We start from the raw sequence: 115,343 nt of genomic DNA on the forward strand, positions 1-115,343 counted from the left end.
CGAAGCGCTCGCTCGGACAGGCAACGCAGGCGAGGGGCGTACGCTGCTGCGCAACGCCCTCAATCAAGCTCGCACCGACGACGAACGGAACGCGATCGAGGCGGCGTTAGCCAACCTGGGTCGACCCTAGTAAGACCGTTACGGACGGTTATCGCTTTGTTCTGGACCGGGCGTTCGTGACCAACGCGAGTGCTTGGGCGATCGACGCCTCCAAATCCTCGTTTACGAGGAAATGCTCGTACACCCCGCTGGCCCGGGCCGCGGCGATCTCACGCTTTGCCTCTGCGAAGCGACGCTGGATTGCCTCTTCGCCCTCGCGCTTCCTGGCCCGCAGGCGTTCGAGCAGTTCATCCTCGCTGGGGGGCAGCACGAAGAGCGTCAGGGCATCGGGCATCTTGGCCTTGATCTGCCGAGCGCCCTCCACGTCGATATCGCAGATGACGACCCTGCCTCGTCGAAGCTGCTCATCGACCCAGGCCCGGGGTGTTCCATACAGCCGACCAAATACCTCGGCCCACTCGAGGAATTCATCGCGAGCGACCATCGCACGGAACTCATCCTCGCTGACGAAGTGATAGTCGACGCCTTCCACGTCCGCGGCGGTCTGTGCCCGGGTGGTGGCCGACACGCTGAAGAGGGCGTCGGGAATGGCGCGGTCGACCGCGCGTGCGATGGTGGTCTTGCCCACGCCGCTCGGGCCGCTCATCACCACGAGCAGCCCATCATCGGTATCGGTCGGCAGGCGGTGCTTGGGCTCGGACATGGGCGAGTGTAGCGGCAGGTCGCAATGGATCAGGCGCCCTGGCCGTCTCCGAGGACCTTGGGCACGTGAAGGAACGGCCCGTCCATCCGTGGCGCCATGCGCTCCAACTGTTCATGCGACAACTCGCCGGCGGGAACATCGTCGGCCAGCAATGCTTCCTGGTCCGTGGGGTGCGAAAGCGGTTCAACCCGATCGAGTTGCAGTTCGTTCAGGCCCTGCACATGCTCGAGGATCGACCGCAACTCGCGCGATAGTGCCGGGAGTTGGTCATCGGCGAACGCCAGCCTGGCCAGTCGCGCAACCTTGCGAACGTCGATATCAGATGGATCGTCGCGGCCAGCCATGAGCAATCATATGGCTAGATCAACCCGCCCGCGCGGATGGTGGCGCGGTCGCGTTCGCTCCGTTCCTCGATCTCAGACGCCTCGTCGTCGGTCACCCACGGCAGCAACCGCAGGTGTTCACGCAACTTCTCCGGAAATGGCTTGTCGAGGCGTTCGTGCCGGGGCCGGCTCTTCCAGATGCGATACATCCAGAGATACTGCTCGGGCGCCTGTCTGACGGCGGTCTCCAGGGCTCGGCGGTATCGGGCGGTGAGATAGAACACCGGATCGGGATGCTCGGACCAGTCTTCGGGCCCGAACGTGTCGTGGATCGTCAGGCGATACTTGGTGTCGCCATCGGTGCTCGGAATGCGATGGGCGGCGCCGCAGATGATCGTCGCGTTGAACTTCATGGCCAGCAGCCCGATGGACTTGTAGCTGCTGGCCAGGCGACCAAAGTACGGTACGAAGACGCCCCGATCACCGGCATTCTGGTCGGCCACGAACGCGGGGCAGGCGCCCTGCTCCATGAGCTTGGGAAGCTGGTGCATCGCGCCGAACTTGTCGACCATGATCACGCCCGGGCGGCTGCGTTCGCGGCGCACCCAGCGATCGAGCGGCTCGAAGTCCATCGGGCGGTAGATTGCGTGCATCGGGATGCCAAGCAGGCCCATTGTGGTGGCCAGCACCTCCCAGTTGCCGCAGTGCCCGGTCATGAGGATGCACGGGCGGCCTGACACGATGGCCTTGATGCCCTTTTCGACGTCTCCGAACTCGACGTGCGCCAGCACGCTGTCGGTGTTCATCGTGCGGGGGCTGCGTGCCATTTCCGCACCGAGCAGGAACAGGTGCTGGTACGCCTCGACCGCCAGTTGCTCCACGCGCTCGGGCGGGGCCTCGGGGAATGCCGCACGCAGGTGGGCCCGGGCACGATCCAGCCGATGGCTGTTCATCGATCGCGTCGCGTAGTAACAACCCGCCGACCGTGTCACCGCTCGCACGATCGGCCACGGTGGGGCGGCCAGCGAACCCACGAAAATGCGAACGCCCGCCATCCCGGCTATGACGACGGGGGCGGGCAGTCCTCGGTTGGGCAGGTCTTTCTTCCGGGCCACGACGTTTTATAGCGCGCCCGGGAGCACCGATGGCACGAGCCTTAGCGGATGTCGCCGTAAGGCTTGCCCACCAGCGTGTAGAACCGGTTCTGGTTCAGCACGGGCACGCCGGCCGAAACTGCGCTGTTGAAGAGGTTGTCGTACCGCTCCACGCGGGTCAGAGCTTCCTGGTACTGCATGATCTCGCGCTCGGTGGCGGTGATGTCCGGCTCGGGCGGCAGCGTCGGACGGGTGCCCAGGACGACGAAGTCCACGTCGCCCGAGAGCGTGTCCACAACGCGGCCGTTCCAGTCGCGGATGGCCGCCTCGATCGCGCGGGTTTCGCCGAAGCTCTCCACGCCGTCGCCATCGGCATCAAAGAAGCCGTAGACCACGAACTTGTAGGTCTTGTTGGGGTCGTAGACGGCGTTGGCAACCACGTCGCCCTGCAGGATGGGACGCCCCGACACCGACCCGTTGATGCGGGCGATCGAGCGATCCTCCAGTACCCGGATGACCTCAAGGTTGGCCTTGCCGCGGGGGTAGTTGCCTTGTGCGTCGGGCTGGATCTCCTGCGCGTCGCTGTAGGCGGCGAAGGTCATGCCCAGGGTCACCTTGTCGCGCTCACCGCGGTTGATGGTCACCTGTCGATCACGCTCGTTCACGGCCACGATGACGCCGTCCACCAGCGACTCTTCCGCACGCGGACGCACGCCGGTGGTGCGGCCCTGGCCGCGCAGCTCGCGGACCTGCTCTTCGGCCGCACGCAGATCAGCGCGGGCCTGGTCGAGCTGGTTGCCCAGGATCGACACGCGGTCGTCGGCTCGGCTGCGAATATCCGAAACCCGGCTGTCCATGCTCAGGCGTGCCTGGCCGTAATCGCTGCGCAGGCTCTCGACCTCGTCGCGATAGCCTGCAACCTCAGCGCTCAGGCGGTCGATGGTCTCCTGGAAGCCCTGCTCGATGGACGCCACGCGGGCGGTTTCGTTGGCTGCGTTCTCCTGGGCGCGGGTCACGGCGGCCTGGGCCTGGTTCAGACGGGCCTGGAGGTCTTCGTTCTGACGCACGGCGTCGCGGGCGACCATCAGCAGGGCGCTGTCGTCGGCACCGGGCACACTATCGAGCTTCGCGTTGAGCTGGGCCAGCGAATCGCCGCCAACCCCGGTCACCCGCTGCATGATGTCACGGCGGGTATCGACCAGGTAGCCAACCAGGCTCTTTCGCTCGGCGGCGGCCTGAGCCACGAGCTGACGGACCTGGTCCTGCGAGCGCTCGGCAGGCTGGATGAACTCGGCCGTGGCCGCTTCCATGTTGTTCACGTCCCGCTTGGCCGCTTCGGCCTGGAAGTAGAACACCACGGTGAGCACGAAGAGCACCACCACGAGGATGCTCGAAATCGCGGCGAAGATCGCCATTCCTCCACCACGTCCGGCCATCAGGGGCCCCCTTTGCTCAATTCAAGGGTTACTCGAACGGTTCCAAACCAATGCCGAATACAGGCCGAACAGACCAATCGGCAGGACCGTACGCAGGTCTCATACGCCAAATCGGGCCGTGCTGTTGCCCAGCCCGTGGTGCCAAGTGTGGGCCAGTAGAGTGTCCGGGTCAAGCCCCATGCCCGTCCGGCCCGGCCCATTCTCCTGGTCGGGCTCGCCCAATACGCGCGACGTGCCAAGGGTTGTGCCATGGAATCCGACCCCACGCCAGCCACGTCGAGCCAGACTCAACCGCCTCCCTTGCCTCAAGCCCAGCCCGATCCGCGATCGACGCCCGATGCGACCGGGGGCATCATTCCATACAAGAACCCCGCCGCCCTGATCGGCTACTACCTCGGCATCTTCGGCATGTTCCCGCTGCTGGGCCTGCCGCTGGCCATCGCGGCCCTCGTGCTGGGCATCGTCGGCTTGCGACGCAGGGCCCAGGGCAAGGCCTACGGCGGATCGGTCCACGCCTGGGTGGCAATCGTGCTCGGATCGATCGCCAGCCTGTACAACGGGTTCTTCGTCTTCCTGATCGTCGCGGCGGCCGTGTCGGGCTGACATTCGCCAGCGGAGTTTCCCAAAGACGGAATAGTCCAGACTTTCCACTCGATTCGGGGGATCGCCAGCATGGCCGATTACTACTACACCGACGCAAACCGTAACCCGATGGGCCCGATCCCCTTCGAAGAACTCCGCTCGATGTACGAGCAGGGCAAACTGGCAAGCGGAGCCCTCGTGGCCGAGGTTGGCGCCACCGAGTGGCAGTCCGCTGCTGAGTTTCTGCGGCCGGGTCCTAGCGGGCCTGTCGAGGCCACGCCGCCCGTGGCATCCCTCGACCCGAACGATCGGTTCGAGCCGCTCGCCGGCTGGGCGTTTGGTCTGGGGCTGGCCTCCTGGTTGTGCATCAGCATCCTGGGGGCGATCCCCGGCGCCATCCTGGGCCATATGGCGCTGGGCAAGATGAAGCGCGATGGTAATCCCAATCAGGCCGCCAAGGTGCTGGCGATCATCGGCCTCATTCTCAGCTACGTACAGATCGGCGTGTTCGTACTTTCCATAATCGTGGGCCTGCTCATGGTGTTCGCTGCGGCCGCGAACCCGTAATCACTTGCTCGGGTTCATCCGCCGCTTCGGCCGCCGCGGCCACGTGATCGGCGGGCAACTCGCCTGCATCAGATTCCATCAGGCGTGTGCGGCGTCGTCGAGCCAGGAGCGGCGCCTTGCCCCGCTGGGCCCGGTGCTGGCTCCAGAGCATCGAACCCGCCCCGCTCACGGCGATCGCGCCGGCGACCCATTGTCCGCCGGTCAAGAGTTCCTTGAAGATCACCAGACTGGCAGTGCTCACCACGAACGGCTGGAGCTGGATGACGCCGCTGGCGACGGCCACGCCCAGTCGGTTGATCGACATGTAGTACGCCACGTGGCCCAGCGCGATGCCGATGACGCTGCTGGCAAGCAACAGCCAGAAGCCGGTCACGCTCAGAGCGTCGTCGCCAGCCCACGCCGTAGGCAGGGCCGACAACCCATACGCGGTCCCAAGCCCGAGCATCAGGCCCACCATGGCCAGGGCGGTGTATTGGCTGATGGCAGCGAAGGCGATCATCGAGTTCACGCCCACCATGAACTTGCGCACGCTCAGGGCATAGCAGGCAAACAGCCCGCCCGCGGCGATCGACAGAGCCACGCCAATGGTGCGGGCTAGAGCGGGGTCGTCGGCCAAGACGCCGCTGGCCTCGCTGGCCGTCGAGGGCTTGTCTGGCGCAAACAAGATCGTGGCGCTCGTGCCGCCGACCACCAGGACGATGCCCAGCAGAAAGAGCGGCCGTCGGATGACCTCGCGTTCGCTGGCGAACAGCAGGGCCGCCCCGACCGTGACGAAGACGATGTGGGCCCGAAGTGCGAACGTCAGCATGCCCGGGTCGAGCATGTAGTGGGCCCACGTGAAGCACACCTGGCCCACGATGTTAAATGCAGCGGGCACCAGGGCGAGCTTGAAAAGGCCCCGGGGCAGCTTCTTCCTCGCACCAACGACGATCAGCAACGGCAGCCACAGCAATGCCGCGAAGCCATACCGCCAGCCATTGCTGGTCCACCCGTCGATGTCCTCAGCGAAGTACCGCAGGAAAAGGGGGATGCTCGACCATCCCAACAGCGTCAGGACGACCAGGAATACGCCGCCGAGTTGGCTCGGCGCGCCCTCAGAGCTTGATGGAGAACCGCTCACCGATGACGCTCAAGACGCATCGGCATCGGCCTGGGGCTTGGGCTTGCGTGCCGGCGGCTTGGGCCGGGCGACGATCATGGTGACGAATGTCTGGAGGCTGACGGCCGAGATTGCGACCAAGGCGCCGCGGAGGTAGCCCTTGTCGTGATCAGGATACTCGTTCTCCTCGAAGAACTTCTCGCGTGCCGACGGCGTGTTGATGCCCCCGCCCTGCACGCGTTGCTCCCAGAGGGACTGGCCTTCCTTGTAGCTCTCGCTGGCCTGGTGGGCGACGTATGCCCGGTGCCCTACGGCGATGGCTACCAGAAGGGGGATGACGATGCCCAGGTGGATGCCCACCATGCCCACCGTCCGGTTCTTGTGGATCATCAGAGCCATGGCCGCACACCCGAGGCTGACCACGGCCACGGCAATGGGCACGATCAGGGCCGTCGAGGCATTGGCCCCCTCCGGGGCGTCGCTGTACGCGAGGATGCCCAGGGCGACCACGAGGACGGCGTAGAGCACGAGGATGGCGAAGGCTTTGAACATGTGAGAGGGTAGGGGGGATGGCGTTGGTGGAAACCGTCCTTAGGGGACCTGCCGCCTCGCCCGCTCCGCCTCGATCGTGCTCAGCACATCGGCCTGGTGGTCGGCGTGGTAGCTCGACCGCACCAGCGGCCCGCTCTCGATGACCTTGAAGCCCCGCTTGAGGCCCTCTTCCTTGTACATCGCGAAGGTGTCGGGGTGCACCCAGCGGTCGATGGGCAGGTGGTTGCGGGTGGGCTGGAGGTACTGGCCGATGGTCAGGATGTCACAGGCGTCCTCGCTGCCGTCGGGGCCGGTTGCCCGGGTGCCCTCGAGCACGTCGTCGAAGAGGGCCAGCACTTCCTCGTCCTTCTCGCCGATGCCCACCATGATGCCCGTCTTGGCCACCCCGCCCTGCTCCTTCACGCGCCGGAGGAGCTCCAGCGAGCGGTCGAACTTGGCGCTCGGGCGCACGGCCGGGTACATCCGGCGGACGCACTCGAGGTTGTGGTTGATGATGTGGGGCTTGGCGTCGATGACCATCTGGAGCGCCCCCCAGTTGCCCTCGAAGTCGGGGATCAGGACCTCCAGGCTCATGCCGGGGCAGGCCTCGCGGCCCCGCATGATCGTCTCGGCCCAGATGCCCGCGCCGCCGTCGGCCAGCTCGTCGCGGTTCACGCTGGTGATCACCACGTGCTTCAGCTTAGCCTGCTCGTGCATGAGCCTGAGGCTTTCGGCCACACGGCGGGGCTCGTCCTTGTCGAGCACCGGCGGGCGGCCAGTCTTGACGTTGCAGAAGCCGCAGGCCCGAGTGCAGGTGTCGCCCAGGATCATGATGGTGGCCACGCCGCGGGCCCAGCACTCGCCCATGTTGGGGCAGCCGGCCTCCTGGCACACGGTGAACAGGCCGTGCTCGTCCATGATGGCCTTGACCTTCTCGTAGCCGGGCCCGCCGGGGAGCTTGGCCTTCAGCCAGCTGGGCTTGCGCTTGTTGGCCAAGTGCTGGGGGCCCTCGTTGTTGAGGACCTGTCCGGTCAGGCTGAGCAACGGCTTGTCGACGCGTCGTAGGGGATTACCACCAGCCGGCCGCGGGTGGCGGGGCTGGGTTGCGGGCTTGGTTGGCTGCGAAACGGCGTGGGGAGCAAGGGCCATCCCAGAGGATAGGGAAGCAAGCGGGGCTATTTGTGCGGTTCTCGGGTGTTCCGACTCAGCCCGCGGCCTGTTCGTGACGATGCAGGAATCGTGGCTGGCCGGGGCGAACCCCGGGCGTGCCATGGAGTATGGCATCAGGCCAGGCTTTTGGGCCCGCCGACCGCTTCGCCGTGGTGGCCTGATAACAATCGAGACCCGCGGCCGGGCCAAGGGAGGCTCCGGTCGATTGAAAGCGACAGCGTTCTCGAACAGGGCAAGGGGTGCGTTCCCGATGACCGACACGACACGATCGATTCAAGGCAGCTTCACCGGACGCGGCCGCCGACTGCTCGCCCCGACCCTGCTCGCGGGCGCCACGCTCCTGGGGGGCTGCGGCGTCCATAGCTGGTTCGACCAGAGCGTGGTGGGCCGGTGGGAGGTCACGCCCACCACGGCGCCGATCCTCGACCGCATCTCAGCGGTCGAGGGGCCCGACGACGGCTTCGTCCAGTACAGCGAGGTCACGCCCGACGACTTAGTGCCCCGCCCTCGGGAGTATCGAGTCGGCCCGGGCGATTTCCTCCAGATCATCGTCTTCGACTTGCGGCCTGCGGGCCAGCCGGCCGAATTCCAGACCGCCGTCGACACACGTGGCATGGTCTACTTGGAAGAAGTGGGCGAGGTTCAGGTGGCCGGGCTAACCGCGGACGGAATCCGCGAGGCGGTCTCTCAGGCCGTCGTCGACTTTGTGACCAGGCCGCAGGTGCTGGTTCGCGTGCTCGAGCGTCGCCAGGCGACGTACACGATGGTGGGGGCGGTCCCAGGTACGGGCAAGTTCCCGATCCCCAAGGCCGATTGGTTCCTTATGGATGCCCTCGCAGAGGCGGGCTGGATCCGGGAGGGAACCGACGAGATCTTCATCATCCGGCAGATTCCGCTCTCGGAGAGCCGCCAGGTCGATCTTGGCCCCCAAGAAACCCCGGACTCACAGGAACAAGGTGGCTCGAGGCCGGCCAGTGGTGAAGACCTGCTCGACGACGTCGATCGCCTGCTCGAGGGCGGCGCGCGGCCGGGCGCTTTCAGCGTAGCCCAGGACGGCTCGCAATCCGGTGGTCAGACGCAATCCCAGCGCCCCGCCGTTGATCTGATCGACGACTCGGGCCAGCGCGTCCAGCCCTCTCAGGACAGCCAGGGGCTCGGAGACGACACCACCTGGATGTTCCTGGACGGCCAGTGGGTGCGCGTGAACCCGGGCACGGCTGCGGCGGCATCGCGACGCCAGCAGGGCGGCGCCATCGGCGGCGTGCTGACCGATGAAACCTCGACCAGCCAACTGGTGACCCAGCGCATCATCCGCGTGCCGGCGCAGAAGCTGATCGAAGGCGATATGCGGTACAACGTCGTGATTGAACCTGGCGACATCGTCCGCGTTCCGCAGCGTTTGGATGGATTGTATTTTGTCGCCGGGTTCGTGAATCGGCCTGGCGGGTTTGCGCTGGCTCAAAAGCTGACGCTGATGCGTGCGATCGACCAGGCCGGCGGCGTGAACCAGCTTGGCGTGCCCGAGCGGATCGAACTTGTGCGCATGCTCGACGGCGATCGGCAGGCGATCATCCAACTCGATCTGCGAGCGATCAATCGCGGGGTGGAGCCTGACATCTACCTGAAGGCCAACGACCGGATCAACGTGGGCTCGTCCATCTGGGCGTATCCGCTCGCGGTCGTCCGCAACGGATTCCGAGCAACCTATGGCTTCGGCTTCCTGCTGGACCGGAACTTCGGCAACGACGTCTTCGGCCCGCCGCCGCTGGATAGCCGCTTCTAATGGAGACCCCGGGGTTGGTCCCGGGGTATCGCAGAACCCGCAAGGGTCCCGGGCGTAGCAGTCGAACGGGCCTGTGGGCCCCAGAGGGGAGTTGTGTCGCGTGAGCGTGGCGTCGGCATCGCAGAGCATGAGCAGGCAGGGCGCTCCGGCGGCCCTCGGCTCGCTGCGCTGGCAGGGCGTCGCGGTCCTGGGCATGATCGCCCTCATTGGCTTTGCCTGGCTGTTTCGCGAGTGGTTCTTCAAGCAGGGCATGATCAGCTACCGGGCCCTGGACGACTGGGGCCACGCCTTTGCCGTGCCCGCCATCGCGGCCTATCTGCTTTATCAACGCCGTGAACGTCTGCTGGCGGCGCCGGTGAAGCCATTCTGGCCCGGATTGCTCCCGCTGCTGCTGGGCATTGCCTGCTACGTGTTCTTTATCGTGGGCGTGCCAACGCACATGCTCCAGGGGTTCGCCCTGGTGCTGGCCGTCTTCGGATTCGTGCTGCTGGTCTTCGGTCCACACGTGATGCGGGTGGCGATCATGCCCATCGCGTTCCTTCTGTTCGCGGTGACGATCTCCGAACGGATCATGATCGCCATCACGTTCCAACTCCAGCTCATCGCGAGTCAGGGTGGGTACTTGCTGCTGACGATCTTCGGCTTCCCCTTCGGTATCGAGTCGATGGTGGAGGGGAACGTCATTAGCGTCATGGACGACGCGGGGAACACGCATCAATTGAACGTGGCCGAGGCATGCAGCGGCATGCGCATGGTCGTGGCGTTCATCGCGCTGGGCGCCGCGGTGGCATTGACGCAGTGTCGCCACTGGTGGCAGCGGGTCGCCGTCGTGCTGCTTTCGCTGCCGGTCGCGATTGCGCTGAACGTCGTCCGCGTGGCGGTGCTGGGCTTCCTGACCGTGCTGGTCGATCCGGACCTGGCGTCTGGTGAAGCGCACATGTTGATCGGCACCTTGCTCTTGATTCCCGGCCTTGCCGTCTTCCTTCTGCTCGTGTGGATCCTGAATCGTGTGGTGAGCGACGAGCCCGCCAGCGAGGTGGCCAAGGGATGAGCCACCCACACGCCAAGCTGCTTGGATTGCCCCGCGGCGTCGTCCTCGCGGCGACGGTCGCCATCGCGTTACTGGTTGCGTCCGGCGCGGTGCTGGGATTGTCGATCCGGGCCCTGGACCTGTACCTGCAGAAGAGCCCGATCTACCCGCGGACCGGCCTTGAAATGCGCGACGTGCCGGCCGAGACCGAGCACTGGCGCCGCGTCGGTCCCGATCGGTTCGAATCCAGCGAGATCGAGGACACGCTCGGCACGACCAACTACGTGACGCGAACCTACGAAGAGAAGGACCCCGAGGGAGACCTGCCGCGTCGTATCGACGTGCACCTGGCGTACTACACCGGCTCGATTGATACCGTGCCGCACATTCCCGAGCGTTGCTTCGTTGGCGGTGGCATGCAGATCGGCGGCGGAACCCGCGTGGTCGACGTTCCGCTGGACGACAGCCGCTGGCTACCGATGCGTGATGCGCCCGAGGTCATGCAGGGGCGCGCGTTCACGACGACGCTGGCCCGGGGCACGTATTCGAATCGACCTGGACAGCGGGTGCTGCTCCCGCTTGATCCAAGGGAAGTTCAGCTTCGCGTGACCGAGTTCTCGGTGCCCGGCGCGCCGAGCTTGTACGCGGGATACTTCTTCATCGTCAATGGCGAGCATCGATCGAGTGCCGAGGGGGTGCGGCTGCTCGCCTTCGATCTGAAGACGGACTATGCATACTACCTGAAGGTGCAGTTCAACAGCCAACGGGTGGCCTCGGCCGAGGAACTGGCCGAGATTGCCGGCGACCTGTTGGATGACCTGCTCGGGGAGCTGATGTTGTGCGTGCCCGACTGGGCCGAGGTAACCACGGGCGAGTGGCCCGAAGACAACAAGAAGAGGCCCGCATCGCGGGGGTAAGCGCGGCAGCGTCTGAAGGGGCGCGACCGCTGGCGATACGGAGGCGGACATGGCGGCTCGTGTAAATGTCAGATTCGTCGCGATCCTGTGCACCATCGTGGGGGTGGTGTTTGTCGGCATGGCCGGCGCGGCGTACTTCATCGTCAAGAAGTCGGCTTCGGACCACTACGAAGCAGCCCAGCAGTTCATGCAGGCCGGGGACTTCGTGGAGGCGGAGAAGTCCTATGGCAAGGCCGTCAATAAGGAACCGACCAACGTTGTTTATCTCGAGTCATGGATCGAGTCGATCGAGAAGCTGACGCCCGAGACGCAGACGAAGTACGCCGACGTCTACTGGAAGAACTACGTACCGGGTTTGCGGCAGTTGGCCGTGGCGCAGCGCACGAACGTCGACGCGTGGGACAAGTTCCTGGGCACCCAGTATGAGCAGCGCAACGTCTTCGGGGCCGGCGGGCGTTCCAACTGGCAGTCCCTGCTGAGCGAGACCAACTTCGCGCTCGAGCAATTCCTCGCGACCGAACAGGCCAACGACGAGCAGGCCGACTGGCATCGGCTGCGCCGGTACCGGGCCCTGAGCAACCTGAACATGCGCCTGGGTTCAGGCGAGGCCGACCCGGACTTCAAGGACAAGACGGTGCTCGACTTCGAGGCCGCCCTGCGGGTCGATCCGGACGACGACGAGGCGGCCGTGGGGCTGTACGAGTGGCTCATGGCCGAGGCCAATGAGAACCGGATGGGGCGCACGGACCCGCAGGTCTATCTCGATCGAGCCAAGGAAACGCTCGACGACTTCCTGGCCGAGAACCCGAACCACCCCCGCGTCTTGATCGCGCGCCTCTACTACGACCTCCAGGTTGCCGCGCGGCCGCTGCGCGACCTGCGAACCCAGGAAGAGCGTGTCCGGGCCAACCTGGCGTTGGCCTCGGAGTTCAAGCCACGCGTCGAGGTAATCGTCGATCAGGTCATCCGGCAGAGTCCTCCCGAAATGCTCACGGTGGAAGTCGCCCAGCTCGTGCATCGGCTCGAGCGGCTCACCTCGCCGGGTTCCTCCGAGATTCCGCTGACCAACCGGATTCTCGAGGCGGCAACGCAGGCGGCCCAAGACGATCCCGGAACGCTTGCGCAGATCGCCTTCTTCGAGGGTGTGTTTGCGGCAGAGAGCAACGACCACGAGCGCGCCATCAGCGCCTTTGAACGAGTGCTGGAGTCGCCGGATGTTCCCGTGAGCCTGGAGGGCATCATCCTGACGTTGCTGAACGGCCAGGCGGTCCTCCGTCAGGCTCAAAGCGCGATCGAGCTAGCAAACGCGGCAGAAGGCGATCAGGTGCAGGCGGCACGTGATCGGGTAACCGAGTATCGCGAGAAGGTTGAGCGGTACTGGACCCAGGGCACCCCCTCGGTATTGCTCCTCGATGCACGCATCGCGTATATGCGCGGCGAGTTGGCGTCGGCCCAGGGGCTGGCGGTCTCGTACCAGCGTGAGTCAAACGGCACCGATCCGCAGGCCCACTTTCTGCTCAGCCGCATCTACATGGATCGCAATCAGGTGGGCCAGGCGATCGAAGAACTCAAGAAGTTCGTGGAACTGAGTCCCAACGTGCCCGAGGCGTGGGCGCAGCTGAGCGACTTGCAGGACCGCGTCGGCGACACCGATGGCGCGTGGGAGTCGATCGTTCGAGCCGTGCAACTGGCTCCGGATGATCCGAGGATCCAGCGTCGATACGAGAACTTCCGGATCCGAACCGGGCAGGTGCAATCCGATGATCCGATCCAGCAGGCGTTGCTCGGGGTCGACCGCATGCTCGATACGACCGGCGGCGTGTCGCCCCGGTACGAGCAGGCCGAGCAGTTGATTCGCGGGCTCATGGGACAGACCGACGATGCCCGGCTGTACAACGCGCTGGCCACCATTCAGGGCATGCAGCGCAAGACCGATGAGGCTCTTGCCACGATCGACGAGGGGCTCAGCAAGTATCCGGACAACCGGCTGCTCCAGCAGTTGGCGACGCAGATCCGGTTTATGAGCGGGGAACTGCCAGATGATCTCGAGCCCATTCGCGCAGAGATGCTGCAGTATCGGATGGCGATGCGTGACGGCCGAACCGAGGACGCGCAACGTCACCTCGAGGCGGCGATCAAGATCGATCCCGATGATGCCGAGGTCATCCAGACCCAGATCCTCCGGGCAATCGCCAACGAGCAGTGGTCCGAGGCCGAGCGTCTGATTGTTCGGGCAACCGAGTTGAACGCCGACCAGGCGGGCGGTCGGGTGCTGCGGGCCAATCTGCTGCAGGCCCGGGGTCGCAGCGAAGAGGCGCTCGGGCTCATTAACGCGGTCATCTCCGACGGGCTGACCAGCGTTCCCGTGCTGTACCGCCGGGCGCAGATCTATCGCAGCCTCGGCCGTACCGAGGATGCGGTGGCCGACTACCAGGAGATCCTGCGGCGTCAGCCCGACAGCGTGACCAACGTGCGAGACGTCATCGTGGCTCTGGCCGAACTAGGCCGTACGAAGTTGGCGCTCGATATCGCGCGGCGTTCGCAGCGCATCGCGGGCGCCGACGAGACGTTCCTGAACCAATGGCTGGCCCTCGAGGCCCAGGTGGGCGATTCCACGGCCGCCATGTATCGGCGGGAGGAGATCCGCGAGCAGGATCCTGGCAATCGTCAGAACAACCTTGCGCTTGCAAGCGTGTACGTAAAGCTCGGCCAGTGGAACAAGGCGCGCCAGATCATCGACGAGCTGCGTGCCGAGCAGGACGACGTAGCGCTCGTGATGCTCGATGCCCGCTGGCACGCTGAGCAGGGAGACACGCGTCAGGCCGTTGACAAGTTCGACCAATACATGGCCGCACGCGACAGGACGGGGGACCTGGATGCACGCGACGTTCTGAGCTATGCGAACTTCCTGCAGAGCCAGAACCGATCCGACCTTGCCATCCAGAAGCTGCGCAACGCGCTCGATCAGGATACCGACGAATCACAGCCGATTCGTCGGCGCCTGGCCTTGTTGCTTCTGGCCGCGGGTCGATCCGACGAGGCGGTCGAGGTGATCGATCAACTGATCGCGTCGGGCCAGGACACCGACGGCATGCTGAAGCTGGCGCGGGTGGAAGCCTATATCCGCGGCGATATGCCCGACAGGGCCCAGCAGGCGCTGGACGGGCTCGACAGCACGCTTGCGAATTCGGAAGCCGCGGGCATCCTGCGGGCCGATCTGGCGTTGGCCCGGGGCGACAGCGACGCGGCACGCCAGGCCATCAGCAACACGCTGGCGACCCATCCGACGTCGGCCCGTGCGTACGTGCGCCGCGCCGAGATCATCTACAACGAGGTTCGGACGGACGATTCGATCCCACAGGCCGAGCGGAACCAGTTGCTGCGCGACGCCGGCGAAGACGTCAGCGAAGCCATTCGCCAGGATCCCGGCCGGTGGGAGGCCTACCGGCTGCGGGCCTTGATCGCCATGGAACAGGGCCGGTACGACGACGCGGCCCGAGCGGTCGCCAGTGCCCTGGAGATCAACCCCGGCCTGAGCCAGCTGCGCAACCAACTCATTCGCCGACTGGTGCAGAACGGCGACACGCCCCGGGCGATGACCGTAGTCGATGCGGCATTGCAGGCGAACCCGGCGGACGTGGACCTGCGTGTCAACATGGCTCGCCTCATGGCCGACCTGGGCCGGACCGGTGAATCGATCCGGCTGTTCGAGCAGTCCCTTGCACAGCGTCGTAACCCGGAGATCGCGGCGCAGTTCGTTGAATTCCTGCTCAACCTGAACACAGGCGAAGCACGTGCCAAGGCGAGACAGGTACTGAGTGACACCAACCTGGACGTCGCCGGTACGTGGCAGCTGCGGTTGATGTCTGCCGGACTGTCGATGCAGGAAGGCAATCGGCCACGCGCGATTGCCGAGGCCATTGCGTCGTTCGAGATGGTGCGCAACGACACGGCGGGCGTGATCCGCTGGTTCAACGCGATGCCAGCCCTCATCAAGGACCACCCCACGCGGATGGAGATTGCGGTCCAACTCGCGCCCGAGCGAACCCCCGATCGCGTGGGCGAGATCATGATGGCTTCGCTGATGCTTCAGGACCCTTCAACCGAGCAGCAGGGGCTCAGCGAGCTTGCCCGGCTTGCCGGAGACCGAGAGGCCATCGTGGCCGTGCGATCAGGCCAGCTCTTGGGGGACAAGCTGTACGAGCGCGGTGACTACCAGCGAGCGGCGGAGGCGTGGCGTGCCGTGATTGCACTCAATCCCCAGTCGGGCCAGTCGCTGAACAATCTGGCGTATGTCTTGGCGACGGAAATGGGCCAGTGTGAGCAGGCCATCAAACTGGCGAACCGTGCGAAGGAAGCCGGCGGCATCGCGCCCGCCATCGTCCAGAGCACGCTTTCGGTAGCGTACATGGAGTGCGACCGGCTGGCCGAGGCCCAGCAAGCGGCCGACGAGTTGTCCACCATCGCTCGCGGTTCGCCCGAGGAAGCGCTCGCCGAGATTCGGCAGGGACAGATCGATCTGGCGAACGGCCGGATTGACGCGGCACGCACGCATGCGAGCGATGCTTCCGACCTGCTTGAAGCGTGGGGTGGGCGCGCCGAGGCGTATCGCTCCATCCTTGAAGAACTGCAACAGGAGCTGGATGGGCGCTGAGGCGAAGAGGTTTTCGGACGTGTCCCGTGGGCCTTCGGGCCCGGCGCACGAAACGGATTGCCCCTCAAACGGCACCCGGACCGAACCCAGGAGCGCAGAAGGCCGACGTACAGCATGGGCCCTGAATCTGACCGGCCCGATTGACGAGAGAACAGCATGACGATCGCATCTACATCCACGAACGGCTCCCTGAATGGCTCGCATGGCTCCGGCGGCGGGTCGGGCGCGCAAATCGGTACAAAGACGGCCGCGAGCGTTGATCCGCTGCGCGTGCTGCGCAAGTACAAGTTCGCGTTCGTCATCGCGGCGGTCGTCGGCGGCGTGCTCGGCGCCGGTGCTCACTTTGCGCTGGCCGAATTCCGACCGACCTGGAGTACGCCGGTCATCTACAAGTGCTATCCGCCACAAACCCGGCCCAACCCCGAGCAGATGAACATCGACGACGACGAGTTCGAGCGCTTCATGGCGACCGAAGCGGCGATGATGGTGTCCGAGAACGTGCTGAGGCAGGCGGTCGAGAATCCGCGTCTGATAAACGAAGCTCCAAAGTGGATCTCGCGACACACCACCGGCGGCGTGGTCAACGTCGGCCAGGCCGTACTCGATCTCGAGAAGCAGGTCGGCGCCCGCGTACTGGCGGGCACCGATCTGATCCGCATGAGCGTGAGCTGGCGCGACCGCCAGGAGGTCGCCACGCTGGCCGAGGTGGTGAATGCAGCGTATCTGCAGGATCTCCGGCGGCGCGGTTCGCGTTCGACCACCGAGCGTCGTGAAGCAATCGAGCAGGCCATTCTGGGCCTGGAGACCGATTTCGATCAATCCGATCGCCGCCGCAACGAGATCGTCAGCTCGCGCAAGATGGACGTCCTGGACATCAATCAGAGCCAGGAGCGAGCGGAGATGATGATCGTGCTGGGGTCCATGCAGGAGCTTGGGCTCCAGTTGGAGGCCCTGCTGGCCCAGAAGGCCGAGATGGAGGCCCAGCTGCGCAACCCGGGCGGCCTTCAGTTCAACGACACCCTGCGGGCTCAGGTGGAGCTCCAGCCGCTGATCCAGAACCTTCGATCCCAGGTCGTGTTCCTGCAAGCCCAGCGCGCTACCGAGCGCGAGCGATTGGCCGAAGACAACCCGGTGATCCGCCGCATCGACGACCAAATCGCCGCTCTGGAACGCAGCCTCGACCAGCAGCGTCAGGAATTGATGGAAGAGCTCTTCCAGACCCAGCTCGATCAACTCCGGCTGGGCGAGCAGCAGCTGCGCGCCCAGATGGCTCGCTTGGTCGAGCGTCGCACCGACCTGGGCGTACGGCTCCAGGAATTGGTGTATGCGGAGACCGAACTGAGCGATATCGAACGCCGCATGGAGCAGATCCTGGAACTCCAGCAGGAGTTCGAGACAGACCTGCGCATGCTGGATGCGACAAGCCAGATGACCACGGCGTCGCGCGTCGACGTCATCCAGTCGCCGCGCGTGCCGACGCAGATGGCCTTCCCGAAGATCTACATTCTGGTGCCGGCCGGCATGATCGTCGTCGTGGGCCTGGTGGCCGGTGGCGCGTACCTGCTGGAGATGGTCGACCAGCGGGTCAAGAGCCCGGCCGACATCGCGGCCTTGCCGAGCGTTCGCATCCTTGGGATGGTGCCGCACGTGACCGAAGACCCGGCCCGCATCGATACGCCCGAACGCGTGTTCGCCGAGCAGCCGCTGACGGCCATGAGCGAGAGCTATCGCCAGGTTCGCGGTGCACTGCTCAAGCGCATGCGAGCCGGCGGTCACAAGTCGCTGCTGGTGGTGCCGGCGATGCCCGGTTCGGGTGCGACCACGGTCGTCAGCAATCTGGCAGAGTCGCTTGCGGCGGCGGACAACCGCGTGATCGTGATCGATACCAACATCCGCCGACCGCGCTTGCACGAGGTCTTTGGCCTGCCCATGGGGCCGGGCGTGGGCGAGGTGCTCGCCGGAGCAGCCCTGAGTGACGTGGCCCAGCAGACCGGCAACCCGAACCTTCGGGTGATCACGTGCGGTGAGCCCGGCAATCGCCAACTCGAGGCGCTGGCCACTGGAGCGATCGTCAAGCTCATCAAGCAAGCGACCGCCGAGGCGGACTTCGTGATCCTGGATGTCTCTCCGGCGACGGTTTCGGGCGATGCCCAGGCGCTTGCGCAGGTCGTGGATGCCACCATGCTGGTTGCCAAGGCGTTTGGGGAGACCCGCGGCCAGATCGGCCGTCTGTCACGGGAACTCGATGAACAGCCCGCCCGCTATCTTGGCGTGCTGGTCAACGCGGCACGCAACGCGAGCGGTGGATACCTTCGAGGGAACCTCCGCGCCGGGCACAGCTACACGGCCAAGGCGAAGACGCCCGCCAAGAGCTGAGCCGGTTCGTACCGGCCGGCCCGGGCCAGAGGTTCAGGAGAGATTCGCCGTTGCGTGACGACGCCGCCAACCCGACGGGAGCCGCTCGCCGGGTGCTTGTCACCGGCGGGGCCGGGTTCATTGGTTCGCACATCGTTGAGCTTCTGCTGGCGCGTGGCGACGACGTTGTCGTCGTCGACAACCTGTCCACTGGCGTTCGTGCCAACCTTCCCGAGCCACACGGACGATTGCGGTTCGTCCAAGCCGATCTGCGCGAGTGGTTGCTCGATCAGTCGACCGAGGGGGCGCAATTCCAAGAAATCTACCACATGGCCGCGGCCGTGGGCGTGGAACTCATCATCGAGGATCCCATCGGCAGCATCGAGACCAATACCGAACAGACCAGCGCTCTGCTTCGATACGCTTCGGCTATGCCCAGCCGGCCCGCGGTCTTGGTGGCCAGCAGTTCCGAGGTGTACGGCAAGAGCGATCGCGTGCCATTCCGAGAAGACGATGACGTGGTGTATGGGCCGACGACCGCAACGCGATGGTCGTACGCGTGCTCGAAGGCACTCGACGAGTACTTGGCGCTGGCGCATCACCGGGCGCACGGGCTTGGCGTTGTCGTGGTCCGCCTGTTCAACACCGTGGGGCCACGCCAGGTTGGTCGTTATGGGATGGTCTTGCCCAGATTCGTTGCCGCCGCGCTGGCCAATGAGCCCCTGCGCGTGTTTGGCGACGGCGAACAGGTCCGGTGCTTCTGCGACGTCCGAGACGTCTCTCGCGCCCTGGTCGATCTGCTGGGCTCGCCGTCGGCTCGCGGAAGCATCTTTAACGTCGGCAGCGAATCGGCCATCAGCATTCATGACCTTGCCCGCACGGTGGTCGAGATTCTGGGTTCCCAGTCGACCATCGTGCGCGTTCCCTACGACGAGGCGTATGGGCCCGGCTTCGAAGACTTGCAGCGACGCGTGCCAGACCTCACGCGCCTGAGGGCCGCAATCGCCTTTGAGCCCGAGCATGATCTCGCCGACACGATCCGTGCAGTAGCCGAGGCGATGGGGCCGGCCGGGGTGAGCCCGTGAGCCTTCTTGCCGCCATGACCACCTTCGGGCTGCCGCCGATCGATCCGGGCATGTTTGCCGAGCCCTCAGCGGGTGCTGCACCAGAGGCGAGCGAGCTTGCTACGTCGGGTTTGGCGATCTTTCATCGCTTCATCTGGGTATTCGTAGCGGCGTTCGCGATCACGATCATCGCCACGCCGATCGTCCGCCGAATCGCGCTCGCCGCGGGCATCATCGACCGCCCCAGCGATCCCCGAAAGGTCCATCGCGTGCCTGTGGCCTACTTGGGCGGGCTGGCGGTGTTCATGGGCATCATGGGAGGTACGCTGGTCAGTTACCTCGGGACGGCGTGGGGCGATCTGGCAGTGGTCTATCCCAGCGAGCACATGATCGACGGTGAGTACCACGCCGTCGTGCCCATCAGCGTCCTCCTAGGCATGGCCGTCATTACGGTCGTGGGCCTGCTGGACGACGCGATTGGTATCCGTCCCGGGCTGAAGATCAGCGGCCAGCTCGTTGCTGCGGCGGCGCTGGCGATCGAGAACGTGGGCGTCCGCGTCGCCCAAGGCGTGCTGCGCCCGGTGGGCGAAGCACTGGTCAGCCTGGGCGTGCTGGGCAACAGCGATCTGATCTTCTACGTGCCGATCCCGGGCCTCGAGGCTCCGATCCAGTTAGATCTGGTGTATTGGGCGGGGGCCGGCGTCATCGCGGTGTTCGTCATCGGCGCCTGCAATGCGGCGAACCTCATCGATGGGCTCGATGGCTTGCTGACCGGGACGACCACGATCACCATCGTCGGGCTGACGATCCTGGCCCTCTCACTGATGGTCATCGACCAGGGGCCACGCGACGCCCAGCGTCTGGTGATGTGCCTGGCGGTGCTGGGGGCCTGCATGGGCTTCTTGCCGCACAACTTCAACCCTGCCTCGATCTTCCTGGGCGATTGCGGCTCGATGTTATTGGGTTATTGCACCATCGTGATCATCCTGACGCTGGGGGACATGGGCCAGACGCACCTCGTGCTGGCCGGGCTGATGATGTTCGCCGTCCCGATCATCGACAGCGTGCTGGCCATCGTTCGCCGACGGATGAGCGGCAAGAGCATTACCGATGCGGACGACCAGCACCTGCACCACATGCTCAAGCGGGCCTTGGGCGTCAAGGGGGCGGTGCTGGCGTTGTACGGCATTACGGCCTGCTTCACGGCCCTGGGCCTGGCCATGAGCCTCAGCCGGGCCCGGGTGGTCTATGCCCTGGCGCTTATTGTCATCTGCTACGTGGGCGTGACGGCGATCAAGATCAGCCGCCGGCAATACCTCGAGAATCAGGCATCGCTGGCCATCGATGCGGCCAACCGCCCCAAGCGATCCGCCTCCTGAGGCTCGGCCGCAAACCCGAGCAGACGGGCGACATCGAGGCGATAGAATCGCGCGATGGATAGCGCACCGCACGGCCAGAATCTCGCACCGAATGGGCAGCCGAGCCAGAGCAGGCCGCCCAGGGTGTTCGCGTTGATGAACCAGAAGGGTGGCGTGGGAAAGTCCACGACGGCGGTAAACCTCGCCGCCGCGCTCGCCCGGCTGGGCAAGCGAGTGCTGCTGGTCGACCTGGATCCCCAGGCCCACGCCACGCTCCACCTTGGTGTTTCCGCGGATGGCCAGGACGCGCCGGCCACCGTCTACGACGCTTTGCTTGAGCCAACCTCCGTCGAAATGACCCCCGCGGGCGAAAACCTCTGGCTGCTTCCCAGCGAGACGGATCTGGCGGCAGTCGAAACCGAACTGGCCCAGGCCGATGGCCGGCATCACCGGCTGAGGTTGGCGATCGAGGCGGCATGCGAAGCGCAAGCCATTGACGTGGTGCTCATCGACTGTCCGCCCAGCCTTGGGTTGCTCACGCTCAATGGCCTGGCGGCGGCCGACGAAGTCGTCATCCCCATGCAGGCGCACTTCCTGGCGTTGCACGGCGTTGGCAAACTGCTCGAAACGGTGCGCATGGTCGCCAGGCAGGTGCGACCGCAGTTGAAGGTCGCCGGCGTCGTCCTCTGCATGTACGACCAGCAGGCCAGCCATACCCAGGAAGTCGTGGGCGATATGGAGGCTTTCTTCGCCGAGGGCAGAGAGCGGGATGTTCCCTGGAAGGGGGCCCGAGTGCTTTGGCCGCCGATCCGCCGCAACATCAAGTTGGCCGAGGCTCCCAGCTTTGGTCAATCGATCTTTGACTATGCCCCGCAAGCCGCCGGAGCGCGGGACTACGCGGCGCTTGCCAAGCATTTCGTGGCGCTCATCGAACCCGCTGGGCCAGCCATGATCGCCTCTTCATCCACCCCGAGCAAGCCAGAGACGCAACCGGAAGTGGAACCTAAGGCAGATGAAGGCGAGGATGCCGGGGGCGCCTCGCCCGCCTCGGCTGCGGACGATGCCGAGCCGCCCGAGATCGTGACCCCGCCCAGCCAGCAGCAGCACGCGTCGTGACCGAACACCACCGCCGGGCGCTCCGGGTGGGCTTCGTGGTCTATGCCGTTGCCCTGTTCGTTGCGACGCATAAGCCGGGGGTGCAGGTCAACGTGGTTCCGGGCGTGAGGCTCGACCTGCTGATCCACATGGCCGCGTTCGGCGTGTGGACCGCTCTACTCGGGGTGACAGGCTGGCTGGGCAACGTTGGCCGCGTTGGGCGAGCTCTGTTGCTGGCCACCATCGGGATCGGCTACGCGGTGATCGATGAGTCTTCGCAAGCGTTGCCGATATTTGACCGGGTGTTCGATCCGACTGACATGGTGGCGAATTCGCTTGGGGCCATCGTGGCCTCCGGACTGCTCTTTGTGCTTTTGCGACGATGGGGTTCCGGAGCGGGAGATGCGGCGTGAGCGCGGCGATGGCCAGGGCGTTTCGGGTGATCTCCTCGCTCACGCTGCTCTCGCGCATCCTGGGTCTGGCACGCGATGTCGTCACTGCCCGGCTGTTCGGAGATACTCTGGTGGGTTCGGCCTTCGCCGCGGCGTTCGCCGTCCCCAACACGTTCCGTCGATTGTTCGGAGAAGGGGCGCTCGCGGCCGCCTTCGTGCCCGAGTATGCCCGGCTGGTCGAAGCGGATCCACGGGCCGCAGACCGGTTCGCCAGCTTCACGGTCGCATTGCTGGGTCTGGTGACGGCGGGACTGTGCGTCCTGGGCGAACTGGGATTGTGGCTGGCGGTCTCGATGGCCGAACCCGGCGGCGCGCGTCACTTCTCGCTCCTGCTGGTGATGATCGCGTTGCCGTTCATGCCCCTGATCTGCATCGCGGCAACTCTGGCGGGCGTGCTCCAGACCCACGGCCGATTTGGGCCGCCCGCAGCCCAGCCCATCGTGCTGAATCTGTGCGTGCTCGCTGCCGTCGGCGTGCACGCCTTGCGGTCCGAGGCAAGCGTGGAGTCCGCGGCCATGCTGCTGTGCGCGGCGGTCGTGTTTTCGGGAGCGCTCCAGCTTGCGTGGAGCTTGTGGGCCCTGCGGACCCATGTTCGCTGGACTCGCGTCGTTACCGGAGTGGGACAGAGTGCGCGGCTCCTGCTGCGGCGGTGGGCCGGGGCCATCATTGGCCTCGGCACGCTGCAGGCAAGCGCGCTGCTCGACGTCGTGCTGGCGATGTGGCCCATCTGGTTCGGCGCCACCGTGTTCGGCTTTGCCTACCCGCTCGACGAGCAGTCCAACGCCGTGCTGTTCTACGCCCAGCGCCTCTACCAGTTTCCACTGGGCGTGTTCGGCATTGCCGTGGCGACCGCAGCATTCCCGCTGCTGAGTCGGTTGGCGTCGCAACGTGATCGCTTCGAGTTGGCACTCATCGACGCCTTATCGCTGTCGGTTGCAATCGCAGTGCCCGCCAGCGTTGGCCTCATGCTGGTCTCGGCCGATTTGACGTTCGTCCTGTTCGGGGGCTGGGGCGCGTTCAGCGAAGAAGGCTCGCACAGGGCCGCGGCCGCGCTCGTGGGGTATGCGTCGTGCATCTGGGCCTACGCGTGCAACCAGGTCTTGACACGCGCGTTCTATTCCCTGGGCGATACGAGAACGCCGGCGATCGTTTCCGTTTGGGTACTTGGGCTGAACCTCGTGCTGAATCTCGGTCTGATATGGCTCCTCGAAGAAGCTGGCCTCGCGTGGGCGACCGCTATCGCGGCCGGAAGCCAGAGTGTCGTGCTGATTGCCTTGCTCGGACGCCGGAAGGGCGTCGAGGTCTTCGGCCCAACTTGGACCAGGAGTTGGAAGGCGCTGCCCGCGTCGCTCGCAATGGGTGGCGCAGTCGGAATCATCCTGTGGACGTGGCCATCTTCGAACTCGTGGTGGGACCATGTGCTCAGGCTGTCGGCGTGCGTACTGGGCGGAATCGTCGTGTACGCGGGGGTCGCGAAGCTTCTTGGATATGACGAACTGGGTCGCGCACTGGTGCGACGAGGGGGCCGCGATGGCGATTGATGTGAGGTCCAGGTCCATCGCGATTGCCGGCGCAAGCAGCGGTATCGGCCGCGCCACGGCCTTGGCATGCGCACGGGCGGGCATGCCCACCGTGCTCGGGGCCAGGCGGCTGGAGAAGCTCGAAGCCCTCGCCGGCGAGATCGAGCAGGCCGGGGGCCGAGCGCTGGCCGTGCAGATGGACGTCTCGAGCGACGATCAGTGCCGGACCTTCATCGACCGGGCTGAGGCAGCGTTCGGCCCGCTGCATGCCGTGTTTGCCAACGCAGGCTTCGGATTCGAGCGCCCGATCCACGAAACGACCGACGAGCAGATGCGAGAGATCTTCGAGGTCAACTTGTTTGGCACTTTGCACGTTGTCCGGCCTGCGGTGGAGCGTTTCCTGACCCGCGGCCGGGGGCATGTACTCATCTGTTCGAGCAGCATCGGCAAGATGCCCCTCCCCGGGTACGGAGCATATTGCGCGACCAAGGCGGCCCAGTGGCACATCGGCCGGGCCATGCGGCACGAACTGAAGCCAAAGGGCATCGATGTCTCGAGCGTCCATCCCATTGGCACGCGGACGGAGTTCTTCGACGAAGCCCGGCGGCGCAGCGGCGGCGGCAGCCTTGTCGAGAACACGCCCAGCTTCCTCATCCAGCCGCCCGAACGGGTCGCCAGGGCCGTGGTGGCGTGCTTGAGGCGACCCAGGACCGAGGTTTGGACCAGCTTGTCCAGCCGCCTGGGGCTCGGGGCCTTGAGCACCTTCTACGGGTTGGCCGACGTTGCCTTGGACCGGTTCGTCCGACAGCAGGACCGCGTCAATCGGCGAGGATGAGCCTGGTTGCCCGTGGCAAGAAATGCCCTTGCGTGGCGTCTTGGAATCGGTTAATCTAGTTCCGGCGGGAAATCCACCGTGGGGGTGGACCCAGCCCGAACCACGCGCTCGCACGATGCCGGGCGCTCAAGGGGAGAATTTCATGCGTATGCAACTTGTGGGGATCGCAGCCCTGGCGGGCCTGGCTGGCGCCGCCGTGGCCCAAGACGTCGCCATCGTGGCAGCCGCCGCGTCATCGAGCACGGCATCTCAGTTCGTCGAGACCGAGCGAGTCCTGGTCGACAGCTTGGCTTTCGACAGCGTGACGGTGATCAACACGGTCACCACCACGCCGACGCTCGATGAGCTGCTGGCATTCGATTCGGTCATCGTGTGGACCAACAGCACGCCGGGGGATCCCGACGGCGTGGGCAACGTGCTTGCCGACTACGTCGACGCCGGCGGTGGGGTGGTCGTTGCGGTTTTCGCCAACAGCAGCACGACCACCGACCGAGATATCGCCGGCCGGTGGCGTGGCAATCCCGACTACGAGGTCATCGTTCCCCGTTCGGGCAACCAGTCCGGCTCGGCGTTCCTTGGCAACATCTTGGAGCCGGATCACCCCATCGTCGATGGCGTCGTTGAGTTCTTCGGCGGCACGTCCAGCTTCCGGCCCCGAGTGACCGACCTGAATCCCGGCGCCCGGGCGATTGCCGAGTGGGACGATGGCCGCGTCCTCGTCGCGGTTGGCGCCAACGAAAAGCGCGTCGACCTGGGGTTTTATCCGCCCCCCAGCACGTCGTCCTCGGGTTTCTGGGACATCACGACAGATGGCGATCTTCTGCTCGTGCAGGCCCTGCTGTTTGCCGCTGGCGATGCGGGTTGCCGGGCCGATCTGGACGGCGACGGCCAGTTGACGATCTTCGACTTCCTGGCTTTCCAGAACCTGTTCGATGCCGGCGATCCCATTGCCGACTTCGACGGCGACGGTCAGTTGACGATCTTCGACTTCCTGGCGTTCCAGAACGAATTCGACCAGGGCTGCGAGTAATCGAGACCAAATCCTGACGGTCCCATCGAAAACGGCCCCGCTTCGCAGCGGGGCCGTTTCATTGCTGGCGCCTCAGGTGGTCAGGTCACTCGTCCGCTTCGATCAGCGGGTGCGGGTGTACTGGGCCTCCAAGGCATGCTCGATGCGATCGCTGGTGTCCATCAGGTGCGCCTTGGTGTAGGTGTCCATGCCGTCGCTCTTGAGGGCGGCCTGGATGTCTTGACGCAGCTCACGCAGCTGCAGGTTGGCGATGTTGGAGAGGGCCGCGCCCGACGCGCCGGGGAAGCCCCGGTTGGACAGGCTGATCAGCCGCTCGACGTGCTGGCTCTGCAAGCCGCGACGCAGCGAGCTGATCATGGGCTTGCGGTCGGTGTAGCCGCCGCTGCCGCCTTCCTTGAGTTCCTTCCACGCCGCGTCCTTCACGGTGCCCATGACTTCGGCCACGGTGATGAAGTCCTTGTCGGCGCTGACGTGCATCTCGTTGTCGTACACGCGACCAAGCGTCGTGGGGTTGAGGATCATGGTCATCGCCGACGACTGGATGCCGCGGATGCGGTCATGGATCGGGAAGGCCGGCTCCTCGAAGAGCGAGCCCATGCCGCCGCCGTCGTACCACTTGTCCACGGTCATCTTGCTGAGCAGATCGGGCGTCAGGCCATAGGCGTCGTCATAGAACGTGTTGTTGATGACGAAGTTGAGGGCCTTTCGCTGCTGGTCGGCCGGCACCGGGGTCAGGGGGGAGAGATCGCCTGGATCGCCCTTCTTGGCCCGGCTCTGGAACGTGCCGCCCACCCAGTTGGCCATCATGCTCACCGAGTTGACGTGCTGGCCCAGGGTGATGTTGTAGCCGCGACGGGCGCGGGCCCAGCTGTCGCCTTCCTTGACGAACTTGTCGAGGATCTGGGCGCGGAGCTCACGCACCAGGCGCATCTGGTTCTCGGCGTAATCGAGCGGATCGGCCGAGAGGTCGTAGCGACGGGCGAGCGGATCGGGGCCCCATGTGTCCTCGTCGGTGGCGTAGGCCAGCTTGGGATCCTCGACCTTCTTCAGCACGTCTTCGAGCTTGCCATCGGTGTAGCCGTACTCGATGGCCCACATGTCGTAGGGCCCGATGTCGATGACTTCGTAGTTGCCCTGGATCTCTCCGGACTCCATGTTGATGTTGATTGGGTTGTAGTCCATCACGGTGGTCGAGAACGGTTCCTTGTCCTTGACCTTGTCCGAGTTGATCTCGGCCATCGTGAAGACCGACGAGCCCTTGAAGTTATGGCGCAGGCCCAGCGTGTGGCCGACTTCGTGAGCGGTCAGGTGCGCCAGGGCGGGCCCGACGAACCACTCGGGCACGCCATCGAGCATGTCGGCGCCTTCCTTGGCGTCGTTGTCGAACAGGCCGAGCACCTCGCCACTCAGGCGGGCGACGTCCATGTTCATGGCCTTGAGGTGGGCCATGTTGCAGGTCCCGTCGACCATGAAGCTGGCGACCAGATCGGACATCGAGCCATCCTCGGCCCGTAGGTCGGTCATCGCGGGATGGCCGCCGAAGGGCAGCGGACCGCGAGCCTCGCGCTGGGCGATGATGAAGTCACGCTGCTCGGGCGCGGCCATCTGCACGCGCGGATCCCACTGCGGATTCTCGTCCAGCCAGGCCAGCGTCTCGGGGCCGAAGCCCTCCATGGCCACCTGCGGAAGAAGGTCGTTGTACTGGAACCAGTAGGCGCGGATCCAGCCGTCCGTAAGCACGACGTCGGCGTCGAGGATCTCGCCGGTCTCGGGATTCACGCGGCTCGGGCCGATCGCCGTACCGATGCCGTTGGTCAGCCAGCGGATGAAGTTGTAGCGAACGTCCTCGGGGTCCTTTTCCATGTTGGCGCCAGTGTTGGCGTCCTGGTAGACCACTTCGATGGCGCCGACGATGCCGACTTCCTCGAAGGCCTTGTTCCAGTACTCGATGCCCTCACGCACCCAGCGACGATACTTTACCGGCACCTGGTGGTCGATGTAGTACACGATGGCCTGCTTGGGTGGGCTCTTGCTCAGGCTCGGATCGGCCTTCTCCAGGTTCCAGCGGTTGATGTACCGCGTCCACATCTGCGAGCCGTCCATCTCCGAGAAGTCGCGATAGCTGGTGGTGAAGAAGCCCACGCGCTCATCGGCCTCACGGGGCTTGAAGCCCGGCGTGCCCTTGATGTTGCTGATCGAGTAGTGGTAGATGGCAAGCTGGCCGCTCTGGTCGGGCGCCTCGATGGCGATCTCGACGTTCTCGGGGAACGCCTTGGCCGTCTTGATGGTCGCCAGACGCGAGTTCAGTCGCGCGGCCCGGCCGCCGAAGAACGTGCCCGCGTTGTTCACCAGAAGCTGATCGAGGTCGATGACCGGCTGTCCGTTGGGCCCCTTGGCGACGATCGGCACCTCGAGCAGGACGCGATCGGTGAAGATGCGCTCGATGCCCTTCTGCACGCCCTTGTCACCGCCCGCCCGCACCTCGGTCTGGGGCTGGATGAGGGCCAGGCGATCGTCGTACTGCTTCCAGTACACGTACAGGTCGCCCGACTGCAGGCCAGCGAAGATATCGCCCGACCCCATCGTCATCGCGAAGAAGTGCTTCTGCCGCTCGAAGCCACGCGGCAGTTCGGCCAGCAGTTGGCCGTCCTTCTCGCGCTTCCAGATGTTGAAGAAGCTCTGGCCGTCCGCGGTGGACACCACCTGCTCGAAGCCCTCGCTGACCTTGTCGAACGGCGGAAGGTCGTTGCCTTGGGCCTGGCCGGCCAGCGCCAGCAGGCTCGCCGCGACGCCAACGATGCCGAATCTCCGTGTCGTGTTGCTCATGATCCCTGTACTCCGTGTGTGAAGGCTTCTGCGGCGGCCGATGCCCGGGCGACTTGCCCGCGTGCCTGTGGCCTTCGGTTCATTCCCCGGCCGACGCGTTCGGTCGGGGCGCACCATCCATGCAATCGATCCTAAGAAGGGACGCGCTGCCGCGGTCCCCCTTGCACTACGTCGACGCCCACGGGGGCGTTTTGTCGGGATTCCCGGACCTCCCGGGAGCTTCCCCGCAGCCTCGAAGCCGCCTCCTGGTGGCTCAGACGCCCGAGAATCCCTCGGGTTCCTCATCGGTCATCGCGGGCGTGGACTGTTGATCCACCTGGTCGATTCCCGGAAGATTGGCCGGAGATGGTCGGTGGGCCGGACCCGCCCAGAGCACCAGCGACGCCGTCAGGGCGGCAAATACGATGGCGGCCAACTGGAAGTCGCGATCTCGTGTGGCCAGTTCCGTCGGATCGTCGAACTCGCCTCGCTCGAGCAGGACGATGCACCGCAGAACTGCAAACATCGCCGGCAGCATGGTCAGCCAGAGGAGGTTCATGCCCAGGCTGGGCGAGTCTCCCTGCCCAAGCGAACGACCGCCAAAAACCCAAACATACCGTGATTCCTGATCCTGCACGTATCCGGCATACGTGAGCAGCATCGCTACGGCGGTCACCACGACCATCATTCGGAGCAGTTCGTCGGTGTAGACGCCCTGGACCGCCCGGGCCGCCGTCGCGTCTTGGCCGAGCGTCCTTCGCTCACCCAGTCGTTTTCCAAACGCGAGGAACATGGCCAGGAACAGCGTGACGTTGAGCAGCCACGTGCTCGGGGTGATGCCCACGGCGGCACATCCACCCAGCACGCGGAGCACGAAGCCCAGCGCCAGGCTCAGCACGTCGACCACGGGCACGTGCTTGAGGCGCATGCTGTACGAGGTCACGTTCAGCACGTACAAGCCCACTAGCCCGCCGAGCGCCATCGCGTTTGCGCTCCCAAGCAGCGGGATGATGGCCGCGACGCAGCCTGCCGCCAGCAACCAGAGCGCGACGGCGAAGTTCCGGGCCGTAGCCTGCCCGATGCGGCCCGAGGCGATCGGGCGCCGCCGCTTGCGGGGATGGAGACGATCGGCCTCGACGTCTCGGAGGTCGTTGACGACGTAGCAGCCGCTCGACGCCAGGGCGAACGCCACCATCGCCAGCAGCACCGCCCAGATTTCCTCGAATGCGGTCGCCCCGCCAAAGAACGGCCCGACCGCCACGAACGCCGACTTGGCCCACTGCTTGGGCCGGGCAAGCCTCAACAAGGCCCGCCACAAGGGCTCACGATGGCCGTCGGTCGTGCCGATGGCATCGTGGGCGGAACTCGTGCCGGCATTTTCTGGCAATCTCGTCATGAAATCTCGCTGTCACGAACTCGACCCGCACGGGCCCCCGAGCGTAACAATCGGACTTTGGGGCCGGTAAGTCCAACCGCTCTGCCCTCTACCTGCGAGGTCGGGGCCCGGAGAGTTCGCATCGATCACGCCGGCTCCAACGCGTCGCAGGAGAGCCCGGACGGCCGTGAATCGGTCGATCGCCGTCGGTGGCCCGCATTCCTGCTGCCGGCCTTGTATGTCGTCCTGCTCTCACCGCTAGCGCTGCTGAACGTGCTGCACGCCGAGGGAAGGGCGACCTTTGATCAGGTGCTGTTCCACGAGCACACGATCGATGCCCTGGCTCGGACCTGGCCAGCCGTTAGCCTGACGTATCCCGATCATTTCGTCGCGATGACGCCCGGTTACCACTGGGTGCTCGCCGCCGTGGCTCGCCTGACGGGCATGGGCGACCCCGGGCTAAGGCTGGTTGGCTTGCTGCTCAGTGCCCTGATCTTCGCTGGCTTCGGGCTGCTGCTGGGGCGACGCTGCGGACCCTTGCTCGGAGCCCTTCTGGTCGCTCCCCTGATGGCCTCCGTGTACGTGGCCAATTCCAGTGCCTGGTTGCTTGCGGACAACGCCGGCTGGTTCTGGGTCTACCTGCTCGGCATGGCGGCGGTCTTCGGGCGGCCTTCTCTGCGGTGGTCGATCGCGGTGGGGGCGGGGCTGCTGCTGGCGGTGTGGACGCGACAGAACCTGCTCTTCCTTGCTCTGCCGCTCTGGGCGGCCGCATGGCTTCGATCCCATCCAGAAGGACCCGCGAGCACGAATCCGTTCGTTGGCATGCCACGGCGCGCGCGAAACCTCGTGCCGATGGCATTCGCCACGGTGCCGGCCATCTTGACCCTGGTGTATCTCTACACGATCTGGAACGGCCTGGTGCCCTACGAATTCCAGGGGCAGTACGATGGCATCAACCCCTCGAATCTGGCACTGCAACTGGTCATGCTGGCCGGCCTGGGCGTCTTCTTCCTGCCAGCCGTCGTCGGCGTGGGGGAGCCGGGGGGGCGCGAGCGAACGATTCGGCAGATCCGCCGAGCCCTGCCGTGGATCGTGGCGGCAGCCATCGCGGCCGGCGTGGTTTCGGCCCTCGTGCCGACAACGCCCGAGCCCAAGGCTGGTCGGGCAGGGCTGGTCTGGTCGGCGGCGCATCGGCTGAATCCGTTTGGCCCGATCGGCGAGTGCAATCCGTTGATCGTGGCGGTCGCGATGGCCGGCGGGGCGACGCTCGTCGTCGTGCTCGCCTTTGCGCCGCCGCGTCGCCGGTGGATCCTCGGGAGTCTCTTCGCGGGGTTCGCCGTCGCGCAGGTCGCCAGCAGCGAGGTCTGGCAGCGCTACCACGAACCATTCGCGTTACTGTTCCTGGCCATCGCGACGGCGGTCGCCGTGGCCCATCGCGGCCCATCCAGGCCTCGCCCACCGATGGCGCAGGCCGGCCCGATCGCGCTGCTCGCATGCGCATTGGCGTTGACGTCGGCGGCGGTACTCTGGAAGCGGGAGGTCGGCCCTTGGCGTGAGGGCGCAAGCCAGACCCCGTTCAGTTCTCTTCTGCCCGAGCCGCCGGCGGATCGGCCGCGGCGCGGTGTCCGTCCGCCCCAGTGAGGAATATCTCCTGGGCCCGGTGGGTGCCTTGTCCCAGATCGAGCATTCGGTAGGCCGTCGCCCGCCAGCGGTCCGGAGCGACGTATGCCTGATCCAGTCCGAGGAAGGGGATCACCCGTCGGTCCCGGCGGCCATCCCGAATGAACCGCGGCCAGCCGTAGTCCGGCCCAATGCCCGCCTGCGCGTGTGCGCTGGCCATGCCCGGCAGCAGCTCGGCAACCGAAGCCGAGCCCCGAGCGGTGTTGAAGTCGCCTACGACGACGTCGGGCGGTGGAAAGCCAATTTCTTTGTGCTGCTCGAGTGGGCCGGCGGTCGTGGGACGGAATACCAGATGCGATGACGCATCGATTCGTTCCAGCGTCTGGGCCGCATACACCAGGCGACTGCGTTGCGGATCGCTCGGCCAGTCGATCGCCCACACCGTGACTGGGTCGGGTCCGAGGTCGATGGTTGCGAACATGGCCGTGCCGTTGTCGATGAGGTCTGGATCCGTGGTCTTCGCCTCCAGGCCGAGAGACGTCCAGCCAGCCCGGGTCATGGGCGGTCCGCTGATGATGACGAATCTCCCCCCCCGTCGCACGTGCGAGGTAATGGAAGCACGCGCGATTTCTTCGTCGGCGAGCATGCGCACAATCTCGGGCCAATCAAGGCGAAGCGGTGGATTGGCAAGCACGACCACGGCCGGACCATCGTGCGAAAGCCCGAACGGATCCGCATCGCGTAGGAACGCCTGCAGCGACGAATCGGTCGCCTCGGTGGCGTTCCAGTGGTACACCCTCAGTACGGTCTCGCCCGGCTCGCGCAGCAGCGCATTGTGAAGCCGCCAATGGGCCAGAGACACGTAGCTGACCGCGAGCACGATGGTCAGGGCCGGGCCCAGCCATGCCCCCCGGCGCCTCGCCTCGGGGGGCTCGACCACGAGAATGGCCACCGCGAGGCTGACCAGGGCCAGCAGCCAAGCTTCGTGGGGGGCCCAGAACAGCCACTGGCTCCAGAGGTGGCCATCGGTAAAGGCTCGCCCCAGCATGAAGCCCAGGATGACCACGCACAGGCTCAGCCGCAGTACCCACGCCAAGGCTCGCCGGAAGGGGCGGCGTCGGGGAGGCTTGGGTTGGCCGGCAGTTTCTGGCATGGTGGACGAGAATTGTGTGCACAGGCCATCGGCCGAGCGAGCGCCGGGGCTGCACAGGCCGATAGGGTTTGTGATGCTCCGATGTGTGATCGCCATGCTGGGTGCCGTGGGAGCCGTCCTCCAGTTCATGGGGTGCGGAGAGAGCGCCGCGCCGGCATCCGCTTCCGCCGCCCCGGCCAGCGACCACCGCATCGCCGAAGACGTGCTGGAGTTGATCGGCACGGCATCCTTCGAGACCAGCCCACCGGGCCACCCATCGCTTGCCTGGCCGGAACTGGCGCTGCGGATTAGAGCGGCCCGCAGCGAACTGCGTCTGATCGGGCCGTTGCCCGAGCCCAAGGCGATCGGGGATGCCCTCGACGAACGCATCGGTTCCGATCAACTTCGGGCCGTAGCGGCCGCCCGCGCCCGAGCACTGGTCTTGCGCGCCGAGGCGGGTCGATTGCTGGCAATGGGGCGCCCGGACGATGCGGCCATGGAACTGGCCCACATGCTCCGCCTTGCGCGAACTGTCTCGACGTGGGGCGCTCCCGGCACGGCCGAAGCGGCGGCGGACATCATCAACCGTGTTCTCGAGGCGATGGATCAACCAGCGAATGCGCCGATGACGCTCGCGCTGACAAGCCGGGGAAAGTCTGCCCTCCTCGAAGCCTTTGGGGACCTCGATGACAACGATCCTGCCGGTCGAATGCGGGCAATGGTGGAGAGCTTTGCTCGACGCGAGGAAGCCCTTCGCGAGCGAGCTGCCGGCGAAGATGGGCCGGTGGTGGTTCGACGCGTAGCAAGCCGCTACGCGCCCGTCGCCAGTCTGGGAACGTCCGAGTCCATCGAGCGTGCCGTTCGTGAAGCGAACGCTTTTTCGAGGGCGCTGGCCGACGGATGGGACAGGTCCTCCAGATCTGCCATCACCACGCGGCTTCGCCAGCGGCAGGCTGAAGATGCAACCGGGGTCCTGATCGTGCTTCTCGGCGAAGCCCCCGACGCCTGCGATGCGGACGTCAGGCTGCGCAAGCGAATCGAAGCCGCCAGGGAGCGACTTCGTTGAGGTGGACCCGCGCCATCGCGGTGGTCGTCTTTGCCCCGGTCCTGCTTGCGGTTGGCATCCGGCCGGGCGACCAGACCGAGGGGGTCTTCGCCTACGTGCATCCGCCCGCGATGACGGTCGTTGAGCGCGTGGCAATTGAGCGAAGGGCCGCGGAGACGGCTGCTGAGGCACAGCGTGCCGAGGAATGGGCCGTGACCGTCCTGCTGTTGATCGAGTTGGCTCGCGGGGCCGAAGACGTGACCTCACGCGGCGTGGCGCTGGACGCGGCACTCGCGGAATTGACGCGCGCCGATTCTCGAGAGCTCATCGCCAGGCTGGAAGGTGCGCGCTTGCAGTCCCTGCGCTCGGTGCTGGAGGAGGTTGATCCGCAAGATCCAATCGGCATGCGAGCCTACGCGCGGGATCTGGCACAGCGGCGACTGGACGTGCTGCGCGAGCAGGTCCTTGAAAGCCGCGATCCCTTCGCGGCGCTCGATGCGCTGCTAGCCGACCACGGCTGGCCGGCAAGGGGCGAATCCGGACCCTTGGATCGTCAACGTGTACGCGACCGGGCGGACTATCGAGCCGCAAATCGGCACGAGGTCTTCGAGTTCGAAGGCATGGCTCGCTGGCACATGTTGCTACCGCCCACCGAAGCGCTCCAGGGCGTGCCCGTCGAAGAACTCGACCGAAAGTGGCAGCGAGCGCGCAACCTGATGGTCCATCTGGACCGCACATGGACGCACCAGGACGGGCCGCGGATCCACGACTTCCTGCTCGACCTGATGCTTCGCGACAACACGGGCGTGGTGCGGCTGGTGCACGGCGACACCCAACGGCTGGCGCAGATTGATCGCGAGCGACGTTGGCGGCTTCGCGAAGCGATCTGGCGGCTACGACATGAGTGAGCATCAGGCAAGGACGCACCTGAGCGCCTGGTCGCTGATCGCAGCCATGGCCGTCGGACTCTTCGTGCTCGGGCCATTGACCTTGTTATCGATCGCATGGGCCCCAGCGATCATACCGGCATTCGTTATCGCGGTCGTGGTAATCTATGTGTTGTCAACAATCGCAAGGCAGGACAAGGGCATCGCGAGTACACGTGTCGGCGTGCGCGGCAAGCGTTTTGCTGAACTGGTGCGGCCGACCGGGCTGTCGTGTCCGCGGTGCGGGTACGACCTCTCAGGAGCGAGTGATGACCGATGCTCCGAGTGCGCTGAGGACCTTGAACTCATCGTGCGGACCCAGGTGCACTACGAAATGGTCGAAAGCGGCGCGGGTCCGAGCCATAGCGATCGCGACATGCGGGGATTGGCTGCAGATACGGCCGCCGTTATGGGCTACGCGATACTCTTGCCAGCACTCGTGGCTCCCGCGAGCATCATCGTGATGAAGGCAGCGAGCGGGCGCACGCCGGCGATCTTCTCGATGGCAGCAGTGGTTTACATGGGCTGGTCGGCGTGGCGCTGGTGGCGCCGACAGTTCTCGGATGACCTGCCTCGTCAGCGAACGGAGGCCGTGCTTTCGCTTGCACTTGTGGCAGGGCTTTCGATAGTCTGTGCTGCGATCGATCTCCTCTATTAGATCGGGATGAGGCCTACTCGTCGACCCCGAGATCGGCCTTCGTGAAGATCGCGTGGAAGGGCACGCCGGCGGCCTCCACGGCCTCGCGCGCGCCTTCCTGACGGTCGATGGTGGTGACCACACCGGCGATGGTGGCCCCCAGTTCGCGAAGCATCTCGACGGCTTCGACGGCCTGTCCGCCGCTGGTGGCGACGTCTTCGAAGAGCACCACGGCGTCACCGGCGTTCAACTCGCCCTCGATCTGCTTGGCCGTGCCGTACTCCTTCTTCGAGTTGCGCACGAAGATCGCCGGCAGGCCCAGACGCAGCGAGCAGGCGGTCACCAGCGGGATGCCGCCCAACTCGGCTCCGGCGAGGCGGTGGGGAACTCCCTGGTGTTCGTTGAAGAGGAGGCTGGCCCGCTCGGCAAGCAGGTCGGCGACCGGTCCGAGAAGCTCCGGCCGGGTGCTGAATCGGTACTTGTCGAGGTAATAGGAACTCTGCCGGCCGGATCGAAGCGTGAATTTGCCCCGCAGGAGGCATGCCTCGGCGATGCGCGCCGCAAGATCGTTCGGGGCCTGAGGGGTAGAGGGACGGGCTGGTGCATGTGGCGACTCCATAGGGGGCAGGATAGGGAGCAGTCCGCTCGATCGGCAGGCACGAAGTGCCGACGAACACCGAGGAAGGCCCCCGGGTGGGCCGAACGGGTTGGTCGAGGTCCGGCGAGCGGCAATGATCACAACAGAAGGGGCGGGGTCCGGTCGGCGGTCCGCGACGTGGGCACGTGCCATGCACGGTCCCCGATGCAAGCCTTGAGAGGAGACGGTTCGAATGAGCACTCGTGTTTCGGTGTCGCCTCGCGTGAGAATCGGCCACGTGGCCCGGTTGCTCGTTTGCCTGTCGGTGGCCACCGGTGCTCCGGTGGCCACCGCCCAGCCAGGATCCGGCGGCGGGAGCGAGGCGCAGGAATCCAATCCCTTTGCGCCCAAGCGGCCCCAGGCCCGCAAGCTGGCGAGCATCCTGGAGCGCGATGACCAGGGTCGAGTCATCTGGGTCGACGGGGATCCCGCCCGCGCGGCGATCGAGGCGATGGACCTGACGATCGAGCAAAGGCGGACGCTCGAGCGCATCATGGCCGAGCGTGACAACCAACTGCGGCAAGCGGCCGTGCGCAATACCGACAAGATCATCGATGCGCTCGAGGCCATCCGTGAAGGCCGCGAACGCTCAAGCGATGCCATGGGGCGATTGCTGGTGAGTTCTCTCGGCGAGTTCGGCCGACGCGGTCAGTTTGCAACCGACGCTGTCGTCCGGGATGAGATCGATCGTCCCGTGTACGTGGACCTGAACGCCGTCGTCCGCGAGTACAACCTGGCTCGAATCGATGAAGAGCGGGAGGTCCTGCTTGCCGAGATCGGCGATGCCGAGGTCTCAGAGGTCATGTTGCGCGACTCGACGATCCTTCAACGGCTGATCCAGCGTGACGTGCTGGCTGATGCCGCCCGCATGCTGAAGCAGGCCTACGGAGGTGAGGCCGCGCTGGCCCAAGCCCATCCGGAACTCGCCGAAATGATCGAGCAGGAAGGCTATTGGCCGGCCATGGCCCAACTGAGCGATGCACAACTGGGGACCTTCGTGCGCACCCAGACCGGTCTGGAAGTCCATTTCCCCAGCCCGCAAGGCGTGGCCGCAACGCCCGCTGAACAACCGACGGCCCGGCAAGAACCCGTGGGCCTTCCCGGCGACGCCGCGCAACAGGGCGGCAACGCCGGCAACGCTGGACAGGCCCAGCGCCAGCGCGTGACCGCGCAGGGTGACGTGTTGCCCGATGCGGACGGCAAGTTCCGCTTTACGGACGAAGATCTCGAAGCACTGCGTATCGATTCGGGCGAGGGCCTGACGATTCTCCGGCGTGGTCCCGATGGTCGCGCCGTGAGACTGGAAGGTCCCAGCTTCGTCGAGGCCTATGCGTTGATGCTGGCCGAAGGCATGGTGAGCGAGCAGGACGCCAAGCGGCTCGACGAGATCCTTGAAGATCGGGATCGCGTGTTCGACGAGCAGACGCTGCGGTTGTACGAGTTCCTGCTTGCCGCCGCTGCCCATGGCCCGGTCGAGATGGCGCCGCTGGAGGAAGCGGTGCTCGACGAGGACTGGCGCCAGCCGAGCCTGTGGTTCGGGGCCTGGCTGAACGAGAAGTTGCCCGCCCCCTCCACGTTCCACAACGACCAGCGCATCCGCAAGGGCATCGACTGGGACACCCTGGTGGAAATGGCTCGCATTGCCAACCTCTACGACGCCGGGCACATCTTCGACGCCCGGATCGAACTCTTGAAGATGGTGCGCGACAACGATGAGATGAACGATCCGTCCATCGCGCTTCCGGGCAACATCAAGCGGCCCTGGCGCCTCCAGCAGATCATCCGCGACGCGAAGGCGTCCTACGCCCGCCAGCTTCGGGTAACCGAGCCGGACTTCCGCGGCGTGCTGGCCGACCTGGACGTCGAGCCGGAGGTTGCCAAGGAACTCGAGAGCGTGGTTGCCCTCGATGGGCCGATGACGGTTGCCGACTTTTGGGACGTTGCCGTCAAGCTGCCGCCGTCCGCCCATTGCGAGTTGATCAAGGAGCGCACGGGCTACGAAGCGCCCGAGCCGGGCTTCTTCGAGGGCAAGTATCCGACGCCGACCACCGGGGCAGACGAGCAATAAGTCGAGACGGCATCGCGAGCCGCCAAGAATGGACACCCTATCGAGCTTCGTGGGGGCGAGCACAGCCAGCCCGCGCCGCGGGAAGGGGAGATCGATGAATCGCACTTTCAAGTTGCTTTGCGTGGGCCTGACCATCGGCGGCCTTTCTGGCACGGTCCTGGCCCAGGCCGAACAGCCGCCCGCGGGTCCTGTTGGCCCCGCCCAGGCACCGCGTCAGCCGGTCCAGCCGCAGTTCGAGAACATCTACACGGTGGACGATTCCGGCATGCCCGTGCCGCCGCCCACGTGGCTCGACATCGCGGCGCTGGCGGTGAACCCGACCATCCCCGCCGATCAGCGTGAGCAGGTGGAAGCTGGCGTTCGCGCCTGGCTTCAAGAGGTTCAGAGGCTGGTGATTCAAAACCCCGATCTGGGCCTCGAAGTGGCCAAGGGCCTGTTCGACACGATCGAAATCGAGGAACGCGCCGGCTTGGCGTATGCCTCCGAAGTCATGAAGGCCATGGGCTCGGTGACCAATCTCTCCTCGTACCTCGTGACCGAGGGCGTGCTCAGCAACGAGCAGGGCGAGACCAACCGCCTCATCGTGCAGCAGTACGTGCGTGCACGCAGCGAAGCGCTCAGCAAGGAAATCATGGCGCTGCCGCCCGAAGAGCAGCAGCAGCAGATGCAGTTGCTCATGGCTCGCACGACGATGACGAGCCTGACCGACGATGCGGCGCGAATGTTCCGGTCGGTGGCGGTGCGGGGTGCACCCCATGCTCGATCGGCCCTGACCGAAGCCGGGCTGGACGCGTCGGAATTCGCCAGCGAACTGGAAGCGACGGAAGCAGCCGATTCGGATGCGGCCCGTCTGAAGGCCATGGTTTCGCTCATGGACGCCATGGAGGGCATGGAGATCTTCCGTTTCGCCGAGGCGCTGGCCGGAAAGCTCCCGCCCATCGAGTTGCCGCAACTCGAGAAGGTGGGCCGATTGCACCAGTCTGAGTCCGAGGAAGGCTGATCCGGGCCGAGAGCGTCGGCGCCGCGAGCCATACACTTGGGCATGCCGACCTTCTACGCAACCACGCCCATCTACTACGTCAACGATCGTCCACACATCGGCCACTGCTATACCACGCTGCTGGCCGATGTGATCGCGCGCTTCCACCGAATGATTGGAGACGACGTGCTCATGCTTACCGGCACCGACGAGCACGCGGAGAAGGTGATCGATCGGGCTCGCGAAGCGAGCGTGCCAGTGCAGGACTGGGCGGATCGCAACGCCCAGGCATTTCGCGAGGCGTTTGCCTTCATGGAGATCGCCCAGGACGACTTCGTTCGCACCAGCGAGGAGCGACACAAGTCTCGGGCCAGCGGCTACATCCAGCGATTGATGGATAGCGGCGATATCTACCTGGGCGATTACGTGGGTTGGTACGACCCGGGCCAGGAAGAGTACGTCACCGAATCGGTCGCCAAGGCCCATGACTACAAGAGCCCCGTAAGCGGCAAGCCGCTGGAGAAGCGAACCGAGCAGAATTATTTCTTCCGGCTGTCGGCGTTCGAAGAGCGCCTCGGTCGATACCTGGAAGAGCATCCGCGCTTCGTTCAGCCCGAGGCCCGCCGAAACGAGGTCCTGGGCAGGCTTCGACAGGGCTTGCAGGACGTGCCCGTCAGCCGGGCAGTGAAAGACGACGGCGGCGCGGATTGGGGCATCCGCATGCCCAACGATCCTGGACACCGGGTCTACGTTTGGATCGAGGCGCTATGCAACTACCTCACGGTGGTCGATACGCCCGAACGGCGGCACTACTGGCCTGCATCGATCCACTTGCTGGCCAAGGACATCCTGTGGTTCCATGCGGTCGTGTGGCCCGCCATGCTGATGGCGCTCGACGAACCGCTACCTGCTTGCGTGTATGCCCATGCGTACTTCGTGGCCGAGGGCCGGAAGATGTCCAAGAGCATGGGCAACTTCATCGAGATCGATCAATTGCGCGCGTACGGCGATCGATATTCGGTGGACGCGTTGCGATGGTATCTGGCAACGCAGGGACCGCTCGGTTCGACCGATGCGGACTTCGCGCATGCCAACTTCGTCGATATCTACAACGCCGAGCTCGCCAACGGCTTGGGCAATTGCGCAAGTCGCGTGGTGAACATGATCCATAAGTATTTCGACGGCAAGGTGCCCGATGCGCGCGACGCGACCGTGCACGCGGGAGTGGACTGGCCCAACCTGACCGCCGGACACGTGCAGTCGGCACGAGACTTGTTTGGCATCGTCGACCTGCACGGCGCCGCGCACCAGGGTCTGGCGATCGTCACGGCCATCGATGGCTACATCAACAACACCGAGCCCTTCCGGCTTGCGAAGAAGATCACCGGCCCGGAAGATCCGAATCACGCGGATCTTGCACTGATCCTGTTCAACTGCGCCGAAGCGTTGCGCATCGCCGCGGCCCTGTTCATGCCGTTTATGCCCGAGAAGGCCGCCGAGGTGCTCAAGATGCTGGGGGCCCACGTGCCGCAAGCGGGTGAACTCGAGGCGTTCTCGAAATGGCGGGGCGAACACGGGCTCAAGCCCGGCGAGTCGGTCACGAAGGGGCAGGCACTATTCATGCGAGCCGATGCCGATGAGCCGGCCCCCACCGCCTGAAGGGTCTGATCGTGCGAAGAGGCCCACCGTTTCGATTCCGCTCGGCCGTCCATGCGGTTTCGGCTCGCGACTATCTGGTCCAGAACGGCGTGCCCGCGGAAGTGGTGGGGGGCAACAGCGACAGCGCCCTTGCGTGGGGTCGCCATAGCGGCTCGTACGAGGTCCTGCTTGGTGCGAGCGCCGACGCGGATCTGGCGGCGTACCTGCTGGAAGAGTGGGCCAGTGAGCCGATGGAGATCGACGGCGAACTCGATGATCATGCATTGCCGGATCTGAGTGCATTGCCGCCAGAGATGGCCCCGCCGTGTTCGAATTGCGGCAAAGTGCTGCCGATGGAAGCATCGATCGAAGCATGTTCGCACTGCGGTGCGTCGGTCGATGTCGCCGCGCTCATCGTCGAGATGCATGGGCCCGAAGCCCTGCACGATTGCTACGAATCGGCGCCAGGCATCGAAGGGCTTGCCGATGCTCCGCGATCGCCATCGGCATGCAAGGCGTGCGGAGGTCCGATCGGTGAACAGGGTGCCTGCGGCTGGTGTGGACGGCGCAAGAAGTAACCACTGCTACAAGACCGCTAGGACGCGAGTGCGGGCTCGTAGCGATGGAGTTTGATCAGCCGACATGCCCCCGGCTGGAGACCTTCCTCGGCCCATAGGGTGGCCATCTGTCCGGTACGCAGTGCCGGTCCGGACATCTGAATGCCCGCGCTCGGCCCATGCATGAGCATCGACACGAGCGAAGATACGGTCGGGTTGTGGCCGACGAGTAGCAGCGGGACGCCACGTGCGAGTTCCTGGATTACCGACAAGGCTTCGCCAGCCGAACACGTCGGCAGCAGGACCTCCTCGGTACTCACGGTCAGGCCGAGTTCGTCGGCGATGGTCTGAGCGGTCTGCAGCGTCCGTTCGGCCGGGCTGGCGACGACACGCCGTGGGCGCTCGGGTGGCAGCAGCCCACTCATGAGGCCGGCGAGATATCGGGCCTGGAGACGACCTTCGCGGGTCAGTGGCCGATCGATATCCAAGCCGGTGACCGAAGTCGCTTCGGCCTGAGCGTGTCGGCAGACGTGGATGTGCATGGCGTTTGAACCCCCGGGTTGGCACGCTCCTGGCAGCCTCCGCTGCATAGCTTCGCCGATTTCCGGCAGAAACACAATACCAAACTCTACCCAAATACGCAGATTTTTTGTCGGTTGAGCCAGAGAACTTCGGTGATCAATGGGGTTGCATTGCGTCGGAAAATGGGCGAAACTGCATGGAGCACTGATCTGGTCGACTGCAGGGAGGCGAGGAATGCTTGAGAATCAATTCGCACGTAGGGCCGCAATGCCGGCCATGGTGGCCACGTTCCTGATCGCCCGAGCAGGCCTGGCCGGACCGGGCGTGGCCGAGCATGCGGTGCTGGTGGTCGATCCCGGCTCTCCCGATTCGATGCGGGCCGCCAACGAGTACATTGCCGCCCGTGGTCTTCCCGAAACGGCCGTTCTGTACATGACGCCCGAGGCCGCCAACTTCACAGCCTTCCGTGATCGGAACCTCGTGGCCCTCTTTGGCGAGCTCGACGCACGCGGCATCGCGGATCGAGCCGACTACATCATCGTCGCGCCACCCTCGCAGTATCGCATGGCCGCGTCGACGACGGTCTCGGACTCGTGCTCGCCAGTGAACAACTTTGGCATCTCCAGCGCCTACACGATGGCGTTCTACGCCGATGAAGTACTGGCTGGCGGGCTGTCGGTGACGCGCACGCAGCCGTTCCATCGCCCGATCGGCGAGCCTCGTGCGTTCGATAGCGAGGTGGAGTACGCGGCCGGCAATCCCAGCACCTCGCCACTGGCTCGGCAGTCTTTCATCGGCGCCGTCCTGGGCTGGACGGGCGAGCGGGGTAACACTATCGACGAAGTCGTTGCCATGATTGGGCGGTCCGTAGCGACGGACGGCACCCAACCCGGAGGCTCGGATGACACGTATTACTTCATGAACACGACCGATTCGGCCCGGAACGTTCGGCAGCCGCAGTTCGGTCGTGTAATCACCGATCTGCTGACCAAGGGCACCAACGCGTTGCAGGTCGACGGAGAAGTGCCCACGGGCGGCGTCACGGCGGCGGGCATCATGACCGGCGTGGCCAATCCGCCCATCGATGCTGGCGACTTCGGATTCGGCCCCGCTGCATTTGCCGATCATCTCACGAGCTTTGCGGGGCACTTCGGCACCGACAGCCAGACCAAGATGAGTCGCTGGATCTCCAAGGGGGCCGTGGGAAGTTCGGGCACGGTGGAGGAGCCATGCAACTACACGGGCAAGTTCCCTCACGCCCGGCTGCACTACTTCTATGACCAGGGCGCCACGCTGGGCGAAGCATACCTGAGAAGCATCGGGTTCGTTCCGTTCCAGGTGCAGTTCATCGGCGATCCGCTGGCCCGACCGTTTGCGTATATCCCGAGCGTTTCGTTCTCGCTGCCCGGCAGCGTGTCGGGCGTCGTCAGCGTTGAACCAGTTGCGTCGACCACGAAGCCGGGCGCGACGATCGGGCGGGTTCTTCTGCTGGCCAACGGCGTGACGGTCGACGAAGCAGTCGGCACTGGCGAACTCCAACTCGATACGTCGCTGTTGCCCGATGGCGTCAACGAAGTCCGCGTGGTGGCCTACGACGACACGCTGCTCGAATCTCGCGGCAGCCACACCGAGCTGGTCACGGTCAACAACCAAGGGCGTCTGCCGACGATCAGTCCCAGCACGACCATAGGGGAAATCGGCGATCTGGTGACCTTCGACCTGGATGCCGTGGGCGCCCAGGAAATTCGCCTGATGCGCGCGGGCGCCGTCTTGGCGGCGGTCGACGGGGCGGGTGGAGAAGCTTTCCTCTACGGTGCGAACCTGGGTGAAGGTCCGAGCACCGTGTGGGCCGAGGCGAGCTATTCCGACGGTCGCGTTGCACGGTCGGCCCCGGTCACCATCACGATCGATGGGGGTGCGACCACGGGCGCCACGGCGCCGGTTGCCCACGACTACACGCGCATCATCACACCAGGCTCGACGGTGCTCGTCTCGCTTCCGGCAACGGTTCGTGATGACCCGTCCAGCATCAGTTACGAGATCACGTCGGTGCCGAGCGGTGAAGCCGAACTGGCATGGCATGACGGCAAGGCATTCGCGCTCGTTCGAATGGACGCGGACGCGACCCTTGGCGATACGTTGACCTACCGCGTGACGAGTTCTACCGGCTCGGATACCGGGGTGGTTTCCCTTGCGGTGCCAGCGGCGCCGTGTCGGGCCGACCTCGATGGCGATGGCTCGCTGACCATATTCGACTTCCTGGCGTTCCAGAACCTGTTTGATGCGGGCGATCCCGTGGCCGACTTCGATGGCGATGGCTCGCTGACGATCTTCGACTTCCTGGCATTTCAGAACGAGTTCGACGCGGGTTGCTGATCGGGCTCCGTTCGCCGTTCGGCAGAGAATTCCTGCGATCGCGGTGTTCGGTGCAACGCCGAGCAATGGCGCGGCTTTATCCTCCTGAAGAACGATGGGCCACGAAGTGAACGCCATCGCCCGTGGCGTTGAGATAGGAGACCGCGACGATGAACCGTACCACGAAGACGGCCATGACATTGACGCTTGCGGCAGCCGCAGGCTTGACGGCGACCAAGGCCATGGGGCAGGTGGACGTGCGGACGGAGGTGTTCCTGACGGGACTGAACCAACCGACGGCGCTCGTGCACGCTCCGGGTGACTTCGGCCGCGTGTTCGTGACCGAGAAAGACGGCCGCGTGCGGGTGGTGCGCGACGGCGTGCTCCTGCCGACGCCGTTCCTCGACATCGACCCGCTGATCTCGAGCTTCGGCGAGCGTGGGCTCATTGGCATCGCGTTCAGCCCGCAGTACGATGACGACGGCTGGTTCTTCGTTCACTACTCAGACAACAACGGCGATACGACCATCGCTCGATACTCGGTGTCGGCCACCAACCCAGACGTGGCCGACCCGGACAGCGGTCAGGTCCTGCTTTCGGTCGACCAGCCGTTCAGCAATCACAACGGTGGCTGGATCGACTTCGGGCCCAACGACGACCATCTCTATATAGCCCTGGGTGACGGCGGGAGCGGCGGAGACCCGCTGGGGAACGGCCAGCGCCTGACGACCTTGCTCGGCAAGATCCTGCGCATCGACGTGCTTGGCACGCCCGACCCGGGGCTGGAGTACGCGATTCCCGGCGACAACCCCTTCGTTGGCACGGGCAACGCGGAAGAGATCTGGGCGTACGGCCTGCGCAACCCGTATCGCAACGACTTCGATCCGGCAACCGGCGATCTGTACATCGCAGACGTGGGCCAGGGAGCGCGCGAGGAAGTCAACTATCAACTGGGCGACAGCCTGGGCGGCGAGAACTACGGCTGGAAGTGCCGGGAAGGCGACCTTTGCTTCTCGACCGCCATGCCCTGCCCGACCAGTTGCGACCCATCGCCATTCGTGGATCCAGTGGTGACCTATGACCACTCTGGTGCGGGTGGTTGCTCGATCACCGGCGGCCAGGTCTACCGGGGCTGCCAGATCGATGGACTGGCCGGCACCTACTTCTATGCCGACTATTGCTCGAACCGGGTCTGGTCGATCCGCATGGTTGACGGCGAAGTCACCGAGTTCACACTGCGGACCAGCCAGTTTGGCGGGATCAGCAGCATCATCAGCTTCGGGCGAGATGCGTATGGCGACGTCTACGTGCTCAGCCAGGGCGGCGAGATTCGCAAGATCATGCCGATCGACCCGATCGATGATTGCGATGGCGATCTGGTCTCGGATGCGTGCGAGATTGCGGTGGGCGCCGAGGCGGACGTGAACGGCGATGGCATTCCGGATTCCTGCCAGTGCTTGGCCGACATCGACGGCGATGGTTCGTTGACCCTGTTCGACTTCCTCGCGTTCCAGAACCTGTTCGATGCCGGCGACCCGGCGGCGGACTTCGACGGCGATGGCGAGTTGTCGTTGTTCGACTTCCTGGCGTTCCAGAACGCATTCGATGCGGGGTGCTGAGCGAGAAACTGATCAGGCCGATCGTAACTGCGCACTGGCCTGACGCAGCACCTCGGCGGCGATCTGCTCGGGGTTGTAACCCGCCGGCATGAGCACGTAAGGCACGGACGCCTGTCGCGAGAACTCGCGTGCGCGCTCGGCGTGCTCGTGCCCGGTCAGCTTGATGAGCACCACGACCAGCTTGGTTTGCGGGTTGGAGATTGGCGCCCGCATCGGCTCGGCCGATCCGTGCTCGGTCAACTCGGGCCAGACCAACCCATCCAGGGCAAAGGCCTCAACGATACGATCAATGGCGTCGCGTCGCGGTTCGCCGCCGATTACCACGATCTGGCCTCCATCGATCAATTCGCGGACGCGTCGCACGTCTTCGCTCCAGGAACGCGCTCGCGTCACGTTTTCACGTGGCTTTCGAGGCTGCGTCTGAGCGTCATCTGAGGCTTGGGCTTCAGCGGCCACTCGGAGTCGATGGTGAGGGGTGACCGATTCAGGGAAGCACTCGATTGATGCGACCGAGGCAATCTCGGCAATCAACGAATCCAGGTTCGAAGGAGCGATCTCGATGAGCTTCTCGATCGCACCGTTCACCTTTTCGCAGTCATGGCGGGGCGGCTCTTCGTCGTACGGTGATTCCCATGCGTCGCGCACGCGCTGAGCGTGGTAGAGCGCCCGCTTCAGCAGTCGTTCGGCCTTCTCCCGGTTCGCTTGCTGGTCTGAGATTTCGGCAAGGAGCTGGATCGCGCGCTCGCGTGCTGCGGGAACGTCCACCTGCGGATCCGCGGGGTCGCTGAGTTGCATGTGTCGCTTGACGTGGTAGCGATGCTCGGCCGTGACCAATTTCAGCCAGCGATGCACCTCGTCCTGGTCGATATCCGGCTGCGTGAGCCAGGTGTCGGCCAACGAGACGCGAAGTCCGCTGCTCATGGTGGCCAGCAGTTGCAAGGCCAATCGAACCTGCTCGTCATCCTGCCAGGCGTCGATGGGCTCGATGGCTCGGCACAAGTCGGCCGCATCGGCCATGGCATCGTAACAACCGGCAATCAGTTCGAGCTGTGACTCGGTTGAAGGCGTCCCCCTTCTAAAAAACATCCAGAGAAAGCAATTCTCCATCGACTTGGCGGTCGAGATGAGCTCGTTCATTCGCTGCCGCGACTCGTACTCCTCCTGGCTGTCTCGTTGCTGGCTCTGGCGGAGGATCTGATGGCGGCATGCTTCGGCCTTCAGCCGGCACCGCGAAGAGATCTGTGCCAGGTCAATGGCCCGGGCCTCGGCAGTCCGGAGGAGGTAGTCCTCTGCGTGCCCTTCTCGCATCAACTCGGAGCGAGCGGCCTCGTGCGCAGCACTGATGGCGTTCGACTCGCCGGAAACAGGGATTTCTGTGCGGGCATCCCCAATTCGAAGCGGGACAACCGCAGTCGTCAGAGGCGGCGTGGGGCTTGGGTTTACCCGAGGTTGTGCTTCGGGATCGTCGCCGGTTTTCTCAGCGCCGGCGGGCTCACGATCTTGTGTTTGAGCCCCGGCATCGTCCCAATTCGAATCTTCCCACGATTCAATCGAACGCAATGTCTGTTCGGCGAGATATCGCGCCAATGCACGAAACGCCGGTGATTTCTCGATGTTTTCTTCGAGAAACTTCCCGACCAGATCCGCCAACACCTCGCGTTCTGGCGCATTCACGGCGCAGCATAGGCGGCTCGATCAGAACGCGCGCTTGGTGGGGTTGATCACCATGCCATCACGGCCACAGATAAAAACGTCTGCAATCTCAACCGCCTCGGCGAACGAAGATCGAGCCTGATCGACGTCAGCCGAATCATCCAGCACGCGGCCCTGAGCCAGGTGGGCGCCGTCGGGGATTGCGTCCGAACAAATCAGGAGCGTGTGGCTCGGCAAGGCCACCAGGAGCCCGCACAAGCCGGGCGTAGCGCCGGGCAGGGGGAACAGGTCAACCTTGTCGGCGAGGCGATCTGGCGCGGCCTTGCAGTTGCGCAACTGGGCGACGCGTTCCTTCAAAGCTTCGATCGGGTCCGGACCGTCATCTTCCAGTCCGGCCCCGGTTCCCAGATCGCCTCCTTGAGCCATCCGGCGGAGCGTCTCGCCCAGAACCATGCCCACCGATTCGCGCTCGGCCTCGTGGATCCACCATCGGGCGTGATCAAAGAGCCTGAGGCCTCGGGTCATGTCGGGCTTAAAGCATGTCAGGAACACGTCGGTGATGGCAGACGGCCGCAGGCCCGAACGCTCGTGAAGGCGAGCGGCGAGCGCTACTTCGGGCAAGCCCGGATCGACGAGGATGCGTTTCTCGCCAACGGAGAGCAGAGTGGTCGTCGCGTGACCGGTGCGAACCGGCGTGGTTTCGTTCCAGAGCGGGTTGACGGCGAGGGTGCCCAGGCTGATCAGGCGGAGGTCCATAGTGCCGCGAGGGTATCGCTCTATCGCGCTTCGAGGCGAGTAAACGTCACCGTCACCTCGGCCTGGCTGATGGGCGAATCGTGGGAGAGGCGGCGGATGAGCAGGGTGGCCTGATCGAGCCAGACCGTGGCGGGACCATGCTCGATCAAATCGAGCTCGATCATGATCGCCGGACTGCCGTTGACGCTGGTGACGCCCACGACGCGGGCGGTCTCGTAGTCGTTTGTCGGTCCCCAGTGATCGCCCGCAAGGATTCGCGGCACGTTCGTCGTGAAGATCGTCATGATGTTCTGGAACGGCACGATGGCCTCTTCCAGCGTGGGAGCCTGGCCGTAGCTGCCCGAACGAACGGTCTCGAATCGCCGGCCAACCTTGTGCACCTCGAAGTGGGGCAGCCTCGAGCCAGCGGTGCCGTTCACGTAGAACGAAAAGTCGCCGTCCTGTTCATAGAGCGTGCCGAACCCGTACTCACTCCGGCGGCTGGGCTGGACGATGACGATCGAACCCTCATCCAGGTAGTGGGTCGCTTCGCCGTATGCCATGGCCGACCGCACCAGCAACTCGGTGGCATCCATCGAGCCCGTGTATGGCGTCGCGTCGGATCCACCGCCGATGGGCCCCGAGCCGCCGGTGGGCGATTCAGCGGGCGAATCCGGTGGGGCAGGCGGGGCGGCCACGATGGGCGGCGGCGTGAACGCCCCGCCGCTCGAGCAGCCGGCGCATACGACCACGGCCCCGAGTCCAAGGGCCAGCGGCGTCGAGCATGCGAGCGTGCGAATAGTGCGGTGCATGGGCAAGGCTATCAATTGCCGACGGGGCCATCCGTCCGTCGCCGACGCTGGATAAGCGCCTGGCGGTAGACGTGTTCCAGCCCGGCGACCATGGCCGTCGCGCTGAATTCCCTCCCGGCTATCTCCCTGCCCGACGCCGCAAGGGCCAGTCGATCATCGGGTCTGGCGGCCAGATGTCTGATCGCTTCGCCAAGCCTTGCCGTGTCGCCGGTGGGGATGAGCCATCCAGTCTGTTTATGACGACAGATCTCGGGCGTTCCGTCGCAGTCATACGCCACCGCGCACACCCCAGCCAAGAGAGCCTGCGTCACGGTACGGGGTAATCCCTCTCGGCGGCTCGGGTGAGCCAGAAGATCCATCGCCCGGAGCATGCCCGGAATCTGAACTGGCTCGACCAGACCCGTCATGACCACGCGGCCCTTCAAGCCCATGTCGGTAATCCGACGTTCGAGGTGGCCGCGCAGCGACCCGTCGCCCACCCACAACAGCCGCCAGTGGTCGTTGGCCTTCAGGTCCGCCCCGATGGCGTCGAGCAAGTCGTCGTGGCCCTTGTCCTCCGCAAGCCGCGCGATGGTGCCGATCACGAACTCGTGCGGCTCGATGCCGAAGCGTTCGCGGACCTCGTCGCGCGTGGGCTGACTGGTGAGGTAGGGCTCGATGTCCACGCCGCTCCGCACCGTCGTATAGAGCGCGGGCTTCCCGATCCCCCGCTCCAGGAACTGTCGCGTCATTGCGTCGGCCACGCTCACGATCGCGTCGCAACGCGTTGCTGCGAACCGTTCGGCGACCGTATAGATCGCGTTGGACACTGGCCTGCCCGGCAGGAACGGCGGGCCATGGATCGTGTGTACGACCGCGGGTCGGCACTGAGCATGCCATCCCGCCAGCCGGCCGAGGATGCCTGCCTTGGACGAGTGCGTGTGCACGACGTCGGGATTGATGTCGTCGATCAACGCCTTGAGTTCGCGATATGCCCGCACGTCGGCAATCGGCCGAACCGGTCGGATCAGGTGCGGTACCTCGTGCGCTCCAATCCTGCCAAAGTCTCGCACCCGATCCAGCATCGACCCCTCTGGCCCATAGATCGGCCCGTACGCAAGGTGCACCTCGTGCCCAAGTTCGACCTGCCCCTCGCACGACAGGATGGTGTTCTCCTGGCTGCCGCCGAGGATGAGGCGGGTCGAGATGTGGAGGATGCGGGTCATGTCAACCGCTGGGCGATCGCCTTCCCCACGTACGCGTCGCTCGCCGGTTCCACACTGAAATCGCCGCGATCGTGCACGAGTTCCTCGCGCTTGTCGAGGTCCTTCACCTGCACCTTGTCCGCCCCATGCAGCACGATGGCAAACCGCGCGTGCTGCTTCTCGGCGTCGTTGAGCAACTTCTTCAGGTTCCGCGTCGTCTTGTACGTCCGCCGCGCGTGCATGGGGCGGACGGCGTATCGATCCGCCGCCCAGGGCTTGCCATCAAACCCTTCACGCTCCACGCCCCGCCGCAGGTTCGCCAGCAACGGCTCGACCAGCGGATCCTCGTCTTCCGACCCCGCCACCACGAATGCCTCGGGCCGCAGGCTTGCACCCGGCCGGCTGAGGGCGTCCATCAGCTCCGCCCCCTGCGGCATCAGCCCCTTGTCGTCCAGCAACAGCCCCAGCACGACGTCACCCATGCCAAACCCAACCGCCGGCGTGGGCGGCCCGCCGAAGAGCTCGATTAGGTTGTCGTACCGCCCGCCGCCCGCGATCGCCCGCTCGCCCTCGGCGATGACCTCGAAGACGGTGCCGGTGTAGTAGGCGAGGCCGCGGACGATGGATGGGTCGTAGGCGAACCAGCCTGATTCGAATCCCGCGTTGACCATGCGTTCAATCAGTGTGAGATCTTCGAATGCCAGCTCGGTTGTGCCCTGGAGCAGAGACGAAGCCGCGGACTCGGACATGCCCAATGCCACTGCTTGAGAGCGAAAAGAATCCGGGTCGACTTTGTCTTTCCGATCGAGCAGAGCAAGAGCTTGTTCCTGATTTGATTCGGATACGCCAGCCTCGACCAATGATCTTGTCATCCTGCGGCGATCGCTCACTCGATTTGTGACTTCACCTTCGTGAAGTCCGGTATCAAGTAAGAATGCAGTCATGCATGAGAGCACGTCGCTGTCGCCGATCTCTTCGTCCCCCCCTAGCACATCCACATTCCACTGCAAGAACTCCCGCAGCCTCCCGCGCTGCGGCTTCTCCGCCCGGAAGTACGGCCCGATGCTGAACCACTTCGTCGGGCTCGGCAGGCTCGCCGCCTTGGCGGCGTACATGCGGGCCAGGGTGGGGGTGAACTCGGGCCGCAGGGCGTAGTCGTCCTCGCCGCCCTCGCGGCGGAAGCGGAAGAGCTCGCCCACGATGCCCTCGCCGCTCTTGCGGGTGTAGAGCTCGAGCATCTCGAAGGTGGGGCCGTTGATCTCCTCGAAGCCGTGGCGGAGGGCGGTGTCCCTCCAGAGGCGGGTGATGTAGTTCTGGCGGAGGTACTGGTCCGGATAAAGATCGCGCGTACCCTTGGGGGAGGCGACCGGGCTCGAGGTGGGCTTGGTCATCGTGAGGGGCTTCCTGAAGCTACAAGATACCGGCCCGGTGTACCCGGGGGTGCCGGGTCGAGCCTCTCGCGGGTCAGCATAGTGCGAAGGACAGGAGATTTTCGATGCGTACGACTCAGACTCTCGCAGTGGCGGCCATCGCTGGCAGCGCCTTCATGCTCGGCGGCTGCGCCGCCACCGGCCTGACCGAGGATGCCCTGGCCATCACCAAGGCCGAGGCCCAGGCCACGATCACCCACCTGTCGAAGACCGAGCCGGAATTCGACGGGCTGGTCAGCAGCAGCCACGCCTGGGCCGTCTTCCCCGGCGAGTTCAACGGCCTCTGGTATCTGGTCGGTGGCGCCGGTAGCGACGGTCTGGTCTACGACAACTCGGGTGAGGTCATCGGCTACAGCCGTCACGCCCGCGTCAACTTCGGCCTGGGCGGCATCGGCAGCTACAACGACTTTGTCATCTTCTTCCCCGACGAGGCCTCGCTGGAGAGCTTCCAGAACGGCAGCTGGTCGCTGGGTGGCGAGGTTGCCGCGGGCATCTTCGGTCTGGGCGCCAGTGGCCAGACCTCCTTCACCAAGAACATGACCTACGTCAGCGATCCTCGCGCGGCTTGGGGCATTGCGGCATACCTGACCCTGGACAACTTCAGCTACAACGACATCGACGCCGCCATGAGCAACTGATCGGGCCACTGGCCTGACCGTATCGCCAAATCCGAGCACCCCGGCCTTGTGGTCGGGGTGCTTTCGTGTCACGAAGCACCAGTCGACCTGCCAAGAGCAAGAAGGGGCCAGGTCGCCTTCGCGAGCCCGGCCCCGAGGGGAGGGGATGCCTCGCTGTACGGAAGCCCGTCCCGGGTGGTTGCGGACATAGGTGGAGACCATCCGATCGGCTTCGCCCAGCCCGTCCGCGGCTACCATGCGAGCCAGCGAATCGCCCGAACCGGCCCCTGCCAGCACGGGCCATCGGGCCTCGGAGCACGCGTCCGCCAGCCCACTCACGGAAGACCTGTCGCTTATGCCCAGCATCACCATCAACGGCGTCACCGTCGATTTCGAGCCCGGCCAGACCATCCTCCAGGTGGCAAACGCCAACGACGTCGAGATTCCGTTTTACTGCTACCACGACGCCCTGAGCCGGCCGGCCCAGTGTCGCATCTGCCTGGGCGAGATCTGGGCGCCCAATCCACGCAACGAGAACAAGCTTGAGCCCGTGGCCGGCGGAAAACTCCAGCCCACCTGCACGACCCCGGCCGGCGACGGCATGGTGGTCTACACCGACAGCCCCAAGGCCGTGGCCAACCAGAAGGCGGTCATGGAATACCTGCTCATCAACCACCCGCTGGATTGCCCGGTGTGCGACCAGAGCGGCGAGTGCTTCCTGCAGGACTACAGCTACGAATATGGCCGGGGCGTCAGCCGCTTCCAGGAGCAGAAGGTCAAGCAGGCCAAGAAGGACCTGGGCCCGCACGTGTGGCTCTATGCCGATCGCTGCATCATGTGCACCCGCTGCGTGCGGTTCGATCGCGAGGTCGCCGGGGCGGGCGAGTTGATGATCGGCGGCCGCGGCAACCGCAGCGAGATCGATGTCTTCCCAGGCAAGGCCTTGGACAACGAGCTTTCCGGCAACGTGGTGGACCTCTGCCCGGTGGGGGCCCTGCTCGACAAGGACTTCCTCTTCGCCCAGCGCGTGTGGTTCCTCAAGAAGACCGCCAGCATCGATGGCATCACCGCCAGCGGCGACAACATCTCCATCGAGCATAACGAGGGCAAGGTCTACCGCATTAAGCCGCGCGAAAACCAGAAGGTCAACAAGTTCTGGATCACCGACGAGGTCCGCTACGGCTGGAAGTTCGTCCATAGCCCCGACCGCCTGGCCGAACCCCAGGCTCGTCGCTATGGCGCTCTGGTCGAGGCCGAGTGGCCCCGGGCCTACCGGGCGGCGCTTGATGGCATCCAGACCGCGATGGACAAGGGTGGCCGCCTCGCGGTCCTCGTCAGTCCGATGCTCCCCTGCGAGGAGGCATACGCGCTGGCCACGCTCGCCAAGAGCCTGGACGAGAACGCCATCTTTGCCGTGGGCCCCGTACCGACCAAGGGCGAGGACAAGGCCTTCCCCCCAACCAAGAGCCTCGACGATGAAAGCGCTTTCGTCATGGTCGCCGAGAAGGCCCCCAACGCCCGTGGCGTGCGGCGGGTGCTCAAGGCCGTCAGCGGCCAGGACCCCATCGAGTTCCACGACTTCCTGGGCGCAATCCAGAACGCCGGCGCCCTGATCCTGACGGGCAACTACCCCAGCGACTGGGTGCCCCAGGAACTGGCCGACGCCGCGACCGATCGGTTCACGGTGCTCATCGACACGCTGCCCAGCCGCCTGATCGATGCCAGCGACGTGGTGCTGCCCGGTGCGACATGGGCCGAGAAGGCTGGCACCTTCGAGAATCACCGTGGCTTGCTGCAGGCATTCGACGCCGCCATTCCGGTTCTGGCTCGCACCGAGGGCCAGATCGCTCACGACTTACTGGCGGCCTCGGGCGTGGAGGACTACATCGCCGCCCGTCCCGAATCGAACTACCGCCGCCCGGACGTGCGGGTAGTGGACGATGGCCCGGGCCAGGTGCCCCAGGCGACCGAGGTCGAACTGCCCCGCGGCCTGCTCTTCAACGCCGCCAAGGTGCGCCAGCAGATGGCCGGCGCGGGCCTGGCGGAGTTTGAAACCGACGTCGCCCTTCCGCCCAGGGACGTGAAGAAGTCTGGCGACATGCGGGTGGTCGAGCTTTGATCGATCGGTCGTCCAAGGTGGCGACCGACAACATCGAGCAGACGGCGCGGCCGAACCGCGTGTACCTCGGCATCGCGGTGCTTGCCATGGTGAGCATCACGTTGCATCTGGTGTTGCGATTCTCCGATTCTGGAATTCGTGATTGGCCGCTCTATGCGGCGTTGCTGCTGGGCGGCGGGCCGCTCGTCGTCGAACTGGCTATCAAGCTGTTCAAGCGAGAGTTCGGTTCGGACCTGCTGGCGGCGATTTCCATCGTCACGGCGGTGTTGCTGCAGGAGTACCTGGCCGGCGTGCTGGTCGTGCTCATGCTCTCGGGCGGGCAGGCGATCGAGGCGTATGCGATGGGCAGGGCGTCTTCGGCGCTGCACGCCCTCGCGCGTCGCATGCCCAGCGTAGCGCATCGGAAGCGTGGCGAGATGATCGAAGACGTCCCGCTGGATGCGATCGCGGTCGGGGACACCCTCGTGGTGTTGCCGCACGAGGCCTCGCCTGTTGACGGTGTCGTGCTCGAAGGCCGCTCGACCATGGACGAGAGCTACCTCACGGGCGAGCCCTACCAGATGTCCAAGGTCATCGGCTCGGCGGTCATCAGTGGCGCGATCAACGGACAGGGCGCCCTCACCGTGCGCGCCGAGCACACCGCGAAGGACTCGCGATACGCAAAGATCATGGAGGTAATGCGCTCCAGCCAGCAGCAACGGCCGCACATGCGCCGTCTGGCGGATCGCCTGGGTGCGTGGTATACGCCCCTGGCCGTGGGCATCGCCATTCTCGCGTGGATCATCAGTGGCGATCCCACACGCTTCCTGGCCGTGCTCGTGGTGGCCACACCCTGTCCGCTGCTGATCGCTATCCCGGTGGCCATCATCGGGTCGGTGTCGCTGGCCGCCCGGCGATCGATCATCATCCGAGACCCGCTCGCCCTGGAACGCATCGACACCTGCCGGACGATGATCCTCGACAAGACTGGCACGCTGACTTTTGGCCGGCCCTCGCTCATCGCCCAGCATACCGCGGGCGACTTCGACCAGCAACGCACGCTAGCCCTGGCCGCCAGCCTCGAGCGATATTCCAAGCATCCCCTCGCCGCGGCCGTTGTTCGTGCAGCCGACAATGCCGGCCTGCAGGCCCTACCGGTCGCCGAAGTGTCCGAGCCGCCTGGTCAGGGCCTTGTCGGCATGGTCGAGGGCCACCGCGTCACCATCACCAGCCGCAAGGCCGTCCTGGCACGCGATGCCGGCCTCGAGTCGTCGCTCCCGCCGCTGGCAGGCGGGCTCGAGTGCATCGTGCTGGTTGATGGTAAACTGGCTGCGACGTACCAGTTCCGCGATGCTCCACGGCCCGATGGCAAGGCGTTCGTCGATCATCTGGCACGCCGCCACCACGTCGATCGTGTCATGCTCGTTTCGGGTGACCGGGCCAGCGAGGTCGAGTATCTGGCGCGTGAGGTCGGCATTGACCACGTACTTGCGGGCCAGAGTCCGGAGCAGAAAGTCGAGATCACGCGCCAGGAAACTGAGCGGGCCCCCACGATCTTCGTCGGCGACGGCATCAACGATGCGCCGGCGCTCATCACCGCGACGGTGGGGGTGGCCATGGGCGCCGCCAGCGATGTCACGACCCAGGCCGCCGGCGCCGTCATCCTCGACACCTCGCTCAAGCGCGTCGACGAACTCATGCATATCGGCCGCCGCATGCGCACGATTGCGCTTCAGAGCGCCCTGGGCGGCATGGCCTTGAGCATCCTGGGCATGATCCTGGCATCAATGGGCTATCTGCCTCCCGTGGCGGGAGCGTTGGCCCAGGAAGCCATCGACGTGCTTGCGATCCTCAACGCGCTGCGTGCCGCCTTGCCAACGAAATCTCTGTCGGACATGTGAATCAGGCCGCGCCGAGCTTCATACGCAACCAGGCAAGGGCCATCCGCACGTCGTTGTTCACCGTGCGTGGCGAGACGCCCACGAAATGGGCGATCTCTTCGATGCTGTGCTGGCCGAAGAACTTCAACTCCATAATGCGGCTCTGTCGTGCGTCGAGCCGTTCGAGTTCCTGGAGCGCGTCGTTGAGCGCGAGCACGTCGATGCGGTCGGGGCCGCCATCATCGCCCAAGCCGCCCATAGCCTCAATGTCGATTCGGCCGTGTCCACCGCCGCGCTTGGCTGCGTTGTACTGCCGGGCATGATCGACGAGGATCTGCCGGATCGCGTGGGCCGCATACCCATAGAACTGCGATCGCCCCTGCCAGTCGATCTTGGCCGAGCCCACCAGCCGCATAAACGCCTGGTCGGCTAACAGGGTCGGCTGGAGGGTGTGGCCCTTTCGCTCCTTGGCCATCGCGCGCTCGGCGATGTGCCTTAGCTCGGCCAGCACCAGAGGCGCCAGTTCTTCGCGGGCTGCCTGATCGCCCTTGCCGGCGTCTTGCAAGAGCTTGGTGATACCCGTGGCGTTCTCAGGATCCATCGCCTTCCCCCGTTCTGGTCCGTACGTGCAATGGCGGGCTATGTTAGTACTCGGGCGGGCCGCGTCCCGTTTCACTGGACTCGGGCCGGGCAGGAAGGGGGCGGCATGGATCCGGACACCCACGCACGAGCACGCGAGCACTTCATCCGGCTCCTGGAAATGGCCGATGCCGATCGGCCCGCCGCCCTCGATGCGCTCATTTCCGCCGAGCCCGAGGTGGGCCGGTACGTGGCGGAACTGCTCGGCGCTCAGGCCGCCGATTCGGGCGATCTGTTCGAGGACGTGGTCAAGCAAGGGTTCAAAGAAAAGATCCGTGACATGGCCGCCTCGCTCGACCTGCCCGAGGGTGAGCGCATCAACTCGCTGACCATCGTGCGACGCTTGGACGGCGGAGGTTTTGGCGACGTCTACCTCGCTCATCAGGACGGCACCGATCGCACCGTCGCCCTCAAGATCATCAAGGCCGGCATGGACACCGCTCAGGTCCTGAAGCGATTCGAGGCCGAAAGGCGGATGCTGGCCGCTCTCGAGCACCCCAACATTGCGCGTCTGTACGACGCGGGCCACACGCCCCAGCAGCTTGGCTCGCGGCCGTACTTCGCCATGGAGTACGTCGATGGGCCTCGCATTACGCAATACTGCGACGACGAGCACTCGCCCCTTCGCAAACGCATCGAAGTGTTCATCGACGCATGCAAGGCCGTACAGCACGCCCATAGCAAGCTGATCATCCATCGAGACCTCAAGCCCTCGAACATCCTCGTGGCGAGCGAGGATGGCAAGCCGGTGCCCAAGGTCATCGACTTCGGCATCGCCAAGGCCCTCGACGACCGCTACGCCGACACGCGGCACACCCTCGAAGGCCAGGTCATCGGCACGCTGGACTACATGAGCCCCGAGCAGGCCGACGGCAGCGGCGACGCTGACGTCCGCACGGATGTCTACGCCCTGGGCGTGGTGCTGTACGAACTGCTCACCGGTACGCTGCCATTCGATACCCACAACCTCGGTGAGATGAGTACCACCCACGCTTACCGCATCATCCGCGAGGTGGAACCCAAGCGGCCAAGCACGCGCATCCCCGACGGTCGAGCGCTGAAGGAAGATCTCGACTGGATCACCCAGAAGTGCTTAGCCAAGGAGCCGGACCGACGATACCAGTCCGTGGGCGAATTGATCGAGGACCTGCAGAACCACCTGATTGGCCGGCCGGTCAGGGCCAATGCGCCCCCTGCGACCTACAGGATGCGCAAGTACGTCAAGCGAAATTGGCTGCTCGTTTCCAGCGTATCTGCAGCCATCGTTGTGGCGGTCGCGGCAATGTCGGTGTACGTCGTACTCCTGACGCGTGAAGCCAACACCCGTGTCGAACGAGACGAGTATCAGTCCAAGGTCCTGCTGCTCGAAGAAACCAATACGCGGCTGGAGGCATCCGAGGCCCGCACGCACGAGGTCAACGGCGAGCTCCAGGCCCGCAACGCCCAGCTCGCCCGGACGCAATCTGAGCTGGAATCGAAGAACGCTGAGCTCGAAGAACAGTCGGGCAGGCTTCAGGATGCCGTCGACGAAGCCAGGCGCCTGGCCGACGAAGCCACGCGCCTGGCCGAAGAGGAACGCAAGGCCAGGGGAGTGGCCGAGGAAATCGGCAAGCGACTCGCGGACACCAACGCGGATCTCAAGCAAGCGCGTGTCGACCTTGCCAACTCGCTCGAGCAGACCAAAGCCGAGCGCGATCGCGCCCAAGAGGCCGAAGCTATTGCGAAGGAGAACGAGAGAAGGGCCGACGACGAAGCGAAGCGGGCCGAGTCGGCGGCGCAGAACTTCCAGACTTTGTACGATCAATTGGAGCGGTCCGTCCGCGTTCTGACTCAGGGCGACCGAATCCCCACGGACGTGCTGGCGCAGATTACCGATGCGCTCGATTCGGCGAAGCTGCTCCAAGCCCAGATTCTTGAGCGGCTCTCCCAGCGCGCCTCGGCCGATGCCGATCTGCGCGAGGCCGTCGCGCTCCAGCGACAGGCGGTCTCCGCGTTCACCGAGGCGCTCGGGTCGGACCACCGCAACACGCTCCGCAGCCGTCTGGCCCTCACCGACCTGTTCCAGAGGGACCAGAACCCCGCCGAAGCCGCGCACCAGATCGACCTGCTCACGATGACCGCGGCGCGCAGCCTCGACCCCGCCGATCCGTTGGTGACCGACATCGAGCTCGCTCGGGCGACCGGATTGCTCTATCGAGGGCAGTTGGATGACGCGCTCACGCGTATGGATTCGATCGTGGCGGAACTCGAATCCACGCACGGCACCCACGACCTGCGCACGCTCAAGGCCGTCCGCCGCCGCGCCATGGTCCACGCCGCAATGGAGAACTTCTCCGACGCCGACGCAGACTACCGCCGCGTGCTCACGCTCAGCAACTCGGCATCCGACGAAGGCCTCGAGGAGATCGCCATCGCCGCCAACAACCTCGCCGTGCTGGTCCGCCAGAGCGGGCGCGATGACGCGGCAGAAGCGTTGTTCACTCGAGCGTTGGGCAGGGCAAATGTGGTCTGGGGCGAGACGAACTGGCGCACCGCCATGGTCCAGGCCCAGCACGCCAGCGTCCTGGCCGCACTCGGTAGATTCGAGACAGCCGAACGCAAGCTCCTCGACGCCTACGACGTGCTCGCCTCGACCCTGGGCCGGCAGCACAGGGAAACGCTCGCCATAGCCCGCGAGTTGCTCTTCACGTACGAGGCATGGGATGAATCTATGGGCACGAACCGGCACGCCGGCGACGTGCGCAAGTGGCAGCGCGTGCTCAACGTACCGCGATAGTCGGGTCGTGAGTGATCGCTCAGCCCTCGTCGGCCTTGGCCAGCTTCCACTCCTCGATCTCGATGGGCGCCTGGCGGCCGAAGATGGTCACCAGCACGCGGACCAGGCCCTTGTCGGGCAGCAGCTCGTCGACCGTACCCTCGTAGCCCTCGAAGGGCCCTTCCTTGATCGTCACGTGCTCGCCCTTGACGAAGTTCATGCGAACCTCGGGCTCTTCCTCGGGTGCGCGGCTGGACATCTGGATCTTCTCGACCTCGTGCAGTTCCAGCGGCGTCGGCCGCGGCGTGCCCACGAAGTCGCCCACGCCCGTGGTCTCCTTGATCAGGAAGAACACGTCCTGGGGGATGCGCCCGTCATCCTCGAGCTTCATCTCGACGAACACGTAACCGGGATAGAGCTTGGTCTCGGTGATCTTGATCTTGCCGTTCTTGAACGTGCGGGCCTTCTCGGTGGGCACCAGGATCCGCCCGACGAACTCGGTCTTGTGCTCGATCTGGACCTTCCGCAGCAGCGTGTCGCGGACCGAGCTCTCCTTGTTGGAGGCCACGCGGAGCGCGAACCAACTCATGCCCGGCTGGACGATGGGCTCGTCGGCCTCGGGCGTGTCGGCGCCTTCCCCGGCGGCGGGAGCGGCTTCGGATTGAGGTTCGGGCTGGGTCTGGGCTTGTGATTCAGCTGGGGCCTCGGTCTGGGCCTCGGCGGTGGAGGCGGGAGCCTCCTGCTCGGCGGGGGTGGTGGAAGGGCTGCTCTCGCCGGCCTTGGTCGTCTGCTCGCCTTCGATCATCGTGCACGCTCCAGAGAATGACAGCGGCCGCGGACACGCTCCACGCGGTCCACGGCCGATTCGAGCAAATGGTATCCCCAGCGAACGGCCAGTCCAGCCGGCCGCACCTGGGCTAAATATCCAAGACGCCGATGGCCTGGAAGAAAAACTGGAAGATGAAGTCGAACCCGAACAGGTACAGCCCCAGAAGGGCCGAGGCCCCGATGACCACCCAGGTCGAGTTGATGATGTCCTTGCGGGTCGACCAGTTGACCTTGCGCATCTCGCCGTCGGTGGCGATGAGGAAGTCGACCGAGCCCTTCTTGATGGCCACGAAGTAGACGATGACCGCCGCGCCCAGGAGCACCACGAGCACGACCATGCCGCCCTGCACGTAGATCCGCTCGACGACCGGCACGCCGCGGACGCCGCCGCCCGAGATGGTGGCGATCTGCCCGCCCTGGGTCTGCAAGGCGGTAATCTGCGAGCGCTGGGCCTCTTCCTGGAGTTGCCAGTCGACCACCGTCAGCACGCCGCCGTTGCTGCTGGGCTCCACCGTCTCGACGGTCGCCGATCCGATGACCGGACGCTCGCCCAGGCCGGCCTCGCCCAGCAGTTCGACCTGCTGGCCGGGGTTGAACTCCACCGGCGACCCATAGCTGGTGATCCAGGCGCGGTCGGGCAGGGGAATGAGCAGGGCCTGGCCGTAGAGCCACGCGGCCGCCGCCAGCACGAGCACGCCGCCGAACACCGCCGTCATCGTCCGGGTCCAGTACCCCTGCCCGGGCTTGTAGATCGCAAAGGCCATCAGCACTCCGAATCCGCCCCGAGTCATTCGGGGCAACACGTCAGGAGGGACTCGAACCCCCAACCTGCGGATTTGGAATCCGCTGCTCTACCAATTGAGCTACTGACGTTCGGGTTTCTCGCCTCGGCAAGGCCAGGCCTCGCCGGGCCTACATGATTGGCGCACTCTTGTCCACAAGAAAGTCCTTGGTTCGTCCTTGTGACCGCCAACCCCGACGCCAGCCACCGGTAGACTTCCATGATGACCCAGCCAACGACCGCCCAGGCCGACCACGCCGATACTTCCGGCGTACAAGATATCCCCAATCCCTACGCCGATCGGCCGACGGTCGCCGAGCTCAAGAAGGTCCGCAAGGTCTACTACAAGCCCGACGGCTCGGTGATGGTCGAGGCCCTCCGGGGCGTGGACATCACCGTGCACGAGGGCGAGTACGTCGCCATCATGGGCGCCTCGGGCTCGGGCAAGAGCACGCTGATGAACATCCTGGGCTGCCTCGACCAGCCCACCGACGGGCAATACCTGCTTGCCGGTAAGGACATCAACGAGATGGACGACGAGTCGCTCAGCCAGTTCCGCGGGCGGACCATCGGCTTCGTCTTCCAGGCCTTCAACCTCATCCCCCAGCTCACCGTCGAAGAGAACGTGGCCGTGCCGCTCTTCTACCAGGGCGTCGACCCGGCCCATCGCCGCGAGCGGGCCATCGAGAAGCTGGGCCTGGTTGGCCTGGGCGACCGCCTGGGGCACCGCCCCCGCGAACTCTCGGGCGGCCAGCAGCAGCGCGTGGCCATCGCCCGCTCGCTGGTGGCAGAGCCCAAGGTCCTGATGGCCGACGAGCCCACCGGCAACCTCGACTCGACCACCGGCGAGGAAATCCTGACCCTGTTCGAGAAGCTCCACAGCGGCGGCATGAGCATCCTGATGGTGACCCACGACGACTCGGTGGCCGACCGCTGCGAGCGGGTCATCCGCCTGAAGGACGGCGTGGTGGAGTGGGACCGGCGGCTGCGCCGCCGCGCGAAGCCCGCCAATGGCTAGCTCGCCCGAGCCGCCGGCCCCCGGCTGGCTGCTGACCGGCTCGCGCGTGGCGTTCGCACTGCTGGCCCTGGCCCTGTGCGTCGCCACGCTGCTGCCGATCATCGAGACGAACCAGTGGTGGGTCCGGATCTTCGACTTCCCACGCATCCAGATCACGGTGCTGATCGCCATCACGCTGGCGGCCCAGACCACGATCGGGCTGCTGGCGTGGCGGTGGCGCCGCCGGGCCGGCCTGCCCGGGTCGCGGGCGTCCAGGCTAGGGCGGGTGGTGCTGCCGGCGCTGCTTTTTGCTGCCCTGTGCTGGCAGCTCTTCCGCATCGCCCCCTACACGCCGATACTGGCGGTCCAAATGCAAGACGCCCGGGCCGAGCCGGGCGAAAGGATCCGCCTGCTGATCCACAACGTCCGCTACGACAACCGCCGTTCGGACGCACTGCTCGAACTGGTCGAACGCGTCGATCCCGACGCCGTGCTCCTGGCCGAGCCAACCCAATGGTGGCACGAGGCGGTGCAGCCACTGGCCGAGGCCTACCCGCACACCGTCGAGCAGCCCCAGGAGAATCACTACGGCTTGCTCTTCTACAGCCGCTTCGAACTCGTCGAGCCCGACGTCCGCTTCCTGGTGGAGGACGAGGTCCCCTCGATCCGCACCGGCGTTCGCTTGCCATCGGGGCGCGTGGTGCGGCTCTACGGCCTGCACCCCAAGCCCCCGGGCCTCAAGCGCCCGGTCGATCCCGAGCGTGAGGACAGCGACCAGCGCGATGCCGAACTGCTGACGGTCGCCAAGGAGATCAAGGAAGCGCACGACTCGGGCGACGACACGCCCACCATCGTCGCGGGCGACTTCAACGACGTCGCCTGGTCGCACACGACCCGCCTGTTCCAGCGCGTCAGCGGCCTGCTCGACCCGCGGATCGGCCGGGGGCTGTTCAACTCCTTCAGCGCCCGCAGCCGCATCCAGCGGTATCCCATCGATCACGTCTTCGCGTCGGAGCACTTCCGCCTGGTGCGCATGGAGGTGCTCGCGGACATCGGCTCGGACCACCACCCCATCGTCGTCACCCTCGCCCTCCAGCCCACCGCCGAGGCGACCCAGGACGAGCCCGACCCGGAAGGCGACGACCTGGAGGAGGCCGAGGAGACGATCGAGGAAGCCAAGGAGAAGGTGCAAGAGGAGCCCGGTTCCTAATCTTCGGGCATGCGCGGGGCGAGCGTTCGCACAGCCTGCCTCACGCTCGCGGCCCTGACCGTGCCCGCCGCCGCTGGCTTCTTCGTATACGGATACGGCCGGGCGTGGACCTTCATGCCGCCGCTCAACAACATGCTCCTGGGGATGGGGTTGACCGGCGTTTTGTTGGCGTTGTTCGTCGCCGCTCCGTTCGTGGCCGCGTGGGACCTGATCTCGGACGCTGTGCTCGGCGTGCGGAGGCGACGCGCCCGGCGGGGCCTCTGCTGGCGGTGCACCTACGACCAGACCAACGCGCCCACCGACACCTGCGCCGAGTGCGGGGCAGATGCGTCGATCGTCCCGACCACGCGATGCCCACGCCCCGCGACGGTCTTCATCCTGCTCGCACTGGGCGCCGCCGCCTCGGCGATGGGCGCCCTGGTCGCCGAACTCCATATCACCAACGAAGACGCCCGATTCATCGAGCACATCCGCTCGACCGGCGGCCAGCAGTGGGTGGGCCGCGACCGCGCCTGGCCCTACCGGGGCTTCAGCACGGTGTACAACCCACCTCACGGCTTCCACGTCAACGACTGAGCCGCAGCCGCTTCTCGGACCGCCGCCCGAACGGCCCGGGAGCGGTCCTCGGCCGCCCGGGAACAGTCCCGAGTCACTCAGGAGCGGTCATGACCGGCTGACGACCGTCTATCAGTGACCGCCGACCGCCCATGAGCGGCTGCAGACCGCCCGGGAACGACCGACGACCGCCCGGGAGCGGCTGCCGAACGCCCGGGAATGGCTGACGACCGCCCGGGAATGACCGACGACCGCACGGGAGCGACCGACGACCGCACGGAAATGACTGACGACCGGTCGTCAGCCATTTTCCGCCGGTGTGATAACCATTTCGAGGCGTGTGCATCTCCGCGTCGGCAACCGTCCCTAGAATGATTCCAAGATGTTGGAGTCCACGCAACACGCCCACCACGACCACCGGGCCCTCTTCGCCGCCCACGGCCTGCGCTGCACCCGCCAGCGGCAGGTGGTCTACGCCGCCCTGGCCGCCACGCGCGAGCATCCCACGGCCGAAGCGATCTACGAGTCCGTGCGCGAGAGCCAGGGCGAGGCGGGCATCTCGCTGGCCACGGTGTACAACACGCTGGAGATGCTGACCCAGCGCGGCCTGTGCCGCAAGCTGGCCTCGCCCGGCGGCCCCACCCGCTTCGACGCCATCACCGACGAGCACGCCCACGTCGTCGCGCCCGACGGCTCGATGGTTGACCTGCCCGAAGACCTGAGCGACCGCGTCATGGCCGGCGTCCGCAACCCGGAACTGATCGCCGAGATCGAGCAGCGGCTGGGCGTGAAGGTGGGGCGGATCAGCATCCACCTGTCCACCGAGGGGGCGGCCGAGAGCGCTGCCGACTAGGCCGGCTACTCCCGCCACCCCAGCGCCCACTCGCCCTCGCTGCGATCTTCTTCGCGCGACATGGGCAGCACCAGCCCATCCCACGCCAAGCGGATGCCGCTGGGCAGCGCCCGGTCGACCGGCTCGTGGCGCACCTCGTGGTTCATGTGGATGAACCAGGTTTCCTGGGCCCCGATCTTCTCCGCCGCCGCGACGGCCTCGTCGATCGAGAAGTGCGTCGGGTGGCGGCGCGGCCGCAGCGCGCCGAGCACGAGCGTCTTGAGGCCTTCGAGCAAGGGCCAACTCTCCGGCGGGATGCCCGAGACGTCGGTGCAGTACGCCAGCGGCAGCAACTCGTCCATGCCCGTGCGCCCGGCGACGGTGGGGTGCGCGGCCTCCACCCGGAACCCGAGCACCGGAAGCCGGCCGTGCAGCAGCGGGATGGGCGTGATCTTTAAGCCAAACAACGCTTCGGGCACCAGCGGCAGCAGGCGGTGGGGGATGACGCTGGCGACGTAGCTGGGCTGGATGTTCTTGCCCGCGTCGAAGATGTGGCCATAGACGCGGCGGAGGAAGTCCAGCGTGTGGTCGCTGGCGTAGATGTCTACCGGCCCCTCCATGAGCGTGTTGAAGCGGCGCAGCTCGTCGAGCCCCCAGGTGTGGTCGACGTGGTTGTGCGTGAACAGCAGCGCGTCGACGCGTTCGAGCTTGGAACGCAGCGCCTGCTGGCGAAGGTCCGGCCCGGCGTCGAACAGGATCGTCCGCTCCTCGCCCCGGTCGTCGCCGAAACGCAGAGCCGCCGAGCAGCGCAAGCGCTTGTCCTTGGGGTCCGCCGACGTGCACGTGAGGCACGAGCAGCCGATCACCGGCACGCCGCTGGACACGCCCGTGCCCAGGAACTCGAACGAGACCTGCCTGTGCCGCTGCCGATCGCTCACGGGCCAGCGTATGCCGCGTTCGCTCCCCGCTTGGCCCATACGATCGCCGATGCCCAAGAGCTTCCACCTGTACAACACCCTCACGAAGCGCGTCGAGCCCTTCCGCGCCACCGATCCGAGCAGCGTCACCTTTTACACCTGCGGCCCCACGGTCTACGACGACGCCCACATCGGCAACTTCCGGGCGTTCCTCATCGCCGACCTGCTCCGCCGCTGGCTCGAGAGCCCGCTGTGCACCATCCAGGACGCCGACGGCAAGGAGCACGCGGGCCCGCGCACGGTGCGGCACGCCATGAACATCACCGACGTCGGCCACATGACCGACGACGACCAGGCCGACGGCGGCGGCCAGGACAAGATGGACGCCGCCCGCACGCGATTGCTCGAGGCCAAAAAGGCGGGCAAACTGCCCAAGGGTGCCGACATCGACCCTAGCGACCCCTACGCCATCGCGAAGTTCTACGGCGGACGCTTCATCGAGGATGCGAAGAAGCTGGGCCTCAAGGTCGCCATCGAAGACGCCATGATGCCCCGGGCAACGGCGTACGTGCCGTCGATGGTCACGCTCATCGAGCGATTGATCGCCCGCGACTGCGCGTACGTCACCGGCGAACAAGGCTCGCGAGCCGTCTACTTCAACGTCAACGCCTTCGACAGCTACGGCGCCCTCAGCGGCAACACGCTCGAAGCGTTGCGCAGCGGCGCGGGCGGCCGCGTCGACGACGCGAACCAGCAGACCAAACGCCACCCCGCCGACTTCCTGCTGTGGAAGGAAGACGCCAGCCATCTTATGAAGTGGGACAGCCCCTGGGGCGCCGGTTACCCGGGCTGGCACGTCGAGTGCTCGGCCATGGCCTACGAAGTGCTCGCCAAGGCGGCCTTTCCCGACGGAAGCGTGCCCGACGGCCAGCCGCTCATCGACCTGCACACCGGCGGCGAGGACAACATCTTCCCCCACCACGAGTGCGAGATCGCCCAGAGTTGCTGCGCCTTCAACGCCGACCCCAGCGGCGCACCCTTCGCCCGCCACTGGCTGCATACCCGCTTCCTGCTGGTCGACGGCGCCAAGATGAGCAAGAGCAAGGGCAACTTCTTCACCGCCCGAGACCTGTTCGCCAGAGGCGTCGAGCCCGCGGCGCTGCGCCTTGCCCTCATCCGCACGCACTATCGCACGAACGCGGACTTCACCGAGCAGTTGCTCAAGGACAGCCAGCGGATGATCGAGCGGTGGCGTCGGGTGCACGAGGAGCAGGAGCCGGGCGATGCAGCTACCGCGAGCGAACTCGCACGCACCGAGTTCGCGGCTGCCATGCATGACGACATGAACATCGCAGCGGCGATTGCGGCGATCAACTCGATGGTGGGTGGGATTGAGTCTTCAACGAAGGCCGACGCGGACGTCTTGCGGCAGTTCGACGCCGTGCTTGGCGTGTTGTGCCTCGAGCGCCCGGCTTCCGCCGATACGTCCATCGGGCTCTTCGCCCCCGGCCTCGCCCCGGACCCAGTGGTCATCGAGAGGCTCGAGCAGCGCAAGGCGGCGCGAGCCAACAAGGACTTCGCCACCAGCGACGCCATCCGCGATGAACTCGCCCAGATGGGCTACGCCATCAAGGACGTGGCCGGTGGCAAGGTGGAAGTGACCAGGGTGTAAGGTCAGCCACCGGCGGTGGCGAGCTTCTCGCTGGCCTGGAACCAGCGCTGCCAGTCATCGCGCGTCAGCGGCAGGTCGGAGCTGTTCCAGACCTCGTCGGGGAAGCTCTCGTAGAGACGCTGTGCGCGTTCATTCGCTGCGCGCGCAAGGGCGAGTTCGCCCTGCTCGAGCCTGGCGCTGACGATCTGGATGAGCGGCACGAGTGCGGCTGGATCTCCTGCGTACTTCGCGTGGGCGGCCGCATAGTGCTTCACGGCCAGCTCATAATCGCCCAGGTCATATGCGCAGGCGCCCAGGAAGAAGTAGGCGCTCCGGAGCGATTCAGCCTCGGCCGTGGAGAGGTCGGTCAGTCGTTCAAGGCCATCGCGTGTAAGCTCGAAGTGCTCGATGCTGGTTCGCAGCCGCTCTTCGCGGAGTCGTTGGAGCTCCCTCCGCTCGCTGCCGGGCATCGCCTGGGCGAGCGCGTCGCCGATGCGGTCGGCCTCGAGACGGAAGGCGTCCGACAACCGGAATCGAATAAGATGCTCCATGCGTTCGCCTTTGAATCGGGCGAGCGCTTCCTGGAGGCGATCGATGGCCTGGACGTAGTTCCCCCGGCGATAGTGAAGCGTTCCCAGTTCGACCAACGCGTTGCGGTACTCCTCGCTCTGAGGGCCAACGAGCCCTCCCGAAAGCACGCGTTCGAGCAGGGCGAGCGCTTCGCCGTCGTTTTCGGGGTCCGGATCGGCCAGCAGCGTCTCAGCCAATGGCACGTACGACTTGAGCGCGAAGGGGCCGACGCCCTTGCCCGTCTCGGGATCGTTCGCGTCGTCGATCAGGGAGCGATAGGCGCCCTCGGCGGCGGAGTGTCGGTTGCGAGCCTGGTAGATCCGACCGAGCCGATACCGCGCTTCGGCCCGCATGGGGCTCTCGCTAATGGCCGTCACGAACGTGGTCAGCTTTCGCTCGGCGAGTTCCAGATCGCCCGCCCGATCGAAGCAGACCGCGCTGAGCCACGTGCTGCGCTCGAACGCGGATTCGTCGAGCGTGACCAGATCGGCATGCAACGCGTAATAGCCGCCGGCCGAGCGCATGTGGCGGCGGAACTCCTCCCGAGTCGCAGCGTCCATGGTGAGCGCATCGGCGCCGTCATCGCGATACGCGCCCGCGGCTTCGGCGAGGTCCTCGGCCACACCCCGATGGGCATCGGCAAGCGCCAGCACCAGTTCCGGCGGTCGCTCACCGTCATGCACCTGCTCGGCCAGTTGTGCATACCGCAGCGCATCTCTGCAGTCGCCTGCGGCAAGACGGACGCGATGTTGGGAGATGAGCGCATTCTCGAGTACGGCGGCATTGACGCCTGCGGCCGGTCCTCCTTCTCCCAGGATCTCGATTGCCTCACTGAAAAGGTCGAGCGCCAGATCGGTTTCGCCCTCGGCCGCATAGACCTCGGCCAAGCCCAGCCGGGCCGCTTGTGCGGCAGGAGCCCAGCCCAAGCTGTCAAGGACGCGCTGGTATCGATCCCGTGCTTCCATCGGCCGGCCGGCGAGTTCGTCGAGTCGACCGAGCATGACGACGGCCTTGCCCCGCTCCGAAGATTGCGGCTCGGCCAGTTCTTCGCCCAGTTCCAACGACGCGCGGGCGTCTTCCAGATCGCCAAGTTCCATTTGTGCTGCGCCGAGTTCTACGCTGAGCGCCGCGCGGCGCTCCGGCGCGGCTCGAGCCCATTGGGGGTACGACCGAAGCAGCCGGTCAACTACGCCGGCATGATCGCCCGTGGCCGACAGTACGCGTGCCCGTTGGAGTTCGGCCCACGCCCTGTCGTTGATCCCCAGCGTCGGGTCGTTCACGAATCGTGAAACCAACTCGATCACACGCTCGCGGCCACCGGGGGTGTCCGGGTCCTGCCGTTCGATCGCCAGGCGGTAGAGTTCGTGGCGGAGCGGCCGCTCGGTCGCCGGCATGGCCTCGGCACGCTTGAGGGCGGGGTCGATCTGGCCAAGGCCGAGATATGACTGCCCGAGGAAGAACGCGTCTCTTGGGGTGAGTGACGCGCCCTGGCGTTCGGCTTCGCGATACTCCCGAACGATGTTGGTGTCGTTGGCTGTCTGGCGGGTGGCGAACTCGGCTTGCCCCAGGGCCAGGGCGCGTGCACGCAAGATGTGGAAGCGGCGCCGATGCTCGGGCGTGAACGAGCTGCGATCCAACAGTGGACCAAGGGTGTCGTTTAAGACGTCCAGCGCTTCCGTGTATCGGCGGGCCTCGATTCGCCTGTCAGCCGCATCGAGCAGGGCCTCGAAGTCTGGAGCTGGGCGGTGGAGGACCGTGACGGCAAGCCCGATAACCAGGAGGCCGATCGAGATGCCCAAGGTGGGGACCTGCCAGATTTCACGCCATGGGGCCACCGCCGGATCTTGGGCCGGTTGGGGGCTTGTGGCTTCGGCTGCGGGCTTCTCGTTGGCCGACACGGCGCCTCCGCGGATCGGCACGCAATGGGCATGCCCACATCGCTATCGGCCGTCGGGGCGCGAATCTTGATCGGATTGTCCCGAGTTCTGCGAGGGTGCCAACTCGCCGACCACCGCCAAGCCCGAGAGCGTGTCGCCACGATGGCGCAAGAGCGGGCTCATCGCCCCCGCGAGGGCCACCAGCGGCAACAACCACTTCACGGCGTTGCGGGTCAACGAGGCGCCGATGCCCGGCCGGCGGATTCCACCGCGGGCGTCACCCTCCGCTTGCGAACGGGTGACGGCTAGGCCGAAAACCAGCTTGCCGGGGGTTCGGCCGAGCGTCGACTCCAGCACCGCGCCGGTCAGCAGGCCGAACAGGAGGGCCATGATGAGCGGTGCGAAGTCGATGACCTCCGCGCCCACCCGCATGGCAAGCCAGCCCTCGGGCAGCAATTGTGCAATCTCGCCACCGATCAGGAGTGCCAGGAGTCCATCTCCGACCGATGCCAGGATGCGAGGCATCGGCGGTGCGAGCACGCAACCGGGCGGTGCGGCGAAGGGCTTTGCTTCGTTCGAAGAACGCACGACGAACAAGAGCAGCGACGCGCTCACCAGCACCATCAGCACCAGAAGGATCCGAAGATCGCTTGGAGAGACGGGGCCATCAAAGATGGCTGGGCCGGTGTAGAGCGTGCGGCTGGTGTCGAGCGAGAACTCCTCGATCTCAAGCCTGGTGGCCGCTCGGCCTTCGATGCTCTGAGCATCATCGCTCATGCGGACGATGAGCCCGCGCCTGGCCGCGGGAAGCAGTGCGACTGCATGTCCCTTGGCTTCGTAGACTGGCCGCACCGCGTCGCCTTCCACCTCCAACACCCGGACGACCCCGTTGCCCGCGGTGCCAAGAATCGATCGCGGGCCGATCGTGACCGGACCCGCGACGACGCGCACGCCGTCTGTGGAAGTCGGGACGTCGATCGTTTCGAGCGTCCATTGGAGTCCGATTTCACTGGCTTGTGTGTGCTCGCTGGGAGCGTCTTCGAGCAAGACGGCAGGGTCACGGAGCTCAAAGTCTGAGGCGCGGGGCTCCTGTTTGGGCAGCGTCGCTGTCCAGAGGTAGAGCCGCCCGGCGTCGATGGCCGAGAGCACGACCGACTCGCCCGAAAGGGCAATGGCCTGGGGGGATGCACCGCCGCCCCTCGACGGCCCAGTGCTGAACTGCCAAATCCCACGATCAACCCAGGCGATCTCCAAGTCCTTGTCGGCATGTTCGAGAAGGACGGCCGGTCCCTGGCGTCGAGCCGCCATCGAGAGCAGCTTTCCAGCGGTTGGCAGGAACGCAGAGGAAGCCAGCCGGCCGCCGGAACCGGAAAACCAAGTGCCGGCGATAGCGCCAGGCTGCACGGCTGCCGTGAACACCCCATAGCCCGCCTGGTTCCCCATGCCGGCAAAGGCCATCCAGACCCGCCCGCCTGCAGCAGACATCGCGGCGGGCTTGCGTTCGAGTGAATCCACGATCCGCACCGAGCCATCGGCAGCGCCGCTCTCACCCAATCGTGGTGGAACGTGCCACAACGCCCATTCGCTGGAAACGGTTGACGGCGTCAGCGCCCACGCGTGCTCATTGCCCGGTTGCTGGCCGTCGGGCGCGCCGGCCAGCACCTGGCCGAGGCTCGTGCTTCCGATCGACAGCCAGACAGCAAGCCAGAGCCACCAGAACGAAAACGCTCCCATGGTCATTGACTCAACGCCCTGGCATGCTCGACGTCCAGATCACGCTTCAATCGCACGCCGTAGCGTGAGAGCGTTTCACCCAGATCGAATGCTCGCTCGTCTGGCCGGCGGCGGCTGGACTGCGCGCCGAGGAACCTGATCTGTACGAAGGCGTCCAGTTCGGGAACATCGATCAACACGCGTTCACGAATCTGGATCTCCGGGAGTTCGCGGTTGACGCGGTCATCGAACGGGACATTGCCGTCCAGCATGTTGGCGGTCAGAACCGGGTTGGCCTTTGGGTCGCGGCGGATCGCGATGCGGTCTGGCTCGAAGGTCTTGGGATCGACCGTGTACTCGACGATGCCCCACCGGGCCGGAGCGGTCAGGATAAGCCGCGTGCCGGTGGGCGACAGGCGCAGCGGTATCTCAGGGTTCATTGGTTCGCTTGGCACTTGCGAGAAGCCAAGCAGTAGCAGAAGATCGAGCGGGTGGACGGGCACGCCGAGTTGCGAAAGCCGATCGGGGTCGGCCTTGGCGTGCGTACCGATAAGGGCCACCGGGTCGTCGGCCAGCAGGTCGACGTACCAATAGAATCGCTTATTGGCGCCCAAGGCCGCCGCGTTCACCCCAACCTTCCGCAGGCTCAGGGCGATCTGATCGGGTTGGACGATGTGCAGGTCGCCGTCGAGTTGTTCGACCTCGTTCTCGCCCTGCTCGCCCACGTACCACACCTTGGTAATCGTGGCAGCCCAGAAGCGTTGCAGCCGCTTGGCCCGCTCGTTCATGGCAGCGGCCACTTCCTCGTAGCTGTAATCGGCAAGCTCGATCCGTTCGCCGTCCAGCGGCCCAGGCGGAACGGGCCTGCCAGCGCAGTTGCACCCGGCCGTGATCGCCAACACAAGTAGAGCCGTCGCGAGGACACGCCTCACGCCGATTCTCCGGTGTGTTGGGCCTGCGCTGTCGTATTGGCGTCAGCGGCGGTCGTTGGTTGAGTTTCACCCAGCAGTAGCACGGCCACGCGTTCCATGGCTTGCTCGAGTTGGTCCTCGTCGAGCCCCGGATCGGCGACTTCGATGGGTTCCGCGTCGATGTACGCTCCGGTGGCGGTGACGCGGCGCACCCTCAACTGGCCCTTTCGTTGGCCCTCGAGCCGTAGCCGGCGGCGCCGGATGAGCATCCATGCGAGCACGTACCGAAGTTCCACCGCTTGCTCATCTTCTGGTTCGGCGATCTGATCGAAGAGTGCCACCAGGTCCTCGTCGTCAACCGGTCGGGCGTCGACCTTGTCCTTGGGAGCAGGTACGACGCCCCGCCAGATGGCCAGGACGTCGCCGACGGCGGTTTCATCCTTTTTCGGGCGCCATCCCTCGAGCCACGCCTGCTCCCGCACGTCCATGCGATGCGAGCCCTCGCCGGGCTCGACGAGGAGTACCGAAACGATCCGGTCGCCGGGGTGCAGGGGCTCGCCCGTGGCGGCGCAGGACTCGTTGGGTCGACCGATGCTGATGCCGGGGAGGTTTGCCACATGACACTTTACGCGGTGCGTCCCACAGCGTCGGCCCGGGTGGGGGTGTCACCGGCACGAGGCGTCGAACAGGCGGCTGCTTGTACCGCCCGGGCCGACGGGGAAGCGGCAGCTCATGCCGCATCTGGGGCACCGTGCGACGTAGCAGCCGGCATCGGGGGCCCGGTAGACGCGAACGTAGGCCCCCGCGCAGGTGAATCGCACGCCGATCCAAGGCCTGCCCGGGGCACGGTTCTGCTCTCCGCTCTGTTCGCTGGCCGCTGCTGATTGGTCTGTCACGGCTGTTCCATCGGCCCCGCGCAGCCTCTCGATTGAGTCAACGTCGGCATGTTTGGTGTATGATCGGAACACAGCAACTTCGAACGGTCACGGGCGCAATAATCAACGCTTGCGAATCTGACCTGCTCGAATGGAGCGACACTCCCGTGCCCCGTCCGTTGGTCATCCTGCCCGACCCCCCTGCGCCGCCGACGGCCATCGGCTTGATTGCCGGCGCCGGACGGCTGCCGATCATCGTGGCCGAAGGCCTGCGGGAGATCGGCCATCGCATCCATGGCATCGGCTTGGCCAACATGTACGAGGCCGAACTTCCCAACCTGTGCGACAGCTTTCACGAGGTCGGCCTGTTCCGCGTGGGCGGTTGGGGCCGGGCGCTTGCCCGGCGGAACGTCCGCCATGCCATCATGGTGGGCAAGGTCGACAAGGCGAAGTTGATGCACGACCCCCTCCGGATGGTGCGCAACGTTCCCGACGTTCCGACCCTGCTCGCGTGGCACCGCAAGCTCCGGCACGACCGCCGGTCGTATGCCGTGCTCGGGGCGATCGCCGACGAACTCGAACGAAGCGGCGTGCAACTCCTGGATTCGACGACTTCGATTCCCAACGAACTGGCCGATGCGGGCGTCATGACCAGCCGGCAGCCCACCACGGGCCAGCAGGCCGATATCGATTTCGTCTGGCCGCAGTTGGTCGACCTACTCCGCCTGGATATCGGTCAGGCCGTAGCCGTGCGCGAGCGAGACATCATCGCCGTCGAGGCCGTCGAGGGCACGGATCGAATGATCGAGCGGGCCGGCGCACTCTGCAAGGCCAAGGGCTGGACCTTGTGCAAAGGGGCGCGATGCGGGCACGACCGCCGCAGCGATGTGCCGACGATCGGTGTAACCACGATCGAACGGATGCACGACGCCGGCGCGGGCTGCCTGGCGCTGGCGGCCGGCGACGTGATCATGATCGATAAGGAAGACGTCATCGCCGAGGCCGATCGTCGCGGCATTGCAATCGTCGGCGTGCCCGTCGGCGCTGCGTGACATGATTCCACCATCGGCCGACCCCGCCGACACGGCCCCGCTTGGCGTGCCCCGCGTGGTTTCCCGGGGTTTCTACAAGTTGCAGCACGCGCTCCATGCGTTCGCGGTGGATCCCGACGGTCTCGACTGCGCCGACCTGGGAGCCAGCGTCGGCGGTTTCAGCCAGTGCCTGCTCGCGTGCGGTGCGGCGCGGGTGGTCGCGATCGACACGGCCAGGGGCATCCTCGATTACATGGTTCGTCGCGACGAACGGGTGCAAGCACTCGAGCGTGCAAACGCCCTGTACGTCGAGCCGAACGAGGCCGTTGATCTGGTCGTCATGGATCTTGGATGGACGCCCCAGCGACTCGCCCTGCCGGCTGCGGCGGGCTGGCTGCGCCAAGGGGGTCGCATCATTAGCCTCATCAAGCCGCACTACGAGAGCGGTGAGCACCTCACCGACCAGCATCAGGCCGAACGCATCGCTCACGAGACGATCGAGTCCGTCGCATCGCTTGGGTTCACGTGCCAAGGTTTGACCAGGTCTCCGATCGCCGGATCACGCCGCAAGGGGAAGAGCGCCAAGGCCGGGACCGGAAATGCCGAATGGCTGGGGCTGTTCGCGCCTGCTCACGCGGGCGAGGAAGCCCAGCCCGGCTGAGTGTTGCCCGCAGGGTGGACCAGCTTCCACGCGGCCTCGAGGAGTTCGCGCAGGCCCTGGCGGGCGGCACCGCTGATCACGAAGAGCCGATCGTCTCCGACGTTCAAGGAAGATCGCAGGCTTTCGATCGCGTCGGCCAGTTCCTGATCATCGACGAAAAGGTCGGCCTTGTTCAGCGCGATGAGCTCGGGTTTCTCAAGCAGCGCCGGCGCGTATTGACCGAGTTCGGCTCGGATCTTGGTGTAGTTCTCGGCCACCTCGCCCTTGTCGGGCACCATGTCCAGAACGTGGACCAGCACCTTCGTGCGCTCGACGTGACGCAGGAACTCGTGCCCAAGCCCCGCCCCGCTGGCGGCCCCTTCGATCAGTCCGGGAATGTCGGCGATCACCAGGCGTCGAGAGCCGTCGAGATCGGCAATGCCCAACTGTGGGCTGAGGGTGGTGAAGGGGTAGTTGGCCACCTTGGGCGCTGCGGCCGTCGTTGCGGCGAGCAGCGTGCTCTTGCCGGCATTGGGTAGCCCCACCAGGCCGACTTCGGCGATGAGCTTCAGTTCGAGCCGGATGCGCCGGACCTCGCCGGGCTCGCCCTTGGTGGCCTGCCGAGGCGTCTGATGGGTCGCGCTCTTGAAATGCTCATTACCGAAGCCGCCCCTGCCGCCCTGTGCCGCGATGACGCGATCTCCCGGACCGAGGTCGTAGAGCAACTCACCCGTATCGTCGTCGTATACCAGCGTGCCCGGGGGCAGGTGGACGTAAAGGTCGTCGGCCCCCGCGCCGTGCCGCTGGGCGCCCTCCCCGGGGCGACCACCACGAGCGCGCCAGTCGTGCTTGCCGCGATAGTCCAAGAGCGTTCCGACGTTCTCGTCGGCGACCAGGATGACGCTCCCGCCGTCGCCACCATTGCCGCCGTCAGGACCACCCTTGGGCAGCCCGCGGGCCCGGCGGAATGAGACGCAGCCGTCTCCGCCCTTGCCGGCATAAATCGTGATGGTGGCGCGATCGGCGAACATGTCGGAGATCGTACGCGTGGATCGGACTCGTTACGAGAAAGCCCGGGCATGCACCCGGGCCTTCCGTCCCAACTCCCTGGTTCGCTGCGGGACCCTGACTCAGGCGGCCCGGGCCATCGTCTGAGCCAGAGCCTGCTTCAGCCGGTCCTTGTCACCGGCCCGGCAGAACATGTTGAAGACCGCCGCCATCCTGGCCGGACCAAACTGCTCCTCGCAGATCCATACGACGGTGGCAAACACAAAGATGGCCCGCCCGGGTCCGGTGTCGCGCCCGGGGCCGGCATGCGGCGAGCGACCGAAGGCCATGTCGCCGGGAAGTTCGATACGCATCGCCAGACGGGTGCCGGGCTCAAAGGGGCGGTCCAATTCGAACTGCAGCCCGCCCTCGCTGACGTCGTACGCATGGCCCTCGAAGTTGAATTCGTCGCTGTCCAGCGTTCGAACGGCGATGGGGCTGTACATCGGGGGCACGCTGAACCGAGGGTGCCGGCGCCTTTCGCGGAGGGGCAGGACGCTGGGCGGAGTGGGGTCGGTGATGGCCATGGCTCGATCTCCAGGGGGCGGTCGTCGCCCGTACGATCGATCGGAAGGGTTGAAGGCCGACTTTACCGGTTGTGGCGAAAATGACGAAAATCGCTAATCTGGCCACGAGATCCTAACAAAAAGCTTATGGATCGAAAATCCTGAAGTTCTTCGCGAGTTTGGCCCGTGCCGCCCTCCAATCCACAACCCGAAGTCAATGACCAAACGCTGCTGTGTGAGAGATGCGGCTACATCATCGAGGGGCTGCCGGCGGCCGGGGTGTGTCCCGAGTGTGGCTTGCCAATCGAGCAAAGCCTGCCTGCAAGGAGGCAGGGATCGCCCATGCAGCGACACCGTGGCTTCGGGCCCCTCCTGCTGACGAGTTGGCTCGTCCTTCGCCATCCGCTGGGCACGCTGGACTCGATGTCGGTGTCGAAGCCGCCGGTCCGCGCGCTTCTCCTGCTGGGCGCGCTGCCAATCGGGCAACTGCTGGGCGTCGGCGTGCTGCTGCTCTTGGAGTTGGAACGTCGTACGGCGAGCGGAGCGGCCTCGTGGACTCCCGGCAGCGTCATCGGGTCAATTGCCCTGGGCATCATCCTCGGATGCCTGTTGACCCCCGTCGCCATGCTGATGCTGGGGGCCCTGACGTGGATCGAGGCGCGCGGGCTCGTGATATTTGGCGCCCAGGCGGGTTCACGCATGCATCCGGAACTTGCGCACACGATCGTCCGCCACGGCGCTGCGGGCTGGCTTGTTTCGGGTTTGGGAGCCGCGCTGATGCTGCCGCTCGCGTGGGGGCTCGAGACCGAGTTTGCGAGGTACTTGGGCGGTGGCGTCGGGCACACGCCGCCCCGCTGGTCGTTGCTTCTTGCCGCATCGGGAATCGCGCTCGTGCTTGCCGGGTTTCTGGCGTTCGAGTGCTTTGCGTGGCTGGGCTTGCGGCGATGCAGGTTTGCCAACAAGCACCGATCGGCTCCCCAACGGGATGAGTGAATCCCGCTTCACTCCCCGCCCATTGGTGGGGGCTGCGCACTATCCTGCGCCTGGAGGAATGTCCCGATGTCCGACGTTGCGTCGACCCGCCCGACTCGCCGATTGCGCAAGGCGCTGTTGTTTCTGGCTATTGCGTTCGTGCTGTTGGTGGTGTTCGTCGCGTTGGCTGGTCCGGCCCTGATCGCCGCTGTGGCCCCGGCCGTCGCGCGAAACATTGGCATTCCCGGCCGCCTCGAACTGGAGCACGTCTCGCTCTCCTGGACTGGCGATCTCGCGGTCGAGCGTGCGTCGTTGTACGACGTCGATGGCGAACACATTGCCAGCGTGGCCGTGAACACGGGGGGCGGCCTGCTGGGCCTGCTCGATGCCCACATCGAGCAAGACATCGTGGTCGATGGTTGGGCAAGCGTTCGGATACTGGAAGATGGAGCGACCAACATCGAGCGAGCTTTCGGGCTCGAGCGCAGCGGTGAGTCAGCGGCCGAGGCGCCCAAGGAACGCGACCCGATCGAGCTTCCCTTCGGCCGCATCCAGTTGCAGGGCCTGGACCTCGCCGTGACGAGAGCCGGTTCACCGACCGTCGCGATCTCGGGATTGGAAGGACAAGCGGTCGCCGATGGTGCTCGCATCGACGCCGACGTACGGGGCACGCTGGTCAGCCCGCGGGCACATCCTGCCAGTCGGGCCGAGATCGCCGAGGCGACCTTGGCCGGCCGGTTCGAGATCGAGGCAGACGTCGATGTCAGCGACCTGAAGGGCGAAGCCAGGGCGAGCATTGCGGAACTCACGCCCGAGTTCGCCCGTTCGCTGGGCGCATTGAGTGGCGACGAGGTGCTGGCAGAGTCGGCGATGGTGGCGGCGCAAGGGGGCCTTGGCCTCGAGGTCGTCGCGAGTCTCGAATCTGGTTTGCCTCGCCAGGCCTCGATCTCGCTCGAATCGCAGACCGTCCGGGCATCGCTGGCGGTCTCGCAGCGCGATGGTGCAATCCAGCTCGAGTCGCCGGGTTCGGTGAACATTGACACCAGCGCATTCCTGGCCCGGGAGGCCATCCGACGCGTTGCCGTGCCCACCCAAGGCGTGCAGGTCGTTCGGGCTGGCAGCCTCTCGCTCAATATCGAGCAACTTGTCGTTCCCATGGGCGGCGCCATGCCGGAGCTTGCTCAGTTCCGGGCCGATCTCCGCGCCACGCTCCAGCCATCGCAATTGCAGGTTCCCGGAGCAGGAGGTGCTGACGCGATCGTCTCGCTCTCGCAGATCGCCTTCCGCACGAGCATCGAACCATCGGAGTTGATACGCCTGGATGCCACGGCGCGTGCTGCAATCAACGACCAACCCGAAGGTGCCTTCTCGTTCGAAGCATGGGCCGACGCGGACGCCCTCGTCCGCATGCTCTCGGAGGGCTTCGAGGCAAGCGTCGGCTCGCTTGCTGGCGTCGTTCCATCGATCGACGTCAGCCTCGAACGCATGCCGGTGCTTGCCGCCAAGCCTTGGCTCGCCAGGCTTGAGAACATTGGGCTCGATCTGCCGGAGATCACTGGTCCCGTGCTTGATGCAACGATTGGCTGGAAGGCGAACGAGGACAATTCGGCTTCGATCGTTGTCGCCCTCGATGCAGCACACCTTCGTGCATCGGCCGACGCCCGATGGACCGAAGAAGCCATTGTGCTGACCACGCCTGCCATGCTTGGCGTCGATCGTCCGAACGCCATCGCTGCTGCGTGGCTCCCAGAAGGCTGGAGCATGGAGAACGGCCAGGGAATTCAGGCCAGGGTCTCCGACTTCCGCCTGCCAATGGCGGATCTCAGTCCGCAAGTCGCCAATACGGCCATCGTGGCGGAATTGACCGCGAGCGGCCCGACGCTCACGCCTGCGGACGGTCCGAACCTGGTCATCAGCGATCTGCGATTGAACGTTCAGGCCGATGGGGCGAGCACGAAGATCAACCTTGCGGCGACGCCCGTCATCGCGGAAGATACCGCCGTGCTGTCGGCCGATCTGCGATCGAACGGTCTTGAGCGCATGCTTGGCGGCGATCAGATCGAATTGCCGCAGGTGACCGGTGTGATCACGCTCCAGGCGCCAACGCGGCTCGTTCGAGCCTTCGAGATGGAGGCGGCAGGGCGACCGCTGGAAGCGTGGCTCGGTGAAGCCGTCGGGCCCGATGTCAGGCTCTCGCTCAAGCTCACCGAGCCCACGGCTTCGGATCTTCTCGCGGGCGTGTTGGAAGTAGAGGCACAGCACGCCCGGCTGGAAGCGACCGGGCTGCGCGCGTCGACCTCGCGAGCATCGATCGACGCAGCCTCGCTGCGCATGACGCCGTCTGCGCAACTGTGGAAGGGTGTGGCGCCGAAGATCGGCATGGAGGGCTCGAGCCTCGCCAGGACGGCCCCGCTCGTGGCCACCGTGGGAGATGCCACGCTCGAATTCGGGCAGGGGCTGAACATCTCGGATGGCCTCGATCAGACGACCCTTTCGATGTCGCTCGAAGACGCGATCCGGTTAGACGGCGTGCCGACGGGGGGCGCCGCCGAAGGCGAGGAACGGCAGCGTACCAGCGTGGTGCTGACGAGCCTGCGAGGGAGCGTGAACTCTCTCGGACGTGCGTTGGGCGGCCGTGCAAACGTGGAGACCACTTTAGATCTGGCCGTCGAGTCTGCCGAACTTGGTCGCATTGCCGTCGTGAATGCGAACGCGACGTCGAACCAGACAGGGGACCTGGATGCACGCGTCACCATCGACGAAGTCAGCGTTCGGCAAACGCTTGCCCTGGCCGGCGTGGGGGTCGGCGGGCTCGATGCGGCCGCTGGTTCGATCGGAGAGTCCGGCCGGATCATTGTCGAGGCTCAAGCCTCGTCCACGCCCCAAGCCGCGCTGCCTTGGACGCCCCGACGCGTTTCGATCGATCTGAATACGCCGCGTCTGGCGACGTCGCAAGCCATCGTGGCGAACTTCACCACCAACACGATCGAACTCGCCCAGCCAACCACGGTGACGTGGACTCCCGATGCGTCGTGGCTCGCAACCGCCATCGGCGCGCAGGTCACCGCCGTGCAGCCCTTTAAGATTCGCCTTGACCAGGTTGCCCTGGGCAATCCTCTCGCCCAGGGGCAGGGGCTGCTCGATCCCGCTCGCGTCGCGCTGGATGCATCGCTCGATGCCAAGGGGGCCACCATCGCGATCCCCGAGCGACCAAGCATCAATCTCGACTCGCTCACCGGTCGTGTTCGGCGCGTGGCTCGGAGTACGTACGGAATCACGGCCAACGCCTCGACGACGGGTGGCGGCACGCTCGAACTGAACGGACTCGTCCAGAATCCAGCGGATGCCCAGGGACGCCTCGATCTCGAAACGGCCGAGGTTCGGGGCACCCTCAAGGGTGACGACGTACCCGTTGCGCTTGCCGATGCACTATCCAACACCAACGGCTTGCTGGCCGACAGCCTCGGTCCGGTCGTCGATCTCGATGCCGAGATCCAGCACGGTCGGCTCATCCCCGGCCAGCCGCCAGCGGCTGACCTTCGGTTCAGCGTTCGTGGTCCGCGTGCCGACGCCTCGGGCTACGGACGTCTGGAAAACCACCGCATCATCATGGCCGAACCGCAGACGATCCTGACCGTTCGCGAGGTCCGTCCCGAGATCACCGAGCGGTTCAGCGAGCTGATCCCCGAGCTCCTGATGGTCGAGAAGCGGCCCGAGGATGGACCAGCCATCATCCGCACAGAGGGCCTGACCATTCCGACCAATGGTGAGTGGGAGCACGGCCAGGGTGAGGTCACGATCGCGCTCGGGACGGCACGCTTCCGCACGAGCAGCGTTCTGTCAAGCGTCCTGAAGGCAACCGGCCAGCGCGCTGAAGGCTCGCTTGGTCGACGCATTGAGCCCATCCAAGTCAGCATGGTCGACGGCGTAATTACGTACCAACCGTTCACGCTTCCGCTGGGCGATCTCGAACTTGAGTCGGAGGGCACGGTGAACCTCGTCGAGAGCACCATGGACGTGATCGTGTGGATCCCGAAGGCTGCCCTCACCGATGCCGCGGCCGGACGTTTCAATACGGGGCTGGGCACTGCCCTCGGTCGAACGGTCCCGGGCTTCAACAAGGTGACGACCGTTCCCTGGCGCGTGAGCGGAGAACTCTCCAGTCCCTCCATCCGACCAGCGCCCCAAGTGCTCATCAAGCGCCGTGGTAGTGAATTCCTTGGCCCGCTCCTGAATCCGGGCGAGTCGCTGCAAGACTTGCTGAGCCTCCCCGGAGGCAAGAGCGGGCAATCGGGCGGCGGCTGAGTCAGCGATGCCAGCCAAGACGGCGGGCGATGGCCAGCGTGGGCTCGATCACGCCCCCATCGAACTGAGCCGTTTCCTGCTCGAACTCTTGAATGGGAACCCAACGCGCGTCGATACATTCCCACGCGTGCGCGCCGTCCGTACGCAGCGATGGCAGACCATTCGCGACCTCGGCCCGGATGACGATGTCCACGCTGCGAGCGTGCGGATCGACGACGAGTCCGATGGTTCGCTGATCGCACAATGGGTCGGCAATGCCCACCTCTTCGTTCAGTTCCGCCGCCAGCGTCGGCAAGACGCCCTCGATGCCGAACGTTGGCGATTGCGGCTCGCCAAGCCCGCCGGCGGGCGCAAATTCCCACATGCCCGGATAGCTGCGCGTCTGCCGCCCGCGTCTGGCCAGCAATACCTGGGGGACCGTGTCCGAAGTCGCGATGATCACGCCCGTGACGCTCAGGATGGTCACCGGGAGCATGCACCTATTGGGCTGGCAGACGACGTGTGCGAATCGGTCGGGGCTGGCGGAGAGTCGGCCAGACGCCGCATCGATGGAGCGGACCGCGAGGATTGGCCCATCGAAGAGCTTCGGGTTGGCTGCGCACGCTGATTCCCAGCACGACCGAACTGATGCGTCCAAGGAGGGACGCTGACCATGGATGTTGACGCGCAGCGGTTGCCCAAGGGGGAGAAAGTGGACGCTCACAGACCCAACGCCGAGGACAACGGCCCGCCCATCTGCGAGGTCAGTTCTTCGGGAAGCCCGAGTTCACGCGCTTCTTCGGCCACCGTTTCGCGGGCGAGCGATTGAGCCTTTGCCATGGCGTCATTGGTTGCCTGCGCGATGAGGTCCTGGGCGAGCAACTGGCTTGCCTGATCGGCCGAAAACGCGGTCGCCATGGCTGGTTCGATGTGGACGCTGACCACTTTCATGGCGCCGCTCATGGTCACGATGATGGCGCCCTCACCCGCCGAGCCCTGCACGCGTGCGGCTTCGAGGCGCTCCTTGACGCGTGCCGCCGCGTCGGTGAGCTTCTGGCGATCCTTCATCAGGCTGGTCAGCGCCCCAAGCGCGCGCATCTGGTCAAACATGGCTCGACTCCGACCGATCGGTCACTCGACGCCTTCGACGATCGTATAGGAGATCGCCCGGCCACCGCGCACCACGACGTCGACCACCAGGGTGTTGTCGGCGTCCACGTGGGCCATGTCGAAGCGATATCGGCCTTCGCCCATGTCCTGCGGCGCATCGTGGTTGAGCTTCGCCTTGACGCCTTCAAGGTCCAGTTGCTCCTGCGCCATCTCGCCACTGAGGAACCACTCCTGCACTTGCGTTTCGGACATCGCCCCGCCCTTTTGTGTGAGGAAGTACCACACGCCGCCGGCACATGCGAAGATGATAATCAGGAGGACGATGTTCTTGATCAGGCCGGACTTCTTCTCTGCCATGCTGGATGCTCCGCTCGTGTTGATTTCAGGGGCGTGTGGATTCGTCACAGATTAGGGCGTGCCGCGGCCCGGCGTTTCTTCGGGCGCAAACAACTCGCGTGCTCGCCGGACGAGGACGTGATCGTGGGGCGGCGCGCCCACCGAGTCTGATCCCGGCGACGTCGGCTCGGAGGGGCGAACGAGTTTGGGCTCCGCGACGACCGCCGGCCGTGGAGCGGGCGTGGGTCGTGCTTGAGGTACTGGGGCCGGAGGCGTCGCTCGATCGGGCGGGGCCTCCGGCTTCAGGCTTTTCCCGAGGCCATCTCCGCCGGCCGCCCGCTTCGACCGCCGCTGGCCAGCGACGTCAGGTCGGCGAATCGCTCGGCCATGGCCAGCCGCACAAGCGCGGCGTCAAACATCGCCCGCGGAGCCGGGCTCTCGCGGCACACACGCTGGGCCGTCTCGCATAAGGCGATCATGTGGCTCAAGGCGGGGGCGTCAAAACGTCCGGCCCGCTCGGCCTCAGCTTGCCGGGCCGAATCAGAGAGTTCGACCAGGTCCGTGTCGGGCCCGCACACGCCAAGAACCATCAGATCTCGCAACCTGTTGGCCAGGGTCTCAAGCGCCAGTTCGGGACCGATGCCCAGGCTCAGCAAATCCTGCCCGGCCTTGAGCACTTCTTTGGTATCACCTCTTGAGATCGCGTCGATCATGCGGCCGATGAGTTCGCGATCGGGCAGGCCCAACAACTCTTCGAGCCTGGCGAGCGTCAGATGCTTGTCGCCCGCGGCCATCAGTCGATCAAGCAGGCTCAGCGCGTCGCGCATGGATCCCGCCCCCAGCCGCGCGACGGCAGCCAGCAGGTCGTCGTCGGCCTTCACGCCTTCCTGCTCGCTGACCTCCCGCAGGTGCTCGGCGATACGCGAGGCGGGGATCATGCGGAAGTCGAACCGCTGGCAGCGGCTCTGGATGGTGGGAGGGACCTTGTTGGCCTCGGTGGTGCACAGGATGAACTTGACGTGGTCGGGCGGCTCTTCCATCGTCTTGAGGAGGGTGTTGAACGCCTCCTTGGTCAGCATGTGGACCTCGTCGATGATGTAGACCTTCAGCTTGCCGCGCAGGGGCATGTAGCCCGCGTTGGCGATCAACTCGCGGGCGTTGTCCACGCCGCGGTTGCTGGCTGCGTCGATCTCGATCACGTCGCTGTCGCGGCCTTCCATGATGGCCTTGTCCGTCTCGGGCGTCCCCCCGGCCAGGGCCTTGGCGAAGATCCGGGCCATGGACGTCTTGCCTACCCCCCGCGTCCCACAGAACAGGTACGCATGGGCCACCCGCCCCTGCTCGATGGCCTTGGCCAGCGTCCGCGCAACGGCCTCCTGGCCCACAACGGTCCCAAAATCCTGGCTGCGATATCGACGGGCAAGGGCGGTGTAGGCCATGGGGGCAGGGTAGGAGGGCGGTGGTGAGGGGTGAGGATGCTGGGGAACCGCGTTACCCCCCAGGACTCCGCCCCGTAGACTCGCAGCGAAGCGGTGGGTGGTGTTTGCGGGCCGGCCCCGCGTTCTGGAGGAATCGGTGACAAATCTGGCGCAATCGTGGTGGTTGGTGATCGGTTTGGCGGGATCGCTGCTGCTGGCCACCGTCGCCCGGGGTCAGGGCTGCACGCCCCAGTGGGACGAATCCCTCTTCGGCCTCGGCCACGGCCCCGATGGCGACGTGGTCTCCCTGGCTGTCCACGATGATGGCAGCGGGAGTGCCCTCTACGTCGGCGGCAGCTTTGCCCATGCCGGCTCCCTGCCCGTCTAGAACATCGCTCGATGGGATGGCGAGTCGTGGTCGGCCGTCGGGCCCGGACTGCTCGGCGTGGTGTCGGCCCTCATCGAGTTCGACGATGGCAACGGCCCGATGCTCTACGCGGGTGTGGCGATTGGCTCGGATGGTTATGTCACGCGGTGGGACGGCCAGCAGTGGGAGCAACTCGGCCCGATGTTCGATGGTGCCATTCAGGCCCTGACCGCCTACGCCGAGCCGTTGTACGCCCCCAGATTGTGCGCAGCGGGCAACTTCCGCTGGATCGACGGGCGGTTCGCCCACGGCGTGGCACGCTGGAGCGGTCGCTCGTGGGACGCGTTGGGCGAAAGCGTCACTTCGGCGGGCCTGGCACTCGGCACCTTCGACGACGGTACGGCCGAGGGGCTCTACGTCGGCGGTAGCTTTACACGCGCCGGCAGCGTCGATTCCAAGGGCATCGCCCGATGGCATCGAGGTGTCTGGTCGCCACTCGATACCGGGGTCGGCGGATTCGTAGAAGCAATGGCGGTACACGACGACGGAAACGGGCCGGACCTCTACGTCGGTGGCTCCTTCGATTCGGCCGGCCCGACGACCGCAGAAGCCGTCGCTCGATGGGACGGCTCCGCATGGAGCACGGTGGGCGAGGACAACAGCGGCCTGATTCGCGCGATGATCTCGCACGACGACGGCCGCGGCCCGGGCCTTTTCGTCGGCGGGAGCCTGTACCGCATGGGCGGCACGCCGATCCGCGGTCTGGCCCGCTGGGATGGCGCCGAATGGTCAGCCGTGGGAGAACTCGTGGCCGGCACCGTGTTCGCCGCTGCCGAGTTCGATGACGGCCGGGGCAAGGCGCTCTACATCGGCGGCAACATGAGCGTCGGCTCGCCCGGACACTCGATGAATCTGGCCCGCTGGGGGTGCCTGCCCGGCCCGTGCCGCGTCGATCTGGACGACGACGGCGAGCTCACCGTGTTCGACTTCCTGATCTTCCAGAACGAGTTCGACGCGGGAACGGCCCGCGCAGACTTCGACGGCGATGGTGAGCTCACCATCTTCGATTTCCTGGCCTTCCAGACGGCGTTCGAAGACGGCTGTGCTTGAGCCTTACCGATCCTGCAGCCGGCGAGGCGATGCGCTCGCAACGAGTCGGAGCGTGGGCGTGTCCCAGTTGGCATTCAGGCCCGCGTCTCCGATGTCGCTGGCTTCGACGGTGATGTCCATGGTCGCCCGGCGGAGCTGGGGGCCGATGTCATATTCCAGCGTGAACGTTGCGTCGAGCACACCCCGCAGCAGCGGTCGGGTCTCGCTGGTGGTCAGCACGCCGTCGGTAAACTCGTCGATGGTGAGCATCAGCCGCTGAGAGCCATCGGTCGCATCGGGGTCGACCTCGGCGAAGATCCGGGTGATCTCGCGGAAGTTCGTCGCCTCGTCCTCAGCCGACACGAACTCGATGCTGTTGGTGAACATCGGGTTCTGCGTCTGATCGAGTACGTCGATGGGATAGGGGGCGAACTCGCGCCCCGTGCGGATCATCGTCAAGACGCGGTGCGTGACGATGCGCGTCACCACGTGCGTCGAAGCCGTCTCGCTGGTCTGCTGATAGCTCTTGAAGCTGGTGTCCAGCGCCGCCAGCGATGCCGTCAGCAGCGCGGCACTGATTGCCAACGCGACCATCATCTCGATCAGGCTGAAGCCACGGCCGCTGGTGGCCAGCAAGCGACGAACTGTGTTCTTGTGCGTGTTCACGGGCGCCCCTCCTGGTACGAACCGGGCAACACCCGGACTTGCATCGGCAGCATGATGCCGTCGGGCAGCACCATGCTGGGATTGAACCGCAGGTGCACGCGGCCATAGCCATGGAAGGGCACCGGCACCGCGCCATCGGGCACGTCGGGCGAGTCGTGCGGCACGTCCGCCAGGCCATCGCCATTGGTGTCATAGCCCACGATCTTCTGCATCCGCATCTCGCCGGTGATCGGATCGGCCGCCATCGCTTCGGGTAGCGTCGTGGGATCCAGCGACTCCTCGTCGCCGTCATCAGGACCGAAGTACCCCAGCGTGGTATTGAACATCGCAGGGTTGCCCACCGGCACGCCGAACTGATCTACCAGCGGGGCCACGCCGGCCTCGGGCTTGAAGGTCATAAGCAGGGCGCCGTCGATCGACGCGTTCCCGCGGATGTCCATCACGCCGGCAACGACGACGCCGCCGAGCTGCACGTCCTGGGTGGGGGGGCTGTTAAAGGTGCCAAGGTCCACCGAATAGCCCGGCAGCATCATGCTCGAGAGGTCGATGAGCTCCTCATCGTCGCTGTCGGGACGATACCGCTCGTCACCTTGTTTGTCCGGATCGGGATGTTCGCGCAGGAACCGCGTAGCACCGGTGTACTGCAACTTGTTGCGCGTGGGCGTGTACTGAGTGGGCGTATCGCTCACAATCGAGCCAATGAACAGGCAGTCATGGAAGCGGATGTTGTTGGACACCAGCTTCGTGTCGGTCACCCGCCGACCGTCCAGCACGATGGGCTCCAGCAGATCATCGAAGTTCACGGGCCGCGACGTCTTGAGGAAGTCCGCCTTGTCCAGTGCCTGCGTGAAGGGGTTCATGGGGATGAAGAACCGTTGCGACGGCGGCAGCGCCGATGCCGGCAGCACGTCATCGGGATACTCCGAAGCGGTCGTCACCTCCACGCGCGGCGCCTCGGGCACCGGGCGCTCGGCGCCCGCGTCGAACTGCATGCGACCGTACAACTCCCAGTTCAGGTGCTCGTTGTTGGCTTCGGTCCGGACGTAGGTAATACCGACGAACGTGCAGTTGATGAACAGGCCGTTGAGACCCGGCTCGAGCACGGCATCCTTGAACGTCATGTTCACGAACACCGGACGGTAATACCAGTCCGTGAAGTTGGGGCTGTTGAAGGGCGACTTTTCGAAGTACGCCGTCTCCCAGTTGTCGGGGCTGCCGTCGCCGTTGGCGTCGGGGTCCAGCCGGAAGTACTGCGGCGCTTCGGGGTCCGTCCCCGGCTCCACATATCCCACCAGGTCGGCCGGTCCGGCCAGGCCCAGGTTCTGGGCGACCTGGAGCCAGAATGGATCCGCATCGGCCGTGCCGGCCACGATCTGATCCTTCGCCTTGGCAAACCGTTCGGTCGTCAGTTCGGGCAGGTCGTCCTCAGTTGCGCCGAACGTCATGGCCGCGTCTTCACCGGGATCGATGGGGCCGCGCAGCCGGTCCTCGACAGGGCCCTGCCGAGCCTCCCAGTCTTCACGGGTCGCGCGAAACGCCAGCGTGCCGTCGACCTTCCGATACAGGTCGCGTGCGTCGATGAATCCATCTCGATAACCCAGGACCTGGTCGGCGAACAGGCCCGAGTACGGATCGACGTCTCGCAGGGGTTCGTCTCCGGGCTGCCAGACCCCGTCGCCATTGACGTCCTCGAAGCCGTACAAGCGGTTGCGATTGCGGTCGGGCTTGGCGCTGTCGATCAACAGGGCCAGTGCATCGTCGACACCGCGGCCAGAGCCGTCCACGAACTCGGCGGTGGCAAACTCGCCAGGCGTGCCAGCACGCAGGGCGTCCGACAGCGCAACCCGTCCATCACCATTGGTGTCGTAGAAGGCCAGGAACAGGTCAAATTCGTCGATGAAACCATCGCCGTTCACGTCCAGGGCCGTCTCGTCCGGCTCGCCGTCGCCGTCGAGGTCCAGCCCGCTGCCCAGGCCTTCTTCCGGGTGCCCCACGCGCAGGCGGTTATCGTTGTCGACGTCGAACCGGGAGATGTTCGCGTTCAAGGCGTCGAGCTTCGCGTCCAGATCTTCATCAAGATGCCGGAAGTCGGAGCGCAGCAGCATCGGGTCGCCGTGGGTGAACGTCGTGTCCGTAAACGTCGAGCCCAGATCACCATCGATCATGACGTTCTTGCCGATCATGATTCGGTTGGGCGAGATGACCGAGTGCTCGACGCGCTTGAGCATGCGATAGTCGCGGCTGATCGTGCGGGTCAACGGTACGCCGCCACGCTGATGATCGAAGTCGTAGCCGGTCACGATGATGCGGATGTCAACGCCGTTGGCCAGCGGTGCGTAGGTGATCTGATACGCCTGACCGCGCGGGTCCTGGTCGGGGTTCTGCTCGACCAGGCCCACCGCGGGGGTAAACAACCAGTTGTCCTCGGCGTAGAGCGTGAGATCGACATCCACCGGGGCCGCGCCGAGCGTGGGCGCGACGATGCCGTCGATATCAATCGTGTTTGCGTCGCTGTCGTGGATGATGGCCAGGGCATTGGCAACGCCCGCCGGGACGTCGCCGGTGGGCAAGGCCCGGACCACCGTGTCAACGTCTGCAGGAATCGTCCCCAGCCACAGCTGCGTGCCCAGCGTCTGGTCGATCCGGCCGCGGTCAATGACGAAGCGCGTTGCCGCCAGGTCCAGCCGCTGCTCGGCGACTGCCAGGCCCGTCTCCGCAGAACTCATCGCTCGGCTCACGTGCAGGTGTGCCGCCGCGGTTCGCAGGTTGCCCTGGCTCACCACGGCCATCGCGGCCGCAAGCGAACCGAACAGGATCAGGAACATCATTGACAACACCGACACGACTCCGCGGCGGCGCGGCCCGGGGCGTCGGCGACCATGGCGTGCATGCGTTCGTGTTGCCTTCATCATTGCAGTCCTTCCATCGCGCCTATCGCGGCACGATCCACGTTACCCGAGTCACCTCGGTGGGCGCCGTGACGAACGGGCCCTCGTAGGTCACGATGACCTCGACCTTGAGCGGGAACTCGTCGATCGCGATGCCCGCCGAAGCGCCAACCGGCGGCTCGACGTAGTCCACCGCCAACTCCCGCGTCGGGTCCGTCGGGTGCACCTTGACGACCCGAACGGTCTGCGTCCAGCCCTGCATGGGAACCGGGTTGCCATCGGGGTCCAGCATGACCGAGCCATCATCGAAAATCTCGGGGATCACCAGGCCGAACGCGTCGAGCGGGCCCGGCAGATCGTCGTCATCGATAAACCCCGGTGTTCCGTTGAACGCGAAGCTCAGTCCGTCGAAATCGTCCAGGTCGTCGAAGTCCTCGACCAGGACTTCACCAGGCTCGGGTCCCCAGCCCTGCACTTCACCACCGACGATGCGCAGGCCGGTGACCGGATCGTGCCGACGCAGCGGCAGCGTCAACTCGCGGAGTTCACCGCCCAGGAACGTTGCCGTGGCGGCATGCGTAGACCACTGGTTGCTTCGCATGAAGGCCTGGTGGGCCTCGACGATCGCCACTACGCCCACGCCGATGATCACCGTCGCCAGCGCCGTCTCGATGAGCGTGAAGCCCCGGGAGCGTCGGCCGCGAGCACGTCCAGCACGTTGGCGAAGGCCATGGATCACGGGATACCTCCAATACGCCGGCAGGGCCACAAAGGCCCCGCCAAGGTTCACTGTCCATTCCGAAAGACCGATCAGTTCACGATCTGGCTCATCCGGAAGATCGGCAGGATGATGGCCATGGCGATGAAGCCGACAATGCCGCCCATAACGATGATCATCACCGGCTCGATCAGGCTCGTGACGGCCTTGATCTGGTCCTTGAGCTGCTTGGCGTAGTACACCGACACTTCGTCGAGAACCTCGCCAAGCTTACCGGACTCTTCGCCCGCCGAGATCATCTGCACCACGGCGCGAGGCAGAAGCGTCGTCTTGCTCAGCGGCAAGGCGATCTTCTTACCTTGCTTGACCGACATGTACACGTTCCGCCACATCGCCTTGTACAACCGGTTGCCCGAGATGTCCCCGGTAATGGCCAAGGTGTCCAGCATCGGCACGCCGGCATTGATGAGCTGGCCCTTGGTGTGCAGGCTCCGGCTGATGTACAGCGAGCGGAACATGTTCTTGAAGACAGGCAGCGTGAGCTTCATGCGGTCGGCAAGCAGGCCACCGGGCTCGGTCTTGAGCGCCAGGAAGCCGGCCATGCCCAGCCCGAAGACGCCGGCAACGATGTAGGGCCACTGCATCTGCAGGAACTCGCTCAGCCCCATGAGGAACTTGGTCGAGGCCGGCAGCGCATCCTCCTTGCCCTCGAACACCGCCTTGAACTTGGGCAGCACGAATGTCAGCAGGAACACCGTCACCGCGACGGCCATGGTGCCGATAATGCCCGGATAAATCGAGGCGCCAACCACCATCTTGCGAGTCTCGATCTGCTGGGCGATGTAGCCGGCAATGCGGTCCAGCATCTGGCTGAACGAGCCGGCCATCTCGGACGCCCGCACCATGTTCACGTAGAGCGGGCCGAAGAGCTTGGGATGCCGGGCGAGGGCCTCGGAGAAGCTCTTGCCGCTCTCGACGTCGGTGCGTAGTTGGTCGATAACCTTGCGGAAGCCGCGGTGCTGGGTCTGGTCGGCGATACCCTCCAGGCTCGCCCGCAGGTTGATGCCCGCCCGGATCATGACGGCCAGCTGGGTGGTGAATTCGAGCACGTGCTTCTGGCTGGGCTTGCCGGCGTTCAGGTCGGCAAGCTTCTCCATGAGCGCACGCCGCTGGATGCCCCCGCCCACCGGATTCACCGCCAGGATGTGGAGGCCCTGGTTGCGCAGCACCGTTGCCGCGGTCTGCACGCTGTCGGCCGACAGCACACCGACCTGGATCTGGCCTCCCTGGCCCCGCACCTGGTAGCGATAGTTCGGCATCGCGAATCACACCCCTTGGGGCCCCATGCCCCATCTAAACCCACACCACTCAGGCGACGAGCTGACGCTCCAGCTTGTCGGGGAACGCCGCCTGGGCGACCGCGTCCTCCTTGGAGATCATGCCGTTGAAGTACAACTCGGCGATCGACGCATCCAGGCTGCTCATCCCGATCGAGCGGTTTGTCTCGATCACGTTGGGAATCTCGAACGTCCGGTTCTCGCGAATCAGGTTGCGAACCGCCGGCGTACACAGCAGCGTCTCGACCGCCGGAACCATGCCGGGCTCGTCGATCCGGCTGAACAGCGTCTGGCTCACGACCGCCTGCAGCGTGTTGGCAAGCATCGAGCGAATCTGGTTCTGCTGCCCGGCCGGATACATGTCGATGATGCGCTCCACCGTCTGGCTGGCGTTCACGGTGTGCAGCGTGCTGAGCACCAAGTGGCCCGTCTCTGCGGCGCTGATCGCCAGCGCGGTGGTCTCCAGGTCACGCATCTCACCGACGAGCACGATGTCGGGGTCCTGACGCAGAGCGTGCTTCAGGCCGCTGGCGAAGGTGGGCATGTCCTGGCCCAGCTCGCGCTGCTCGATGAGGCAGTGGTCGCTCTCGAAGGTGTACTCCACCGGATCCTCAAGCGTAATGATGTGCTTGCGATACCGCTCGTTCATCGCCTGGATCATGGCGGCCAGCGTCGTTGACTTGCCCGATCCGGTGTCGCCCGTCACAAGCACGAGCCCGCGCGGCAGGTACGTCAGGCGGGCGATGACCTCCGGCAGCGTCAGGGCGCTCAGCGGGGGCACCTTGGTCTTGATGGCACGAAGGCACAAGCCGACCTGGCCGCGCTGCAAGTGGGCATTCACGCGGTAGCGGCTCAGCCCCTCGATCTCGTACGAGAAGTCCGAGTCCTTTTGGCGATCGAAGGTCTGCACGGCCTCGGGCGGCGCCATCTCCTCCAGGATGGCCCGGCCCGACTCCGGCGAGATCACCGGGAAGTCCATGGGCGTCATCACCTGGTTCACCCGCATCACGGGCGGCTGCCCGGAAACGAGGTGGATGTCCGATGCGTTGGCCTTGTGGGCCACCTTGAGAACGTCGTGCAGGTTCACGCGCAAATCCCCCTCAACGGGCGTCTGGCGGCCGGCGGACGTCGCCGACCTCAACGCTCACCATCGTCGCGATCCACCCGCCACTGTGGTCCACGCGCAGGCCAACGCGGCAAGAAACGCCGGTTGTAACGGCGCACCGATCCACCAACGTCCCTATATGCGATCCGCCCGGCGGTTATCGCCCTAGCCGCGAGCCGCCTCGTCCCGCGCCGCCACGGCCAGCCTGTCGGCCCGCTCGTTCTCAGGGTGGTCGTTGTGCCCGCGCACCCAGTGGAAGCTCAGCGCGTGCTCGACCATGAGTTCGTCCAGCCGCATCCACAGGTCCTGGTTCTTCACCGGCTGCTTGCTGGCGGTCTTCCAGCCGCGCTTCTTCCAAGAGGCCATCCATTCCTTGAGCCCCTTGAGCACGTACTGCGAGTCCGAGTACAACTCCACGCGCGTGGGCCGGGCCAGCGCTTCGAGCCCGCGGATCACGGCCATCAGCTCCATGCGGTTATTGGTCGTGGCCTTCTCCCCGCCGCAGGCTTCCTTCTCCGAGCCCGAGCCCGGATGCCGGAGGATGTAAGCCCACCCCCCCGGCCCCGGATTGCCCGAGCAGGCGCCATCGGTGTAGAGCTCGACCATCGGCAGCGATCCATCAGCCATCGCCCATACTAACCGATCCGCCCGCACAGAAATCCCACGCCCATCACCGCCAGGTGCGCAATGTGGCGGCGCTACACACGTGCCGGCTGGACGCCACAAGCCGACGCCGTAATCTGCTGATATGAAGCAACCCAGACGCAAGCCCACGCCCCCCAAGCCGAACGCTCGCCTGGAAGCCCGCGCCGCGGCCATGGCCCAGCCCCGTCCGCCAAGGGGCCCGCGCAAGACCAATCCACAACCCCCCAGCCATACCATGGGCCCTATGCCCACGCACCGCTTCGAAGTCCGGCCGCTTCCCGACGCGAGAGACCCCCGCGCCCACCGCCTCATGCGAGAGGCCGCCGCCCTGGGCACGCCCTTGGCAGATGCCCGCACGGCCAAGGTCTACCTCCTGGAGGGCGAGTTGACCCAGCAGCAGCGCGATGCCATCGCCCGGGCCCTGCTGGTCAACCCCGTCACCGAGACCCTGGCGACCGAGAACGGGCATGCCAATCGCCAGACAGCCGTGACGCTCGAGGTCCACCCCCTCCCCGGCGTCATGGACCCGGCCGCCCAATCAGTCGAGGAGGCCATCCGCGAACTACTGGGCGTGGAGGTGCAGGCGTCAACGGGCGCCCGCTACGACCTGGAGGGCCTGGCCGCCGAGGATGCCAAGGCCCTGGCCGCCCGCCTGCTCTTTAACCCCGTCGTCCAGGCGCTGCACGAGGGCCCATTCCACCCCGACGCCCTGCCCCATGGCGAGCCGTACGAATTCAAGCCCATCACGGTCGAGATCTTGTCCCTCGACGATTCCGGTCTGGAGCGTCTGAGCCGCGAGGGCCACTTGTTCCTGAGCCTGGGCGAGATGCGCGCCATCCAGCAGCAGTACCAGGCCCTGGGCCGCGAGCCCACCGACATCGAGCTCGAGACGCTCGCCCAGACCTGGTCCGAGCACTGCGTCCACAAGACCCTCAAGAGCGATTATCACTACACCCGCCCCAACGCTGACACGATCGACTGGACCAATCGCCCCGGCGTGACCATTCACGACGACGGTTCTGTCACGATCGCCAATCTCCTCAAGAACACCGTCGCCGCCGCCACGCACGAGCTCATCGCCGACGGCATCGACTGGACGCTCTCGATCTTCCACGACAACTCGGGCGTGGTCGCCTTCGACGACGACTACGGCGTGTGCATCAAGGTCGAGACGCACAACCACCCCAGCGCGCTCGAGCCCTACGGCGGCGCCGCCACCGGCATCGGCGGGTGCATCCGCGACATCATCGGCACCGGCCTGGCCGCCAAGCCCATCGCCAACACCGATGTCTTCTGCGTCGCGCCGCCGGAAACGACTGATGTCCCTGCCGGCTGCATCCACCCAAAACGCGTACTGCGCGAGGTCGTCGCTGGCGTGCGCGATTATGGCAACCGCATGGGCATCCCCACGCTCAACGGCGCGGTCGACTTCGACCCGCGCTACATCGGCAACCCGCTGGTCTTCGCCGGCTGCATCGGCCTGATCCCCCGAGACAAGATCGACGGCGAGGCCAAACCAGGCGACCGCATCATCGCGCTTGGCGGGCGCACGGGCCGCGACGGCATCCACGGCGCGACCTTCTCGAGCGCCGAGCTGAGCGACACGCACGCCGATGAGTTCAGCCACGCCGTCCAGATCGGCAACCCGATCGAGGAGAAGAAGGTCCTCGACGCCATCCTGCGCGCGCGCGACGAGGGCGAACGACCGCTGTTCAGCGCCATCACCGACTGCGGCGCGGGCGGCTTCAGCAGCGCCATCGGCGAGATGGGCGAGAAGCTCGGAGCCGACGTCCAGCTGGCCAACGCGCCGCTCAAGTACGCCGGCCTGACCTACACCGAGATCTGGATCAGCGAGGCCCAGGAGCGGATGATCCTGGCCGTGCCCGAGCAGAACGTCGCGGCGCTGCAAGCCATCTGCGACGAGGAGGGCGTCGAGCTGGCCAACCTCGGCCACTACGGCACGCCCGACGCCGAACTGATCCTGCGATACGGTGACCACGAGGTCGGCCGCCTGCCCATGGAATTCGTCCACGGCGGCATCCCACGCGAGACCTTGCCGGCCACCTGGTCTCCAAAGCAGCCAAAGCCAAAGGCAAGTAGCGAACCAAGCGTTGGCGAAGCGCTGCTGAAGCTGCTCGCGCATCCGTCGATTGCCAGTAAGCACTGGATCATCCGTCAGTATGACCACGAGGTGCAGGGCAACACGGTGCTCAAGCCGCTGGTCGGCCCGCCCGCCGAAGACGGCGCGAGCCGTGGGCCGGGCGATGCGTCGGTCATCGAGCCCGTGCCCGGCACCGGTCGTGGCGTGGCGATCGGTTGCGGCTTGCAAACGCGCGTGGGCGACCCGGCGATCGGCGGCGACCCGTATTTCATGGCGCTCGCGGCCATCGACGAGTGCGTGCGCAACCTGGTGTGCGTGGGGGCCGACCCCAGCCGAATCGCCATCCTCGACAACTTCTGCTGGCCCGGCGTGAAGGACGCGGAAAGCCTGGGCCACCTCGTTCGCGCCGCCATCGGCTGCTACGACGGCGCCAAGGCCTACCGCACGCCCTTCGTGAGCGGCAAGGACTCGCTCAACAACCAGTTCCGCACCGACGACGGCACAACGATCCGCATTCCGCCCACGCTGCTGATCACGGGGTTGGGAATCGTGCACGACATCGAGAAGTGCGTGACGAGCGATGCGAAGCAGCCGGGCAATGTCATCGTGCTCGTCGACGGCTCGGCAGACTGGCACAAGCTCTCACGTGGCCCGAAGACCGCCGGGGGCGTGGCCCGGGCCATCGAGCAGGGCCTGGTGCATAGCGCCCACGACGTGAGCGATGGTGGCGTGCTCGTCGCGCTGGCGGAGATGCTCATCGCGGGCAGCACGCCCGACGCCCCCATCGGTGCCTCGCTGCATGAGTTTGGCGGGCTGGACCCGTTCGAGGAACTGCCGTGCCGGTACCTGCTCGAGGTGGCTCCCGACCAGGTCGAACGTATCTCCAAACTGCTCGATGGGGTCTCGTGCATGACCTTGGCGACGCTGGATGATTCGGCCACGCTTCAGGTCGACCAGTCATCGATCAATGTCGAGGAAATGGCCCGCGTCTGGTGCGGCCCGCTCGATTGGTGAGCGCACGAGAAGGCCCGGGCTTGCGCCCGGGCCTCCTTGGTTTCTGAACTTCTCAGAAGATCATGGGCGGGCCGGCGCGTTCGCTCGCGCTGGTTCGGCTCTCGATCACCCGGCGATCGCGCTCGCTGAGCACGCCTGGCTGCGCGACGATGCCCAGGCGCGCGTTCGCGGCTATGCACCATCGCCTGAATAATCGCAGCAGCCCCACGAAGCGAACGAGCTTCCATGCGCCCGTGGCGGTGGAAACCAGGCCGAGCACCGTGGCGATCGCGGACAGCGCTGGCGACCAGGACTCGGCGAATCGATGCGACAACATGGCGAACCTCCTCATGGCCGCGGGCGCGCACGCCGGCGGCGATATCGCGGCCTCGCCTTGCGCACCGTGCGCCTGGCTCAACCGCGGAACGGATGTGTGGGAGACCGACGCGGTCAGGCGCGACGGCTGGGCAGCGCACGCACGACACGCGACAGCGCGGCGTGGTGGCGATGGGTTGTGTTACGGGTGCCTGGCGAGGCCGGCGGGGCGTCAGGCCGAGCGAGGTTGACGCGATACACGATCAGTGGGATCGATATCGAGGAACATCGACTGGCCGCACGCGGTGGTGATCAGGTTGAACTCGATCATCGATGCCCCCTCTCTCCCCTAGGGCCTGCGGGCCGCACCGGGGGAATGTGTAAGGGCGAACACTATCTGCATTCGGGGCGGTGTCAACTGCCCAAAAACAAAAACCCCGGCGAATGGCCGGGGTTCGGGGGAGGTTTGCCTGGCTCGGCGATCAAGCCGTGGCCACCAGGATCGTCAGGATGCCGGCGGCCAGGATGAGCCCGCCCAAGGCCCACTTGGTCGCGACGTTGAGGCTGCACGCGGTCGTGCACGGTGCGGTGATGATGTTCTTCATGGTGAACGCTCCTTGACTGGATTGCCGAGAAACGGACTCGTACAGTTCGCTATAGTGTACGATATCTACTATCGTCGGTCAATCGTTCGCAATAGAGAATTATTCGATGGTCAAGAAAACTGTCCCGATGCCCGAGCCCGCCACGTCGGACATCGGCGGGTCCGTCCGGGCCAAACGTGAGCAGATGGGCCTGACCCAGGCCGAACTTGCCCGCCGCAGCGGGGTGAGCAAGGCCATGCTCTGCGACGTGGAGGCCGACCGGAAGAACCCCACGATCCGGCTGCTGGGCCAGATCGCCCTGGGGCTGGGCTGTGGCATTTCGGACCTGCTGGATCTGGATGACAAGCCCGTGTTTACGGTCGACCGGGCGAAGGACCAGCGGGTGCTTGTCGACCCCGAGAACCAGATGGAGCGGCGGATCCTGAGCCGCACGCTGGTAAAGCACGGCGTGGAAGTACTGCACTACACCTACCCAGTGGGCAGCGATTGCGAGGGCTTTCCGCCCCACCCGCCGGGAAGCCTCGAGACGGCCTACGTGCTCGATGGCAAGGTTCGCCTGGTGGTGGGCGATCAGCCGATCGAACTGAGCACGGGCGATGCGGCGACGTACAGGGCCGACCTTGAGCACTCGACGATCAACCTGGGCAAGAAGCCGGCGAAGATCCTGTACGTGACGCACATTCCGCGCCAGCAGGTGGGCAAGACAGAGACCAAGGCGAACCCGAAGGCCTAGCGCAGCCCGTATTCGCGCAACTTGCGATACAGGGTGCGTTCGCCGATGCCCAGGAGCTTGGCGGCCTGTTCGCGGTTGCCGCCGGTGAGGCGGAGAGTCTCGCGGATGGCTCGCTTCTCGATCTGTTCGAGGCTGGTGCCGGCGAGGGTGCCTGAGGCGGCGCCGGCTTCGCCTTCGTCTTCGCCGGCGCGCACTTCGGGGGGGATGTGGCGAACCTCCAGCCGGGCCGGCGCATCCTCGGTCGCCTCGCCGATGGCGGTGACGACCATGTTCTGGATGACGTTGAGGAGCTGGCGGACGTTGCCGGGCCAGTCGTAGGCGGTCAGGCGCATGAGGGCGGCGTCGGTGATTTCCGGGGTGGGCTGCCCCATCTGGTCGGCGAATCGAGCCGCGGCGTGCTGGGCGATGCGGGGGATGTCCTCGCGACGCTCGCGCAGGGGCGGGACGTGGACGTGGGCGCCATTGATCCGGAAGTAGAGGTCTTCACGGAAGGCGCCTTCGGCGATCATCTTGCGGAGATCTTTGTTGGTGGCGCTGACGAAGCGGACGTCGGTCTTGCGTGGGTCGTTGCTGCCCAGGCGGACGACCTCGCCGGTCTCGAGGACGCGGAGGAGCTTGGCCTGCATGCTCAGGGGCATGTCGCCGATCTCGTCGAGGAAGAGCGTGCCGTTGTTGGCGTATTCGAAGACGCCCTCGCGGTCTTTTTCGGCGCCGGTGAAGGCGCCTCGAACGTGGCCAAAGAGTTGGTCTTCGAGGAGGCTCTCGCTCTGGCCTGCGCAGTTGAAGGCGACGTACTTCTTGCTTGCGCGTGGGGAGTTCTTGTGGACGGCGCTGGCGATGAGCTCTTTGCCCGTGCCGCTCTCGCCGGTGATGAGCACGGCGATGTTGGACGGGGCGACCGTGCGGACGGTCTTGATGATCTTCCGCATCGGTTCGCTGCCGGCGATGAGGCCCTCGAATCCGTCGTGCTGGACGAGGTCTCCCAGCGAGCCGGATTCCTGACGCAGCAGCACGGCCTCGGCGGCACGGTTGATGAGGCTGCGGAAGACGGCCAGGTCCAGGGGCTTTTCGATGAAGTCGTACGCACCCTCCTTGAACGCGCTGCGGGCCGTCGAGACATCGCCGTGAGCGGTGACCATGACGGTCTCGGCGTCGGGCTGCAACGCCCGTGCGGCGCGGAGCACGAGCAGGCCGGCGTTGGCGCCGTCTGGATTGACGGTGTCCCCGTCCTGGGCGGTCTGCCCGGCGGAACTCGGCATCCGCAGGTCGGTGACGACCACGTCAAAAGCGCCTCCTCTGAGCTCGTCCATGGCCTCGGCGACGGAGCCGACGATGGTGCAGACGTGGCCGGGCTTGCGCAGGGCTTCGGCCATGGTGTCGGCGTGGTCCGGCTCGTCTTCGACGATCAGGACCTGGGCGGCGGGAGTGGTCGTGCTGGGGTTGCTCTCGGCGATGGCCATAGGTCGGTCAGGATAGTGGGGTGGGGGCGGCCTGGTTGTGGCGCAGGAGCCCTCCGGCGGCGATGGCGATGGCATCGGCGACGTCTGCGGGCGTGGGGGGCTCGGGCAAGTTGTAGCGGGCCTGGACCGCCAGACGCATCTGGTCCTTGGTGGCCCGCCCGAAGCCGGTCATGGATCGCTTCACCACCGACGGGGCCAGTTCCAGGATCGGAAGCCCGGCACGCTTGGCGGTCAGGAGGATGACGCCGCGGGCGTGGCCCATGCTGATGGCGGTGGCGGGGAAGGCCTTGTGGGCGAACACGGCCTCGACGCACGCCGCGTCGGGCTGTAGCCGCTCGATCAGGTCTCGCAGGTCGGCCTCGAGTTCCACTAGCCGGGCCGCCAATCCGTCGGGCGAGCTATCGCCCCGCTTGAGTCGCAGCACGCCCGCTTCGTCCAGCGCATCGCGGCCGTCCTTGAGGACAACGCACGCATAGCCGGTGAGGCGCAGGCCAGGATCGAGGCCAAGAACACGCATGATCAGGCTTTCGGCGTTTTGCGTGCGTCGTCGCCAGCGTAGTGCTGCTGCCAGTGGATCAGGGCCTTGACCATGCAGTCGCACTCAAGGTTGACCCCGTCCCCGGAACCCAGGGCTCCCAGCTTGGTGCGAGCGAGGGTATCGGGGATGAGGGCGACCTCGAACCAGCCCTGGTCGACCGAGAGCTCGGCGATGGTTAGCGAGACGCCGGCGACGCAGATCGAGCCGCGAGGCGTGACGTAGGGCATTAGGTGGGAGGGGGGCTGGATCCGGATACGCCATTGGGGTCGCTCGGACACCGCCAGCACGGAGGCGACGGCGTCGACGTGGCCCTGGACGAGGTGCCCACCCAGCAGGGTCGTCGGCGTGCAGGATCGCTCCAAATGGACGCGGGCGCCGGCCCGCAGATCACCCAGCGTGGTGTTGGCCAGCGTCTGGGGGGTGGCGTCGAAAGCGAGCAAGAGGTGATCGCCCGCCGAGCGAGATTCCACCAGACTGAGGCAGCAGCCGTCGATGTTGATCGACTCGCCGGGTGTCGGGCCGGGCTCGGTCAGCAGGTCGGTCGGCGCGGAGACGACCAGCCGAATCCCGGCATCGGTGTCGGTGGCCTCCAGGATCGTGCCAACGCTGTGGATGAGACCGGTGTACATGGGGTGCCGGGGCCTTTCGTGAGGCTCTGGAATCCACTCGGGCATCCGACGCGAACACCGGGGTGTTCGCCGCTGGAGGCCGAAGGGGCCATGCGAGCCCTTGACCCCCTGCCGCGGGGGCCGGATACTGTGCGGCAGACATCAGGGGGCGCACGGGCCCGGTGCCGCCTTCCAGCAACCGTACGGGCCACAACCCAGCCTCGGAGCCTTCCACGGATGCGTACTTCCATTGATACACGTGGCCCCCGTCCCGATCGCCGAGCCCGCCGGTTGCTGGGCCGTTCGGCGGCCGGGCTGGCCCTGGTCTCGCTGGTCCTCGGTGGATGCGCCAGCTCGTCGGAAATCGGTCCGCCGATCTCGACCACCCAGCAGGAAGCATCGGCCAGCTACGACAGCGGCTCGTTGCGGTCGATTGGTTACAGCCGAGGCTGGCGGGCATACCCCATCGTGACCCGCAACCAATCGGTCGAGCGTGTGCGGGCGTACGACGATATCGTGCTGGTGCTGGAAGGGGGTTCGACGCTCAGTTGCATCGACGCCCAGGACGGCGCCTCTCGGTGGAGCACGCAGCTGGAGAGCCCGGTCACGCCCTTCCTGGGCATCGAGCGGCAGGGCAACCTGATCTACGTGAATTCGTCGTCGGAGCTCTATGTCCTCGACGCATTGAGCGGAGAGCTGCGGGCCCGCCAGCGACTGCCGCTCGTGGTCACTACGGGCCCAACGCGCCATGAAGGCCAGCTGCTCTTCGGTTGCGCGGACGGCCAGGTGTTCAGCTATGTGCCCACGCAGCAGATCAAGCTGTGGGGCAACCAGCTCGACCATCCGGTCGAGATGGACGCGGTCATGGTCGATGGCATCGCGGCCTTCGTGAGCACCGAGGGCGACGTGCTGTTCATCGACCCTGCGCGCGGCACGGCGATGATGCGTGCGGGCGGCGGCCAGCGTTTCAACGCGCTGTTCGACGGACCCGGCGCCATGCCCGCCGCGGCGCCCGGCATGCTCCTGGTGCCCAGCGAGGATCAATCGCTGTGGGCGTTCACGCCCGCCAGTAGCCGCAACCTGTGGCGCGTACCCACGCAGGGGCCGATCACCAGCCGCCCGGTGGTCTACGGCGACCACGTGTTCATCGATCTGCCCGAAGTGGGCTTCAGCGCCGTGAGCCTGGGCACCGGCGAGGTCCGCTGGTCGCTCAAGGACGTGGGTGGACAACTCGTGTCGGTCCGCGACAAGTTGCTGGTCGTCTTCGATGCCGAGAACCAGGAGCTGACCCAGATCGATGGCGCCACGGGCGACGTCTTCGGCAGCGTGCCGGTGGGCGGGGTGAGCCGTGTGGAGACGGCCACGCTCGAGGACGCCCCTATCTACCTCATCACCGAGCGCGGCCTGGTCGCTCGCTTCAACCCCGACGCGTAAGCGGTGGCCGTGGCGACCATCGAAGGCACGGTCCGGACGGTGCGGCGGGCGCTCATCTCGGTGAGCGACAAGGCGGGCGTCGCGGACTTTGCGCGCGTCCTGAGTCGATTCGGCGTCGAGCTGGTTTCCACGGGCGGCACCGCCCGCACGCTCCGGGAGGCGGGGCTCGACGTGCGCGACGTCAGCGACCTCACCGGCTTTCCCGAGATGCTCGATGGGCGCGTGAAGACCCTGCACCCCGGCGTGCACGGCGGCATCCTGGGCGTCGAGGAACTACCCGAGCACGCCAAGGCCATGGGCGAGCACGGGATCGAGCCGATCGACCTGGTCTGCATCGACCTGTACCCCTTCGAGAAGACCATCGCCCGTGAGGGCGTCACGCTGGCCGAGGCGGTCGAGCAGATCGACATCGGCGGACCGGCGATGGTGCGCTCGGCCGCCAAGAACCACGATCGGGTGGCCATCGTGACCAGCCCGGCGCAGTACGCCTCGGTGGCTGCCGACCTGGAAGCCCACGGGGGCACGACGCACGCGCTGCGCGCAACGCTGGCCGCGGCGGCCTTTGCTCGCACGAGCGAATACGACGCCCGAATCGCCGCCTACCTGGCCGGCCGGGATGCGCCGGGCGCCATGCCCGCGACGCTCTCGCTCAGGATGGATCGGGCGGGTGAACTGCGCTACGGCGAGAACCCGCACCAGGCCGCCGCGGTGTATCGCGATGCGAGCTTCCGGGGGCCGACGGTGGTGGGAGTGGAGCCGCTGCACGGCAAGGCGCTCAGTTATAACAACCTGGCCGACGCGAGCGCGGCGCTGGAGCTGGCGATCGATCTCGCGCGCACCACGGTAAATGTCGGCGCGACGGTCATGAAGCACGCCAACCCGTGCGGGGCCGCCAGCGCCGCCGATGCGCGCACGGCGGTGGACCTGGCGCTGCTGGGCGATCCGGTGGCGGCGTTTGGGGGCATCGTGGCCTGTTCGCAGGCGATCGATCTCCAAGCGGCCGAGCGGCTGAGCGAGAAGGACCTGTTCCTGGAGGTCATCGTCGCGCCCGCGTTCGAGGACGATGCGCTCGAGCGGCTGCGGACGCGGTGGAAGACCACGCGCCTGCTGGCCGTCGGCGATGCCGGCGCCAGCGATCGGGCGGGCGTGATGGTGCGGACGCTGCCCGGCGGAGCACTGGCCCAGGAGATCGACGCGCTGCGGCCCGACCCGGCGTCGTGGACGCTCGCGGCGGGGCCTAAGCCCAGCGACGAGACCATGTCGGCGTGTGCCGCGCTGGTTTGCATCAGCCGGGCGCTGACGAGCAACGCCGTGGCGGTGGGGGGCAGGAGCGGAAACGGCGCGGCGCTCTTTGGCGCGGGCGCGGGGCAGATGGACCGGGTGACCAGTTGCCGCCTGGCGGTCGAGAAGGCCGGCGACCGCGTGCGATCGTGCGAGGGCGGCGGCATCGCGGCGAGCGACGGCTTCTTCCCCTTCAGCGACGGGCCGGCGATGCTCATCGACGCGGGCGTGAAGACCATCGTCCAGCCCGGCGGCTCGAAGCGCGACGGCGAGACGATCGAGTTGTGCGAGCGCGAGGGCGTCACGCTGCTGATGACCGGTGTGCGCCACTTCCGGCACTAGCGTCAAGGGAAGCCGGCGTCGAACGCGTCCTGGAACGCCAGGAAGTCGAAGATGGTCAGATCGCAGTCGCCGTCGAGGTCGGGCTCGCGGACGAGGCAATCGCGGCCGCAGAGCGAATGACCGGCGGGGCTTTCCCTTGTTCGGCTCCTGTAAAAGCTTTGCCACCGTTGTGGACAAGCCGGCCCGTCTTGCCGACAATTCGTTCGCAAGGTGGTTTCGTCGAGGATGCGTCCTTCCAGACCCAATCCGAAGCCGAACGGCGACGCGGCACACGCGTCCCGGGGGGGCGGCTCTCGCTCCAGATCGAGCAAGTCGCACGCCCGCCACCCGCACCCCCACCCGCATTCGACCGAGATCCGGGCCATCCGGGCGTGCTCGCTGGACGTGCCGGTGCTGCTGCTGAACAAGCACTACGCCGCGTTGCGGATCATCACCGCGAGGCGGGCCTTTACGCTGCTGTGCAAGGAACTGGCCGAGGTCGTCCATGTCGAGGGAGAACCGACCGAAGCCACCTTCAGCAACTACGACTTTGCGCAATGGGTCGAGGTCTCGGCCCTGCAGCACGAGATGGAGCCGGCCGCCCACGACTGGGTGCGCACGGTGCGGCTGTCGATCGCCGTGCCGCGCGTGATCCGGCTACTCGGATACGACCGCCTGCCGCGCGTGCAGGTTCGGCTGAGCCGGCGGACGATCTTCGAGCGCGATGGGCACCAGTGCCAGTACTGCAAGCGGTACTTCCGCGGGGGCGACCTGTCTGTCGACCACGTGCTGCCGCGGGCGCGCGGGGGCGGCGATAGCTGGGAGAACCTGGTGGCCGCGTGCATCCGCTGCAACGCCGCCAAGGGCGACCGCACGCCCAGCGAGGCGGGCATGCCCCTGGCGCGTGCGCCAAAGCGGCCAACGCCCGACTCGATCCTGCACGGCTGGGGCGAGGGCGGTTCGGGCGGCAAGGCCCGGGGCGTGCGCAGCGACCCACGCTTCGCGGCGTGGCGGATGTTCCTGCCGCAGTCGAAGTAGTCTTAGAGTTTCCTACCGCACTCTGGGCAGCGCGTGAGCCCCGTGGCGTCGTAGCCGCATTCTGGGCAGGCGTCGGGATCGTGTTGTGGTGGGCCGATGGCTTTGAGGATGCGCTTCATCCAGAGGTCGGATCGACCTTTCGAGACACAGAAGAGCAAGATCGCGAAGAGCGACAAGAAGATAGCGTTTCGGAGGTACCCTATCGGCTTGGCTTCGCGGTATTGAAGCTTGCCTTGTGACAGCATCGTGATCGCCTCGGGCACGAGTTGGCGGAATCCAAGTGCCGCTTCTGACTGCGATTGCAGCGCCGAGTTGTGGATAAGGATCGCGACCTCGCGCTCATCGAGCCCATCGAGTGGCCGCGCCGGTGTGCAGAAGCCGCTCACCGACGTGGCGTGCAGCACGCCTTCGCCCCGCCGCATAAACCAGGGCGTGGTGCCTACCTCGGCTAGACGGGTGCTCGTCTCACCCCACCCAGACTCACCTCGCCAGCGGACTTCCAACTCGCCATCCACGCTGTGGATCTCACCGAAGGTCATCATGATCGGGCCAGACCGGTTGGAACTGCCCATTTGTTTAGGCAGCGAGCCGCGGTGCATTGACAGCATGTCAGCAGTGAGCAGAGAGACCAAGACGATCAACACAGCAGGATGCCCGAACCACCTGGGCCGCGGGGGGGCCTTGGCGTGGTCCGGGCTCTTCGTCGTGCCGGGCATGATGATGGCCGATGGGCGGCCGGTACAGTCACTCCCCGCCGCGGAGCATGGCCAGCAGGCGGAGGATGCTGATGTAGAGCCAGACGATGGTGACCAGCAGGGCGAAGCCGGCGTACCACTCCATCCACTTGGGGGCTTTGTTGGCCACGCCGTCTTCGACGATCTTGAAGTCGATGATGAGGTTGAAGGCGGCGACTGCGACGATCACGCCGCTGATGGCGATGCTCAGGGGGCCGCCGTCCCAACGAACGAGGTTGACGCCCAGGAAGCCGAGCAGGATCTGGGCTACGAAGAAGAGCAGCACGCCGCCGGTGGCGACGACGATCATGCGCATGACCAGCGGCGTGGCTCGGATGATCCGCGTGGCGTAGAGAGCCAACATGACCGCCGCGATGGCGAAGGTCAGCCCGGCGGCCTGTGCGATGAGCGTGGTGTCCAGTTGGGCCATCGCGCCACCGCCGCCATCGGCCGCGGCCGCCTGCTTGTTGCTGGCAAAGCCCACCCACATGAACGATACGCCCGCGAGGAACGCGCCCTCGGCGATGGCGTAGAGCGGAGCGAGGTAGGGCGACAGGCGGGGCTTGAACACGATCACCAGGGCCAGAATGAGCCCCAGGATGCCGCCACCGGCCAGCAGGCCCAGCCAGAAATCAGCCGCGAATGACCACAGCAGTGTGGCGGTGCCGACCGTCAGCCCCAGCAGGATGGCCGTATTGGTGATGGCCCCCTGGTAGGTCATGGTCCTGGGCGCGGCGACGTGCTCGGCCCAGTCGCCGTGGCCGACGTATTGCTCGACCCTGCTGATGGCGGGGTTGCCGGTGGTGGTGATCATCGATCGTGTCTCCCTGCGGTTTTGGTCACGCGTCTGGCAGATGGTAAGCCGTCGGGTGCGCCGAAGGCCTATCGAGTTCCGTGCAGCACCACCGCCGGCATCGGTCCGTGGCCCGGCACCACGTTGAACATGCGGATGACGAAGGCCTCGCGGTCACGGGCGTCCAACTCGATCTGCCAGCCCCAGTCGGGCTGGCCCTCGCCGGCTGGGTAGGTTCCATAAAGGTGCACCACGCCCTCGCGTTGATAGCCGTGCAGCGTCATGCCGCTGGCGGCGTGGAAGTCATCGGTCCAGTCGCAGCGCAGCGCGGCTGGCTGGCCGGCCAGTTGGATGACGCCTTGGTGCTGCGTGTCGCCACGCGTCCAGGTATAGCGGACGGTCTTGGCCGCCACGTCCAGCGTGCCGTCGCCGCGATCGGGCTTATCGGGGTCGACCATCCACAGTCGATTGGGGCCCGCCCACGCGCCGTGGTGGGTTTCGGGCAGGGCGACCTCGACGGGGGCGTTGGCCGGTGCGGCCTGCCCCGGCGCGGGGCTCGCGCCAAGGCCCAGGATGCAGCCTGTCGCGATGATGGCCAGCACGGCGACGAGGATGGTGTGGGTCGGGGTCATGCCAGGCTCCTGTGTGTTTGCCTACTTCGTCGAGGGCTCGTCGATGGCCAGTGCCTTGAGCTCCTGACCATTGGCGACCAGAAGCACGGGGCCGGCTTCGGTCTCGTGCCAAGCGATGCCCGGGCGATTGCCGCCCACCTCGGTGTGCGCGATGATTCGGCCGTCTTCGAGGTCGAGCACGCACACCAGCCCACCGTGGAAGACCGCGGCCGCCCATGACCGGCTCGCCGCGGCGACGATGTCGCCGGCCGGACCCTCGCCCGCGACGCCTCGACGCCAGATCTCCTTGCCCCGGGCGTCGACGGCGATGATGACCGCCTCGCCCTGGAAGCCGCCCGTGCCCAGCAGCACGATGGGCTCGCCATTTCGGAACGCGGGTCGAACCAGGTTGGCGTAGTCGCCCGACCACAGCAGCCGGCTCTGGCGGCCGGTCCTGCCGTCGTAGACGTGCACGGTGCCGCCCGCGGAGGTGGAGATGGCCTCGACCGTTCCGTCCATATCGAGATCGAGCGCCGTCACGTGCCAGATGTTGCCCGAGTTCTGGTTGCTCCAGATCTGCTCGCCGGCGGCGTCGTAGGCCCGGATGCCCGTGTTGCCGTTGTAGCCGACGATGAGTTCGTCGATGCCGTCGCCGTCCAGATCGGCCGGCCACGCGTCGTTGGGCCCCTGGCCCCTGGGGACCGACCATTGCACCGCGCCGCTTTCGTCCAGCAGCGTTGGCGGCTCGCCCCAGGTGGTGAAGACGACGTAGCCGCGTTCGCCCCCGGCCAGACGCATGGTCCGCACCGTGGAGCCCAGGGAACGGTTTGTGATCCGATCCTTCATTTCGCCGTCGGGCGTCATGCGCGCAACGCCGGAGAAGCCGGCGGCCAGCAGGTCGCCGCGATCGACGGTGACGGAGTTCCACGTGCCGCGCACCGCCCATGCCTGGGACATGTTCTCGGCCTCGGGGAGTGCTTCGGCCCCGCGGCGCTCGTTGGGCTCGGGCACGGGCTCGCCGGCGATGGAAGCCTCGATCTCGGCCGAGATGTCCTCTGTCAGCGAAGGCGAGAAGCCCACGTGGACGGCGCGGATGGTGCCGTCGGCGTCGATGACGACAGTCTGCGGAATGCCGCTTACCTGGTATGCCTCGCTGACGGCGCCGTCGGCGTCCAGCGCGACGGGAAGCGAGAGCTTCTGCTGCTCCATGAATCGCGCGGCAACCTCCTCGCTCTCCTGCACGTTGACCGCGTAGATCATGACGCCTTGCTCGGCATACTTCGTGGCGACCTTGTCGAGCACCGGCAGTCCCTCTCGGCAGGGCGGGCACCAGGTCGCCCAGAAGTCGAGCACGACGACCTTGTTGTTCGCCAGCGCGTCTTCCAGCGACATCGTGCCGCCGCCGGTGGTGGCAAGCTCGAAGGCGGGCGCCTTCGTGCCGACGAGCGAGGCGGTCTGGGGTTCTTCCCAGCCCTCCATGTCAAAGTCGCCCATGTCGTCGTAGTCGGCCCCGAAGAACGCGCCGGCGATGGTCTTGGCTTCGCGCGCATCGTCGGGGGGCGTGAAGGCCAGTCGCTCGTCGGCGATCGTCTCGGGCGTGGCCCAACTCGTGAATACGGTCGAGTAGCCCTTGCTCTCGGGCAGCCAGCCGGCATCGATCCAGCTCTGCGGCAGCGGGTACTGGGCCTTGAGCAGGCGCGGCTCGCCTTGGGCGGCGATCCACATGTCGAACGCAACGCCGCCGCCCTCGATGCGTACGTGGTTGGCCGGTTGCTTGTCGATCTCGTCGACACCAATGAACTCGGCGGTCTCGAGCGTTTCTTCGAGCAACGCCATCGGATCGTTCGCGACGACGGTCTTCAGGCCCGGGCCCACCAGCATGCGCCATTGCCAGTCGATCCACGTCGCGTCGTGCTGCGTGAACGCCTCCAGCACGTCGTCGACGCCTTCGCCAGTCACGTAGCTGTTGTGTTCGACGCCGTGGACGATCGTCTGGTCGGGGCCCGCATAGAGCGAGGCCGTCGGCATCGCGCCCGCGTGACGCAGCACCAGGCGGCCGGGCTTGGCGACCGTGCCCTCGTAATACACCCAGTAACGGGACTCGGCGCCGGTGCCAACCATCTGGAGCTCGATGGTGCAGGCGAATTCGGCCTGCTGCACCGAGCCGTGGTACTCGGCCATCGAGCGGAGGATGGCTGTTGCATCCGGCTGGGCCTGTCCAAATGACACGGCCGTGGTCGTCAGGCCCAGGGCCAAGGCAAGAACGCCGAGGTCGCAACGCTGCATGGAGGATCCCCCTTCTTGGGTCGGCCGAGCGCCGCCGGGACATCGACGGACCTTGACCATCAGCCCGCCCCGAATCGGCGGTGTCTCGCGTGGTAGTATGGTCGAAATCCAGGGAGGATGCAAGCCCGATTGAACGGGACGGCGCAAAGCGGCTCGTCAGTGCCCCTCGCTGCGCCCTTCGATCGTGTAGTTCGGGCTTTCCTTGGTGATTCGGATATCGTGTGGATGGCTCTCGACCATGCTGGCGGCGGTAACCCGGCAGAAGCGGGCGTCGCTCCTGAACGCCTCGATCGTCGGGCAGCCGGTGTAGCCCATGGCGGCGCGGAGGCCGCCGACGAGCTGGTAGACGAACTCGGCCAAGGGGCCGCGGTAGGGCACGAGCCCCTCCACGCCCTCGGGCACGAACTTCTGCTTCGGTCGGCCCGAGGTGTCGTACTTGTCGGCCTGCCCATATCGGTCGGCACTGCCGCGGTTCATGGCGCCCTCGCTACCCATGCCGCGGTAGCTCTTGTACCGCCGCCCGCCGGAGATGACCAATTCGCCCGGGCTCTCGTCGAGCCCCGCGAGCAGCCCGCCCAGCATGACCGTGCTGGCGCCTGCGGCGATGGCCTTGGCGATGTCGCCCGACATGCGGATGCCGCCGTCGGCGATGACGGGCACGGGGTTCTTGGGATCGGCCTGGGCCACGCCGCGGAGCCCCTCGAAGATGGCCGAGATCTGCGGCACGCCCACGCCGGTCACCACGCGGGTGGTGCAGATGCTGCCCGGACCGATGCCGACCTTCACCGCGTCGACGCCCGCCAGCGCCAGGTCGCGGGCGCCGTCGGCGGTGGCCACGTTTCCGGCGATGACCTGGATGTCGTGGGCGGCCTTGATCTTCTTGACGGTCTCCAGCACGTTCTTGCTGTGGCCGTGGGCGGTGTCGACGACGATGACGTCTACGCCCGCCTCGATGAGCGCTTCGACGCGATCGAACTGCAGCACCCCCACCGCGGCACCGCAGAGCAGGCGGCCAAGCGAATCGGTGCTGGCGTCGGGGTATCGGCTGAGCCGCTCGATGTCGCGCATCGTGACCAGGCCGGCCAGGTGGTTGTTCTCGTCGACGAGGATGAGCTTCTCGACCTTGTTCTGGTTGAGGATGCCCTCGGCTTCCTTCAGCGTGGTGCCGGCGGGCGCGGTCACCAGCGGGTCGCTGGTCATGACCTGGGAGACGGTGGTCGAGAGGTCCTCGACGAACTTGAGGTCGCGCCGGGTCAGGATGCCCAGGATCTTGCCCTTGCTGCGCAGGTCGTCGCTGCCGTCCTCGGTGACCGGGAAGCCCGAGACGTTGTACTGGGCCATGAGTTCGCGAGCGCGCCCGACGGTGTCGTTTGGGCCGAGCGTGATGGGGTCGGTGATGACGCCGTTGGCGCTGCGCTTGACCTGCACGACCTGGCGGGCCTGCTCCTCGATGCTCAGGTTCTTGTGGATCACGCCGATGCCGCCCTCGAGCGCCAGGGCGATGGCAAGGGGCGCCTCGGTCACGGTGTCCATCGGGGCGCTCACGATCGGCACGCGGATGCGGATGCCCCGGGTGAGTTGGCTGGACGTATCGGCTCCGGCGGGCAACACCTCGCTGGCGCGCGGCAGCAGCAGCACGTCGTCGTACGTGATGCCGTCGAGTACGACCTTGGCTTCGGGCGTTGGCACGGGCTTGCCGTCGGTTGAGTTGGAGGGGGTGGCGTTCGCGGCGGGGGAGGTGATCGTGTGCGTGGCCATGCTCATGCTTGGCCGGCCGGGGCGGGCGGTCAAGGCCGAAGGGGCCCGCGGCCCGCTCGATGGCCGCGAACGAACGCCGCGGGGCGGATCGGAGGTTGCTCCGGCCCGCCCCGCGGCGTGTGATTCAGTCGTGCCTTCGATCGGGTCAGGCGGTGGCTTCGACGCCCTCGCCCAGGTCGCCCTGGAGTTCTTCGGGCTTGACGTCCTTGACGGTCGATTTCTCGATGATGGCGTCGAGGGTCTTGTGCTCGCGGATCTGGAGGAAGATGCTCTGGATGCGGCCGCTCTGGACCAGTTCCTGGAAGAACTGCTCGGGGCGGGCGCCGCGCTCGAAGGCCATCTCGGCCACGCGCTGGCGGGCCTCGTTCTCGGAGACCTGCACGTCCATCTCCTCGGCCACGCGGTTGAGGATGAAGAACAGCTTGAGGTTCTGCCGGGCCTCGGCGGCCGAGGCGGCCCGCAGCTGGGCGACGTGGTTCTCGATCTCGCCCTCGTCCATGCCGCGGTACATGAGCTCCATGCGGCGGCGCTCCATGGCGCGGCCGGCCTGCTGGGCCGTCAGGCGCTCGGGCAGCTCGAAGTCGGTGTTCTCCAGCAGGTGCTTGGCGACCTGCTGACGCAGGGCGGTGGTCTGCTGGATCTTCGTCCGCTGGTCCAGGCGCTCGCGCAGGCGGCTCTTGAGCTCGTCCTCGTTTTCCAGGCCGAAGCGGCTGACCAGTTCGGCCCGGTCCAGGGGCACGATCTTGTCGATCGCGGTGACCTCGAAGGTGATGGTCAGGTCCTTGCCGCGCAGGGCCTCGACCTCGTGCTGCTCGGGGCCCTTGGTCTTGATGGTGGCCGTGTCGCCCACCTTGGGCAGGCCCAGCTGCTTGCCCAGGTCTTCGACGACCACGCCCAGGATCATGCCCTGGCCGCCGTCGGGGGGCGTCTGGACGACGGCGCCCTCGATGTTGTAGTGCTCGGCGCCGTCGGCATCGACCATCCTGGCGTTGCCGGTCAGGTAGTCGCCCTTCTCGCTGGCGTCGTGGCTCTCCAGCGTGCCCTCGTTCAGGCAGATCTTGGTGAGCTCTTCGTCCACGCGCTCGTCGCTGACCTCCAGCTGGGGTCGCTTGAGCTCCAGGCCCTCGAGCTTGGGCAGGTCGAACTCGGGCTGGACCTCGACGTCAAGGCCGAACTTGAGCGGCTTGCCGGCCTCGAGTTCGATGTCCTTGAGCTGGGCGCCGAAGGGGTCGCCGATGACCTTCAGGCCGCTCTTCTCGATGGCCTGCTGGTAGGCCTCGGCCACGATCTGGTTGCGGGCCTCGTTCCTGATGTTGGAGCCGAAGCGCTTCTCGACCAGCGCCTTGGGTACGCGGCCGCGGCGGAAGCCGGGCAGCTCGGCCTCTTCCAGGATGGTGTCCACCGACGTGCGCAGGCGCTCGTCGACGGTGTCGGCGGCGACCTCGATCTCCAGGCGCTTGCGGCTGGGGCCGCTGTCGGTGACGGTGTAGTCCTTCAAGATGTCCGCTTGTGCGGTGTCGGCCATGGATCGAACTCCGAGAGACCTGTCGTGCGAGCCAGAATTGGTGGGTGCGCGCCCGCCCCGAAGCCGGGCGCGAAGGGGAGTATAGCTTGCCCCGGGAAGGCCCGCGCGAATGCGACGGCCCGCTGAGCCGACCTCCTGTCATGAAAATCGCAAAATAGTGGGGGCCCGATTTGCCCCTGCGTGCCGGGGGAGACGCCACGATCCGCGATGCGGAACCTCCTGATGCGTCGATTGGTCAAAACCCGCGTGGCGCAGCGCTAGAGCCGTTGGCGAACGCAAACCGTCGATTCGTGGGCCCGTGAGGCCTGCGACGGGCAGGGATGAATCGGCAATCCGTGGCGTTGACGATTCATCCGGCAACGCCCGAGAGCGGGCCGAGCCACCGAAACACGTTCCCCCGAAGGAGGACACGAACCATGACTCGCAAGACCACCGCCCTGACCATTGCCGCCGTGGCCGGCCTGGCCACCGCCGCCATGGCCCTTACCGGCACCTCGACCACCACGAACAAGGACAAGGACGGCTGCCAGAGCGCCTGCACCATGAGCACGCAGGCTGCCTGCGGCTGGGGCGACAAGGACGGCGAGGCCACCGCCGTCACCATGGTCTCGCTGGACGACCACGCCCAGATGGGCAACCGTGGCAACGGCGCCGACGGCACCATCGTGCAGGTCGCCTCCGAGGCCGGCCAGTTCGAGACGCTGCTGGCCGCCGCCAAGGCCGCCGGCCTGGCCGAGGCGCTCAGCAGCAGCGGTCCGCTGACGGTGTTCGCGCCCACCGACGAGGCCTTCGCCAAGCTGGGCCAGGGCACCATCAACGACCTGCTCAAGCCGGAGAACAAGCAGAAGCTCGTCAGCATCCTGACCTACCACGTGGTCAGCGGCGAGCTGCCCGCCGACAAGGTCCTCAGCCGCAACGACGCGACGACGCTCAACGGCCAGCGGATCGATTTCTCGCAGAACAACCGCGGCGCGTTCGTCGATGGCGCCCGCATCATCGCCACCGACGTGGCGGCCAGCAACGGCGTGATCCACGTGATCGACAGCGTCATCATGCCCGAGAGCAAGAACCTGGCTCAGATCGCCACCGGCGACGGCCGCTTCTCGATCCTCGCCAAGGCCGTCGAGGCCGCGGGCCTGACGGGCGCCCTGACCGGCGACGACGCCCTGACGGTGTTCGCGCCTACCGATGCGGCGTTCAACAAGCTGCCCCAGGGCACGCTCGAGGAACTGCTGCGTCCGGAGAACCGCGACACGCTGCGTCAGATCCTGACCTACCACGTCGTGCCCGGCCGCGTGTACGCGCGCGACGCCGTGGGCGCCCAGCGGGCCCAGACGCTCCAGGGCGACGCCGTCCGCGTGGGCATCAGCGACGGCCGCCTGACCATCGACGGTGCGGGCGTGGTCAACAGCGACATCGAGGCCAGCAACGGCGTGATCCACGTGATCGACTCGGTGATCCTGCCCAACTGATCGCGTTCCGGTTCTCTCTCTCCACGCTGCCACGCCCGGCGACCCAAGGAGCGCCGGCGGGCAGCGGGTCGTTCCGGCGCACCCAGGCGGGTGCGCCGGTCTTGCGCGCCGGCCCGAGATACCCCCAAAGAGGTTGGTCGGCCCCGTTCGCGCCCGTGCGCGGCCGGGCCTACGTTCTGCGTCATGGAACTGCTGCGCGACGAACTGGGCGCATCCGTCCTGACCGGGTCGGGCCCGCTGCCCCTGCGTTGGATCCTGTGCATTGGCCGAAACTACGGCGAGCACGCCAGGGAGATGGCCTCGGCCGCCGCCGCCACGAAGGCCGTTGGCGACGCCGACCACCCGACCGTGTTCGCCAAGAGCCCCGCCTCGGTCATCCTGCACGAGGACGAGATCGCCATCCCCGCCTGCTGCGTTGACGAGGCGACGACGCTGGATGGGGGCGGCGACCAGGTGGACTACGAGGGCGAGCTGGCCGTCGTGATCGGCACGCCGGCGCGTGACGTGTCCGTGGAAGGGGCCCTCGACCACGTGCTGGGGTATTGCTGCGCCAACGACGTCTCGGCCCGCTGGTGGCAGAAGCACGGTGGCGGGGGCCAGTTCGTGCGCGGCAAGAGCTTCGACACCTTCTGCCCGCTGGGCCCGCGCGTGACGCCCGCCAGCGGCATCGACCCGGCGAACCTGACGCTGACCACCCGGCTCAACGGCCAGGTCGTGCAGTACGCCTCGACGAGCGACATGATCTACGTCGTGGCCGACACCATCAGCCGCCTGAGCCAGGGCGCGACGCTGCCGGCGGGCACGGTGATCCTGACGGGCACCCCCAGCGGCGTGGGCGCCGCGCGCACGCCGCCGAGGTACCTGCGCCCGGGCGACGTGGTGGAGGTGGAGATCGAGGGGCTGGGCGTGCTGCGCAACGCCGTTGTTGGCGCGTGAGCCAGCCGGCTAGGGGCAGCCCGCGTCGAACGCGTTCTGGAACGCGAGGAAGTCGAAGATCGTGAGGTCGCCATCGCCGTCGAAGTCGGCAGCGGGGTCCATCGCGTCGAAGAGGTTCTGGAACGTGAGGAAATCGAAGATGGTCAGCGCGCCGTCGCCGTCCAGGTCGGCTCGGCAGGCGGCGGGGCCGCACTGGTTGAGCAGCACGCTGACGGTGTCGGAGAACACGTTCGCGGTGGCGACATCGGGCGTTTGGTCGCCGTCGAGGTCGCCGATCACCACGGAGTTGGGACGGCTGTCGGTGGGGAAGTCGTAGCGTGCGGGGAAGGTGCCGTCGCCGTTGCCCGGCAGCACGCTGACGGTGTCCGAGTCGCCGTTCGCGACGGCGAGATCGGGCGTGCCGTCGCCGTCGAGGTCGCCGATCGCCACGGACCTGGGATTGCTGCCGGCGGCGAAGTCCTGGCGTTCCTGGAAGGTGCCGTCGCCGTTGCCAAGCAGGACGCTGACGCTGTCGGAGCCGCCGTTCGCGGCGGCGAGATCGGGCGTGCC

Annotated in this window: 96 protein-coding genes and 1 tRNA gene (2 of these 97 cut by a window edge); 47 read left to right on the top strand and 50 right to left on the bottom strand. The window is 66.1% G+C overall.

The features are described from left to right. Positions 1–130: the end of a hypothetical protein gene (locus RIE32_11690; protein MEQ9096911.1), read on the top strand. Its footprint begins 1,844 nt before the window's first position; 130 of the gene's 1,974 nt are visible here — the last part of the coding sequence; the start codon falls outside the window, past its left edge; its stop codon occupies positions 128–130. Between the two features lie 18 nt (positions 131–148). On the opposite strand, the gene gmk is transcribed toward RIE32_11690, so the two are convergent. From gmk to RIE32_11710, 4 genes are read right to left on the bottom strand one after another with little or no spacing between them, the layout of a single operon-like run. Next, positions 149–763, bottom strand: a complete 615-nt coding sequence (gmk, locus tag RIE32_11695) for a guanylate kinase (protein ID MEQ9096912.1) — start codon at positions 761–763, stop codon at positions 149–151. Between the two features lie 29 nt (positions 764–792). After that, on the bottom strand, positions 793–1,107 hold the full coding sequence (gene gatC, locus RIE32_11700; protein ID MEQ9096913.1) for an Asp-tRNA(Asn)/Glu-tRNA(Gln) amidotransferase subunit GatC: 315 nt from the start codon (positions 1,105–1,107) through the stop codon (positions 793–795). Positions 1,108–1,121: 14 nt separating this feature from the next. Then, positions 1,122–2,201 (bottom strand): lysophospholipid acyltransferase family protein, encoded by a 1,080-nt coding sequence (locus RIE32_11705; protein ID MEQ9096914.1) that lies wholly within the window; start codon positions 2,199–2,201, stop codon positions 1,122–1,124. Between the two features lie 41 nt (positions 2,202–2,242). Next, a complete protein-coding gene (locus tag RIE32_11710) occupies positions 2,243–3,616 on the bottom strand; it encodes a hypothetical protein (GenBank protein ID MEQ9096915.1) in 1,374 nt (457 codons plus the stop codon). Positions 3,617–3,916: 300 nt separating this feature from the next. Here RIE32_11710 and RIE32_11715 point away from each other — a divergent pair, with 300 nt between their 5' ends. Both RIE32_11715 and RIE32_11720 read left to right on the top strand, forming a co-directional pair. Beyond that, positions 3,917–4,219, top strand: coding sequence for a hypothetical protein (locus RIE32_11715; GenBank protein ID MEQ9096916.1), 303 nt, complete (start codon positions 3,917–3,919; stop codon positions 4,217–4,219). Positions 4,220–4,288: 69 nt separating this feature from the next. After that, on the top strand, positions 4,289–4,765 hold the full coding sequence (locus RIE32_11720; GenBank protein MEQ9096917.1) for a DUF4190 domain-containing protein: 477 nt from the start codon (positions 4,289–4,291) through the stop codon (positions 4,763–4,765). Here RIE32_11720 and RIE32_11725 read toward each other — a convergent pair. The 3 genes from RIE32_11725 to lipA are packed head-to-tail and all read right to left on the bottom strand — an operon-like array spanning position 4,734 to position 7,544. Next, positions 4,734–5,885: a DMT family transporter gene (locus RIE32_11725; protein ID MEQ9096918.1), complete on the bottom strand. Its 1,152-nt coding sequence runs from the start codon at positions 5,883–5,885 to the stop codon at positions 4,734–4,736. The two genes, RIE32_11720 and RIE32_11725, sit on opposite strands and share 32 nt — an antisense overlap. Positions 5,886–5,894: 9 nt before the next feature. Continuing rightward, complete coding sequence (locus tag RIE32_11730; protein MEQ9096919.1) at positions 5,895–6,416, bottom strand: hypothetical protein; 522 nt, start codon at positions 6,414–6,416, stop codon at positions 5,895–5,897. Between the two features lie 39 nt (positions 6,417–6,455). Further along, the gene (lipA, locus tag RIE32_11735; protein MEQ9096920.1) at positions 6,456–7,544 is read right to left on the bottom strand and encodes a lipoyl synthase; all 1,089 of its coding nucleotides are present in this window, start codon (positions 7,542–7,544) and stop codon (positions 6,456–6,458) included. A 271-nt stretch (positions 7,545–7,815) separates the two neighbouring features. On the opposite strand from lipA, the gene RIE32_11740 reads away from it, so the two are divergent. The 12 genes from RIE32_11740 (at position 7,816) to RIE32_11795 (ending at position 25,658) form a co-directional block, all read left to right on the top strand. Further along, positions 7,816–9,348 carry a polysaccharide biosynthesis/export family protein gene (locus RIE32_11740; GenBank protein ID MEQ9096921.1) on the top strand — a complete coding sequence of 511 codons (1,533 nt, stop codon included), beginning with the start codon at positions 7,816–7,818 and terminating at the stop codon, positions 9,346–9,348. Positions 9,349–9,448: 100 nt separating this feature from the next. Then, complete coding sequence (locus RIE32_11745) at positions 9,449–10,399, top strand: exosortase/archaeosortase family protein (GenBank protein ID MEQ9096922.1); 951 nt, start codon at positions 9,449–9,451, stop codon at positions 10,397–10,399. Then, on the top strand, positions 10,396–11,295 hold the full coding sequence (locus tag RIE32_11750) for an exosortase-associated EpsI family protein (GenBank protein ID MEQ9096923.1): 900 nt from the start codon (positions 10,396–10,398) through the stop codon (positions 11,293–11,295). Before RIE32_11745 ends, RIE32_11750 begins: the two co-directional genes overlap by 4 nt. Positions 11,296–11,344: 49 nt before the next feature. Then, positions 11,345–15,949, top strand: a complete 4,605-nt coding sequence (locus RIE32_11755; protein MEQ9096924.1) for a tetratricopeptide repeat protein — start codon at positions 11,345–11,347, stop codon at positions 15,947–15,949. A 156-nt stretch (positions 15,950–16,105) separates the two neighbouring features. Continuing rightward, the gene (locus RIE32_11760; GenBank protein ID MEQ9096925.1) at positions 16,106–18,325 is read left to right on the top strand and encodes a hypothetical protein; all 2,220 of its coding nucleotides are present in this window, start codon (positions 16,106–16,108) and stop codon (positions 18,323–18,325) included. 50 nt (positions 18,326–18,375) lie between these two features. Continuing rightward, a complete protein-coding gene (locus RIE32_11765; protein MEQ9096926.1) occupies positions 18,376–19,389 on the top strand; it encodes an NAD-dependent epimerase/dehydratase family protein in 1,014 nt (337 codons plus the stop codon). Further along, complete coding sequence (locus tag RIE32_11770; GenBank protein ID MEQ9096927.1) at positions 19,386–20,747, top strand: MraY family glycosyltransferase; 1,362 nt, start codon at positions 19,386–19,388, stop codon at positions 20,745–20,747. The genes RIE32_11765 and RIE32_11770 overlap by 4 nt, the downstream gene beginning before the upstream one ends. Before the next feature lie 54 nt (positions 20,748–20,801). Beyond that, entirely contained in the window at positions 20,802–21,842 is a 1,041-nt protein-coding gene (locus RIE32_11775; GenBank protein ID MEQ9096928.1) for a ParA family protein, read from the top strand. Then, complete coding sequence (locus RIE32_11780; GenBank protein ID MEQ9096929.1) at positions 21,839–22,234, top strand: VanZ family protein; 396 nt, start codon at positions 21,839–21,841, stop codon at positions 22,232–22,234. Before RIE32_11775 ends, RIE32_11780 begins: the two co-directional genes overlap by 4 nt. Beyond that, positions 22,231–23,814 (top strand): murein biosynthesis integral membrane protein MurJ, encoded by a 1,584-nt coding sequence (gene murJ / locus RIE32_11785; protein ID MEQ9096930.1) that lies wholly within the window; start codon positions 22,231–22,233, stop codon positions 23,812–23,814. Before RIE32_11780 ends, murJ begins: the two co-directional genes overlap by 4 nt. Continuing rightward, a complete protein-coding gene (locus RIE32_11790; GenBank protein MEQ9096931.1) occupies positions 23,804–24,628 on the top strand; it encodes an SDR family oxidoreductase in 825 nt (274 codons plus the stop codon). The genes murJ and RIE32_11790 overlap by 11 nt, the downstream gene beginning before the upstream one ends. A gap of 142 nt (positions 24,629–24,770) precedes the next feature. Next, the gene (locus RIE32_11795; GenBank protein ID MEQ9096932.1) at positions 24,771–25,658 is read left to right on the top strand and encodes a GC-type dockerin domain-anchored protein; all 888 of its coding nucleotides are present in this window, start codon (positions 24,771–24,773) and stop codon (positions 25,656–25,658) included. Positions 25,659–25,760: 102 nt separating this feature from the next. On the opposite strand, the gene RIE32_11800 is transcribed toward RIE32_11795, so the two are convergent. Then, positions 25,761–28,484, bottom strand: a complete 2,724-nt coding sequence (locus RIE32_11800) for a zinc-dependent metalloprotease (GenBank protein MEQ9096933.1) — start codon at positions 28,482–28,484, stop codon at positions 25,761–25,763. 253 nt (positions 28,485–28,737) lie between these two features. Continuing rightward, positions 28,738–29,859 (bottom strand): UbiA prenyltransferase family protein, encoded by a 1,122-nt coding sequence (locus RIE32_11805; GenBank protein ID MEQ9096934.1) that lies wholly within the window; start codon positions 29,857–29,859, stop codon positions 28,738–28,740. A gap of 57 nt (positions 29,860–29,916) precedes the next feature. On the opposite strand from RIE32_11805, the gene RIE32_11810 reads away from it, so the two are divergent. Next, a complete protein-coding gene (locus RIE32_11810; GenBank protein MEQ9096935.1) occupies positions 29,917–31,479 on the top strand; it encodes a hypothetical protein in 1,563 nt (520 codons plus the stop codon). On the opposite strand, the gene RIE32_11815 is transcribed toward RIE32_11810, so the two are convergent. After that, a complete protein-coding gene (locus RIE32_11815; GenBank protein MEQ9096936.1) occupies positions 31,415–32,611 on the bottom strand; it encodes a hypothetical protein in 1,197 nt (398 codons plus the stop codon). The genes RIE32_11810 and RIE32_11815 overlap by 65 nt on opposite strands. Positions 32,612–32,684: 73 nt before the next feature. Between RIE32_11815 and RIE32_11820 the strand changes: the two genes are divergently transcribed. The 3 genes from RIE32_11820 to RIE32_11830 are packed head-to-tail and all read left to right on the top strand — an operon-like array spanning position 32,685 to position 35,219. Next, positions 32,685–33,656 carry a hypothetical protein gene (locus RIE32_11820; protein MEQ9096937.1) on the top strand — a complete coding sequence of 324 codons (972 nt, stop codon included), beginning with the start codon at positions 32,685–32,687 and terminating at the stop codon, positions 33,654–33,656. After that, entirely contained in the window at positions 33,653–34,543 is an 891-nt protein-coding gene (locus tag RIE32_11825) for a hypothetical protein (protein MEQ9096938.1), read from the top strand. The genes RIE32_11820 and RIE32_11825 overlap by 4 nt, the downstream gene beginning before the upstream one ends. After that, complete coding sequence (locus tag RIE32_11830; GenBank protein MEQ9096939.1) at positions 34,536–35,219, top strand: hypothetical protein; 684 nt, start codon at positions 34,536–34,538, stop codon at positions 35,217–35,219. The genes RIE32_11825 and RIE32_11830 overlap by 8 nt, the downstream gene beginning before the upstream one ends. 13 nt (positions 35,220–35,232) lie before the next feature. Here RIE32_11830 and pyrE read toward each other — a convergent pair whose 3' ends face one another. Continuing rightward, entirely contained in the window at positions 35,233–35,817 is a 585-nt protein-coding gene (pyrE, locus tag RIE32_11835) for an orotate phosphoribosyltransferase (protein MEQ9096940.1), read from the bottom strand. 211 nt (positions 35,818–36,028) lie between these two features. Between pyrE and RIE32_11840 the strand changes: the two genes are divergently transcribed. From RIE32_11840 to RIE32_11855, 4 genes are all read left to right on the top strand, one after another. Then, positions 36,029–37,903: a hypothetical protein gene (locus RIE32_11840; protein ID MEQ9096941.1), complete on the top strand. Its 1,875-nt coding sequence runs from the start codon at positions 36,029–36,031 to the stop codon at positions 37,901–37,903. Positions 37,904–37,997: 94 nt separating this feature from the next. Continuing rightward, complete coding sequence (locus RIE32_11845; GenBank protein ID MEQ9096942.1) at positions 37,998–38,903, top strand: hypothetical protein; 906 nt, start codon at positions 37,998–38,000, stop codon at positions 38,901–38,903. Positions 38,904–38,945: 42 nt separating this feature from the next. Further along, entirely contained in the window at positions 38,946–40,541 is a 1,596-nt protein-coding gene (metG, locus tag RIE32_11850; GenBank protein ID MEQ9096943.1) for a methionine--tRNA ligase, read from the top strand. An 11-nt stretch (positions 40,542–40,552) separates the two neighbouring features. Next, entirely contained in the window at positions 40,553–41,098 is a 546-nt protein-coding gene (locus tag RIE32_11855) for a hypothetical protein (GenBank protein MEQ9096944.1), read from the top strand. 17 nt (positions 41,099–41,115) lie between these two features. Here the strand turns inward: RIE32_11855 and RIE32_11860 are convergent, their stop codons facing one another. Then, positions 41,116–41,619: a histidine phosphatase family protein gene (locus RIE32_11860; protein ID MEQ9096945.1), complete on the bottom strand. Its 504-nt coding sequence runs from the start codon at positions 41,617–41,619 to the stop codon at positions 41,116–41,118. Positions 41,620–41,833: 214 nt separating this feature from the next. Here RIE32_11860 and RIE32_11865 point away from each other — a divergent pair, with 214 nt between their 5' ends. Both RIE32_11865 and RIE32_11870 read left to right on the top strand, forming a co-directional pair. Further along, the gene (locus RIE32_11865; protein ID MEQ9096946.1) at positions 41,834–43,975 is read left to right on the top strand and encodes a GC-type dockerin domain-anchored protein; all 2,142 of its coding nucleotides are present in this window, start codon (positions 41,834–41,836) and stop codon (positions 43,973–43,975) included. A 149-nt stretch (positions 43,976–44,124) separates the two neighbouring features. After that, positions 44,125–45,573 (top strand): PQQ-dependent sugar dehydrogenase, encoded by a 1,449-nt coding sequence (locus tag RIE32_11870; protein MEQ9096947.1) that lies wholly within the window; start codon positions 44,125–44,127, stop codon positions 45,571–45,573. Between the two features lie 12 nt (positions 45,574–45,585). On the opposite strand, the gene RIE32_11875 is transcribed toward RIE32_11870, so the two are convergent. The 5 genes from RIE32_11875 to RIE32_11895 form a co-directional block, all read right to left on the bottom strand. Continuing rightward, entirely contained in the window at positions 45,586–46,881 is a 1,296-nt protein-coding gene (locus tag RIE32_11875) for a hypothetical protein (protein ID MEQ9096948.1), read from the bottom strand. 387 nt (positions 46,882–47,268) lie between these two features. After that, positions 47,269–47,982 carry a hypothetical protein gene (locus RIE32_11880; protein MEQ9096949.1) on the bottom strand — a complete coding sequence of 238 codons (714 nt, stop codon included), beginning with the start codon at positions 47,980–47,982 and terminating at the stop codon, positions 47,269–47,271. Between the two features lie 20 nt (positions 47,983–48,002). Beyond that, positions 48,003–48,773: a hypothetical protein gene (locus tag RIE32_11885; protein ID MEQ9096950.1), complete on the bottom strand. Its 771-nt coding sequence runs from the start codon at positions 48,771–48,773 to the stop codon at positions 48,003–48,005. Positions 48,774–48,784: 11 nt separating this feature from the next. After that, positions 48,785–49,978: a glycosyltransferase family 4 protein gene (locus RIE32_11890; protein MEQ9096951.1), complete on the bottom strand. Its 1,194-nt coding sequence runs from the start codon at positions 49,976–49,978 to the stop codon at positions 48,785–48,787. Then, positions 49,975–51,348 carry an ATP phosphoribosyltransferase regulatory subunit gene (locus RIE32_11895; GenBank protein ID MEQ9096952.1) on the bottom strand — a complete coding sequence of 458 codons (1,374 nt, stop codon included), beginning with the start codon at positions 51,346–51,348 and terminating at the stop codon, positions 49,975–49,977. Before RIE32_11895 ends, RIE32_11890 begins: the two co-directional genes overlap by 4 nt. Before the next feature lie 104 nt (positions 51,349–51,452). On the opposite strand from RIE32_11895, the gene RIE32_11900 reads away from it, so the two are divergent. The 3 genes from RIE32_11900 to RIE32_11910 all read left to right on the top strand — a co-directional run bounded on the left by RIE32_11900 (position 51,453) and on the right by RIE32_11910 (position 56,003). Further along, positions 51,453–52,025 (top strand): hypothetical protein, encoded by a 573-nt coding sequence (locus RIE32_11900; GenBank protein ID MEQ9096953.1) that lies wholly within the window; start codon positions 51,453–51,455, stop codon positions 52,023–52,025. Positions 52,026–52,359: 334 nt separating this feature from the next. Next, positions 52,360–54,123 (top strand): molybdopterin-dependent oxidoreductase, encoded by a 1,764-nt coding sequence (locus RIE32_11905; protein ID MEQ9096954.1) that lies wholly within the window; start codon positions 52,360–52,362, stop codon positions 54,121–54,123. Then, complete coding sequence (locus RIE32_11910) at positions 54,120–56,003, top strand: heavy metal translocating P-type ATPase (protein ID MEQ9096955.1); 1,884 nt, start codon at positions 54,120–54,122, stop codon at positions 56,001–56,003. Before RIE32_11905 ends, RIE32_11910 begins: the two co-directional genes overlap by 4 nt. A gap of 1 nt (position 56,004) precedes the next feature. On the opposite strand, the gene RIE32_11915 is transcribed toward RIE32_11910, so the two are convergent. Beyond that, complete coding sequence (locus tag RIE32_11915; protein ID MEQ9096956.1) at positions 56,005–56,583, bottom strand: ECF-type sigma factor; 579 nt, start codon at positions 56,581–56,583, stop codon at positions 56,005–56,007. 105 nt (positions 56,584–56,688) lie between these two features. On the opposite strand from RIE32_11915, the gene RIE32_11920 reads away from it, so the two are divergent. Further along, a complete protein-coding gene (locus RIE32_11920; protein MEQ9096957.1) occupies positions 56,689–59,397 on the top strand; it encodes a protein kinase in 2,709 nt (902 codons plus the stop codon). A gap of 19 nt (positions 59,398–59,416) precedes the next feature. On the opposite strand, the gene nusG is transcribed toward RIE32_11920, so the two are convergent. From nusG to RIE32_11935, 3 genes are all read right to left on the bottom strand, one after another. Then, a complete protein-coding gene (gene nusG / locus RIE32_11925; protein MEQ9096958.1) occupies positions 59,417–60,181 on the bottom strand; it encodes a transcription termination/antitermination protein NusG in 765 nt (254 codons plus the stop codon). Between the two features lie 112 nt (positions 60,182–60,293). Then, entirely contained in the window at positions 60,294–60,968 is a 675-nt protein-coding gene (gene secE, locus RIE32_11930; GenBank protein MEQ9096959.1) for a preprotein translocase subunit SecE, read from the bottom strand. A gap of 36 nt (positions 60,969–61,004) precedes the next feature. Next, positions 61,005–61,077, bottom strand: a tRNA-Trp gene (locus tag RIE32_11935). Positions 61,078–61,208: 131 nt separating this feature from the next. Between RIE32_11935 and RIE32_11940 the strand changes: the two genes are divergently transcribed. The 4 genes from RIE32_11940 to RIE32_11955 all read left to right on the top strand — a co-directional run bounded on the left by RIE32_11940 (position 61,209) and on the right by RIE32_11955 (position 64,600). Continuing rightward, positions 61,209–62,003, top strand: a complete 795-nt coding sequence (locus RIE32_11940) for an ABC transporter ATP-binding protein (protein ID MEQ9096960.1) — start codon at positions 61,209–61,211, stop codon at positions 62,001–62,003. Then, the gene (locus tag RIE32_11945; GenBank protein MEQ9096961.1) at positions 61,996–63,192 is read left to right on the top strand and encodes an endonuclease/exonuclease/phosphatase family protein; all 1,197 of its coding nucleotides are present in this window, start codon (positions 61,996–61,998) and stop codon (positions 63,190–63,192) included. The genes RIE32_11940 and RIE32_11945 overlap by 8 nt, the downstream gene beginning before the upstream one ends. 9 nt (positions 63,193–63,201) lie before the next feature. Next, positions 63,202–63,768 carry a hypothetical protein gene (locus tag RIE32_11950; protein MEQ9096962.1) on the top strand — a complete coding sequence of 189 codons (567 nt, stop codon included), beginning with the start codon at positions 63,202–63,204 and terminating at the stop codon, positions 63,766–63,768. Between the two features lie 361 nt (positions 63,769–64,129). Then, positions 64,130–64,600, top strand: a complete 471-nt coding sequence (locus RIE32_11955) for a transcriptional repressor (protein MEQ9096963.1) — start codon at positions 64,130–64,132, stop codon at positions 64,598–64,600. A 5-nt stretch (positions 64,601–64,605) separates the two neighbouring features. Here RIE32_11955 and RIE32_11960 read toward each other — a convergent pair whose 3' ends face one another. Continuing rightward, positions 64,606–65,517, bottom strand: a complete 912-nt coding sequence (locus RIE32_11960; GenBank protein ID MEQ9096964.1) for an MBL fold metallo-hydrolase — start codon at positions 65,515–65,517, stop codon at positions 64,606–64,608. Between the two features lie 49 nt (positions 65,518–65,566). On the opposite strand from RIE32_11960, the gene RIE32_11965 reads away from it, so the two are divergent. Continuing rightward, a complete protein-coding gene (locus RIE32_11965) occupies positions 65,567–67,168 on the top strand; it encodes a cysteine--tRNA ligase (GenBank protein MEQ9096965.1) in 1,602 nt (533 codons plus the stop codon). Between the two features lie 2 nt (positions 67,169–67,170). Here the strand turns inward: RIE32_11965 and RIE32_11970 are convergent, their stop codons facing one another. From RIE32_11970 to RIE32_11985, 4 genes are all read right to left on the bottom strand, one after another. After that, positions 67,171–69,552 (bottom strand): tetratricopeptide repeat protein, encoded by a 2,382-nt coding sequence (locus tag RIE32_11970; GenBank protein ID MEQ9096966.1) that lies wholly within the window; start codon positions 69,550–69,552, stop codon positions 67,171–67,173. A gap of 105 nt (positions 69,553–69,657) precedes the next feature. After that, positions 69,658–71,328: an RDD family protein gene (locus RIE32_11975; GenBank protein ID MEQ9096967.1), complete on the bottom strand. Its 1,671-nt coding sequence runs from the start codon at positions 71,326–71,328 to the stop codon at positions 69,658–69,660. A gap of 2 nt (positions 71,329–71,330) precedes the next feature. Further along, the gene (locus tag RIE32_11980) at positions 71,331–72,239 is read right to left on the bottom strand and encodes a hypothetical protein (GenBank protein ID MEQ9096968.1); all 909 of its coding nucleotides are present in this window, start codon (positions 72,237–72,239) and stop codon (positions 71,331–71,333) included. Beyond that, the gene (locus RIE32_11985) at positions 72,236–72,835 is read right to left on the bottom strand and encodes a hypothetical protein (protein MEQ9096969.1); all 600 of its coding nucleotides are present in this window, start codon (positions 72,833–72,835) and stop codon (positions 72,236–72,238) included. Before RIE32_11985 ends, RIE32_11980 begins: the two co-directional genes overlap by 4 nt. Before the next feature lie 425 nt (positions 72,836–73,260). Between RIE32_11985 and lpxI the strand changes: the two genes are divergently transcribed. Then, complete coding sequence (gene lpxI, locus RIE32_11990) at positions 73,261–74,145, top strand: UDP-2,3-diacylglucosamine diphosphatase LpxI (GenBank protein MEQ9096970.1); 885 nt, start codon at positions 73,261–73,263, stop codon at positions 74,143–74,145. A gap of 1 nt (position 74,146) precedes the next feature. Next, positions 74,147–74,785: an SAM-dependent methyltransferase gene (locus RIE32_11995; protein MEQ9096971.1), complete on the top strand. Its 639-nt coding sequence runs from the start codon at positions 74,147–74,149 to the stop codon at positions 74,783–74,785. Here RIE32_11995 and obgE read toward each other — a convergent pair. After that, on the bottom strand, positions 74,755–75,795 hold the full coding sequence (gene obgE, locus RIE32_12000; protein MEQ9096972.1) for a GTPase ObgE: 1,041 nt from the start codon (positions 75,793–75,795) through the stop codon (positions 74,755–74,757). The two genes, RIE32_11995 and obgE, sit on opposite strands and share 31 nt — an antisense overlap. Before the next feature lie 99 nt (positions 75,796–75,894). After that, the gene (locus tag RIE32_12005; GenBank protein MEQ9096973.1) at positions 75,895–76,338 is read right to left on the bottom strand and encodes a PilZ domain-containing protein; all 444 of its coding nucleotides are present in this window, start codon (positions 76,336–76,338) and stop codon (positions 75,895–75,897) included. Positions 76,339–76,659: 321 nt separating this feature from the next. Here RIE32_12005 and RIE32_12010 point away from each other — a divergent pair, with 321 nt between their 5' ends. Both RIE32_12010 and RIE32_12015 read left to right on the top strand, forming a co-directional pair. Further along, positions 76,660–77,310 (top strand): hypothetical protein, encoded by a 651-nt coding sequence (locus RIE32_12010; protein MEQ9096974.1) that lies wholly within the window; start codon positions 76,660–76,662, stop codon positions 77,308–77,310. A 66-nt stretch (positions 77,311–77,376) separates the two neighbouring features. Continuing rightward, positions 77,377–81,594, top strand: a complete 4,218-nt coding sequence (locus RIE32_12015; GenBank protein ID MEQ9096975.1) for a hypothetical protein — start codon at positions 77,377–77,379, stop codon at positions 81,592–81,594. 1 nt (position 81,595) lies between these two features. On the opposite strand, the gene RIE32_12020 is transcribed toward RIE32_12015, so the two are convergent. The 4 genes from RIE32_12020 to dnaX form a co-directional block, all read right to left on the bottom strand. Then, positions 81,596–82,069, bottom strand: a complete 474-nt coding sequence (locus tag RIE32_12020) for an NUDIX domain-containing protein (GenBank protein MEQ9096976.1) — start codon at positions 82,067–82,069, stop codon at positions 81,596–81,598. Between the two features lie 224 nt (positions 82,070–82,293). Then, the gene (locus tag RIE32_12025; protein ID MEQ9096977.1) at positions 82,294–82,683 is read right to left on the bottom strand and encodes a YbaB/EbfC family nucleoid-associated protein; all 390 of its coding nucleotides are present in this window, start codon (positions 82,681–82,683) and stop codon (positions 82,294–82,296) included. A 21-nt stretch (positions 82,684–82,704) separates the two neighbouring features. Next, positions 82,705–83,040 carry a hypothetical protein gene (locus tag RIE32_12030; protein ID MEQ9096978.1) on the bottom strand — a complete coding sequence of 112 codons (336 nt, stop codon included), beginning with the start codon at positions 83,038–83,040 and terminating at the stop codon, positions 82,705–82,707. 281 nt (positions 83,041–83,321) lie between these two features. Beyond that, positions 83,322–84,458 carry a DNA polymerase III subunit gamma/tau gene (gene dnaX, locus RIE32_12035; GenBank protein MEQ9096979.1) on the bottom strand — a complete coding sequence of 379 codons (1,137 nt, stop codon included), beginning with the start codon at positions 84,456–84,458 and terminating at the stop codon, positions 83,322–83,324. 136 nt (positions 84,459–84,594) lie between these two features. Between dnaX and RIE32_12040 the strand changes: the two genes are divergently transcribed. Then, complete coding sequence (locus RIE32_12040; protein ID MEQ9096980.1) at positions 84,595–84,825, top strand: hypothetical protein; 231 nt, start codon at positions 84,595–84,597, stop codon at positions 84,823–84,825. Positions 84,826–84,882: 57 nt separating this feature from the next. Next, positions 84,883–85,914 carry a GC-type dockerin domain-anchored protein gene (locus RIE32_12045; GenBank protein ID MEQ9096981.1) on the top strand — a complete coding sequence of 344 codons (1,032 nt, stop codon included), beginning with the start codon at positions 84,883–84,885 and terminating at the stop codon, positions 85,912–85,914. A 3-nt stretch (positions 85,915–85,917) separates the two neighbouring features. Here RIE32_12045 and RIE32_12050 read toward each other — a convergent pair whose 3' ends face one another. From RIE32_12050 to rnhA, 6 genes are all read right to left on the bottom strand, one after another. After that, complete coding sequence (locus RIE32_12050) at positions 85,918–86,559, bottom strand: prepilin-type N-terminal cleavage/methylation domain-containing protein (GenBank protein ID MEQ9096982.1); 642 nt, start codon at positions 86,557–86,559, stop codon at positions 85,918–85,920. Further along, complete coding sequence (locus RIE32_12055; protein MEQ9096983.1) at positions 86,556–89,396, bottom strand: hypothetical protein; 2,841 nt, start codon at positions 89,394–89,396, stop codon at positions 86,556–86,558. Before RIE32_12055 ends, RIE32_12050 begins: the two co-directional genes overlap by 4 nt. A gap of 94 nt (positions 89,397–89,490) precedes the next feature. Then, positions 89,491–90,186, bottom strand: coding sequence for a prepilin-type N-terminal cleavage/methylation domain-containing protein (locus tag RIE32_12060; protein ID MEQ9096984.1), 696 nt, complete (start codon positions 90,184–90,186; stop codon positions 89,491–89,493). A 71-nt stretch (positions 90,187–90,257) separates the two neighbouring features. Then, entirely contained in the window at positions 90,258–91,484 is a 1,227-nt protein-coding gene (locus RIE32_12065) for a type II secretion system F family protein (protein MEQ9096985.1), read from the bottom strand. Between the two features lie 49 nt (positions 91,485–91,533). Beyond that, positions 91,534–92,589 (bottom strand): PilT/PilU family type 4a pilus ATPase, encoded by a 1,056-nt coding sequence (locus RIE32_12070; GenBank protein ID MEQ9096986.1) that lies wholly within the window; start codon positions 92,587–92,589, stop codon positions 91,534–91,536. A 183-nt stretch (positions 92,590–92,772) separates the two neighbouring features. Next, complete coding sequence (gene rnhA, locus RIE32_12075; GenBank protein MEQ9096987.1) at positions 92,773–93,234, bottom strand: ribonuclease HI; 462 nt, start codon at positions 93,232–93,234, stop codon at positions 92,773–92,775. A 262-nt stretch (positions 93,235–93,496) separates the two neighbouring features. On the opposite strand from rnhA, the gene RIE32_12080 reads away from it, so the two are divergent. Continuing rightward, a complete protein-coding gene (locus tag RIE32_12080; GenBank protein MEQ9096988.1) occupies positions 93,497–96,367 on the top strand; it encodes a phosphoribosylformylglycinamidine synthase subunit PurS in 2,871 nt (956 codons plus the stop codon). A gap of 52 nt (positions 96,368–96,419) precedes the next feature. Here the strand turns inward: RIE32_12080 and RIE32_12085 are convergent, their stop codons facing one another. Further along, complete coding sequence (locus tag RIE32_12085) at positions 96,420–96,683, bottom strand: hypothetical protein (GenBank protein MEQ9096989.1); 264 nt, start codon at positions 96,681–96,683, stop codon at positions 96,420–96,422. 460 nt (positions 96,684–97,143) lie between these two features. Beyond that, positions 97,144–97,266 carry a hypothetical protein gene (locus RIE32_12090; protein MEQ9096990.1) on the bottom strand — a complete coding sequence of 41 codons (123 nt, stop codon included), beginning with the start codon at positions 97,264–97,266 and terminating at the stop codon, positions 97,144–97,146. A 127-nt stretch (positions 97,267–97,393) separates the two neighbouring features. On the opposite strand from RIE32_12090, the gene RIE32_12095 reads away from it, so the two are divergent. Continuing rightward, positions 97,394–97,999 carry an XRE family transcriptional regulator gene (locus tag RIE32_12095; GenBank protein ID MEQ9096991.1) on the top strand — a complete coding sequence of 202 codons (606 nt, stop codon included), beginning with the start codon at positions 97,394–97,396 and terminating at the stop codon, positions 97,997–97,999. Here RIE32_12095 and RIE32_12100 read toward each other — a convergent pair. The 3 genes from RIE32_12100 to RIE32_12110 are packed head-to-tail and all read right to left on the bottom strand — an operon-like array spanning position 97,996 to position 100,626. After that, positions 97,996–99,459, bottom strand: a complete 1,464-nt coding sequence (locus RIE32_12100) for a sigma-54 dependent transcriptional regulator (GenBank protein ID MEQ9096992.1) — start codon at positions 99,457–99,459, stop codon at positions 97,996–97,998. The genes RIE32_12095 and RIE32_12100 overlap by 4 nt on opposite strands. Before the next feature lie 7 nt (positions 99,460–99,466). Continuing rightward, positions 99,467–99,976 carry a crossover junction endodeoxyribonuclease RuvC gene (locus RIE32_12105; GenBank protein ID MEQ9096993.1) on the bottom strand — a complete coding sequence of 170 codons (510 nt, stop codon included), beginning with the start codon at positions 99,974–99,976 and terminating at the stop codon, positions 99,467–99,469. A gap of 2 nt (positions 99,977–99,978) precedes the next feature. Then, positions 99,979–100,626 (bottom strand): riboflavin synthase, encoded by a 648-nt coding sequence (locus tag RIE32_12110; protein MEQ9096994.1) that lies wholly within the window; start codon positions 100,624–100,626, stop codon positions 99,979–99,981. Between the two features lie 216 nt (positions 100,627–100,842). Here RIE32_12110 and RIE32_12115 point away from each other — a divergent pair, with 216 nt between their 5' ends. The 3 genes from RIE32_12115 (at position 100,843) to RIE32_12125 (ending at position 104,679) form a co-directional block, all read left to right on the top strand. Continuing rightward, the gene (locus RIE32_12115; protein ID MEQ9096995.1) at positions 100,843–102,039 is read left to right on the top strand and encodes a PQQ-binding-like beta-propeller repeat protein; all 1,197 of its coding nucleotides are present in this window, start codon (positions 100,843–100,845) and stop codon (positions 102,037–102,039) included. A gap of 9 nt (positions 102,040–102,048) precedes the next feature. Then, the gene (gene purH, locus RIE32_12120; GenBank protein ID MEQ9096996.1) at positions 102,049–103,662 is read left to right on the top strand and encodes a bifunctional phosphoribosylaminoimidazolecarboxamide formyltransferase/IMP cyclohydrolase; all 1,614 of its coding nucleotides are present in this window, start codon (positions 102,049–102,051) and stop codon (positions 103,660–103,662) included. 225 nt (positions 103,663–103,887) lie between these two features. Beyond that, entirely contained in the window at positions 103,888–104,679 is a 792-nt protein-coding gene (locus RIE32_12125) for an HNH endonuclease (GenBank protein ID MEQ9096997.1), read from the top strand. A 2-nt stretch (positions 104,680–104,681) separates the two neighbouring features. Here RIE32_12125 and RIE32_12130 read toward each other — a convergent pair whose 3' ends face one another. The 6 genes from RIE32_12130 to tig all read right to left on the bottom strand — a co-directional run bounded on the left by RIE32_12130 (position 104,682) and on the right by tig (position 112,386). Then, positions 104,682–105,320 carry a hypothetical protein gene (locus tag RIE32_12130; GenBank protein MEQ9096998.1) on the bottom strand — a complete coding sequence of 213 codons (639 nt, stop codon included), beginning with the start codon at positions 105,318–105,320 and terminating at the stop codon, positions 104,682–104,684. Between the two features lie 103 nt (positions 105,321–105,423). Continuing rightward, positions 105,424–106,227 carry a Bax inhibitor-1/YccA family protein gene (locus RIE32_12135; GenBank protein ID MEQ9096999.1) on the bottom strand — a complete coding sequence of 268 codons (804 nt, stop codon included), beginning with the start codon at positions 106,225–106,227 and terminating at the stop codon, positions 105,424–105,426. A gap of 68 nt (positions 106,228–106,295) precedes the next feature. Continuing rightward, positions 106,296–106,838, bottom strand: coding sequence for a hypothetical protein (locus tag RIE32_12140; GenBank protein ID MEQ9097000.1), 543 nt, complete (start codon positions 106,836–106,838; stop codon positions 106,296–106,298). Positions 106,839–106,859: 21 nt separating this feature from the next. After that, positions 106,860–109,103, bottom strand: coding sequence for a redoxin domain-containing protein (locus RIE32_12145; GenBank protein ID MEQ9097001.1), 2,244 nt, complete (start codon positions 109,101–109,103; stop codon positions 106,860–106,862). A 156-nt stretch (positions 109,104–109,259) separates the two neighbouring features. Further along, a complete protein-coding gene (gene guaB / locus RIE32_12150) occupies positions 109,260–110,861 on the bottom strand; it encodes an IMP dehydrogenase (protein MEQ9097002.1) in 1,602 nt (533 codons plus the stop codon). Between the two features lie 145 nt (positions 110,862–111,006). Beyond that, positions 111,007–112,386, bottom strand: coding sequence for a trigger factor (tig, locus tag RIE32_12155; GenBank protein ID MEQ9097003.1), 1,380 nt, complete (start codon positions 112,384–112,386; stop codon positions 111,007–111,009). Between the two features lie 416 nt (positions 112,387–112,802). On the opposite strand from tig, the gene RIE32_12160 reads away from it, so the two are divergent. After that, positions 112,803–113,858: a fasciclin domain-containing protein gene (locus tag RIE32_12160; protein MEQ9097004.1), complete on the top strand. Its 1,056-nt coding sequence runs from the start codon at positions 112,803–112,805 to the stop codon at positions 113,856–113,858. A 183-nt stretch (positions 113,859–114,041) separates the two neighbouring features. Continuing rightward, complete coding sequence (locus RIE32_12165) at positions 114,042–114,794, top strand: fumarylacetoacetate hydrolase family protein (GenBank protein MEQ9097005.1); 753 nt, start codon at positions 114,042–114,044, stop codon at positions 114,792–114,794. Positions 114,795–114,803: 9 nt separating this feature from the next. Here the strand turns inward: RIE32_12165 and RIE32_12170 are convergent, their stop codons facing one another. Further along, on the bottom strand, positions 114,804–115,343 hold the 3' end of the coding sequence (locus RIE32_12170; protein ID MEQ9097006.1) for an FG-GAP-like repeat-containing protein. It continues 780 nt past the right edge of the window; 540 of the gene's 1,320 nt are visible here — the last part of the coding sequence; its start codon lies beyond the right edge, outside the window; its stop codon occupies positions 114,804–114,806.

This window comes from Phycisphaerales bacterium (assembly GCA_040221175.1).
GTDB lineage: Bacteria > Planctomycetota > Phycisphaerae > Phycisphaerales > UBA1924 > JAHCJI01.

Coding starts and splice junctions, on each gene's coding strand:
- RIE32_11955 (MEQ9096963.1), top strand. CDS start 64,130: ATGTTGGAGTCCACGCAACACGCCCACCACGACCACCGGGCCCTCTTC.
- gatC (MEQ9096913.1), bottom strand. CDS start 1,107: ATGGCTGGCCGCGACGATCCATCTGATATCGACGTTCGCAAGGTTGCG.
- RIE32_12135 (MEQ9096999.1), bottom strand. CDS start 106,227: ATGATCACCACCACCGGCAACCCCGCCATCAGCAGGGTCGAGCAATAC.
- RIE32_12010 (MEQ9096974.1), top strand. CDS start 76,660: ATGCAGCGACACCGTGGCTTCGGGCCCCTCCTGCTGACGAGTTGGCTC.
- obgE (MEQ9096972.1), bottom strand. CDS start 75,795: ATGTTCGCCGATCGCGCCACCATCACGATTTATGCCGGCAAGGGCGGA.
- RIE32_11720 (MEQ9096917.1), top strand. CDS start 4,289: ATGGCCGATTACTACTACACCGACGCAAACCGTAACCCGATGGGCCCG.
- RIE32_12080 (MEQ9096988.1), top strand. CDS start 93,497: ATGCCCACGCACCGCTTCGAAGTCCGGCCGCTTCCCGACGCGAGAGAC.
- guaB (MEQ9097002.1), bottom strand. CDS start 110,861: ATGGCCACGCACACGATCACCTCCCCCGCCGCGAACGCCACCCCCTCC.
- RIE32_11750 (MEQ9096923.1), top strand. CDS start 10,396: ATGAGCCACCCACACGCCAAGCTGCTTGGATTGCCCCGCGGCGTCGTC.
- RIE32_11730 (MEQ9096919.1), bottom strand. CDS start 6,416: ATGTTCAAAGCCTTCGCCATCCTCGTGCTCTACGCCGTCCTCGTGGTC.
- RIE32_11830 (MEQ9096939.1), top strand. CDS start 34,536: ATGAGTGAGCATCAGGCAAGGACGCACCTGAGCGCCTGGTCGCTGATC.
- RIE32_12095 (MEQ9096991.1), top strand. CDS start 97,394: ATGCCCGAGCCCGCCACGTCGGACATCGGCGGGTCCGTCCGGGCCAAA.
- RIE32_11920 (MEQ9096957.1), top strand. CDS start 56,689: ATGGATCCGGACACCCACGCACGAGCACGCGAGCACTTCATCCGGCTC.
- RIE32_12105 (MEQ9096993.1), bottom strand. CDS start 99,976: ATGCGTGTTCTTGGCCTCGATCCTGGCCTGCGCCTCACCGGCTATGCG.
- RIE32_11895 (MEQ9096952.1), bottom strand. CDS start 51,348: ATGACCAAGCCCACCTCGAGCCCGGTCGCCTCCCCCAAGGGTACGCGC.
- RIE32_12160 (MEQ9097004.1), top strand. CDS start 112,803: ATGACTCGCAAGACCACCGCCCTGACCATTGCCGCCGTGGCCGGCCTG.
- RIE32_12100 (MEQ9096992.1), bottom strand. CDS start 99,459: ATGGCCATCGCCGAGAGCAACCCCAGCACGACCACTCCCGCCGCCCAG.
- RIE32_11755 (MEQ9096924.1), top strand. CDS start 11,345: ATGGCGGCTCGTGTAAATGTCAGATTCGTCGCGATCCTGTGCACCATC.
- RIE32_11950 (MEQ9096962.1), top strand. CDS start 63,202: ATGCGCGGGGCGAGCGTTCGCACAGCCTGCCTCACGCTCGCGGCCCTG.
- RIE32_12165 (MEQ9097005.1), top strand. CDS start 114,042: ATGGAACTGCTGCGCGACGAACTGGGCGCATCCGTCCTGACCGGGTCG.
- RIE32_11865 (MEQ9096946.1), top strand. CDS start 41,834: ATGCTTGAGAATCAATTCGCACGTAGGGCCGCAATGCCGGCCATGGTG.
- RIE32_12025 (MEQ9096977.1), bottom strand. CDS start 82,683: ATGTTTGACCAGATGCGCGCGCTTGGGGCGCTGACCAGCCTGATGAAG.
- RIE32_11815 (MEQ9096936.1), bottom strand. CDS start 32,611: ATGCCAGAAACTGCCGGCCAACCCAAGCCTCCCCGACGCCGCCCCTTC.
- RIE32_11710 (MEQ9096915.1), bottom strand. CDS start 3,616: ATGGCCGGACGTGGTGGAGGAATGGCGATCTTCGCCGCGATTTCGAGC.
- nusG (MEQ9096958.1), bottom strand. CDS start 60,181: ATGATCGAAGGCGAGCAGACGACCAAGGCCGGCGAGAGCAGCCCTTCC.
- dnaX (MEQ9096979.1), bottom strand. CDS start 84,458: ATGGCCTACACCGCCCTTGCCCGTCGATATCGCAGCCAGGATTTTGGG.
- RIE32_11775 (MEQ9096928.1), top strand. CDS start 20,802: ATGGATAGCGCACCGCACGGCCAGAATCTCGCACCGAATGGGCAGCCG.
- RIE32_12125 (MEQ9096997.1), top strand. CDS start 103,888: ATGCGTCCTTCCAGACCCAATCCGAAGCCGAACGGCGACGCGGCACAC.
- metG (MEQ9096943.1), top strand. CDS start 38,946: ATGCCGACCTTCTACGCAACCACGCCCATCTACTACGTCAACGATCGT.
- RIE32_11880 (MEQ9096949.1), bottom strand. CDS start 47,982: ATGGACCTCCGCCTGATCAGCCTGGGCACCCTCGCCGTCAACCCGCTC.
- gmk (MEQ9096912.1), bottom strand. CDS start 763: ATGTCCGAGCCCAAGCACCGCCTGCCGACCGATACCGATGATGGGCTG.
- RIE32_12020 (MEQ9096976.1), bottom strand. CDS start 82,069: ATGCTCCCGGTGACCATCCTGAGCGTCACGGGCGTGATCATCGCGACT.
- RIE32_11940 (MEQ9096960.1), top strand. CDS start 61,209: ATGACCCAGCCAACGACCGCCCAGGCCGACCACGCCGATACTTCCGGC.
- RIE32_12140 (MEQ9097000.1), bottom strand. CDS start 106,838: ATGACCCCGACCCACACCATCCTCGTCGCCGTGCTGGCCATCATCGCG.
- RIE32_11845 (MEQ9096942.1), top strand. CDS start 37,998: ATGAATCGCACTTTCAAGTTGCTTTGCGTGGGCCTGACCATCGGCGGC.
- RIE32_11740 (MEQ9096921.1), top strand. CDS start 7,816: ATGACCGACACGACACGATCGATTCAAGGCAGCTTCACCGGACGCGGC.
- RIE32_11860 (MEQ9096945.1), bottom strand. CDS start 41,619: ATGCACATCCACGTCTGCCGACACGCTCAGGCCGAAGCGACTTCGGTC.
- RIE32_12030 (MEQ9096978.1), bottom strand. CDS start 83,040: ATGGCAGAGAAGAAGTCCGGCCTGATCAAGAACATCGTCCTCCTGATT.
- RIE32_12145 (MEQ9097001.1), bottom strand. CDS start 109,103: ATGCAGCGTTGCGACCTCGGCGTTCTTGCCTTGGCCCTGGGCCTGACG.
- secE (MEQ9096959.1), bottom strand. CDS start 60,968: ATGGCCTTTGCGATCTACAAGCCCGGGCAGGGGTACTGGACCCGGACG.
- RIE32_11790 (MEQ9096931.1), top strand. CDS start 23,804: ATGGCGATTGATGTGAGGTCCAGGTCCATCGCGATTGCCGGCGCAAGC.
- RIE32_11800 (MEQ9096933.1), bottom strand. CDS start 28,484: ATGAGCAACACGACACGGAGATTCGGCATCGTTGGCGTCGCGGCGAGC.
- RIE32_11905 (MEQ9096954.1), top strand. CDS start 52,360: ATGCCCAGCATCACCATCAACGGCGTCACCGTCGATTTCGAGCCCGGC.
- RIE32_12005 (MEQ9096973.1), bottom strand. CDS start 76,338: ATGGCCATCACCGACCCCACTCCGCCCAGCGTCCTGCCCCTCCGCGAA.
- RIE32_12110 (MEQ9096994.1), bottom strand. CDS start 100,626: ATGTACACCGGTCTCATCCACAGCGTTGGCACGATCCTGGAGGCCACC.
- RIE32_11915 (MEQ9096956.1), bottom strand. CDS start 56,583: ATGGATCCTGAGAACGCCACGGGTATCACCAAGCTCTTGCAAGACGCC.
- RIE32_11885 (MEQ9096950.1), bottom strand. CDS start 48,773: ATGCACCGCACTATTCGCACGCTCGCATGCTCGACGCCGCTGGCCCTT.
- RIE32_12085 (MEQ9096989.1), bottom strand. CDS start 96,683: ATGTTGTCGCATCGATTCGCCGAGTCCTGGTCGCCAGCGCTGTCCGCG.
- RIE32_11890 (MEQ9096951.1), bottom strand. CDS start 49,978: ATGACCCGCATCCTCCACATCTCGACCCGCCTCATCCTCGGCGGCAGC.
- RIE32_11820 (MEQ9096937.1), top strand. CDS start 32,685: ATGCTCCGATGTGTGATCGCCATGCTGGGTGCCGTGGGAGCCGTCCTC.
- RIE32_11995 (MEQ9096971.1), top strand. CDS start 74,147: ATGATTCCACCATCGGCCGACCCCGCCGACACGGCCCCGCTTGGCGTG.
- tig (MEQ9097003.1), bottom strand. CDS start 112,386: ATGGCCGACACCGCACAAGCGGACATCTTGAAGGACTACACCGTCACC.
- RIE32_11945 (MEQ9096961.1), top strand. CDS start 61,996: ATGGCTAGCTCGCCCGAGCCGCCGGCCCCCGGCTGGCTGCTGACCGGC.
- lipA (MEQ9096920.1), bottom strand. CDS start 7,544: ATGGCCCTTGCTCCCCACGCCGTTTCGCAGCCAACCAAGCCCGCAACC.
- RIE32_11795 (MEQ9096932.1), top strand. CDS start 24,771: ATGCGTATGCAACTTGTGGGGATCGCAGCCCTGGCGGGCCTGGCTGGC.
- RIE32_11975 (MEQ9096967.1), bottom strand. CDS start 71,328: ATGGGAGCGTTTTCGTTCTGGTGGCTCTGGCTTGCTGTCTGGCTGTCG.
- rnhA (MEQ9096987.1), bottom strand. CDS start 93,234: ATGGCTGATGGATCGCTGCCGATGGTCGAGCTCTACACCGATGGCGCC.
- RIE32_11965 (MEQ9096965.1), top strand. CDS start 65,567: ATGCCCAAGAGCTTCCACCTGTACAACACCCTCACGAAGCGCGTCGAG.
- pyrE (MEQ9096940.1), bottom strand. CDS start 35,817: ATGGAGTCGCCACATGCACCAGCCCGTCCCTCTACCCCTCAGGCCCCG.
- RIE32_12115 (MEQ9096995.1), top strand. CDS start 100,843: ATGCGTACTTCCATTGATACACGTGGCCCCCGTCCCGATCGCCGAGCC.
- RIE32_11870 (MEQ9096947.1), top strand. CDS start 44,125: ATGAACCGTACCACGAAGACGGCCATGACATTGACGCTTGCGGCAGCC.
- RIE32_12090 (MEQ9096990.1), bottom strand. CDS start 97,266: ATGAAGAACATCATCACCGCACCGTGCACGACCGCGTGCAGCCTCAAC.
- RIE32_11840 (MEQ9096941.1), top strand. CDS start 36,029: ATGAGCACTCGTGTTTCGGTGTCGCCTCGCGTGAGAATCGGCCACGTG.
- RIE32_11805 (MEQ9096934.1), bottom strand. CDS start 29,859: ATGACGAGATTGCCAGAAAATGCCGGCACGAGTTCCGCCCACGATGCC.
- RIE32_11760 (MEQ9096925.1), top strand. CDS start 16,106: ATGACGATCGCATCTACATCCACGAACGGCTCCCTGAATGGCTCGCAT.
- RIE32_12065 (MEQ9096985.1), bottom strand. CDS start 91,484: ATGCCGAACTATCGCTACCAGGTGCGGGGCCAGGGAGGCCAGATCCAG.
- RIE32_11900 (MEQ9096953.1), top strand. CDS start 51,453: ATGCGTACGACTCAGACTCTCGCAGTGGCGGCCATCGCTGGCAGCGCC.
- RIE32_12015 (MEQ9096975.1), top strand. CDS start 77,377: ATGTCCGACGTTGCGTCGACCCGCCCGACTCGCCGATTGCGCAAGGCG.
- RIE32_11875 (MEQ9096948.1), bottom strand. CDS start 46,881: ATGCGAGAAGGGCACGCAGAGGACTACCTCCTCCGGACTGCCGAGGCC.